The sequence below is a fragment of the Micromonospora sp. RL09-050-HVF-A genome, assembly GCF_019374995.1.
In the GTDB taxonomy this organism is placed as follows: domain Bacteria; phylum Actinomycetota; class Actinomycetes; order Mycobacteriales; family Micromonosporaceae; genus Micromonospora; species Micromonospora antibiotica.
In genome coordinates, this window is the sequence record NZ_JAGKQP010000002.1 from 574037 (window position 1) to 688494 (window position 114458).

The window sequence follows — 114458 nt, forward strand, 5'->3', positions numbered from 1 at the left end:
CGTGGCGGGGGCAGCTACGCCGGCTTCGCCCTCGCCCGGTACGCGGCCGACACGGCCCGGGTGCAACTACTGGTCAAGACCGGTGCCGGCGGCTACGTGGCGACCCTGGTCGAGCTGCGTTGGGACGCCGGGGACTGGAAGGTGGCGCCGTCGCGGGCCGGGGTGGTGCACGCCTCGCTGGGCACGGTCACCGGCAGCGCCGGCTACACACTCTGGAGGAAGTAGATGGGCGGGTGTTCGCCTCCCAATCCCCTGGACATCATCACCGGCTTCTTCTCGTTCCTCGGTGACCCGATCGGCACCCTGGTCCGGATGATCGCCAACCTGATGCTGGCCGCCGCGATCTCCATCTTCGCCGAGTTGAGCGTCTCGGTGCCGACGCTGGGCACCACGACCGAGGGCGGCCCGGACGACGTGCCGAGCCTGATCAGCGACCAGATCGAGTGGGTCGTGACCTATCTCGCGATCGGGTCGGTGCTGTTCGCCGCCGCCCGGATGGCGATGGAACGCAAGGGCACCGCCGGGCGGACCGCGTTGCAGGGCTTCCTGCGGGTCATCCTGGTCGCCGGGGCCGGCTCGTGGGTGGTGGGCCGGGCGGCCAGCCTCTCCGACGGTTTCTCCGACCACCTGCTCAGGTCCGCGGCGATGGAAGTGATCATGGGGGTGCCCTGTGTGGACAACGGCTCCTCCATCGAGTCGTTCCTGCTGCTGGTGCTGGCCTTCCTGCTGCTGATCGCCGCCATCGTGCACGTGCTGATGCTCTACCTGCGGCTGGGCGTGATGACCATCATGCTCGGCACCCTGCCGCTGGCCGCCGCCGCGTCGATGACGAACTGGGGGGCCGGCTGGTGGCGCAAGCACATCGGCTGGACGATCGCCTGGCTGCTCTACAAGCCCTCCGTCGGTCTGATCATGTTCTCCGGGGCGGAGATGCTCGCCGTCGGCAGCCGTACCCAGAACTCCTCGCACATCCGCATCGCCGGCATCGGCGTCCTGCTGCTGTCGGCGGTCGCCCTGCCGGCGCTGCTCAAGATCGTGGTGCCGGCCACGGCGGCGCTGGGCACCGGTGACCCGACCGGGACCGCCGTCTCGGCCGCGGGCGGCATGGTCGCCTCCGGCGCGAAGCGGGTCGCGGGGTCCGCCCTGTCCTCGGGCGGCGGGGGTGGCGGCGCCCCGTCCGGGGCGCGCGGACCGCAGGGCCGTCGGGGCGACACCGGCGGGCAGGGCCCGGCTGGCAGCGAGGGACGCACCGGCCGTACCGGCGGCACCGGTGGCGGCAGCGCAGCCGCCGCGGGTTCCGCGGCCCGGCTGGCCGGACCGGTCGGGGTGGCGATCGACGGGGCGCAACGGGCGGCCCGGACCGGTCGGAACATGGCGGCCGGCACGGTGTCGGGCGCGGACGGCGACGCCGGCCACAACTGACAGCGCGGACCGCCGCCGACCGGACGACCCGGTCGGGCGGCGGTCCGGTGAGACGAGGGAGAGGCAATGACGACCGAAGCCGTCATCGAACCGACGTACGGCAACTGGCGTCGGCCCCGCCGGGCCGGGCTGGGCCCACTCGGCCTGGTCGGCACCGTCGGGGTGTTCGGCGGGCTGGTGCTGGTGCTGCTGGCCTCGCTGGCGTCGCTGCAGGCGGCGTTCGTGGTCGGCGTGCCGCTCGTGGTGGCCCTGCTGCCGATGGCCGTACGCACCCAGGACGGCCGTAACCTGTACCAGCTCCTGGCGTTGCGGATCGGCTGGTCGCGTCGGGTGTCCCGCCGGGAGCACCTGTACGTCTCGGGGCCGCTCTCGGCCCGACCGGGTGGCCGCTTCCCCCCGCCCGGCCTGCTCAGCGGGGTGCTCGCCCGGGAAGGCCGGGACGCCTACGACCGACCGTTCGGGGTGCTGCACCACAAGAGCCGCAACCTCTACACGATCGTGCTGCGGTGTGAGCCCGACGGCGGTTCGCTGGTCGACCCGGAGCAGGTCGACACGTGGGTGTCGCTGTGGGGCGAGTGGCTGTCCCGGCTCGCCCACGAACCGGGGCTGCGCGGGGCGTCGGTGGTGGTGGAGACCGCCCCGGACCCGGGGACCCGGCTCGCGGCGGAGGTGCTGCCCCGGCTGGACGCCGCCGCCCCCGCCGCCGCCCGTGCGGTGCTGGAGGAGGTGGTCGAGGACTACCCGTCGGCGTCGTCGGAGATGAACTCGTACATCACCCTCACCTACGCCCCGGTGGGTGGGCCACGGCGGGACCCGGAGGACGTGGTTACCGACCTGGCCATCCGGGTGCCGAGCCTGCTGACCGGGCTGATCGGTGCCGGTGGGGGTGTCGCCGAGCCGCTGACCGCCGAGCAGATCGCCGAGGTGGTCCGGGTGGCGTACGACCCGGCCTGCGCCGCCGAGGTGCTCAGCGTCCGCGCCGAGCACGGGCGGACCGGCCTGGAGTGGGCCGACTGCGGGCCGGTCGCCGCGGTCGAGTCGGTGGACGCCTACCAGCACGACTCCGGGGTGTCCCGGACCTGGCTGCTCACCCTGGCCCCCCGGGGCACGGTGCGCTCCAGTGTGCTGCGCACCATGCTCGACGCCTCCGCCGGGACCCGCCGCAAACGGGTGGCGCTGCTCTACCGGCCGATCGACCCGGCGACCTCGGCCCGGATCGTCGAGGCGGACCGCCGCACCGCGCAGTTCATGGCCACCTCCGGGCGGGGCATGGTGCAGGCGCGGGCCGCCGCCGAGGTACGCGCCGCCGAGCAGGCCGCCGCCGAGGAGGCCACCGGGGCGGGGCTGGTGGAGTTCTCGCTGATGCTGACCGTCACGGTCGACGACCGCTCCCAGCTCGACGACGCGTCGGTGCTGGTGCGCAACATGACCGGGGCCACCCGGATCGCGATGCGGCCGGCCCACCGGATGCAGGCGGCGGCGTTCACCTGCACCCTGCCGACCGGAATCCTCCCGTGGGAGCAGACCGTGCTGCCACACGAACTTCAGGAGGCGATGTGACCGGCGCACCGGCACTGCGCGCGGGTGGGCTCGGGGCGGGTTGGCCGGTCGGGACCTCGGGGGCGCGGACCGCGCTGGCCGGGGTGGTCGGCGACCCGGACGACGAGGCCCCCGTTGCGCCGAAGAAGACCCGACCGGCCCGGCCCCGCCGTGAGCTGCCCCCCTCGGCCCGGGGCTGGGAGGGGCCCGGCGGTGGCCGGGTCGGCTACCTGGACGCGCCCACCATGTGGCGGGCCACCACCGTGCAGGCGTGCGGGCTGTGGCCGTTCTCGGCCGGCTCGGGGGCGCCGATGTCCGGGGTGCCGCTCGGTCAGCACCTGTTCACCGGCGCCACGGTCTGCGGTGATCCGATCTCCTGGTTCACCCGGGCCCGCTACATCTCCAATCCGTCGCTGTTCATGCTGGGCATGCCCGGCCTGGGCAAGTCGACCCTGATCAACCGGATGGCGGTGGGCCTGGCCGCGACCGGGGTGGTGCCGCTGGTGCTCGGCGACCTCAAGCCGGACTACGCCGACACGGTCCGCGCCCTCGGCGGTCAGGTGATCCCGATCGGGCGTGGCGTCGGCGGGATCAACGTGCTGGACCCGGGGGCGATGGGGTTGGCCGCCGAACGCATCGGCGGCCGGGCCGGCCGGGCGCTGGCCGCCGAGACGCACGGTCGGGTGCTGAACATGGTGGCGGCGCTGCTGACCATCGTGCGCGGCCGGGCGCTGGACGACCACGAGCAGTCGGTGCTCTCCGCCTGTCTGCGGCACCTGCGGGAACGCACCCCGCAGGGCCGGGCCCCGCTCCTGCCGGACCTGCTGCGGGTGTTGGAGGAGGGGCCCGACCGGGTCCGGGCGGTGACCCTGGACCGGGGGCAGGAGAGCCGCTACCGGGACGCGGTGGACCCGCTGCACCGGTCGTTGCTGGGCATCCTCGACGGTGCGTTGGGTGACACCTTCGGCTCGTCCACCTCCACCCGGATCGACCCGGACGCCCCCGCCGTGTGCATCGACATCTCCCGGATCGGGGAGTCCGACACCCAGCTCACCGCGGCGGCGATGCTGGCGGCCTGGTCCGAGGGCCTGGGCACGGTCGCCGCGTCGCACGCGATGGCCGACGCCGGGCTGGCCCCGCGCCGCTGGTTCTTCACCATCCTCGACGAGTTGTGGCGGCCGCTGCGGGCGGCGTCCGGCATCGTCGACCGGATCGACGCGCTGACCCGGCTCAACCGGTCGCTCGGCCTCGGCGATGCCAAGATCACCCACACCCTCAAGGACGCCGAGGCGTTGGGCTCCGACGCCGACCGGGCCAAGGCGCGCGGTTTCGTGGAACGGGCCGGGATCGTGGCCTGCGCCGGGCTGCCGGCGGCGGAGATGACCGACCTGGGTCGGGTGATCGGCCTGTCCAAACGGGAGATCGAGCTGGTCTCCTCCTGGTCGTCGCCGCCGGGCTGGGCGAGCACCGGCAGCAACGAGGAGCCACCGGGGCGGGGCCGGTTCCTGATCAAGGTGGGTGGCCGACCCGGCATCCCGATCCGGGTCTCCATCACCGACACCGAGCGCCGGCTGCACGACACCAACCAGCGCTGGGTGCAGAACGGGTACGCCGCCCAGCAGGCCGCCGAGCGGGCGGCGGCCCGGCAGGCGGCCTTCGAGGTCGAGGCGGAACTGGGCAACCTGGCCACCCGGCCGGAGCTGGCCCACCTCGCCGACCAGGTCGTCGCCGGTGAGCGGGGGTGGCACGCGTGAGCCGGATGTCGTCGGGCTCGCCCCGGGGCGCGGACCTGTTCTTCTGGGCGTTCTGCCTGGTGGTCCTCGCCAACGCGGCACTGTTCACGGTCGCCTGGCTGGGCGGCACCCTGGGTGCCGGGCTGACCGGACACGGCTGGCAGACGCCGCCGTTCACGCTCGGCGCGTACTTCATGGTGATCTCCGGTGCGGCCGGCGCGCTCTGGCCCGGGGCGTCACCGTACGCGCTCTACTCCGGGATGCTCGTGGTGGCGCTGCTGGTGGTGGTGCCGGCGGTGCTAGTCGGTCGCCGGCTGCTCGACCTGCGCGGGCGCGGCGTCGGGCTGGCCCGGGTGCGTGACCTGGCCCCGCTGACGCCCGCCGGGATCGCGGCCCGGGCCCGGGAGCTGCGTCCCTCGCTGGCCGGGGTACGGCAACTCGCCCCGGACGACACCGGCAACCTGCTCGGTGACCTGTCACCCAACGGCCCGGAGCTGCGCTCCTCCTTCGAGGACGTGGAGCTGGACCTGATGGCCCCCCGGGCCGGCAAGTCCACCGGCATCGCGGTGCCCCGGGTGCTGCGGGCCCGGGGCGCGGTGCTGCTCACCTCCAACAAGTCCGACGTGTACGCGGTGACCCGGGCCGAGCGGGAACGTGTCGGTACGGTGTGGACCTTCGACCCGCAGGGCATCGCGCACGTTCCCCGCCAGATGTGGTGGGACATCCTCGCCGACTGCGTCACCATCGAGGGGGCCCGCCGGTTGGCCGGTCACTTCGTGGCGTCGGTCAACGACGACACCGCCAAGAAGGATTTCTGGATCTCGGCGGCGCAGAACACCCTGACCGCGCTCTTCCTGGCCGCCGCCCGGGGCCGGGCCCCGGTCGCCGAACTGCTCGGCTGGCTGGCCGACCCGGCCGACCGTACCCCGATCGACCTGCTCCGCGACGCGGGTATGGCGGCGATGGCCGAGCAGTTGCAGGGCACCGTACGCGGGGCGGTGGAGACCCGCGACGGCATCTACGAGACGGCCCGGCAGTGCGTGGCGTGCCTGCTCGACCCGGAGATCCTCGCCTGGGTCTCCCCGGACCCGTACCTGCCGCAGTTCCGCCCGGACCGGCACGTGCTCGGCCGGGACACCCTCTTCCTGCTGTCCAAGGACGGCGGCGGTTCCGCCGCCGGGGTGATCGCCGGCCTGGCCGACGCGACCCTGCGGGCGGGGGTGGTCGCCGCCGAACGGATGGGTGGCCGGCTCGACCCGCCGATGACGGCGGTGCTGGACGAGGCGGCGAACGTGTGCCGGATCTCCGACCTGCCGGACCTCTACTCGCACCTGGGATCGCGGGGGATCAACGTGGTCACCCTGTTGCAGAGCTACCGGCAGGGGTCCCGGGTCTGGGGTGAGGCCGGGATGGACGCGCTGTGGGGCGCCGCCACCATCAAGCTGCTCGGCGCGGGCCTCGACGACGCCGACTTCGTGGAGAAGGTCTCCAAGCTGGTCGGTCAGCACGACGTCAGCACGGTGAGCGTCTCCCGCAGCCGGGACGGTTCGTCGCGGTCCACCTCGTACCGGCAGGAACACGTGCTGCCGCCGGACCGGATCCGGGCCCTGCCGAAGGGGACCGCGCTGCTGCTCGCCACCGGCATCCGGCCGGCGGTGATCACGTTGCGGCCCTGGTACAAGGAGCCGGACGCGGGGCGGATCTCGGCGCAGGCCCGGCAGGAGGTCGCGGCGATCACCGAGCGGGCCGCCGGCAAGGCCACCGCGACGCCGTGGCAGGCGAACTGGCGAGAAACCCCGACCGCCGGCTGAACCGGGACGCCGGGCCGGTCGTAATGAGCGTGTCAACCGCTGGTCGAGCATCAAGGAGCCCAGGTGTCCTCACCCCATCAGCCACCACCGGGCGGGAGCGGAAGTCCCACCGGCAGCGAGAGCTACAGCGTCCACTACCCGCCCACCCCGACCGAGTCCGAGCCGCAGGTCGTCTACTCGCCGAGCGTCTACAGCCAGGTCAGTTACACCCCGGGCGCCTACACGCCGAGCAACTACAGCCAGGGCGCCCCGAGCACCTCGTCGGTGCAGTCGGGCTACGGCCAGTACACCGCCGACGACTACCGGGCCGAGGTGGGCCAGCCGTACAGTTCGTCGACCTCCTCGGGCCGCAGCAGCCCCGGCCCGGGGGACTCGATCAGCGTCGAGTGGGGCGCGGGGGAGACCAGCGAGCACCGGCTGGGTCAGAACCGGGTGGAGACCTGGGCGCAGCGGGCCGGCCGGTGGGTCGTGGAGAACGACGAGCGGATCGTCAACTTCGTGTCGTTGGTCGCGTCGCCCGGGGTGCAGGGCAGCGCCGGCCTGCGCGGCAACGCGGTGGCCAACAGCGTGGGCCTGGCCCTGGCCGCCGGCCCCGGCATGTACGTGGTGGGCAAGGAGGTGGTCAACTCGTTGCGCAACGGCCGGCAGGGTGACATGGTGCGGGCCGCCTACGGCGCGGTGGCCGCCGCGGGCGCGCTCACCTGGGGCGTCGGTTACGCGCCGGGTCAGGACACCACGGCCGGCAACGCCGGGGCGATCGTGCACGGCGCGGGCTCCGCGTTCATGGTCACCCGGGGCCCCCGGGAACAGCCGGGGCGTCCCCGGCAGGACACGGAGGCCCGGGGGGACGTCGCCGACACCGCGAGTTCGCACCGCAGGGGCGGGGCCACCTCGCGTAACCACACCTCCCGTACCCACACCTCGCGGACCAGCGGCCGCGACAGCGGCTCGTCGCACGAGCCGGTGAGCCGGCGCAACGGGTCCGACCGCACCCGTGACCAGCACCGGCGCGGCGGCGGTGGCAACAGCGGTGGTGGCGGGGGTGTCGTCCGGTAGGTCACGCCTGCCGTGACCGTCCAGGTCGGGGTGCCGCCGCGTCCAGGGACGTGGACCGGCGGCACCCCGACGGCGTGGTGGGTGGGCGGGTACACCCCGACCCCTCCACCCACCACCCGCACCGGCCGTAACCGGTCGGCCGGTACGTTTCGCCTGCTGCCGGCCCGATCCGCCGGGGCGGGCCGGCAGCGGATCAGTCGGCCGGCAGGGTGAACCGCCAGCGTCGTGCGCGCAGCACGGGCGCGACCCGGTCGACGGCGGCGACGCTCTGGCTGCGGTCCCCACCACCGTCGTGCAGCAGCACCACCGCGCCGGGGGTGACCCCGTCGAGGAGTCGGCGGACGAGCTCGTCGGTGCCCGGCGGTTCCCAGTCACCGACGGCCAGCCGCCAGCCGAGCGGTCGCATGCCCAACGCGGCGGCGACGCCGGGACTCGCCCCCCAGGCCCCGTAGGGCGCACGGAAGTAGCGGATCCGGGCATCCGGTACGGCCCGCCGGATGGCCTCGTTGGTCTCCCGCAGATCCGCCTCGATCCGGCCGGGCGACCAGGTGGTCATGTCGTCGTGGTGCATGCTGTGGTTTCCCAGCCGGTGACCGTCGGCCACGATCCTGCGGACCACCTCGGGGTGGGCCTCGACCTGCCCACCGCAGAGGAGGAACACGGCCGTGATCCGGTGCCGCCGCAGGACGCCGAGCAGGCGCAGCGTGTCGGTGGGGTTCGGGCCGTCGTCGAAGCTGAGGCTGACCGTCCGTCCGCCGCCCCGGGCCGTGTCGAGGATGTCGGCGCCCACCGGCCGGCCTACCGGCGCGGCTTCGGCGTGGCCCGCATCCGCACGTACGGTGGGCCGGCGTAGATCAGGTCGGCCTTCATCACCTGGTACGCCCGCTTGGGCTGGTAGTTCTCGTCGTAGATGGTGGCCAGGCCCTGCGGCGGGTCGTCGAAGGTGCCGGGAACCCAGGAGTGCCGGTCGGTGAACCCCCAGACGGTGAACGACAGGCAACGCGGCTCGGCCAGGCAGGCCTGCAACAGCACGTGGAAGTTCGCGGCGGACGCCTGGAGCCGTGGGTTGATCTCCTCGGAGTCGCCGGCCTGCACCCCGTCGGTCAACCGGCTGCGCACGTCGACCTCGGTGAACGCGGTGGACAGCCCCAACCCGGCGAAGCGGTGCAGCGCGTCGGCGACCTGAAGGGTGTCGTAGTTGCCGTACTGGGTGCCCAGGTGACCCTGGCTGCCGACCCCGTCGATCGGCACGCCCCGGGCCAGCAGGCCCTTGACCATGTCGTACACGAACTGGGTCTTGTCGTTGGTCGGGTCGCCGGAGCCGAACGCCTCGATGTTGTAGTCGTTGTAGAACAGCAGGGCGGTCGGGTCGGCGGCGCGGGCCCAGCGGAACGCGTCGGCCACGTAACCCGGGCCGAGGTGCTCGGCCCAGAAACCCTTGTAGTGCAGGGTGGACGGGGTGTCCCAGGGGTCGCTGACGGCCTCGTTGACCACGTCCCACTGCCAGATCTTGCCCCGGTAGCGGCTGGCGACGGTGGTGATGTGCCGGCGCAGGATCGACCGCAACTCGGTGGTGTCGATGGAGCCGTCGGCGACCCCGTCGGTGAGCCACTTGGGCAGTTGGCTGTGCCAGACCAGCACGTGGCCCCGGACCTTCTGGCCGTTGCGTCGGGCGGTGGCGACGAGTTCGTCGGCCGCCGACCAGTCGTAGTTGCCCCGGGTCGGCTCCAGGGACTCCCACTTCATCACGTTCTCGGCGGTGACCGTGGAGAACTCGTCGCGCACGATCTCCCGGTAGCGGGGCTCGGCGGGGTCGTCGAGGGCCGCCATGTCGACTGCGGTGCCGACGTACAGGCCGTGGCGCTGGCCCAGGGCGCGCAGGCTCTGCGCGGTCGGGTCGTACGGCCGCTGTGCGGTGGCCGGTACGGCGTTCAACACGCCGGCGGTCGCGACGGCGACCAACCCGGCAGCCATCCACCGTCTGAGTATCATCTGCGGTCCTTTCCCGAGGCGCGTCGACGGGTCGACGGCGGCGAGGGCGGGGGAGGGGCGCGGCACCGCCACGGCGGGACGTGTGGCGGGCCGCACCGGAGCCAACCGATAGTTGTGCATCGATTTCCGGAAGCCGACTGGAACGTTACGAGCGCGAGCCCACCGGGTCAACCATCGAAACTTCCGGAACTCCTGGTCAGGCCGTCGACCGGTCGTCGCAACAGTTTCGAGATCCGGCCCCCCGGTATCCCGGGCACGGCCACGACCGGCCCCACCCGGAGCCGGTCGTGACGGGTGTGGGAGCGGTCAGTGCTCCCGGTAGGTGGCCCGGTCGAAGTCGGCGTGGCCGCCGTCGCCACCGAGGTCCTGGACCCAGAGACCCAGGAACGCCCCGGTGAACCCCCAGGCTGCCGGCTCGCCGTCGATGATCAGGGCGGCGTGCTCGTCGGACAGGATGGTCGCGTCCAGGTCGATCGGTAGCTGCTGCCAGCCCGCGCCCAGGTCGTAGCCGAAGCGCACCACCGGGCCGTCGAACTCCGCCCGCAGACCCACCCGGGTGGCCCCGTCGGTGTCGACGGTCAGCTCCGGATAGGCGGTACGCCGGCCGTTGTCCGAGCTGAGCAGCTCCAGCACCGTCCGACCGTCGTCGGCCCGGGTCAGGTAGAGGTGGTGCCAGTTGAGGGTGTTGTAGTAGGCGGTGATGCCGGCCAGCTGACGGTGGTCGACCGGGTCGAACTCGACCACCGTGTCGAGGGTGCACCGGGTCGCGCCGACCCGCCGGGCCACCAGACTGGGGGCCTGCCGGCCCACCGGGGACTGCCCACCGTGCACCCGCAGGTGCGACGGGCGCGACCGCAGGTCGATCCAGTCCGGGGTGGCCGGCCGGCGCAACGTCGACCACGCCGGGCCCAGCTCGGCGGCGTCGAAGTCGTCGGTGGCGGGCTCCGCCGGCCACGGGTGCGCCGGCAGGTCCGGCGCGGCGACCTCGTCCGCCGGCACGCCGCCGGGGATCCGCGGCCAACCGTCGGTGGGCCACTCGACGCGCTGGATGGCCGTCTCCCGGCCCAGCACGCAGCTGCCCAGCGGAGAGTAGGGACGGCCGACGAGGTGGGCCAGGTACCACCCGCCGTCCGGGGTGCGCACCAGGCTGCCGTGGCCGGCCTTCTGCAACCGCAGCTCGGGCCGGCCGACGGAGGTGAGCAGCGGACCGTCCGGGTCCACCTCGTACGGTCCGAACAGCTCCCGGGACCGGGCCACCGTGACCTGGTGCTCCCAGCTGGTGCCGCCCTCCGCGGTGATCAGCCAGTACCAGCCGTCGTGGCGGTAGAGGTGCGGGCCCTCGGTGACCCCGACCGGGGTGCCGGTGAACAGGATGCGGGGCCGGCCGACGAGGCGGCGTGCGGCCCGGTCGTACTGCTGGATCTCGATGCCGGCGAAGCGGTCCCGGCCGGGCCGCCAGTCGGCGCTCATGGCGAGCAGCCAGCTGGTGCCGTCGTCGTCGTGGAACAGGGCGGCGTCGAAGCCACGCCCGTGCAGCTTCACCGGGTCGGACCAGGGTCCGGTGATCTCGGGCGCGGTGACTAGGAAGTTCTGCGGGTCCCAGTAGCCGCTGGCGAAGCTGGCCACGTCGCTGTAGACGAGGTGGAACAGACCGTCGTGGTAGGTCAGGTCGGGTGCCCAGATCCCGTTGGAGTCACCGCAACCGCGCAGGTCGAGCAGGCGGCGGTCGGTGACGACCCCGCCCAGCGCCCGCCAGTGCACGAGGTCGCGGGAGTGGTGCAGCCGGACCCCGGGGTACCACTCGAAGGTCGAGGTGGCCAGGTAGTAGTCGTCGCCGACGCGCAGGATCGACGGATCCGGGTGGAACCCGGCGAGGACGGGGTTGCGGATCGACCGGGCAGCGGTCGCCACTTCAGCGGTGTCGGTCGACACGGGCACTCCTCGGGCAGCTCTCGAAACTTTCGGAATCATGGCCATGGTCGGTGAGGCCCTGCACACGCTAGCCGTTTTCGCCGCGATAGGACAGAGGTCTTGACCCGCGCGGAAACAGCTCGTAGCGTGCCCGCCATCGATCGGTAATACCGGCGACGCTCTGAAAGTTCCGGAGATACACGTTTCGAAATCGCCGGCTCGACCGGCACCCGAGCACCTCGTGAGTCCCCCGAAGGGATGGATCATGACCGCCCACCTCTCCCGCAGATCGCTGCTCGGCCTCGTCGGCGCCGGTGCCGGCGCGTACCTGCTCAGCGGCTGCAGCGACGACGCCTCCGACGACCCGGACGCCCCGCAGACGATCAACTGGTGGCACATCCAGAACACCGAGCCGATGCTGCCGGTCTGGGCGGCGGTGGCCCAGGAGTACCAGAGCGCGCACAGCAACGTGAAGATCGAGATCCAGCCGCTGGAGAACGAGGCGTTCAAGGCCAAGCTGACCACCGCCACCCAGGCCGGCTCCCCGCCCGACCTGTTCCAGTCCTGGGGCGGCGGGGTGCTCAAGCAGCAGGTCGACGCGGGTCTGGTCAAGGACCTCACCGAGACCATCGCCCCGTGGAAGGACGGCCTGCTGCCGCTGTCCCTGGAGCCGTACACCGTGGACGGCAAGATCTACGGGGTGCCGTTCGACATCGGGATGGTCGGCTTCTGGTACAACAAGGACCTCTTCGCTCAGGCGCAGATCACCGCGCCGCCGGCCACCTGGGCCGAGCTGCTCGACGTGGTCCGCAAGCTCAAGGCCGCCGGGATCACCCCGGTCGCGCTGGCCGGCAAGGACAAGTGGCCCGCCCACTTCTACTGGGCCTACCTGTCCATGCGCATCGGCGGGCTCGGTGCCCTCCAGCAGGCCGCCAAGGACAAGAACTTCGAGACCCCCGACTTCGTGGCCGCCGGTGAGCGGCTCAAGGAACTGGTCGACCTCCAGCCGTTCCAGAAGGGCTTCCTGGGCGCGGAGTACGGCTCCCCGGACGGCCAGGCCGCCACGATGGGCAACGGCCGTGCCGCGCTGGAGCTGATGGGGCAGTGGGCCCCGTCGGTGCAGGCGTCCAGCTCCACCAGCAAGAAGGGGCTCGGCGACAAGCTCGGCTTCTTCCCGTTCCCGGCCGTCGACGGCGGCAAGGGCACGGCCACCGAGGTGTTCGGCGGCGGCAACGGCTTCGCCGTCGGCAAGGACGCCCCGCCGGCCACCCTGGACTTCCTCAAGACCCTGCTCAGCGTCGACGTGCAGCGTCGCAGCACCAAGACCGGCGCGGTGCTGCCGACGGTCAAGGAAGCCACCGACGCCGTCGCCGACCCGAACAACAAGGTCGTCGCGCAGACGCTGGCCGCCGCCACCGGCTTCCAGCTCTACCTCGACCAGGCCTACCCGCCGGCCGTCGGCCAGCAGGTCAACGACAGCGTCGCCGCGCTGGTCGCCGGCAGCAAGTCGCCGGCGCAGATCCTCAAGGACATCACCCAGGTGGCGAAGACCCAGTAGTACCGTCCCACCCCATCGATCACCAGCCGCCGGCGAGAACTGAGTGGAGCAGGCATGACCACGCCATCGATCCTGTCGAATGCGGGACCCGGCGGCCGAGTGACCGAACCGTCGGGGCCGGGGCCGGGCGGCGTACGCCGTACCGGCCGCCGGCCCCGGCCGGGCCGTCGCCGGGCCCTCGCCGTCTTCCTGGCCCCGTCCCTGGTGCTGTTCCTGCTGCTGGTGCTGGCCCCCATCGTGGTGGCCGGCTACGCCAGCCTCTACAAGTGGAACGGCTTCGGTCTGCCCGAGAACTTCATCGGGCTGGACAACTACACCCGGGCCTTCGGCGACCCGGTGTTCCGGGGCGACCTGTGGCACGGGCTCGTGCTGATCGTGCTCTCCCTGGCGGTCCAGCTGCCGGTCGCGATGGGCCTGGCGATGCTGCTCAACCAGCCGCTACGGGGGCGCGCGATCTACCGGGTGATCTTCTTCGCCCCGTACGTGCTGTCCGAGGTCACCACCGCGGTCCTGTTCAACCTGGTGTTCTCACCCAACCGGGGGTTCGGTGACGCCATCTCCCGGTTCCTGGGGGCCGACGCCGGGGCCGTCTTCGCCGACCCGGACACCGTCCTGTACGCCGTCTTCCTGGTGGTCTCCTGGAAGTACTTCGGCCTCTACATGATCCTCTTCCTGGCGGCCCGGCAGAACATCCCCAAGGAGCTCAACGAGGCGGCGGTCACCGACGGGGCCAACGCGTGGCAGGCGTTCCGGCTCGTCACCCTGCCGCTGCTCGGCCCGACCATCCGGATCAGCGTGTTCCTGTCGGTCATCGGCACCATCCAGCTCTTCGACATGGTCTGGGTGCTCACCGGCGGTGGGCCGATCCACGCCTCGGAGACCATGGCCGTGACGATGTTCCAGTTCGGCTTCCGCCGCTTCGAGGTCGGCTACGCCAGCGCGATCAGCATCATCATGTTCCTGCTGAGCCTCGTCTTCGCCCTCATCTACCAGCGCGTCGTCCTGCGTCGGGACACCGAGGGCGCCCTCACCGTCCAAGGAGACCAGCGATGACCACCTCGGCGAACCCGGCCCAGCGGGGCCGCCGCCTCCTGTTGCACCTCGTCTGCATCGCCGTCGGCGCGCTCATCGTCGTGCCGGTCTGGTTCGGGGTGATCGGTGGGTTCAAGGACAACGGGCAGCTCTCCACCAACCCGCTCGGCCTGCCCGACCCGTGGGTGCCGGGCAACTACGTCGAGATCTTCACCGCCGGGGTGTTCTGGCGCAACGTGGGCAACAGCGTCCTGATCGCCGTGGCCAGCACGTTCGTCGTGGTCGCGGCGGCGGCGATGGCCGCGTACGTCTTCGCGCGGTTCGCCTTCCGGGGGCGGGAGTTCCTGGTCACCATCTTCGCGATCGGGCTGATGTTCCCCTTCGCGGTGGCGATCCTGCCGCTGTTCATCCTGCTGCGCGGGATGGGGCTGTTGGACAACCCGCTCGGGGTGATCCTGCCCCAGGCCGCCTTCGGCCTGCCGATCACCATCATCATCCTGCGGCAGTTCTTCCGGAGCATTCCCGGTGAGGTCGAGGAGGCGGCGACCCTCGACGGCTGCGGTCCCTTCGGGTTCTTCTGGCGGGTGCTGCTGCCGATGGCCCGGCCCGCCCTGGCCACGGTCTCGGTGCTGGCGCTGGTGAGCAGTTGGAACAACTTCATGCTGCCGCTGGTGGTGTTCACCGACCAGAGTTGGTGGACGCTTCCCCTCGGGGTCCAGGCGTTCCAGGGGCAGTACTCCGACGACACCGCCAAGGTGCTCGCGTACGTCGTGTTGTCGATGATCCCGGCGCTGGGCTTCTATGCCATCGCCGAACGTCAGCTCATCGGTGGGCTCTCCGGCAGCGTCAAGGGGTGACCCCGACCTGCTGCGATAGCCTTCTGCGACCGTAGTTCCCCCGACCGAAAGGGTGACCGTGGGCTCCGAGAACGGCAGGAACGTCACCATCGCGATGATCGCGCGGTTGGCGGGCGTCTCGGTGCCCACGGTCTCCCGGGTGATCAACGGCCGGTCCGACGTCGCCCCGCAGACCCGGGAACGGGTGGAGGAGTTGCTCACCCGGCACGGCTACCGCCCCCGCTCGGCGGCCCGCCGTACCCAGTCCGCCCTGATCGACCTGGTCTTCAACGACCTGGACAGCCCCTGGGCCGTGGAGATCATCCGGGGCGTGGAGGACGTCGCGCAGGCCAGCGGCGCCGGGACCGTCGTGTCGGCGATCCACCGGCGGACCTCGTCGGCCAAGCAGTGGCTGGACAACATGCGCACCCGCTCCACCGAGGGGGTCATTTTCGTGACCTCGATGGTGGAGCCGCCGTTGCAGGCGGAGCTGCGCCGGCTGCGGCTGCCGGTGGTCATCGTCGACCCGGCCGGCGTCGCCCCCCAGGAGGCCCCGACGATCGGGGCGACCAACTGGGCGGGCAGCCTGCGCGCCAACCAGTACCTGCTCGGCCTGGGTCACCGGCGGATCGGCTTCATCGCCGGCCCGCCGCAGCTGATGTGCAGCCGGGCCCGGATGGACGGCTACCGGGCCGCGCTCGACGCCGCCGGTCTCGCCGTCGACGACCGGCTGGTCCGGCCGGGTAACTTCTACCACGAGTCCGGTTACACCGCCGGCATGCACCTGCTGGGCCTGCCCGAACCGCCCACCGCGATCTTCGCCTCCAGCGACCAGATGGCCCTCGGGGTCTACGAGGCGGTCCGCAAGCGTGGCCTACGGGTGCCGGACGACGTCAGCGTGGTCGGCTTCGACGACCTGCCGGAGGTCCGCTGGTGCTCGCCGCCGCTGACCACGATCCGGCAGCCGCTGGCCGAGATGGGCATGCTGGCCGCCCGGACCGTGCTGCGGCTGGCCCGGGGCGAGACGATCGAGAGCCCCCGGGTGGAGCTCGCCACCGATCTGGTCGTGCGGGACAGCGCCGCCGCGCCGCGTATCCGCTGATCCGGGCCGGGTCGGCGGTCGGCCGATCGACGCCGGAGGGTGGTCCGTAGCGGCCGGTCGGCCGGTCCGGGCGGCCCGATCGGACAGCATTGCATCGACAGTCATCGAATGCCAGACTGTTCTGGCGTCGTCACGCTCGGGAGCCAGCGTGACCACTCGTGCGCCGATTCGTCGGACACGCGAGGTGGCCGCGCCACCCCGCGCCGGGCAGTCCGCGACGGTGACCACCGGTCGGTCCTCCGCGCCCGTCGACCGGGCCGTCCGGCATCCGCCCGGCCATGACAGCCGCTGATCGCGCAGCACCTCACCCGCCCACCGCACGGTGGGCGACAGTCCCGGATCCGGCACCGCGGGCCCGTCCCGGCCGTCGGTGCCCCCGCAACCCCTCGGAGGTACGGATGCTCCGCACGCTCGGCGTGGTGCTGGCGACCACGACCCTGACCCTGGCCGGTTGGGCCGGCACACTCACCGGCGCCCAGGCCCAGCCGGCGCTCTCGGCCACGCCCCTTCCCACCCCCACCTACGCGTGCCCCCCGGCGCTGCCGGTCTCCGGGCAGTTCATGTCGGCCAGCGCCACGAGCATCACCGTCCGGTACTCGATGCTCATGACCCCGCCGTGCGGCTACAACCCGCCGATGACCCTGGTCCTCTTCGCCAGCCGGGAGGACGCGACGGCCTGGCTGAACCCGGTGGCCTCGGCGGTGTCCGGCCCGGAACGGCAGGGGGAGATCACGGTCACCGGGCTGACCCCGGACAGCGAGTACTGGTACCGGTTCAGCGCCGGGGAGAAGCACGACCCGTACGTCATCAACGGTCCGGTCCGGACGCTGCCGGCCGGGTCCGCGTCGTGCCGGGCGACGATCACCTTCGACAACCGCTGGACCGGCGGGTACGCCGCCACGGTCACCGTGCGCAACACCGCCGAGGAGACGCTCAACGGCTGGCAGGTCACCTGGCGGTGGTTGGGCGACGAGCGCATCTCGGCCCTCTGGAACGGTGTGCTCACCATCTCCGGTCCCGACGTCACGGTGCGCAACGCCTCCTGGAACGGCACGCTGGCCCCGGGTGGCAGCACGACGTTCGGCATGCTCGTCTGGACCAACGCGCCGGGCCCGCTGACGCTGAACTGCGGCCGGTGACCGTCGACGCCGGCCGGCAGGCGACGGCCGGGCCGGCGCGCGGGCGCACCGCACGGGACTGAGGTCCGCACCGGCGGGCCGCCACCCACCGGGGTGGCGGCCCGCCGTCGGCGCGGCCCGCCGCCCGGTGACCCGTCAGCCGGTCAGCGACTGCCTGATCCGCGCGTACTCGGCGGCCATCTCCGGTGTGGCCAGGAAGTCGTCGAGCGCGGCCGAGACCCGGTGGTCGACCTCCTCGACCGAGCGCAGGGCGAGCTCGTGCAGCTCGCCGCGCCGGTGCCCCTCCAGGTACGTGGTCCAGTGTTCGAGGGCCGACAGGGCGATCAGCAGGCCGGGGTCCATGTCGCCGTCGGCGAGGATGCCCTCGTCGATGCGGTCGAGGTGGGAACGCAGCTCGCCCGCGTCGGCCGTGGCGATCCGCTCCCGCGCGGCGGCCAGCGCCGCCCACGCGTCCTCGTCGAGGTCGTCCGCGCCGGCCTCGTCGATCAGGTCGGCCGCCAACAGGCGGGTGACGGTCGCCAGCCCGAAGGCGTGCAGGGCGTCCTCGTCGGCCGCGTCGACCAGCCCCCGGATGGCCGCATCGCACTCGTCGTATCGCACCGCGCCAGGGTAGTGCCCGGTCGGCGGGCCACCGCCGGTGGCCCGCCGACCGGGACGGAAGCCTTCCACCCGGCCTACGGCCGCCAGCGGATGCTCGGGTTCACCTGACCGGTCCAGTTGAAGATGGCCATGTTGTCCCACTGGTTGCCGGTGCCGTTGATGTTCGCCGGGTCCCAGCCGTTTCCCGGCACCGCGTACCAGGTCGGCTCCCAGTAGAAGACCCCGACCGCGCCGGCGTTGCGGGCGGTGTCCTGCACCCAGGAGAACTCGGTGGCCTGGCCGCTCCAACTCGCCTGGTGACCCGCGCAGGGTTCGCCGCCGTTGATCGCGTTCGCCTCGTTGTCGGCGTTCGCGGCGGTGAACGGGTACGCCGTCTCGGTGAGCACCACCGGCTTGCCGTACCGGGTGCGGACGTCGGTGATGACGTTGTAGAGGTTGGCCAGCGTGCCGTGCCACATGCAGTAGTAGGACAGGGCGGTCAGGTCCCACTGCACGCCCTTGGCCCGGATGCCGTCGTAGAACCAGCGGGCGTGGTCCATGCTGTCCGCGTTGGCGGTGTGGATGATCACCTGGGTTCCGCCGTTGCACGCCTTGGTGGCCTGGTAGCCGGCCTTGAGCAGCAGGCTGAGGTTGGTGAAGTCGTTGTTGACGACCTTGCCGTCGTTCCAGAGCATGCCGACGTTGATCTCGTTGCCGATCTGCACGCTGTCCGGGGTGGTGCCCTGGTTGCGCAGGCTGGTGCAGACGTCGGAGGTGTAGTTGTAGACGTCGGTCTGGAGCTGGCCGATGCCGTGGTTGGCCCAGGCGGCCGGCTTGTACTGCTTGCCCGGGTCGGCCCAGGTGTCGGAGTAGTGGAAGTCGATCATCAACTTGAGGCCCTTGGCCTTGACCGTCTTCGCGTACGCCAGCACCTTCGCCTTGTTGTTCCAGCCGCTGGCCGGGTTGTTCCACACCCGCAGCCGGACGTAGTTGACGCCGAGGCCCTTGAGGATGTCGAGCGGGTCGCGGGCGGTGCCGCCGGCGTCGTAGTACCGCGCGCCGAGGTCCAGGCTGCGCTGCACGGAGGAGACGTCCGCGCCGAGCATGGTCAGGGTGTTCGCGGCCGACGCCGACGTCGGCGGGCCGAGCAGGGCGGCCGGCAGGGCGACCGCCGCGAGGAACGCGACGGCCCAGGCCCGCAGGCGGGAGCGGTACGGAGTCATCCGGACCTCCTCGGTGGTGGGGTGGTGGTGGGGGACCTGCCGGCGTCGGGGCGGCGACACCAATAGACAGGCTTGACTATAGCGGGGTGTGGGGCGGTCGACTCCGTGCCGGCGACGCGAAGCGGGCCACCCGGAAGCCCGGATGGCCCGCCCGCCGTGCCACTGTCAGAGGTTCAGGCTCCAACTGTTGACGTAACCGGTGTCGAGGCTCGCCGCGTCCTGCACCCGCAGCTTCCAGCTGCCGTTCGCCACCTCCGAGGAGAGGTTCACGGTGTACGTCTGGTCGATGTTGTCGGTGCTGCCCCCGGAGCGGCTCTGCAACGTGTAGACGCTGCCGTCCGGGGCGACCAGGCTGACCACCAGGTCACCGATGTAGGTGTGCACGATGTGCACCTCGACCTTGCTCGCGGTCGACGGGGTCGCCGCGCAACCGCTGATCACGATGGTGCTCTCCACCGTCGAGTTGTCGGCGATCGGCACGTCGGTGCCGTTGGTGCCGGAGCAGCCCGGCAGCCCGCTCACCGTCAGGTTCAGGGTGGCCGTGCGGGCGATCGAGGGCGAGGTGCCCACCACCGTGATCGCCACCGTGCCGCTGCCGGCAGTGGCGGCGGCGGTGACCGTGACGGTGGTCGACCCACCGGCGGTGACCGACGTCGGGCTGAACGAGACGGTCACCCCGGCCGGCAGCGGGCCGGTCGAGAAGGTGACCGTCTCGGCGGTGCCCCGGACGACCGTGGTGGAGACCGTGGCGGTGCCCGAGGTACCCGGGTTGAGGGTGAGCGTCGTCGGGGCGACCGAGACGGAGAAGTCGTTGGCGGCGCAGGACTCGGTGCCGGTCACGTTCACCGAGGTCCAGGCGGCCATCACCGCCTTGTACTCGGTGGAGCACAGGCCGTACAGGTCGGTGGCGGCCGACAGGGTGTGCAGCCGGGCGGTGTTGGTCGGCTGGGCGGTGTTCACGTAGCGGGTGTTCGACACGAAGTACGCGTCCAGGGCGCGGAACCAGATCTTCTCCGCCTTCTGCCGGCCGATGCCGGTGACCGGCGGGGCCGACCCGCAGAGCGGCGAGGTGCCGTACGAGGTCGCCCCGGAGCCCTCGGCCAGGTTGAAGAAGAAGTGGTTGGCCACGCCGGAGGAGTAGTGCACGTCGATGCTGTTGGTGCTGCTCGACCAGCAGCCGTGCGAGGAGCCGTCCAGCGTCGGGTTGTACATGTAGCGCAGCGGGGTGCCGTTGCCGTTGATGTTGATCTTTTCGCCGACCTGGTAGTCGCCCGGGTCGGCGGTGGTGTTGGCGTAGAACTCCACCATGTTGCCGAAGATGTCGCTGGTGGCCTCGTTGAGGCCGCCGGACTCGCCGGAGTAGGTCAGGCCGCCGGGCACCACGTTCTCGGTGACACCGTGGGACATCTCGTGGCCGGCCACGTCGAGCGAGACCAGCGGCTTGGCGTTGCCCGCGCCGTCGCCGTAGGTCATCTGCGCGCCGTCCCAGAAGGCGTTGACGTAGGCGTTGCCGTAGTGCACCCGGCTCGGCACGCCGGTGCCGTTGCCGAAGATGCCGTTGCGGCCGTGCACGTTGGTGAAGTAGTCGAAGGTCGCCGCCGCGCCGAAGTGCGCGTCGACCGCGGCGGACTGCCGGTTCGAGGGTGCCCCGGTGCCCCACACGTTGTCGGCGTCGGTGAACGTGGTGCAGGTCGACGTGCCGTTGTTCATGTCGCAGGTCCGACCGTTGCCCCGGGTCGGGTCGATCAGGCTGTACGTCGCACCGGACAGCGTGGTGTCGACCGCGACCGGGCCGGCGTAGACGCTGTTGCCGGTGCCGACGACGGACTCGATCTCGTCGTACGAGCCGATCCGGGCGCCGGTGAGCGCGTCGCTGATCACGTGCAGCTTGGAGGGGGTCTGCCCGTCCGGTGCCCAACCGGTGACCACGGTTTCCCAGGCGAGCCGGCCGGTGCCGCTGCTGGCGTCGACGAACAGCTCCGCCGCGCCGGTGCCGGTGACCTTGCCGGAGAACTCGGCGGTCGCCGCCTTGCGCGCCTTGGCGGCGGTGACCTTCGGGGTGGTGGCGAGGGTCAGCGGAGCGGCCAGGCCGACCGAACTGCCCGCGTAGTCGCCGTCGGCCTCGGTGCGGATCACGAAGTCCCCGCCGTAGACGCGCAGCCCGTCGTAGGTGCGGGTGTAGCGGACCGCGCCGCCGCCCTTGGCGTCCCGCCGGCTGCTGTGCACGGCGTAGCGGTCCTTCGTCGAGGACCTGACGGCTCCGGCGTGATCCTTGAGGGCGGTGTCGGCGGCGGCGACCAGCGCCGGCCCCGGGGTGGATGGTGGGGCTGCGGACACGCTCGTGGTGGTGACCACGAGACCGCTGCCGACCAGCATGGTGACGCCGGCCAGCGCTAGGGCTGATCTCAAACTGACCTCCCCAATCCGAGATGCTCTCGCATCTTTCGATAGCGAGATCATCGTCGGCTGTGGAGAGTCTGGGAAGACAGTTGTCGATGGCTATTCATACCGAGTTGCCCATCCGGGCGATGGTATGACCGACGAGTTGTGCCGGGGGCGTTCCATCCCTGTTACGGACGGAACACCCCGGCAACACCCGCTCGCGCCGTCAGCGCAGGCCGGCGAAGAGGTCGTCCTCCGGCAGCGCCGCCCCGGTGGTGTCGCGGACCCGGACGAAGGTCTCCTGACCCATCAGCTCGACGAACCGGTCCCGGCCCATCCGCAGGAAGAAGATGTTCTCGGTCTGGCTGGCGTGGGCGGCCAGCGCGTCGAACTTCTGCACGCCGAAACTGCTGGTGTCCACCCAGGTGGTGATCTCGTCGTCGGGCAGACCGAGCTGCGGCCCCGGCGCGTCCGCCGCGTCCGGCTCGGCCCACTCGACGCCCAGCTCCTTCATCACCCGACCGAACTCCGCGAACGCCGTGCGCGGCACGGTGGTCCAGTACACCTTCGCCGGGATGTCGGTCATCGCCACGGCGGCCATGGTGATCCGGTGGGCCTGGATGTGGTCGGGGTGGCCGTAGAAGCCGTTCTCGTCGTAGGTGACCACCACGTCCGGGCGGTAGTGCCGGATCAGCTCCGCCAGCCGGTCCGCCGCCTCCACCACCGGAGTGGTCCAGAACGCGCCCGGCGACTCGTTGGTCGGCCAGCCCATCATCCCGGAGTCGGCGTAGCCGAGCGTCTCCAGGTGGCCGACCTTCAACGCCGCGCAGCTGGCCTCCAACTCCTCCTGCCGCATCGCCACCACGGCGGCCGGGTCGTGCCCCGCATCGCCCGGCTTCACCCCGCCGGGACCGTCGCCGCACCGCCCGTCGGTGCAGGTCACCAGCACCGTGGTGATGCCCTCCGCCGCATACCGGGCCAGCACGCCGCCGGTGCTCGTCGCCTCGTCGTCGGGGTGCGCGTGCACCGCCATCAGGGTCAGACCTCGCTCAGCCATACCCTCACCCTAGGCGTCCCGACCGACGACGGCGGGTACCGGCCCACCGGGACAACGTGTGCCGGCGCCCCGGCAGATAATGGACGCCATGACCACCACCTGGAACGTCCCGGGTCTGCCGTTCACCCTGTCCCCGTCTCCCGAGGCGGCGTGGACGATCGCCGAGGCGGACGGTGTGGTGAGCGCGTCGGCCGCCCCGCGTACCGACATCTTCATCGACCCGGCGTCGGGCGACCCGCTCCACGCCGAGCCGACGATCACCGCGGCCACCCTGCTCGGTCTGCCCCCGGACGGCGACTTCCAGTTCAGCGCCCGGGTCGGCGTCGACTTCGCGGCGACCTACGACGCCGGGGTGCTGCTGCTCTGGGTCGACGAGCGGCACTGGGGCAAACTCTGCTTCGAGTTCTCTCCCGACGGCGAGCCCATGATCGTCTCGGTGGTCGGCCGGGGGGTCGCCGACGACGCCAACGCCTTCGTCGTCGACGGCCGTTCGGTGTGGCTGCGGGTGTCCCGGATCGACCACGCGTTCGCGTACCACGCCTCGGTCGACGGGCGGACCTGGCGGATGGTCCGGTACTTCACCGTCGACGGTGCGGCCACCGCCGCCACGATCGGTTTCGAGGCGCAGTCGCCGATCGGGGACGGCTGCCGGGTCACCTTCGACGACATCCACTTCACCCGCGACCGGCTGGCCGACCTGCGCGACGGCTCCTGACCCGTACCCCGGTCGTCGCCGCCGACCCTTCGAGTGGGTGCGGACGTTCGACCCGCACGGCGTCACCCCGGACGAGGTTCCGGTGCTGGCCGCCGGGCCCGCCGGTGTGACCGGCCGACAGGAGCAGGTGGACGCTCATCCCCGCCCCCGCCCCCGCCCCCGCCCCCGCTGCCGACGCTCGTCCCGGCGTGCCGGTCGGAGCTCGGACCCGAGGTCGGGTGTCTTGTAGGTGACCAGTGGGACGGTGCTCGCCACGGGGGTGGCCAGGCCGTGGCCGACCAGATCGGCGATCACCTGCTCGATACGTTTGTAGGCCGTCGGGGCCTCCTCGAAGAGCAGTTGCCGGTCGCCGCACACCACCAGCGAACCGACCGGCGTCCGCCGCAACTCGGCGACCGTGTGCTTGGCCCGGCCCCGACGCAGGGCGTCGGCGCGGGACATCTTGCGACCCGCCCCGTGCGCCACCGAGTAATTGGCCGCCGGGCCCGCGTGGCCGGCGACGAGGAACGAGCGGGTGCCCCGGGTACCGGCGACCAGCACGTCGCGGCCGTCACCCGGGGCCGCGCCCTTACGGTGCAGGTAGCTGCCGTCACGGACCTCGACCAGGTTGTGGCACTGGTCGACGATCGGCGCGGTGGGCTCGGCCCCCAGGGCATGGGCGACCCGGGTGGCCAGCAGCCGACGGTTGAGCGCACCCCAGCGGACGGCGTCGTCGTGCCGCGCCAGGTAGCCGGCCGGATCGGGGGCCGGACCCGCGCCGTGGGCCTCGGTGTGTGCCCGCAGGATCCGCTCACCCAGGCCGCGGGATCCGCTGTGGACGATGAGCACGAGATCACCGGCGGCGAGCCCGAGCCGGCCCGCGTGGTCCGCCGCGAAGACGGTCTCGATCCGGGCCAGTTCGACGAAGTGGTTGCCCCGCCCGACCGTGCCGAGGCCCTCGACGTGGCCGCCGGGCGGATCGCCGGCCGCGGCGGCCCAGGCCGGATCGTCGGCGTCCCGCCCGGGGTCCAGCGCCCGGTCCAGGTCGGGGAAACGGGCGGCGAGCCGCTCGGGTACGACGCGCCTGAGGCCGATCGGGAACACGGCGATGCCGCACCCGATGTCGGAGCCCACCAGATGCGGGTAGAGCACGGTCGAGGCCATCGCGGCGCCGATCGGGGCGCCCTTGCCCGGGTGCAGGTCGGGCATGGCGGCGACGTGGCGCATGCCGTCGAGGGCCGCCACCTGGTGGCACTGCCGGACGGCGTCGGACTCGATCCAGCTCTCGGGGGAGGCGAAGACGGTGACGGTGGCCGTGGTCGACGGCGGCGGGAAATGCTGTGGGGACACGGACGCTCGTTTCGGGTGACGGGAACGGACGGCGCGGCGGCGCGCGATGGCGCGCGGTATCACGGCGGCATGCGGCGCACGCGGTGGCGCGGCGCGGGCGGGATGCGGAGGTGTCCGTCAGTACGTCATGCCCACCAGCCTGGCCCACCGGACCGCTGCGGCCAACGGGTTTTCGGCCGGCCGCTCAGCCGACCGGGATCCCCAGCGGATCGGCGAGCAGCCGCGTGAAGCCGAGTTCCGCCGCGCCGACCAGGGTGGCGTCGTCACCGAGGGCGCAGACCCGCAACTGCGCCCGGGACCGTGAGACCGGCAGCACGTTGGCGGTGATCCGTTCCTGGACGTGCGTCGCCGTGCCCCGGTACACCTCCCGCAGCACGCCACCGAAGATCACCATGCCGGGATTGAACAGGTTGATCACGTTGGCCACCCCGATGCCCAACCAGTCGCCGACGGTCCGCAGGGCGTCGCGGGCTGCCGGTTCGCCGCGACCGGCCGCCTCGACCACCTCCCGGACCGCGTCGCGGCCGATCAGGTCGGCGGGTCGACCGGCCGCGTCGAGCAACGCCCGCTCGCCGACCTCCGCCTCCAGACAGCCGCGCGAACCACACCCGCACGGCCTCCCGTCGTACGGGTTGACGAGCATGTGACCAACCTCGGAGCCGTACCCGCCGTCGCCGCCGAGCAGGTCGCCGCCGACGATGATGCCGCCACCGACCCCGACGTCGCCGTGCAGGTAGACCAGGTTGTGCACCCCGACGCCCACCCCACGCTGGTGTTCGGCCAGCGCGCCCAGGTGGGCCTCGTTGCCGACCAGGACCGGCAGGCCGAGATCGAGTCGACGCCCCAGCTCCGCGCCGAACGCCTGGTCCACCCAGCCCAGGTCCGGGCCGAACCGCACCATCCCGTCGCCGGGCCGGATCATCCCGCAGTACGACGCGCCGATCCCCACGCAGACCGCCCCCGGTGCCGCTGTCCGGTGCAGGTCACGCCCGAGGTCGGCCAGCACCCCCGCCACGGTCTCCAGGTCGACGCCCGCCCGGGCCCGGGCGCCTCCCGGCGGTCCTGGATCTGCCCGCCCAGCCCGACCCGGGCGGCCACCAGCCGGTCCACCGCGATGTCGAAGGCGAGCACGAAGACCCGGTCGGACGCGGGCCGGACCACCAGGGACGGCCGGCCGGCCCGGCCGGTCAGCTCGGGGAAGCCCTCCCGCACCAGGCCGGCCGCCACCAGTTCGGCGGTGAGCGCCAGGACCGTGCTGCGATTCACGCCCAACCCGGCGGCCAGCCCGGCGCGCGACACCGGTCCGCCGAGGTGCACCCGGCGCAGCAGCGCGCCCAGGCTCCGGCGGCGGCTGTCCCCCGGCGACTGCCCGTCCACGGTCGGACTCTTCGGCATCACGAGGCGGACCCTGTCGATCGGCGGCTGACTACCCGTCGAGCGTAGTTGCCGCCGCCGCCGTGCGTCACCTCGCGCGCCCGGCCGGTGCCGTCCCCACCCACCGGTGCGGGCCCGCGTGTCGCGTCGCGGAGCCCGCACCGGGCGGTGGGTCAGCCGTCGATCCGGGTGATGTTGCGGATCTTGTTGGCCGCGTCCAGGGCGGCGACCTTGTACGCCTCGGACAGGGTCGGGTAGTTGAAGACCGTGTCGATCAGGTAGTCGACCGTGCCACCGCACCCCATCACGGTCTGCCCGATGTGGACGATCTCGGTCGCGCCGGTGCCGAACACGTGCACCCCGAGCAACCGGCCGTCCTGCGGGGAGACGAGCAGCTTCAACATGCCGTACGAGTCGCCGACGATCTGCCCCCGGGCCAGCTCGCGGTAGCGGGCGATGCCCACCTCGAACGGGGTGGAGCTGTTGGTCAGCTCCTCCTCGGTCTTGCCGACGAAACTGATCTCCGGAATCGTGTAGATGCCGATCGGCTGCAACTCCTGGAGTTCCCGGGCCGGCTCGCCGCAGGCGTGCTGCGCGGCCATCCGGCCCTGCTCCATCGAGGTGGATGCCAACGCCGGGAAGCCGATCACGTCGCCCACCGCGTAGATGTGCTCCACGCTGGTGCGGTAGTGCTCGTCGACCGAGATCCGGCCGCGCTTGTCGGCCTCCAGGCCCGCCGCGTCCAGGGCCAGGTCGTCGGTCTGCCCCTGCCGGCCGGCCGAGTACATGACCGTGTCGGCGACGATCTTCTTGCCGCTCTTGAGGATGCACAGCGCGGCGTTCTGGTGCTTCTCCACCGCGGCGACCTCCTCGCCGAAGCGGAACGTCACCGACAGGTCACGCAGGTGGTACTTGAGCGACTCGATGATCTCCTCGTCGCAGAATTCGAGCATCCGGTCCCGGCGCTCCACCACGGTCACCTTCGTGCCCAGCCCGGCGAACATGGAGGCGTACTCCATGCCGATCACGCCGGCACCGACGACGACCATGCTGCGCGGCACGGCCTGGAGGTTGATCACCCCGTCGGAGTCGACGATCGTCCGGTCGTCGAAGTCGACGCTGTCCGGGCGGGCCGGTCGGGTGCCGGCGGCGATGACGGCCTTGTCGAAGGTGATCCGGGTGTCGTGCCCGGAGCCGCCGTCCACCCAGATCGAGTGCGGGTCGGCGAACCGGCCGGTGCCGGTGATCAACGCGACCCGGTTGCGGCCCAGTTGGTTGCGGATCACATCGGTCTGCCGCTCGATCACGTGCTGGGTGCGGGCGGCCAGGTCGGCGACGGTGATCTCCTCCTTGACCCGGTAGCTGCTGCCGTAGAGGTCCCGCTGGCTCAGGCCGGTCAGATAGAGCACGGCCTCCCGCAGCGTCTTGGAGGGGACGGTGCCGGTGTTGATGCACACCCCACCGATCATGTCGCGGCGGTCCACGATGCCGACCCGCCTACCGAGCTTCGCGGCGGCGATCGCGGCCTTCTGACCGCTGGGCCCGGAGCCCAGCACCAACAGGTCGTAGTCATACACGGCACCTAGCCTTGCAAGCTGCCGCAACTTCCGCCACTCGTGATCGTCGGGCGGGCGCTATCTCGTCCCGGGCAGGGCCCGGGTGCGTACGGCCGAGGGGATCGAGGTGGGGGAGCAGGTGGCCGTACACCTCACCCTCGACCTCTGGCCGGCCCGGCACTGCGGCCCTGACCGGCCCGAACTCCGCGACCGCCCGGCAGAGCACCGTGGGACGGCGCTACGGTGGGCCGGTCGCCCCGGCCACCCGCCGTGGCCGCGTCCCGACGCCGGGCGTGCCGCTGGGCGACGCCGGGCGCGACGAAGGGATCAGGTGACGGCAGCGTCATGACCGACTACGGACACGAGTTGCTGTTCGGCGGCTTCCTGACCCCCGACGCCCGGCAGCCGGAGCAGGTCGTCGCCCGGGCCCGGCTCTGCGAACAGGTCGGCCTGGACCTGGTCACCTTCCAGGACCACCCCTACCAGCCGGGATTCCTCGACACCTGGACGCTGATGTCCTACCTGGCGGCGGCGACCAGCCGGATCAGGTTGGCCGGCAACGTGCTCAACCTGCCGCTGCGGCAGCCGGTGGTGCTGGCCCGTAGCGTCGCCAGCCTCGATCTGCTCAGCGGCGGCCGGGTCGAACTCGGCCTCGGTGCGGGTGCGTTCTGGGACGCCATCGAGGCCAACGGTGGCCGACGGCTCGCCCCGGGGCAGGCGGTGGACGCGTTGGACGAGGCGATCCGGATCATCCGCGAGGTCTGGGCCGCCGACCGGCGCGGCGGGGTGCGGGTCGACGGCGAGCACTACCGGGTGCTCGGCGCGAAGCGTGGTCCCGCCCCGGCGCACCCGGTGGGGATCTGGGTCGGGGCGTACAAGCCGAGGTTGTTGCGGCTGGTGGGCCGGGCGGCGGACGGCTGGTTGCCGTCGCTGTCGTACCTGCCGAAGGGGCCGGCGGAGCTGGCCGACCTCAACGCGCTCGTCGACGAGGGTGCGGCGGCGGTCGGGCGTGACCCCGCCGAGGTGCGGCGGTTGCTGAACGTCTCCGGTCGGTTCACCCGTTCCGGTGCGGGTTTCCTCGAGGGGCCGCCGCAGCAGTGGGTGCGGGAACTGGCCGACCTGGTGCTGACGTACGGCACCTCCGGCTTCATCCTCGGCACGGACGATCCCACCAGCATCCAGCTGTTCGCCCAGGAGGTCGCCCCCGCCGTCCGTGAGCTGGTCGCCGCCGAGCGGAGCGCGTCGGGCGGGCCCGGCTCGACCGGACCCGCCCCGGCCGCCCAGGCGGGCTCCGGCCCGGCCGCCCAGGCGGGCTCCGGCCCGGCCGCCCAGGCCGGGGCGGGCGAGGGCAGTCCGGCCGGGACGGGTCCGGTGGCGCAGGGCGGGCCGGGCGAGGGCGGGTCGGCGGCGGGCGCCGGCGGGTCGGGCGACGCGCGGCCACGGGAGGTCGTCCGGGCAGGGGGCGTCGCCGGGCTGGCGGTCACCCCCACCCCGGCACCGCAGGTACGGCACAGCGACCACCGGCTCTGGGACGAGTCGACCCGGCCGGTCGCCCCGCCGGCCCCGACCGGGCACGTCTACTCCCCGCAGGCCCAGGCCGTCGGCGGGCACCTGGTCGACGTCCACGACCACCTGCGCCGGGAGTTGGGCGAGATCCGCGACCTGCTCGATCAGGTCCGCCGGGGGGTGGTCTCCGCCGGGGACGCCCGGGGCGTGCTCAACCGGATGACGATGCGGCAGAACAACTGGACGCTGGGGGCGTACTGTGCCGCCTACTGCACGCTGGTCACCCAGCACCACGGGTTGGAGGACGACGCGATCTTCCCGCACCTGCGGCGGGCCGACCCGGCGCTGGTGCCGGTGATCGACCGGCTGGAGCAGGAACACGTGGTCATCCACGACGTCGTGGAGGGCGTCGACCGGGCCCTGGTCGCGCTGATCGAGGACCCGGAGCGGCTGGCCGAGCTTCAGCGGGCGGTGGACGTGCTCACCGACACCCTGCTGTCGCACCTGTCCTACGAGGAGCAGAACATCGTCGAGTCGTTGGCCCGCTACGGCTTCTTTCCCGGTCAACTCTGACCCGTCCCGGTGCGGCGGCTACGGCTGGGAAGCGGGACCGGGCGGGTGACGGCGTTCGGTTCGTGGTGCCATAATCGTGATGGTGCCCGTGGATGTCACCCGGGCCCGGGGGCGCCTCCGCACCGCGCGGACGGCGGGGACCGACCCCCCCGGAGGCCACAGTGGAATCCCCCTCTCTCACCGACCTCGTCGACCTCGTCGACGGACTGCTGCAACTGGGTGCTGCGGCGCTCAGCCTCGCCGCCGCCGTCGTGGTCGCCCGGACCGGCCGCCGGTCGGGCCGACAGCGCGACGACTGAGCCGGCCTCGGCGAGGGCCGGCCCGCATCGACAGGGCGACCGCTGCCGCCGCCGGACGGCTCAGAGGAACGCCCCGACGCGCGGGGTGGCGCCGTCCCAGCGGAAGATCGCCGCGTACAGCGCGCGGCGGGCGTTGGCGGGCAGCGAGCCGTCGGCCTGTTGCCGGCACGGGGTGGTGCCGGCGCAGACCCAACCGTGCAGGAAGAGCCGCTGCTCGTCGTCGACCAGGGCCGGGACGAGATCCGCGCCTCCCGGGCCGCAAATCCCGGTGCCGGACGTGGTGAGCAACGAATGCTCGGTCCTGCCGTGGAAGTCCCACCGGTCGGTGGAGGTGAGATAGACGGTGGCGTAGCTGCAGTTGTCGTAGCCGTGCCGGGAGGCGAACAGCACGTACGTGGAGCCCCGCTGCCGCAGCACCGGGTTCTCGATGATGCCGGCGTTGCGGACCAGCTCACCACTGGCGTTGCCGACCCAGCGGGTACCCGTGTCGTCGAGCCGCAGCATCCGGATAGACGACGGGGTCTGCTGCGTCTTGTAGAGCACGAACCGCTTGCCGTCGGCGTCCTCGAACGGGGACGGGTCGATCACGCCAGCGGCGGCGACCGGCCGTCCCGCCACCGCGTCGTCCGCTCCGTGCGCGCCACCCGGGCAGATCAGCGGCGCGATACCCACCGGCGTGTACGTCCCGTCGACGGTGTCGGAGGTCGCGGCCCCGATGCACCGCTGTCCGTTCTTGCCCTTGGCGGGCGCCGAGTAGTAGAGCACCCATCCGGTGGCGGTACGGACCGCGTCGGGGGCCCACACCGCGCCGTTCTCGGCCCAGTCCGGGACCGATCCGAGGGTCGTGCCGAGGGCGCTCCACGGCCCGGACGCGGTCTCACCCCGGTAGGCCGGGGCCCGGGTGCCGGTGGCGAACACGACGAAGGTGTCGTTGTGCCGCACCACGCCGGGGTCGGCGATCCCGCCCGAGGGGGCGTACACCGGTTGCGGGGTGGCCGCTGCGGCGGGCGCGGCGGCGGTGCCGGCGACGAGCGCGACCACGACGGCGATCAGCGACGGTCGCCAGGTCGTTCGTGGATGCATGGGGTCTCCCGGTGCGACAGGCGGGTGGAGGACGGCGTCCGGGCCGGTGTCGAGCGGGCCCCTGCGCCACTCCGTCGGCAAGATCGGCAATTCATTCCGGACAATGTGTTTCCGTGGTCCGGGTGGTGAAACTAAGCTACCGTGCCGGAAGAAAGCAAGACAGTATTCTTCATCGCCGGATCGCGTTGCGGCGGTTGCCGGGACTCAGGAGAGGACCACCATGTCACGCGGAAAACTCTGGTCGGCGCGCGGGGCGGGTGCCCTCGTCGGCGCGGCGGTGCTGCTGGTGAGCCTGGTGCCGGCGACCCCCGCCGCCGCGAACTCCACCTTCCAGGCGGCGACCCTGAACATCCTCAACGAGCTGAACCAGGCCGACTTCGTCCACGACCTGGAACTGATCACCGCGAAGGCGGACCTGGTCGGGCTCAACGAGGTCGGCAACCGCAAGGCATTCCTGCAGAACTGGGCGGCGGACAACGGCTGGTGGCTGTATGCGCCCGAGCCGACGCAGGCGGCCAACGAGGCGCTGCTGGCCAAAAGGAGCGTTTTCGACGTGCTCGACAAGGGGTCGAACTTCGTGTGCGACACCAACGGGCCCGGTGAGGTGCCACCGGCCCGCTACAACAACTGGGTGCGCTACCGGCACAAGGCGACCGGGCGCAGCGTCTACCACCTCAACGCCCACGCCAACTCCAGCATCGACAACAACGGCCGGCCCGAGGACCTGCCCCGGACCGCCTGCGCCGAGCAACAGTTCCAGGCCCTGAAGAACTTGGCGGCCGCCAAGAAGGACTCCGGTCAGGTGATCGTCAGCGGCGACCTGAACGTCGACTTCAGCGCCGACCGGGCGTACGGGTACCAGAAGTTCCCCTGGAAGGTGTTCGAGGCCAACGAACTGCCGAACCTGCGCTCCTGCTACAACCTGTACGGCGAGAAGGGGAACGGGACGCACGGCAACCGGCACATCGACTACATCTACTTCTGGAAGCGCGTCGAGGAACACCGCGAGATGTGGATGACCGACTACAACATCGTCAGCGGCACCAACTCCGACCACAATGGCGTGGTGGCGGCGTTCACCATCTCGTCGTAGCCTCCGGCCCGGCGACCCTCGCCGGGTGCCCACCGGCGCACCGCCGTCGATTCCGACCGTCGACCATTGACACATCTCGTGGTCCACTTCATCGTCGGGGGAACCGTCTCCGCGTCGAAGGGTTCACCTGATGGTCGACACCACGCACACGTACGTCATCGTCGGAGCCGGGCCCGCCGGCCTGCAGCTGAGCTACTACCTCCAGCAGCAGGGTGCCGACTACCTGACGCTCGAGCGCGGCGCCGAGCCGGGTGGCTTCTTCCGGCGGTTCCCGCGCCACCGTCGGCTGATCTCGCTCAACAAGGTGCACACCGACAGCACCGACCCCGAGATCCGGTTGCGGTGGGACTGGAACTCGTTGCTCAACGACGACCCGGAGCTGCTGTTCCCGAAGTTCAGCCAGGAGTACCTGCCGGCGGCGGACGACCTGGTGAGCTATCTCGCCGAGTTCCAACGGGTCCACCAGCTCCGGGTCCGCTACGGCACCACGGTCGAGCAGATCAGCCGCGACGACGAGGGGTTCGTCGTGCGCACCGACCGGGGGGTCGTGCGGGCGCGCTGCCTGATCGTGGCGACCGGCTGGGGGCGGCCGTTCGTGCCGGACATCAAGGGCATCGAGTACGCCACCGGCTACGAGGAGATGGACGTCGACCCCGACCGCTACGCCGGCAAGCGGGTCCTGATCATCGGTAAGGGCAACTCCGCGTTCGAGACCGCCTCGGCGATCCTGGGCAAGGCGTCGATGGTGCACCTGGCCAGCCGGCAGCCGCTGCGGCTGGCCTGGAACACCAAGCACCCCGGTGACGTCCGGGGCCAGTACGGCGCGATCCTCGACAGCTACCAGTTCAAGACGCTGCACTCGGTGCTCGACTGCACCATCGACGAGATCCGGCCGGTCGACGGAAGGTTCCAGGTCTCCATCACCTACACCCACGCCCAGGGGGAGACCGCCGAGCTGGATTACCACGAGGTGCTGCGCTGCACCGGGTTCCGGATGGACACCTCCCTGTTCGACGCCGCCTGTGCCCCGGACATGGTGCGGGACGGTCGGATGCCGGGCCTGCGTCCCGACTGGCAGTCGAGCAACGTCGACGACCTGTACTTCGCCGGCACCATCGCGCAGGCGCGGGACGTGAAGCACGCCTCGTCGCCGTTCATCGACGGGTTCCGGTACAACCTGCGGACCTTCACCCGGCTGCTGCGCGAGCGCTACGACGACGTGCCGGTGCCGGTGGCCACGACGCCGGGGGAGCCGGCGTCGCTGACCAAGGTGATGCTGGACCGGGTCAACTGGAGTTCGGCGCTGTGGACCCAGTTCGAGTACCTCTGTGACGTGTTCGTCCGCGACGACGCCACCGGCGACTTCCGGCACTACGAGGACCTGCCGGAGGACTACGCCGTGGAGCGGTTCGCCGCCGCGTCGCACCTTTACACCCTCGCCCTGCGCTGGGGTCGCGACGACTACGGCGACGTCTTCGCCATCGACCGGCACCCCACGCCGGACCGGGCCCGGGAGAGCGCCTTCATCCACCCGGTGATCCGGCGGTACCGCCACGGGGAGCTGGTGGCCGAGCAGCACCTGTTGGAGGATCTGCTGGCCGAGTGGCGGCGGCCGGACCGGCACGTCGACCCGCTCGTCGAGTTCCTGACCGGGGACCTCACTGGCGGATCATGATCTCGTCGAGCGGCTTGCGGGCCAGGTCGGGGACCCGGGCGCCCGGGGCCGGGTACCCGACCGGCAGCACCAGGTTGGGGCGTTCCTCCGGCGGGCGCTCGCACACCTCGTTGAGGAACCGCATCGGGCTGGGCGTGTGGGTCAGTGTGACCAGGCCCGCGTGGTGCAGCGCGGAGATCAGCAGGCCGACCGCGATGCCGACGGACTCCTTGACGTAGTACGGCTTGGGGCTGTGCGGCCCCTGGTGCACCTCGAACACGACGATGACGGCGGGCGCGGTCTCCAGGAACGGCTTCTCCCAGTCGGTGCCGAGCTGGGCGATCGCCCCCAGCCACTCCTGTGGCGCGCGGCGCTGGTAGAAGTCGCGTTCCTCGGCCTCGGCCGCCTCACGTAGCCGGCGCTTGCGGGCCGGGTCGGTCAGCACGACGAACCGCCACGGCTGCACGTTGGCCCCGCTGGGGGCGGTCGACGCGGCCCGGACCGCCGCCTCGATCACCCCCTCGGGTATCGGGTCGGGCGCGAAGTCGCGTACCGAACGGCGGCCGGCCATCCGGTCGGCGAACGCCTCCGCCGCGCGGAGCATGTCCGCCGCCGGCCGGCGCTCGTGTCGGATCGGGACGGTGGGTAGCAGGACCGTGTCGGCCATCTGTCGCCTCCCTGCGATAACCGACCCGCCGGGCACCACGCAGCTAGTTCCACAGTGGACGCCACGCCCGTGGGTCGGCTGCTCCCAGCATTTCCGAGGCGGGCCGGTTCGTCGTTACGCCACCGTGCTGTCTTGCCGATCGGGCACGTCCGGAGCGGTCGCGGTGACCAGGGCGGCGACCACGTCGGTGAGTCGCCCCCCGGCCGCCGCCGCCCGCTGCCGGGTCGCCCCGTCACCGTCGGCGGCCAGCCCGGCCAGCCACCGCCCGACCCGGGGTCCGTCACCGGTTTCCGCCAACGCCGGCCGGGCCAGCTCGACCAGCTGCGCGGCGAGCACCCCGGCGGGCAGCAGCCGCCCGGTGCCCACCTCGACGCCGTGGCCACCCATCCCGTCCCGGGCGGCCCGCCAGTACGCCAGCCGCATCAGGTCCGGGTCGGTGCGGGGGCCCTCGTCGCCCCGGTCGACTGCCGCTCCGGCGACCATCGCCAGGGCCCGGACCAGGGCGGCGAACCCGGCGGACTCGGCGGCGGTGATCGGCATGTCGGCCACCCGGACCTCCAGGGTGGGGTGGCGTGCCGACAGCCGCATGTCCCAGAAGATCGTCCCGGAGTCGACCAGCGCGCCCGCGTCGAGCAGCAGGTCGATGTGGGCGTCGTACTGCTGCGCGGAGGTCACATACGGCGGCGGGCCGGCCACCGGCCAGCGCTGCCAGGTCAGGCTGCGCCAGCTCGCATAGCCGGTGTCGCGCTCACGCCAGTAGGGCGAGTTGGCGGTCAACGCCAGCAACACCGGCAGGTGCGGGCGCAGGTGGTTGCCGACCAGCACCGCCCGGTCCCGGTCCGGCTGCTCCACGTGTACGTGCACCGCGCAGATCGCCAGGTCGTCGTGCAACCCCCGGTAGGTGGCGTTGCCCCGGTCCTGGCGTGGCCCCTGGGTGATCGGCGGCGGCACGGCCCGGCCGAGCACCGGGGAGCCGGTGGCGACCACCCGCAGCCCGGCCCGGCCCGCCGCCGCCTGCAACGCCGCCCGGGCCTCGACGAGTTGCGCCTCGATGTCCGCCACCGCGTGGCAGGGATCGGTGCGGGTCTCGATCTGCAGCTCGGTGATCTCGCCACCCACCCGACCGCCGAGCGCCGGGCGGGCCAGGTCGACCACCGTGGCGGCCTCCGGCCTGACCTCGCCCCGCTCGGCGTCGACGACGAGGAACTCCTCCTCGACGCCGAGCAGGGGAATGGTCGACCCCGACCACTGTGCCGTAGTCATGCGCGCGTCCGACCCCTCGCCGTCGGTCGCTCGCCGACAGGGAGCAGCCTACGGCCCGTTCGGCCACGTCGTCATCAATGCCCCTCCACCGTGGACAACCGGTCGATCAGTCCGGCCAACAGGGCCGTTCGCTCCGGCATCCGGTCGAGCTGGACGTACTCGTCCCGGGCGTGCGCCCCACCACCCACCGCACCCAGCCCGTCCAGCGTCGGCACCCCCAACGCGGCGGTGAAGTTGCCGTCCGACGCGCCCGCCGCGTGCGCCCCGCCCAGGGTCGACAGGCCCAGTCGACCGGCGACCGACTGGGCGACGGCCAGCAGCGGCCGGGCCAGCTCCGGGGGCATCGGATGGCGGCCGATGCGGCCCTCCACCGCCACCGTCGCCTCGGGCAGGAACGGCACCAACCCGTGGATGGCCCGGTCGACGCGTTCGAGTTCGGCACTGGTCCACGCCCGTACGTCGACCGCCAGGCTGGCCAGCTCCGGCACCGTGTTGGTGGTGGTACCGGCCGCCAACAGCGTCGGGGTGACCGACGTGCCGGCGCTGTGCCCCGCGCCGAGGGCGCGCAGCGTGAGAATCTGGTGGGCGACCTCGACGGTGGCGTTCACCCCCCGCTGGGGCTCCACCCCGGCATGGGCGGCCCGGCCCCGCACGGTCACCCGGTACACCGAGCCCCCCTTGCGGGCCACCTTCACCTCCCCCTGCGGGGTGGCCGCCTCGCAGACCAGCACCGCGTCCGAGCGCTGCGCCTCGCGTTCGATCAACGGCCGGGACGTGCCCGAGCCGCTCTCCTCGTCGCAGGTGAGCAGCACCCCCACCCGGGAGCTGTCGGCCAGCAGGCCCAGTGCGGTGAACATCTGCACGATGCCGGCCTTCATGTCGCACACCCCGGGACCGGTGGCGACGTCCCCGCGTACGGTGAAGGGCCGGGTCCGGACGGTGCCGGCGGGGAAGACCGTGTCGAAGTGACCGAGCAGCAGCACCCGTTGCCGGGCCGCCGGCCACAGCAGGTGCGGCAGCCCGTCCACGACGACCCGTTCGGCGGGCCGGCCGAGCACCTCCTCGCCCCAACCCGCGAGCAGGTCGGCACAGGACTCCAGGCACGGCAGGTCATCGGGGGGCGACTCGGCGGACACCAGGACGCGCAGCCGGTCCACCATCTCGGGGCGGAGTTTCGTCGCAGCGTCGAGCAGATCGCGCGGATGGTCCATCGAGCCCTCCAGCTTCGAAGACGGTGACGGGCCTGGCCAGGCGACCCATCCACCATCGCAGCGTCGCCCGCGCACGGTCATCCGTTGCCGTGCTCACCGTCCCCGGCGTCGGTCAGCCGCGCCAGCCGGCCGTACAGGTAGCGCTGGCGGGGGAGGTTCGTCGACAGCCGGGCCGCGTGCGCGTACGCCGCCCGGGCCTCGGCGAGGCTGCCGCAGCGTTCCAGCAAGTGGGCGCGGGCGGCGTGCCGGCGGGGGTCGTCGCCGATGCGGGGATCGGCGGCCAGCGCGTCGAGCAGGCGCAGCCCGTCGACGGGACCCCGGGCCATCGCCACCGCCACCGCGTGGTTGAGCGCCACCACCGGGTTGTCCGAGATCCGCATCAGCACCTCGTAGAGGGCCACGATCTGCGCCCAGTCGGTCTCGTCGGCACTCGGTGCCTCGTCGTGCACCGCCGCGATCGCCGCCTGGAGCTGGTACGGCCCGACGTCCCCACGCGGCAGCACCGCGCTGATCAGGGCCACCCCTCGGCGATCTGGTCGCCCCGCCAGCGGCGGCGGTCCTGCTCCGCCATCGGCACCAGCTCACCCTCCGGACCGACCCGGGCCGGGCCCCGGGCGTCGGTGAGCAACATCAACGCCAGCAGCCCGGTCACCTCCGGGTCGTCCGGGAGCAGCCGGTGCAGCAGCCGGGCCAGCCGGATCGCCTCGGTCGACAGGTCCACCCGGCGCAGGTGCGGGCCGGCGGTGCTCGCGTACCCCTCGTTGAAGACCAGGTAGAGCACCTGCCGGACGGCGTCGAGCCGGGCCGGGCGCTCGTCGGCGTCGGGCAGCGCGAACGGCAGCCCGCTGTCGCGGATGCGCTGCTTGGCGCGGGTGATCCGCCGGGTCATGGTGGCCTCGGGCACCAGGAACGCCCGCGCCACCTCGGCGGTGCTCAACCCACCGACCGCGCGCAGGGTCAAGGCGATCTGGGCGGCCGGCGGCAGCGCCGGATGACAGCACAGGAACAACAGGACCAGGCTGTCGTCGACCGGCTCCCGGTGGTCGGCCGCCGGGGCGATCCACCGCTGCGCCCGGCCCTCGTCGTCCTCCCGCCGACGCCGGGCCTGCCCGGCGCGCAGCAGGTCGGTCAGCCGCCGGGCGGCCACCGTGATCAGCCAACCCCGGGGGTGCTCCGGCAGCCCCTCGACCGGCCAGCGGGTCGCGGCGGCCAGCAGCGCCTCCTGGACGGCGTCCTCGGCGGTGTCGAAGTGGCCGTACCGGCGGACGACCGCGCCGAGGACCTGCGGCGCGAGCACGCGCAGCAGGTCCTCGACGGTGGACGGGCCCACGGGAACGGGTCAGCCGTCCAGGTCGTCGATGCCGTCGGCGACCGGCCGCACGTCGACGTACCCGCCCTCGGCGTCCGGGTCGACGAACCGGGCGGCGATCTCGGTCGCCCGGTCGAAGCTGACACAGTCGACGACGGTGAACCCGGCCAGCACCTCCTGCGTCTCCGGGTACGGCCCGTCGGTGACCACGGGCGTGCCCTGCCGCAGCCGCACCCGGCGGGCGTGCACCGGCGCGGTCAACCCCTGCCCGTCGACCAGCTCACCGGATTCGGCCAGCTCCTGGTGTACCGCCGCCATGTGGGCGTGCATCGCGGCGACCTGCTCCGGCGTCATCGGCGGCTGCGCGCCGGGCCGGCCGGCCATCGCGTCGTAGTCGCGCTGCGAGCCGTACAACATGATCATGTATTTCATGTTCTCTCCTCTCGGCCGGCCGTGGCCCGGCCGGACACCGGAGACGTCGGTGCCGCGGGGCCGATCCGGACACCGGCCCCGAGGTTAACCGCCGACCGGGCGGGGGACGCCCGGATGGCGACGGGTTACCTATCGTGGTCCCATGACGACGATGTGGGTCACGCTCGGGGTGGCGGCGCTGGTGACGGTCGGCACCCTCGGCTGGCTCGCCTGGCGCGACCGGGCCCGCACCGCCGGGGCCGAGGACCGGGCCGCCGGGCTGGACGCCCAGGCCAGACAGCACCGGTACGAGGCGGGACGCCACCTCGCCCAGGCCGACACGATCCACCGGGGCCAGGAGCACCACTGACCGTCCCGGTCGGGTCGATCCGGGTGCCCCATGGTCAACGGGACGTCGGCCGGGCATGATCGTTCCACGGTCGGGGTACCACCGGCCGCAGGACCGGGACGCCTGGGAGGCACACGGTGACGGCAGGCTCACGACGCCGCTCGCACGGACCACTGGTCGCCGCGTTGACGGCGCTGGTGGTGGCGGTCGGCTGTGCTGCCGGCGGGGTGCGGGAGAACGCCCCGCAGGCACCCCGGGAACCGGCCCCACGACAGTCGTCGCGCCCGGCGGCACCGGCCTCGCCCGAGGCGGAGACCACCCGCGCCGACGGCACCACCAGCGTGGCCGAGTTCAAGAGCGACATCGACGACGCCGTCACCATCGCCGAACGCTACTGGGCCGCCCAGTTCCGGACCTCCGGGCAGCAGTTCCGGCCGATCCGCCAGGTCCTGCCCTACCAGCGGGAGGGTGAGATCTCCTGCGGCGGCCAGGCGCTGCCCCGCAACAACGCGGTCTACTGCTCCCAGGGCGACTTCATCGCCTACGACGTCAACTGGTCGGTGGCGGCGTTCCGGCAGGTCGGTGACGCGTTCGTGTTCTACCTGCTGGGCCACGAGTACGCCCACGGCATCCAGATCCGGCTCGGCATCCGCGCCAACTTCACCATCCAACAGGAGTTGCAGGCCGACTGCATGGCCGGGGCGTACCTCGGCGACTCGGTACGCGACGGCACCCTCAAGCTCGACGCCGGCGACCTGGACGAGTTCCGTGAGGGGCTGCTCGCCGTCGGCGACGACCCCGACCAGCCGTGGTTCGCCGAGGGGTCGCACGGCACCGCCGAACAGCGCACCGACTGGTTCTTCCGCGGCTACGAACGGTCCCTGGACGCCTGCAACCTCGGCTGAGGACCACGTCACGTCCGGGTGGTACGGCGGCGCGCGTCCCGGGCCGGGCTGGCAGGATCGCCCGGAGACCACCCGCGACCGCCAGGAGGATTCCGCTGAGCAGCCCACACCCCGCCGCCGTGCTCTTCGACATGGACGGCACCCTGGTCGACAGCGAAAAGCTCTGGGACGTCGCCCTGCACGAGTTGGCCGCCGTCTACGGCGGCACGCTGACCGGCCCGGCCCGTCGGGCGATGATCGGCACCGCGATGGCCGCGTCGATGCGCATCCTCCACGACGACCTCGGTCAACCCGAGCGGGACCCCCAGGCCAGCGCCGAGTGGATCAACGCGCGGATCCTGGAACTGTTCCGCACCGGGCTGCGTTGGCGGCCGGGCGCGTTGACCCTGCTGCGGGCGGTCCGCGCCGCCGGCATCCCCACCGCCCTGGTCACCTCCAGCGGCCGGCCCCTGGTCGAGGTCGCCCTGGACACCCTCGGCCGGGACAGCTTCGACGCCGTGGTCTGCGGCGACGAGGTCGACTCGGCCAAGCCGCACCCCGAGCCGTACCTGACCGCTGCCCGGCTGCTCGACGTGCCGATCGGCCGGTGCGTGGCGATCGAGGACTCGCCGACCGGGGTGGCCAGCGCGCTCGCCGCCGGCGCGGCGGTGCTGGCCGTACCGGCGGAGGTGCCGGTGCCGCCGGCCGACGGCGTACACCAGGTGGAGAGCCTGACCGCCGCTGATCTGGAGCTGCTGGCGGCGCTGCTCGGCGAGCCACCCGGCTGAGCCGCCGTCACCCACGGGGGCGGCCGGCCCGCCGTGACCGGCGGGGCGGGTGGCGCCGGCCGGTCACGGCGAAGGGGTCCCGCCGACCGGCGGAACCCCTTCGCGGCGGACGGGATCAGTCGTGCGCGATCGCGCCCAGCACGTTGATCCGGGCCGCCCGCACCGCCGGCAGCACCGCCGCCACCACGCCGATAATCGCCGCCAGCAGCAGGAACAGCCCCATCTGACCCCACGGCAGGATCAGGTCGGTGATGCCGTCGTCCTTGAGCGCCCGGACCACCGCGGCACCGAGACCGACGCCGACCACGATCCCGAGCAGCGCCCCGAAGACCGAGATCACCACCGCCTCCACGGTGATCATGCGCATGGTCTGCGCCCGGCGCAGCCCGATCGCCCGCAGCAGGCCCAGCTCGCGGGTCCGCTCCAGCACCGACAGGGCCAGGGTGTTGACGATGCCGAGCACCGCGATCACGATGGCCAGCGCCAACAGGATCTGGATCATCGTGAGCAGGCTGTCCAGCGAGCCGGTCTGCTGCTCGATGAACGCGTCCCGGTCGGCCACCGACACCTCGGGGCTGTCCACGAGTAGCGCCTCCACCTGCGGCTGCACGTCCGCCACCCGGGTGCCCGGGGCCAGCTGGATGAACCCCTGGTTGGGCTTCGGGATGGCGAAGTCCTTCACCGCCTGCGGCGGCAACTGCACCGGGCTGGTCAGCTCGGAACTCTCGTAGATGCCGCTGACCGTGTAGGTGCGCGGCTCACCCCGGGAGGCCTGCACCGTCACCGTCGAACCGACCGAGATGTTGCGGGACTCCGCGGCGTCGGAGCTGAACAGCATCTGGTCCGGGCCGAGCCGGCTGATGTCACCGGCGGTCGTCTTGGCCCCGAAGATCCGCTGCAACGCCGTCACGTCGCTGGACGCGGCCAACCAGGTGACCTTCCCGTCGACCATGCCCATGTCGCCGTACTCGCCGTCGGCCAGCTGCACACCGGGCAGCGCCGCCACCTTCGTCAGCACCGCCGGGTCGAAGCTCGCCGGCCGTGGGCCGGTCGACGCCCCCGAGATCACCAGCTCGGCCTTGATGGTGTCCTGGGCCAACGCGCCGATGCTGCCCTTCGCCGAGTCCAGGATCACCGTCACCCCGGTCACCAGGGCGATGCCGACCATCAGCGCCGCCGCCGTGATCGCCGTCCGGCGCGGGTTGCGACCGGAGTTGAGTCGACCCAGCTTGCCCGGCACCGACCAGGCGAAGATCGCCCCCAGCAGGGAGACCACCGGGCGGCTGATCAACGGAGTCAGCAGCGCCACCCCGATGAAGGCGAACAGCACCCCACCCAGGATGACCGCCAGCGTGTTGTCCCCGGCGTTGCCGCTGAGCCCGAGGAACAGCAGCACCGCGCCGATCCCGGTGATCACCCCACCGGTCACGGTGATCCGGGTCAGCGGCCGGTCCGGGTTGGCCACGTCCTGCATCGCCGCGATCGGCGGGATGCGCGACGCCCGCAGCGCCGGCAGCAGCGCCGCCACCACCGTGATCACCAGACCCACCGCGAAGGAGCCGATCACCGCCGAGGCCGGCACCCCGATGCCCGCCAGCGTCAGCCCTCCGGCCAGGTTGCCGAAGACGTACGCCAGCAGCGCGCCGATGCCGATGCCGGCGCCCAACCCCAGCACCGAGGCGATCAGGCCGATCGCCACCGCCTCCAGCACCACCGAACCGATGATCTGCCGACCGCTGGCCCCGATCGCCCGCATCAACGCCAGCTCCCGGGTCCGCTGCGCCACGATGATCGAGAAGGTGTTCAGGATGAGGAACGTGCCCACCAGCAGCGCGACGGCGGCGAAGCCGAGCAGGATCTTGTTGAAGAAGGACAGCCCCTCCTTCAGGCTCGCCGAGGCGTCCGCCGACAACTGCGCGCCGGTCTTGACCTCGAAGCCGTCGCCGAGCGTCCGGGCCACGTCGTCGCGCAACGCCGAGTCGCTGACCCCGTCGGCCGCCCGGACCGTGACGTTGGTGAAGACGTCCCGCTCACCCAACAGCAACCGCTGCGCCACCGGCGTGGTGAAGGCGACCTCGTTGACCCCGCCGATCGAATCCCGGTCACCGCTGTACCCGAAGATCCCCACCAGGGTGAAGGTCTGCTTCGGCGACAGCGGGGTCAGCACCCCGACCCGGTCGCCGACCTTTACCTTGCCCGCCTGCGCCAGCGCCGCGTTGACGACGATCTCGTCGTCCGCCCGGGGCTCGTGCCCCTCGCGCAGCTTCACCAGGTCGCTCTCGCCCTGCCAGTTCGACCCGAGCTGCGGCGGCCCGAACGAGGTGACCACCTTGCCGTTGCTGCCGATCAGCTGGGCCCCGTCGGTGGCGACCACGCCGGTGGCCTCGGCGACCCCGGCGACCGCGCCGATGCGCTGCACCGTCGCCGCCGGCACCGTGGTCGGCACCTGCTCACCCTGCATCTCGCTGAGCGCCACCTTGGGCTTGCCGGCGACGTTGACGTCGATGCCCTCGTACGCGTCGGCGAAGACCGCGTCGAACGAGCGGCCCAGGGTGTCGGTGAGCACGAACGCCCCCGAGACGAACATGACGCCCAGCACCACGGCCAGGCCGGACAACAGCAGGCGCACCTTGCGCGCCAGCAGACTCTTGAGGGTGGCCCGCAACATCAGCCGGCCACCTCGACCGGGGTGTCCAGCTTCTTCATGGTGTCCAGGACCGTGTCGGCGGTCGGCTCGATCAGCTCCGAGACGATCTGCCCGTCGGCCAGGAAGACCACCCGGTCGGCGTACGCGGCGGCGGTCGGGTCGTGGGTGACCATCACGATGGTCTGCCCGTGCTCACGTACCGAGTTGCGCAGGAAGTTGAGCACCTCCGCGCCGGAGCGGGAGTCCAGGTTGCCGGTGGGCTCGTCGGCGAAGATCACCTCGGGGCGGGCGACCAGCGCCCGCGCGCAGGCGACCCGCTGCTGCTGACCCCCGGAGAGCTGCGACGGCCGGTGCCCCAGCCGGTCCCGCAGGCCGACGGTGTCGATGACCGTGTCGTACCAGGCCGGGTCGGGCTTGCGGCCGGCGATCGACATCGGCAGCAGGATGTTCTCCTGGGCGGTGAGCGTGGGCAGCAGGTTGAACTGCTGGAAGATGAAGCCCACCTTGTCCCGGCGTAGCTTCGTCAGGCCCGAGTCACCCAGCCCGGTCACCGTCGTGTCGCCGATCTGCACGGTGCCCTTGCTCACCGAGTCCAACCCGGCCAGGCAGTGCATCAACGTCGACTTGCCGGAGCCCGACGGGCCCATGATCGCGGTGAACCTGCCCCGCTCGAACTCGGCGCTGACCCCGCGGAGCGCGGCGACCTGCGCCTCGCCGGTGCCGTACACCTTCCACACGTCGTTCGCCCGGGCCGCGGCCTGCGCATGCCGGCCTACCGTCGCGGTCACGTCATCTACCTCTTCCGTCTGGCTGTGTGTGCCCCCACCGCCCCCGCTGGTCGGTGGGGTCGATCCCATCCTCGGTGCCGGTCGGTGGAGATCCGTCCGACCACGGGGTGACCCGAGGCGGATTTCCCGCTGCGGGTCGGCCCGGAGCCCGACTCAGGGTTGCCCCTGAGTCGACGACCGGTCACTGTTCGTCGCGCCGCCTGCGGCGGTGCCGACGCCGACGCTAGAACCTGACGCCGTGTCATGGTCAACCGCGCCGCGCCGTCTTTCGTCACGGTAGGTGAGCGGGGCAACGCTGCCGTCCGCCCACCGGCCTCACTGCGGGTACACCCCGAGGGGGACCCGCCATCACCCGGCTACGTCCCGGGGCGGACCCGCCACCACCCGGCTACGCCTTGGGGCGGACCAGCCCCGACTCGTACGCCAGCACCACCGCCTGCACCCGGTCGCGCAGCCGTAGCTTGGTCAGCACGTGCCCGACGTGGGTCTTGATGGTCGTCTCGCTGACCGACAGCGCGGCGGCGATCTCCGCATTGGACAGCCCCCGGGCCACCTGGACGAGCACCTCGCGTTCCCGCTCGGTCAACGTGCCCAACGCCTTCGGTGGGCTCGCCGCCGGGTCCGGCAGCACGGTGGCGAACCGGTCCAGCAGCCGCTTGAGGATGCGCGGCGCCACCACCGCCTCCCCGGCGGCCACCGTCCGGATGGCGGTGACCAGGTCGTCGGCCGGCACGTCCTTGGCCAGGAACCCGCTCGCCCCGGCCCGCAACGCCCCCACCACGTACTCGTCGAGGTCGAAGGTGGTGAGGATGAGCACCCGCACCGGCAACCGGGCGTCCACGATCGCCCGGGTCGCCGCCACCCCGTCCATCCGGGGCATCCGGATGTCCATCAGCACCACGTCGGGCAGCAGCCGGCGGGACAACTCCACCGCCTCCTGACCGTCCCCGGCCTCGGCCACGATGTCCAGGTCGTCCTCGGTGCCCAACACCATCCGGAACCCGGTACGCAGCAACGGCTGGTCGTCGGCGAGCAGGATGCGCACCGGCCGCCCCGGCGCGCGGGCGGGCCCCCGCACCTCGTCCGGCACGACGGAAGGGGAGCTGCCGTACGTCTCGCCCATCTGCTCTCCCCGTTCTGCCGCCGTCACGTCGGGACCGCCCCGACCGGTTCCACCGGGATCCGGGCGTACACCCGGAAGCCGCCACCGGGACGTGGCCCGGTGTGCAGGATCCCACCGTAGAGGCCGACCCGTTCCCGCATACCGACCAACCCGTGCCCGATCCGGTCGGGTTCCGGCCCGGGACCCCGCCCGGTGTCGGTGACCACCACCGTCAGGCAGCCGTCCGTCACCCCCAGCCGGACCGTCGCGGTGGCCCGTCCGGCGTGCTTGAGCGCATTGGTCAACGCCTCCTGCACGATCCGGTAGACGGTCAGCGAGATACCCTCCTCGACCGTCGGCACCGGGTCCGCGACCTCCAGGGTGACCGGCAGCCCCGCCTCGCGTACCTGCTCGACCAGCGCGGCGATGCCGGCCAGGCCGGGCTGCGGGGTGAGGTCGGCGGCCGGCTCGGCGTCGGTACGCAGCACGTCCAGCAGTCGCCGCATCTCCCGCAGCGTGACCCGACTGGTGTCCTCGATCGTGGCGATCGCCTCGTCGGCGGCGGCCAGGTCCCGCCGCAGCACCCGCCGGGCCCCGGTGGCCAGCACCCCCATCACACTGACGTGGTGGGCGACCACGTCGTGCAGCTCCCGGGCGATCCGTCGCCGCTCGTCGGCCACCGCCTGCTCGGCCAGCGACCGTTGGTTCTCCTCGGCCACCCGGGCCCGTTCCCGCAGCGCCCGCAGCGAGGTGCGCCGGGCCCGCACCGCCCGCCCCACCGCGTAGGCGAGCAGCGCGGTCAGCAGGTTGTTGAGCACCAGGTACGCCGGGCCGACGTCGAGCCCGGTGTCCAGTGGGGTGAGCACGTTGAGCGCCGCCACCGGCACCCACAGCAGCACCGTGGCGGCGACCGCCGGGAGCGCCGGCCGGTTGACCGTCATCGTGTAGGTCAGCACCAGGAACGTCAGGCTCTGCGTGGTCGGGGCGTGCCCGAGCACCGCCGGCACGGCCAGGGTGGCCAACGCGGCCCCCACCGCAGGCCACGGGGCGACCCGCCGCAGCGCCACCGGCGCGGCGCACAGCAGGCTCCAGGCCAGCGCGGACGGCAGTTGCCGAGGCCAGAACTCGCGGGGGGTGATCAGGATGAAGGCGACCTCCAGCACCACCAGCGCGACGGCGAAGAGAGCGTCACCGGCCAACGGCCGGCGCACCCACCAGCGCTCGCCCCCCTCGGTCATACCGTGACGCTAGCCGCCCGGCGGGCCGTCCGGTCGTCGCCGACGGTGAACCTCGTCTCCTCCTCGCGGATGAGCCGGTCTCCGACCCGCCGACCCGTTACTCGTCGGCACCCGGGGTGGCCGGTCGGGACCGGGCGTCGCGCAACGGGTCGGCCGCCCCGGCCCGCTGCGGGAACGGCGGCGGGGTGCCGCCGAAGGTCGGGCAGTGCGCCTGGTGGTTGCACCAGTCGCAGAGCCGACTCGGTCGGGGCCGGAAATCCTGCCGCACGGTGGCCTGCTCGATGGCCTGCCAGAGCGCCACCACGGTGCGCTCGAACCGCAGCAGCTCCTCGGCGTCGGGGGAGTAGTCGCAGACCTCGGCGTCCTTGAGGTAGAGCAGGCGCAGCACGCGGGGCACCACGCCCCGGGTGCGCCACAGCACCAACGCGTAGAACTTCAGCTGGAACAGCGCCCGGGCCTCGAACGCCTCCCTCGGCGCACCGCCGGTCTTGTAGTCGACGACCCGCAGCGCCCCGTCGGGGGCCACGTCGAGCCGGTCGACGTAACCACGGATGAGCAGCTCGTCGTCGACCACCGCGGAGATCAGGCTCTCCCGCTCGGCGGGCTCCAGCCGGCGCGGATCCTCCACCGCGAAGTAACCCGCCAACAGCGCCGTCGCCGAGCGGAGGAACTCGGCCGTGCCCGCCTCGTCGCCCGGGTCGAACAGGCCGGCCAGCTCGGGCTGCTCGGTGACCAGCCGGTCCCACTGCGGGACGACCAGGTCACCGGCGGCGTCGGGGGTGCGCCCGCCCGCCGGCAGGTCGAACAACCGCTCCAGCACCGCGTGCACCAGGGTGCCCCGGGCCTGCTCGACGCTGGGTCGCTCGGGCAACCGGTCGATGCTGCGGAACCGGTAGAGCAGCGGGCAGGTCTTGAAGTCGGCGGCCCGTGACGGCGACAGTGAAGCCCGGACCGTGGCGGGCAACGCCGCCGGAGGATGCTGCTGGTCGGTCACCGGTTCCGCCGTCATGCCCCGAAGGTTAGGGCACCGGTGTGACACCACCGCGCTCGCCGCACCGGGCATGATCGAGTCGGCGCGTAGCATCGGGGCGGTGGAGTCCCGTCCCCGCGCACCGCGCCGGCCCCGCCGGGGTGCCGGCCTGACCGTCGGCCGGGTGTTCGGGGTGCCGCTGCACCTCAACCTGTCGATGCTGCTGCTCACCCTGCTGGTGACCGTCACCTATGCCGAGTTCGCCCGGGACCGCCTCGGGCTGTCCCCGCTCGGCGGCTACCTGATCGGTCTCGGCTTCGTGGTGTCGCTGCTCGGTTCCGTCCTGCTGCACGAACTGGGGCACGCGCTGACCGCCCGCCGCTACGGCATCGGTGTGCGCGGGATCACCCTGGAACTGCTCGGCGGCTACACCGAGATGGACCGGGACGCCCCCAACCCCCGGGTGGAGCTGCTGGTCGCCCTGGCCGGCCCGGCCGTCTCGGCGCTGCTCGGCGGGATCGCCGTGGCCGCCACGCTGGCCGCCCCCGACCACACCCTGGCCCACCAGCTCGCGCTGCAACTGGCACTGAGCAACGTCATCGTGGCCGTGTTCAACGTGCTGCCCGGCCTGCCCCTGGACGGCGGCCGGGCGCTGCGCGCCGTGCTGTGGCGGCTCACCCGGGACCGGCACCGGGCCACCGAGATCGCCGGCTGGGTCGGGCGGGCCGTCGCGGTGGCCACCGCCGGGCTGGTCGTGCTGCTCACCATCCAGCGGATCCTGGTGCCGCTGGCGTTGCCGCTGATGCTGCTGGTCGCGATCACCCTCTGGCGGGGCGCCGGCCAGTCGATCCGGTACGCCCGGATCAGCCGCCGGGTGCCGCTGCTCGACCTGGGCCGGCTGGCCCGCCCGGTCCACGCCGTACCCACCGGCACGCCACTGGCCGAGGCGCAGCGTCGGCACGCCGAGCAGGGCCCGCCCCGGTCCGCCCTCCTGGTCGTCGACGGCGCGGGCCGGCCCGTCGCCCTGGTCGACCCGGCGGCGGCGGACGCCGTACCGGTGGACCGTCGGCCCTGGTTGGGGGTGGACGCGGTGGCCCGGCCGCTGACCGCGCTGCCGACCCTGCCGCTCGGTCTCGACGGCGAGCGGCTGATGGCGGCCGTCCAGGCCCACCCGGGCGCACGGTACGTGGTGACGGCAGGCGAAGATGTGGTCGGCGTTCTGCACACCGCGGATCTCGCCCAGGTCCTCGAACCCACACGGAAGATGAACAGGTGACCGCAGCACATCCCCCCACCCTCCCGGCCCGCAACGGCACACCGACGCCCACCGCCCCAGCGGAGCTGCCCCCGGTGCACCGGGGACCGTTCCGCCCCGGTGACCGGGTGCAGCTGACCGACCCGAAGGGGAGGATGCACACCGTCACCCTGGAGCCCGGCAAGGAGTTCCACACCCACCGGGGCATCCTGGCGCACGACGCGTTGATCGGGCAGCCCGACGGCAGCGTGGTCAGCACCGCCGGCGGCGGGACGGCGTTCCTGGCGCTGCGTCCCCTGCTCTCGGACTACGTGCTGTCCATGCCGCGCGGCGCCCAGGTGATCTACCCGAAGGACTCGGCGCAGATCGTCGCCATGGGCGACGTCTTCCCCGGTGCCAAGGTGCTGGAGGCCGGTGCCGGCTCCGGGGCGCTGAGCTGCTCGCTGCTGCGCGCCGTCGGCACCGGCGGCGAGCTGCACTCCTACGAGGTGCGCGACGACTTCGCCCAGATCGCCCGGCGCAACGTGGAGGCGTTCTTCGGTGCGCCGCACCCGGCCTGGCGGTTGCACGTCGGCGACGTCGCCGACTGCCCGGAGACCGGGTTCGACCGGATCATCCTGGACATGCTCACCCCGTGGGAGACCCTGGACATGGTCGAGCGGGCGCTGCTGCCCGGCGGCGTGTTCATCGGCTACGTGGCGACCACCCCGCAGCTGTCCGAGCTGGTCGAGGCGCTGCGCGAGCGGGGCGGCTGGACCGAGCCGCGGGCCTGGGAGTCGCTGGTGCGCGACTGGCACGCCGAAGGGCTCGCCGTCCGCCCCGACCACCGGATGATCGCGCACACCGCGTTCCTGGTCTCCGCGCGTAAACTCGCTCCGGGTGTCACCGCCCCGCCGCGTCGCCGCAAGCCCAGCAAGGGCGCGGAGGCGTACGCCGAGCGCAAGCAGGCGCTGCGCGAGGCAGCGGCGGCCCGGGAGGCGGCGGCGCAGGCCACCGCAGCCGCGTCGGCCGCCGGAGCCGACGAGGTGGACCGGCCGTGACGGCGGAGCGGAGCAGCTGGGCGTGAACGGGCAGAACCCGACGGCCGGTGCGGGCCGACGGTGCGACCGCAGGGAGTGGGCATGAGTCGGCCGGGGTTCGGCGGCGGTGAACTGCCGGCCGTGTTCCCGGACTGGTCGCCGTACCAGGACCTGGAGTCGGCGGCGCGGGCCTACCTGCGTGACCCGGACATCGCCCTGGAGGCGCTCGGCGGGGTGCTGCGCGGCGCCTCGGTGCTCGGCTTCACCCTGGAACGCTTCGTCAACGAGGTCAACGGGGTATGGCAGGAGGTCGTCGTCTGCGACGGCAGCCGGCTGGTGCTCTGGCACGGCGAGGACGTGCCGCCGGGGGAGGGTCCCCCCGGGTCGATGACCTCGTCGCTGCGGGTGGTGCCGGTCTCCACCGTCACGGAGGTCGGCTGCCGACGCCGCTTGACCCGGGCCGACAACGGTGAGGTACGGGTCGACAGCATCGACGTCTACCTGCTGCTCACCTCACTGGACGAGGCCCCACCCGGCGACGAGATGGTCGGTGCGCCCCGGCACGACGCGCTGCGTTTCGGCAAGACCCTCGACGACGGCGGTGCCGGTCAGATCGCCCGGTTGGAGGAGTTCGCCCGCCTGGTCGCCTCGGTGGTCGGCCGTCCGCTGCTGTGACACCACCGCCGGGCCGGGGCGACGGTCGCCCGCCCCGGCCGCTCCGCCGACCGGCCCGCCCCGCCGGGTGTCGGCTGGCCGGGTGGCGGTGCGTTCTGTCGGGAAGTGGTCAGTCGTCCGCGGCCTCGGGGCCGGCCACCTCGACGCCGTCGCTGCCGCGTACCACGTGGATGCAGTCACCCGGGCACTCCTTCGCGGAGTCGATCACTTCCAGCCGCAGGTGTTCCGGCACGTCGACCCGGCTGCCGGGGGCCAGCCGCAGCTCACCGTCGGTGCCCTTGACGTACGCCAGGCCGTCGACGTCGAACTCGAAGACCTCCGGCGCGTACTGCACGCAGAGCCCGTCACCCGTGCAGAGATCCTGGTCCACCCAGACCTGCAACTGGTCGGTCGCGACGTCACTCACCCGGCACCCCCCATGTTCTCCCGTCCCACCCCACGAAGGTACCCGAACGGCCGGACCTGCCCCTCAGGCGTACCTTGGCGATCAAGGTTCAGTGACGAGGGCGTTGCGTGGGACCGAATCGGCCTCATAGCGGCTAGTGTTAGGGCAGAACGTTCAAGCCCCCCGGGGAGGTGGGACGTGGCACGCAGCGACGACGCGGACTCGCGCGCCGCACGGTGGGAGAAGGAGGCCCACGATCTCTCCACGCAGGTCGCGTTCCTTCAAGAGGAACTCGCTCTGGTGCGGCGCAAGTTGACCGAAAGCCCCCGACACGTCCGGCAGCTCGAAGAGCGGCTGGCGGCCACCCAGGCACAGTTGGCGCGGCTCACCGAGAACAACGACCGGCTCGTGAGCACCCTCAAAGAGGCTCGCGCGCAGATCGTGACGCTCAAGGAGGAGATCGACCGGCTGGCGCAGCCGCCGTCCGGCTACGGTGTCTTCCTCGCGCGACACGACGACGGCACGGTGGACATCTTCACCGGCGGACGCAAGCTCCGAGTAGCCGTCTCACCCTCACTGGACGCCGAGGAATTGCGGCGTGGCCAGGAGGTCCTGCTCAACGACGCGCTCAACATCGTCGACGCGTTCGGCTACGAGCGGGTCGGCGAGGTGGTGATGCTCAAGGAGATCCTCGCGGGTCCCGAGGGCAGCCCGGGCGACCGGGCGCTGGTGGTCTCGCACTCCGACGAGGAGCGCATCGTCCACCTGGCCGACACCCTGATCGGCACCGCGATCAGGGCCGGCGACTCGCTCATGATCGAGCCCCGCTCGGCGTACGCCTACGAGCGGATCCCGAAGAGCGAGGTCGAGGAGTTGGTGCTGGAGGAGGTGCCCGACGTCGACTACACCGACATCGGCGGCCTCCAGTCGCAGATCGAGCAGATCCGCGACGCGGTGGAGCTGCCCTTCCTGCACGCCGACCTGTTCCGCGAGCACCAGCTCCGGCCGCCGAAGGGCATCCTGCTCTACGGTCCGCCGGGCTGTGGCAAGACGCTCATCGCCAAGGCGGTGGCCAACTCGTTGGCCAAAAAGATCGCCGAGCGGCTGGGCAAGGACCGGCACACCAGCTTCTTCCTCAACATCAAGGGTCCGGAGCTGCTCAACAAGTACGTCGGTGAGACCGAGCGGCACATCCGGCTGATCTTCCAGCGGGCCCGGGAAAAGGCCGGGGAGGGCACCCCGGTCATCGTGTTCTTCGACGAGATGGACTCGATCTTCCGGACCCGTGGCTCCGGTGTCTCCTCCGACGTGGAGAACACCATCGTCCCGCAGCTGCTCAGCGAGATCGACGGTGTCGAGGGCCTGGAGAACGTCATCGTGATCGGCGCCTCCAACCGGGAGGACATGATCGATCCGGCCATCCTGCGCCCCGGCCGGCTCGACGTGAAGATCAAGATCGAGCGTCCGGACGCCGAGGCGGCCAAGGACATCTTCTCCAAGTACATCCTCGTCGGCCTGCCCCTGCACGCCGACGACCTGGCCGAGCACGGCGGCGAGCCCCAGGCCACCGTGGCCGCCATGATCGACGCGGTCGTGCTGCGGATGTACTCGGAAACCGAGGAGAACCGCTTCCTCGAGGTGACCTACGCCAACGGTGACAAGGAAGTCCTCTACTTCAAGGACTTCAACTCCGGCGCGATGATCCAGAACATCGTCGACCGGGGAAAGAAGATGGCGATCAAGGAGTTCCTCACCTCGGGGCGCAAGGGGCTGCGGTTGCAGCACCTGCTCGACGCCTGCGTCGACGAGTTCCGGGAGAACGAGGACCTGCCCAACACCACCAACCCGGACGACTGGGCCCGCATCTCCGGCAAGAAGGGCGAGCGGATCGTCTACATCCGCACGCTCGTCTCCGGCGGCAAGGGCACCGAGGCCGGCCGCTCCATCGAAACCGCCAGCAACACCGGCCAGTACCTCTGACCGGCCGACCGGACGGGCCCGCGACGCGACGCGTCGCGGGCCCGCTCGTGTACGTCACCCACTGTTAACCGCACCACCCCGCGTCGGGTGGGTGGAATGCCGGCCGCGTCGCTAGACTTCCCCGACCGCGTAGTCGACTCCGAGGAACCGCGTGCCGCCCGAGCTCACCGTCGCCGATCCGCCGCTGTCCCCGGCGGTGGATCAGACACCCCCCACCGTCGCGCCGCGCCGGCCGGCCCGCCGTTGGCGGTGGATCCCGCTCCTGCTCGCCGCGCTGGTCGCCGCATGGGCCGTACCCCTCGCCGGACACGCCCTGCACCGGGACTGGCTCCTGCCCCCGGTCGTGCTGATCGCCACGGCCAGCCTGCTGCGCGGCGGCCGTACCCTGCTCGACCGGCTGATGCTCGCCCTGGGCCTGCTGCTCGGCCTGACCGCGATCGGTGGCCTGGTCTTCCCGGTCTGGCCCTGGGGGATGCGGCCGGTGCCGCTCACCGGGACCGCCCTCACCGGGCTCGTCCTCGCCGCCGCCGTGCTACGCCGCCGCCCCCGGTTGCCCCGGCCCGGCTGGGCCGACCTGTTCCCGTTGGCCGGCGCCGCCGCCATGGTGGTCTACCTGCGGCAACCCTGGCAGCGAGCCACCGACCTCGCCGACCGGCTCACCGTCCTCGGCGCGGGCGAGGACAACTGGCGGCACCTGGCGCTGTTCGACGCCATGGGCCGCCTCGACGGCTACACCTTCGTCGACCCGGCCGCCGCCCGGGAGCAGATCACCGCCCAGCTCATCTACTATCCGCAGGGCTGGCACCTGGTCACCGCCCTGCTCGACGGCTTCCTGACCCCCACCGGGCCGCGCGTCGACGCCCTCGTCGCCCACTACTTCGGCTGGACCATCGCCGGCTTCGGACTGTTCACCCTCGTGCTGATCTGGGCAGCCCAACGGCTGGCCGGCCCGATCCACCTGCTGCACCGCACGGTGCTGACCGTGGTCGTCGGCGCGCTGGTGCTCGGCACCCAGCTGCCCCGCCTGCTCAACGCCGGCTACCCCACCGAGGTGCTCGGGCTGACCCTGACCGTCCTGATCGCCACCCTGGTCGCCCGGCCCGTCCCCGGCACCCGGGAGCAGGTCGTGCTGCTGTGCGCCCTGCTCGCCGCCGTCGGGTTCACCTACTACCTCTTCCTGCCCGCCGCCGCCGTGCTGGTCCTGTGCTGGGTGCTCACCCACTGGCGGGAGGCACTGCGCCGGTGGTTCACCGTGCTGACCGTCGGCCTGGCCGGCGCCGCTCTCGCCCTGATCGCCCCGCTGCTCGGCGTGCTGCGGGCCGGGCAGACCGAGGCGCTGGTCATCGGCTCGTCCCAGGCCGTCGAGGGCTGGCGGGCGCTGATCTGGCTCGGCGGCATCGTCGGGGTGGCCCTGCTCGTCCAGGTCGCCCGCGCCGATCCGGCCTGGCGGCGCTGGCTGCTGGTCTGCGTCGTCGGCGCGGCCCTGCCGCTGACCATCGCGCAGATCAACACCGACGCCGGGGTGACCCCGGGCTACTACTTCGTCAAGGGCACCCACCTGGCCACCGCGTTGCTCATCGTCGGCACCGCCGGGGTGGTCCGGTTACTGCCGGTGCCCCGGCCCGCCCTGAGTTGGCGGGGGCCGGCAGCACCACGGCGGGGGTGCTGGCCGCCGCACTCACCATGACGGTCGCGGTGGCGCTCTGCGGGGTCACCGGCTGGCACCGCAGCCTGCTCGTGGTCGACGAGCAGACCTGGGCGCAGCGGTGGGTCCACCAGGACCTCACCCTGCCGTCCAGAGTGGCCTGGGTGTGCGCCGACGCCCAACAGCGCTATCCCGAGGTGCCGGGCACCACCACCCTGGTCATCGACCGGGGGCCGATGCGGTCCTACCTGATCTCGCTGTGCCTGTCGGCCCTGCACGGCACCACGGCGGCCACCGATCCGGGCATCTACAGCCTGCCGTTCCTCGAACCGGACCGCACCGACATCATCGTCCGCCGGGTGGCCGGCCCCGTCCGGTTCATCACCTCCGACCCCAAGGGCGAACGTCGGGTACACCGGATGCTGCGCGACGAGCCCGCCTTGCGGCACCGGCTCAGCTGGGTGCCGTTGACGGTCCCCGAGTGCGACGTGGCCCCCTCCGACGAGCCGCCCCCGCCCACCCTGGAGACCGCCACTCCCGACCCGGCCGAAGCGGCGTGCCCCCTTCCCCGGTGAGGCGGACTACGCTCGACATGACGGCGGACCGGGTGAGGCGAGCGAAGCGGGTAGGTCGATGAGCGTCAGAAGGATCATGGGCACCGAGGTCGAGTACGGGATCTCCGTGCCCGGCCAGGCCGGAGCCAACCCGATGGTCACCTCGTCCCAGGTGGTCAACGCGTACGGCGCGCGCCCGGAACTCAACCGTGGCGGCCGGGCCCGCTGGGACTACGAGGAGGAGTCGCCGCTGCGCGACGCCCGGGGGTTCACCTACTCCGGGGCCGCCTACGACCCGGCGGAGGCGCTCGCCGACGAGGACCTCGGCCTGGCCAACGTGATACTCACCAACGGCGCCCGGCTCTACGTCGACCACGCACACCCGGAATACTCCACCCCCGAGGTGACCAACCCCCTCGACGTGGTGCGGTGGGACAAGGCGGGGGAGCGGGTAATGGCCGAGGCGGCCCGGCGGGCGGCCACCATCCCCGGCACCCAGCCGATCCACCTCTACAAGAACAACACCGACAACAAGGGCGCCAGCTACGGCGCGCACGAGAACTACCTGATGCGGCGGCAGACCCCCTTCGCCGACATCGTGGCGTACCTGACGCCGTTCTTCGTCACCCGGCAGATCGTCTGCGGCGCGGGCCGGGTCGGCATCGGGCAGGACGGCGGCCAGAGCGGCTTCCAGATCTCCCAGCGGGCGGACTTCTTCGAGGTCGAGGTGGGGTTGGAGACCACCCTCAAGCGGCCGATCATCAACACCCGCGACGAGCCGCACGCCGACGCCGACAAGTACCGCCGGTTGCACGTCATCATCGGCGACGCCAACCTGTCGGAGATCTCCACCTACCTCAAGGTGGGCACCACCGCGCTGATCCTGACCATGATCGAGGAGAAGGCGCTCGGTGCCGACCTGGGCATCGCCGACCCGGTCGCCGAGCTGCGCGCGGTCAGCCACGACCCGTCGCTGACCCACCGGATGCGGTTGCGCGACGGCCGTCGGCTGACCGCCCTGGACCTGCAGTGGGCCTACTACGAGCGGGTGCGTTCCTTCGTGGAGGAGCGGTACGGCGCGGACGCCGACGCGCAGACCCTGGACGTGCTGGAGCGCTGGGAGCAGGTGCTGGACCGGCTGGGCCGCGACGTGTTCCTCTGCGCCGACGAGCTGGACTGGGTGGCCAAGCTGCGGCTGCTGGAGGGTTACCGGGAGCGGGAGAAGCTGGGCTGGGGCTCGCACAAGCTTCAGCTGGTCGACCTGCAGTATTCCGACGTCCGGCCGGAGAAGGGTCTCTACCACCGGCTGGTGACCCGGGGCTCGATGAAGACCCTGCTGGACGACGAGCAGACCCGCCGGGCGATGACCGAGCCGCCGGAGGACACCCGGGCCTACTTCCGGGGCCGCTGCCTGGCCCAGTACGCCTCCGAGGTGGTGGCGGCGAGCTGGGACTCGGTGATCTTCGACGTGGGTCGGGAGTCGCTGGTGCGGGTGCCGATGATGGAGCCGGAGCGGGGCACCCGCCAGCACGTCGGAGCGCTGTTCGACAGGTGCGACACCGCCAAGGATCTGCTGGAGACGCTGACCGGCGGCTGAGTCGACGCGGTGACGGCGGCCCGTCGTGCGTCGGATGCCGGCGCGCGACGGGCTTTTCGTCGTCTCCGCGAGGTAAGTTCATCGCAGACGATCGTGGAGGAGGCAGCGAGATGGCTTCACAAGAGGGCGGTCAGACCCAGTCGGGCAAGTCGCACCAGGCCGAGGAGATCGACGACGTCACCACCGAGGTCAATCCCGAGGTCGCCGAGCGGCACGCCGAGATCACCGAGGACGTCGACGACCTGCTCGACGAGATCGACTCGGTCCTGGAGGAGAACGCCGAGGAATTTGTGAGGGGTTATGTGCAGAAAGGGGGCGAATAGGGCATAAACGTTTAAATCGGACATGCCTGATCCGCTCGATGATCGAGAGGGATACCGTCGTTGCCGGGACTGCGATGAGTGGAAGCCGCTCGATGAGTTCTGCGCGAACAGCCGTCGGCCAGATGGCCGGGGTAGCTATTGCAAGCCTTGCTTCAACCTGCGTTCCAAGGTGAGCTATGCCAAGCGGACGAGAGAGAAGCATGGCCGGGAGGTTCGCCAACCACCTATGGTTCCGGATGGCCACCGTCGCTGCCCGACGTGTGGTGAGACGAAGGCGCTCGACGACTTTCCCCGTAACCGGTCGGGGCGTGGCGGCTACGGCCGATACTGCAAGCCCTGCCACAACGAGAAGGGTAAAGAGAGCAAGCTCCGGTTGCACGGCGGGTCTCGCGAGTACCACCTGCGCCGCCGCTACGGGATCGGCGAGCAGGAGTTCCAGGAGCTGCTCGCCGAGCAGGGCGGCGTCTGTGCCGTCTGCGGGGTGGAAGATCCTCAACATGTGGACCACGATCACCGCACCGGATGGGTGCGCGGGATACTCTGCTTCAACTGCAACGGTGGTCTTGGCCAGTTCCGTGACAGTCCCACGAGGCTGGCCAGGGCGATCACGTACCTGAGAGGAACCACGTGGCAGCGGGCTTTGATCCATCCGGGCGTCTACCAGATGTGTTCACCAACGCGGGGACGTCCTCCTTCACGACCTTCCTGAGTCGGGTGGCCCCCGAGATGCTGCCCGGCCGACGGCCGCTACCGCCGGGCATGGCCGCCGACCTGGCGCCGCACGCCACCACCATCGTGGCCATCTCGGCCGTCGGTGGTGTGGTGCTGGCCGGCGACCGACGGGCCACCATGGGCAACCTGATCGCGCAGCGCGACATCGAGAAGGTGCACCCCGCCGACGCGTACTCGCTGGTCGGCATCGCCGGCACGGCGGGCATCGGCATCGAGCTGATGCGACTGTTCCAGGTGGAGCTGGAGCACTACGAGAAGATCGAGGGCGCGATGCTCTCCCTCGACGGCAAGGCCAACCGGCTCGCCTCGATGATCCGGGGCAACCTCGGCGCGGCCATGCAGGGGCTGGCGGTCGTGCCGCTCTTCGCCGGCTTCGACCTGGCCGCCCGGGACCCGGCCCGCGCCGGGCGGATCTTCAGCTTCGACGTCACCGGCGGTCCCTACGAGGAGACCGGCTACGACGCGATCGGCTCCGGTTCGCTCTTCGCCAAGTCCGCGCTCAAGAAGCGGTACCGCACCGGCGTGTCGATCGACGACGCGACCCGGCTCGCCGTCGAGGCGCTCTACGACGCCGCCGACGACGACACGGCCACCGGCGGGCCGGACCTGACCCGGCGGATCTACCCGGTGGTGATGACGGCGACCGCCGAGGGTACCCGCCGGCTCACCGAGGCCGAGACGGCCACCATCGCCGAGGCCGTCGTCGCCGGGCGGATGGAGAACCCGGGCGGCTGACGCCGTCCCACCCCCCACCAGCCCCAGTCGTCAGCACAGTGCCAGAAGGAGAACCGCCGCCGTGGCCATGCAGTTCTACGCCTCGCCCGAGCAGATCATGCGCGACCGCTCCGAGCTGGCCCGCAAGGGCATCGCCCGGGGGCGCAGCGCGGTGGTCCTGAGTTACACCGGCGGGGTGCTCTTCGTCGCGGAGAACCTCTCCAGCGCCCTGCACAAGGTCAGTGAGATCTACGACCGGATCGGCTTCGCCGCCGTCGGCCGGTACAACGAGTTCGAGAACCTGCGCCGCGCCGGGGTGCGGATGGCCGACCTCAACGGCCTGAGCTACGACCGGCGTGACGTGACCGGCCGGGCCCTGGCCAACGCGTTCGCGCAGACCCTGGGCGCGATCTTCACCGAGCAGTCCAAGCCGTTCGAGGTGGAGATCTGCGTGGCGCAGGTCGGTGCCACGGTCGAGGAGGACGAGCTGTACCGGCTCACCTACGACGGTTCGGTCAACGACGAGCCGGGCCGGATGGCGATGGGCGGTCAGGCCGAGGCGATCACCGGCGTGCTCAAGGCCGAGCACCGCCCCGACCTGTCGCTCAGCGAGGCGGTCAGGGTGGCGATGAAGGCGCTGAGCAGCGTCGGCGGCGAGGGCGGCGCGGCCCGGACGATCGCCCCCAACCAGCTCGAGGTGGCGGTCCTGGACCGTGCCCGGGTGGGGCGTACCTTCCGACGGATCACCGGCGCGGCGCTGACCGCGCTGCTGGAGGGTGACGCGGCGGGTGACGCCGCGCCGGCCGACGGCCAGGCCAAGACCCCGACGGTGCCGACCGAGGAGGCGCACAAGCCCACCACGTCGGCGGGCTCGGCCGACCTGGAGGGCCAGCCCCAGGAGAAGCCGGAAGCGTGACGGCGACACGCGCAGGGGCCGGGGTGCACACCCCGGCCCCTGCGCGTGGGTGCCATCCGCAGTCCGGGTCGACCCACCCGCCGCCGGTGCCCTGCGGCACGGCGGCGGCGTGACGGTCAGGCCCTGCGCAGCAGCGGCCTGGCCAGGGCCCAGTAGCCGGCGGCGATGACGTTGAAGATGCTCATCCCGGGCGGCGACTCGACGTTCGACGGGTCGACCTTGGCGGTCATCAGCTCGGCGATGACGCCGTCGGGGACCATCCGCTCCTGCTGGAGTTGGCGACGCCGGGCCCGCACCCAGGCCCGGTTGGTCCACAGCCAGCCCCAGCCGCGCGCCTTCTCCCGGCTCCAGCCGCCGAGCAGCGCGGCCACCAGCATCGCCGCCTCGGTCAGCAGCAGCATCGGCGCGAGCACCACCAGCGTCCGCGTCTCGTACGCGGTGAGCAGCGAGATCAGGCGGTTGCGTTCCAGCAGGTAGTGCTTGAGCTTGTTGCGGGAGAACTCGTAGTGGTGCACCACCACGGCGTCCGGGACGTACTCCTGGCGTAGTCCGCGCTGCCACAACCGCAGGCTGATCTCGGTGTCCTCGTGGTAGGCGAAGTACTCGGCGGCGAAGCCGTCCAGCTCCCGCCAGAGCGCCCGGTTGATCACGAAGCAGCAGCCGCTGATCGACGGCACCGTGGTCCGCCGGGCGTGCGCGCTGGCGGGCTGGCCGTTGCCGCCGGCCCAGGACAGCCCGATGTAGTGCAGCGGGTTGCCGGAGGTGTTGATCAGGTCGGGGTTCTCGGCGAGCCGGATCGAGGCCATCACCGCGCCCACGCCCGGCTCACCGGCCACCGCCACCGTCCGGGCCAGCGCGTCGGGGGCGACGACGGCGTCGGAGTTGACGAAGGCCAGCCACTCACCGGTGGCCTCGGCGGCACCGACCCGGCAGCCGCCGGAGTAGCCGGTGTTCTCCTCCGGCCGGACCACCCGTACCCCGGCGAAGCCCTTGACCACGTCGATGCCGTCACCGGTGCAGCCGTTGTCGACCACGATCAGCTCGATCTCGACGTCGGTGCTGGCCAGCACGGCGCGGGCGGCGTCGACCAGGTAGGGCTCGGCACCGTAGGCGAGCATCACCGCGGACACCTGGGGGCGGGACATCTACAGACCTCCGGAGACGCCGGTGGCCACCACGTCGTCGAGCGGCCGGCCGGGGGTGGGGGTGGCCGGGCGGGCACCCCGGCGCAGCAGCAGGACGGCCATGGTGGCGGCCACCACGACGGAACCGACGGCGTAGGCCAGTTCGACGCGGAGCGCGACGGGGGCCGGGACGGCCGTGACGGCGAGCAGGGCGGTCACCCCGATCGTCCACGACACGGCCTGGGCGCGGTGCCGGTCGAGGGCGAGCAGCGCCTGCCCGAGCACCATCGCCCACAGGTAGGCGAGGGTGCCGACGGCCAGCCAGGCGAAGTCGCCGTGGCCGAGCACGCCGGGGGCGTCGAAGAGCCGGTGCACCAGCCACGGGCCGAGCGCCACCGCGCCGATCGCCCCGGCGACACCGAGGGCGGTGACCACGCCGAGCGCCCGGCGCAGCAGGCGGTGGAAAGCGGCCACGTCGCCGGTGGTGGCGGTGGTGGCCAGGCCGGGCAGCAGCGACGCCTGCATCGAGCCGAAGACGAACAGCGGGATCCGGACCAGCACCAGGGCGGAGAGCAGCGCACCGGCGGTCGCCACGTCGGCCGGGTCGAGCAGCCGGACGTTGATCACGCCGATGTTGACCACGACCTGGGAGAGCAGGCTGGAGACGGTGAGCAGGCCGAGGCCGCGCAGCAGGGTGCCCCAGGCCACCGGGAGGCCGCCGCCGACGGCCCGCAGCACCGGCGGGAGGGTCACCAGCACCGACAGCAGCGGGGCGACGACCAGCACCGCGCCGTACCAGACCGGGTCGGTGACGCCGCTGAGGCCGAGGCCGGCGACCAGCGCGATGCGCACCCCGCCGTCGACGCCGAGCTGGGTGCCGTACCAGGGGAAGAGTTGCAGGCCGGACAGCACGCCCCGGGTGGTGTACGCCACGGCCATCGCGACCAGCGCGCCGATCAGCACGGCGACCATCGTGTCGTCGCCGGCGAAGAGCCGGTCGGTGAGCGCCTGGCGGCCGACGAGGGTGGCCACGACCAGCACCGCCAGCACGGCGGCGGCGACGGTGGCTCCCCGGGCCAGCACCGGGCCGGGGGGCAGCCCCTGGCTGCGGCGGGCGGCGACGACCCGGGCCACCTCCTGCTCGACGGGGATGAACACGCCGATGCCGAGGGTGAACACGATCGACCAGAGCACCGACAGTGAGGAGTAGTCGGCGCGGTCGAGGGCGTGTCCGGCGACCGCGAGGTGCACGTAGGAGGCGAGCCCGAGCAGGGCGAGCCCGCCTCCGACGGCGACGGTGCCGGGCGGGACGAGATGGAGCAGCCGCCGCATCACCGGCGGATGAGCGCCAGCGTGAGCACCGCGAAGGCCCGACCCAGGTAGATCATCGCCTTGGCGGGGGAGTGGCTGGGGGTGCCGGCCATCCGTTTGCGCATGGCCACCGGCACCTGACGGATGCGGTAGCCGCGCCGGGCGGTGTGCACCAGGGTCTCCACCGTGTCGCCGAGGTACTCCGCCGGGTACCAGCCGGCGAACATCTCGATGACCCGCCGGTTGGCGGCCCGGAACCCGGACGTGGTGTCGGTCAGCCGGGTCTTGGCCACCCGGGAGAGCACCCCGGACAGCATGACCATCGCCCAGCGGCGGGGCCCGCGCACCGAGTAGTCGCCCTCGCCGGCGAACCGGGCACCGATGACCAGGTCGTTGTCGTCGAGCAGGTCGACCAGCTTGGGCACGTACCGGGGGTCGTGCTGGCCGTCGGCGTCGATCTGGATCGCCACGTCGTAGTCGTTGTCCCGGGCGTAGCGGTAGCCGAGCCGCATCGCCCCGCCCACCCCGAGGTTGTACGGCAGCTTCGCGACCCGGGCCCCGGCGGCGGCGGCCACGGCGGCGGTGCGGTCGGTGGAGCCGTCGTCGACCACCAGCACGTCGACGCCGGGCAGTTCGCCCCGGACCTCGCCGACCACGTCGGCGATCGACCCGGACTCGTTGAGCGCCGGGATGATGATCAGGACACGCTTGCCGTTAACCATCGTGGGACACCAGTTCGTCTCGGTTGGCTGCGGTGAGCTGCGCGTCCTGGGCGAGCCGGGCGGCGCGTTCCGCGTCGATCTGCGCGCGGAGCAGGGCGAAGTCCTCGGCCAGGGTGCGGGTCTCCTCCTCCAGCGCGCTGACCTCCCAGCTCAGGTGGACGCAGACCAGCAGCAGGAAGACGATGCCGAGGAACAGCACGAGGCTGACGCCGGAGACCACGCCGAAGAAGCCGGCCACGTTGTCGAGCAGCCGGGGGAACAGCGACAACGGGATGACGATGACCAGCACGCCGAGCCAGAGCATGCCGTACTTCTCGCGGAGCTGCCGGCGGCGCAGCAGCTCGACGATGGTGGCGAGCAGGATCAGGCCGGTCAGACCGGTGACGAGGGTGAGCTTCATGCGACCTTCCACGGGGTGGGTGCAGTCGGGGAGGCGAAGGCGTCGGACAGCGCGTCGTGCCAGTCCGGCAGCGGGGGCAGGCCGGCCTCGGCCCACCGGTCGTGCCCTAGCACACTGTACGCGGGTCGCGCGGCCGGACGCGGAAACCGGTCGCTGGTGGTGGGTCGGACCCGGTCGGGGTCGAGCCCGGCCAGCGTGAAGGCGGCGCGGGCCAGCCCGTACCAGGTGGTCTGGCCGGTGCAGGTGCCGTGGTAGGTGCCGGCGGGGGCCCGGTCGGCCAGGGCCGCGTCGGCGAGTGCGACCAGCCGGGTGGCCAGCGCGTACGACCAGGTGGGTTGGCCGTGCTGGTCGTCGACCACGTCGAGGTGTTCCCGGGTGGCGGCCAGGCCGAGCATGGTGGTGACGAAGTTGCGCCCGTGTGCCCCGTAGAGCCAGGCGGTCCGCACCAGGTAGCCGGTTTCGGGGAGGAATCGGACCACTGCCCGCTCCCCGGCGAGCTTGCTGCGGCCGTACGCGTTGATCGGGTCGGTGGGGGCGTCCTCGGCGTAGGGGGTGTCGGCGTCACCGGCGAAGACGTAGTCGGTGGAGACGTGCAGCAGCCGCGCGCCGTGCCCGGCGCAGGCGCGGGCCAGGTGGGCCACCCCGTCGCCGTTGATCGCGGTGGCCGCCGCCTCGTCCCGCTCGGCGCCGTCGACGTCGGTCCACGCGGCGGCGTTGAGCACCACGTCGTGCCCGGCGACCGCGGCCCGGACCGCCTCGGCGTCGGTGATGTCGAGGTCGGTGCGGGTGGCGGCGGTCACCTTGAGGTCGCTGCGGGTGGCCAGCACGGTGAGCAGGTCCCGGCCGAGCATGCCGCCCGCGCCGGTGACGAGTACCCGGGTCATGCGGCAGGCGCCGTCTTCAGCGGCTCCCACCAGGCCCGGTTGTCCCGGTACCAGGCGACGGTCTGGGCCAGGCCCTCGTCGAGGCCGATGCTCGGGGCGTACCCCAGCTCGGTGTTGATCTTGCTGATGTCCAGCGAGTAGCGGCGGTCGTGGCCCTTGCGGTCGGTCACCGGGACGACCCGGTCCCAGCCGGCGTCGCACGCCTCCAGCAGCCGCCCGGTCAGCTCCTTGTTGCTCAGCTCGGTGCCGCCGCCGATGTGGTAGACCTCACCGGCGCGGCCGGCGTGCGCCACCATCGCGATGCCCCGGCAGTGGTCGTGCACGTGCAGCCAGTCACGCACGTTGCCGCCGTCGCCGTAGAGCGGCACCGTGCCGCCGTCGAGCAGGTTGGTCACGAACAACGGGACGACCTTCTCCGGGAACTGGTACGGCCCGTAGTTGTTGGAGCAGCGGGTCACCACCACGTCCATCCCGTGGGTCCGGTGGTAGGCCAGCGCCAGCAGGTCGGACCCGGCCTTCGAGGCCGAGTACGGCGAGTTCGGGGCCAGCGGCCAGGTCTCCGTCCAGGAGCCGGAGTCGATCGAGCCGTACACCTCGTCGGTGGAGACGTGCACGAACCGGCCGGTGCCGTGCCGCAGCGCGGCGTCCAGCAGGGTCTGGGTGCCCAGCACGTTGGTGGTGACGAACGGGGCGGCCCCGGCGATCGACCGGTCGACGTGCGACTCGGCGGCGAAGTGCACGATCACGTCCTGGCCGGCGACGACCTCGTCGACCGTCGCCGGGTCGCAGATGTCGCCCCGGACGAACCGCAGCCGGGGGTCCTCGCGCACCGGGGCGAGGTTGTCCAGGTTGCCGGAGTAGGTCAGCTTGTCCAGCACGGTCACCGTCGCGGGTTCGACCGCGGGCACGCCGGACGCGTCACCGCCGGGCACACCCAGCAGCATCCGTACGTACTCCGACCCGATGAATCCGGCTCCGCCGGTGACGAGAATCCTCACGGGGACGGAAGTGTACGCGCATCGGCCCGCCGACCCGGGGACCGTGACCCCGGTGTCCGGTTCGCGCCGGTCCCGGTAGGCTCCCCCGGTGCGTGGAATCCTTCTCGCTGGTGGCACCGGGTCCCGGCTGTGGCCGATCACCCGCGCGGTGTCCAAGCAACTGATGCCGATCTTCGACAAGCCGATGGTCTACTACCCGCTGTCGACGCTGGTGATGTCCGGGGTACGGGAGATCCTGGTGATCACCACCCCGGAGGACCAGGACCAGTTCCAGCGGCTGCTCGGCGACGGCAGCCAGTGGGGGCTGCGGCTGGAGTACGTCGCCCAGGCCCGCCCGGACGGCATCGCGCAGGCGTTCGTGCTCGGCGCGGACTTCATCGGCGACGACTCGGTGGCGCTGGTGCTGGGCGACAACATCTTCCACGGCGTCGGCCTCGGCCGGCAGTTGGCCGACAACGGCGACCTGGTCGGCGGGCGGGTCTTCGCCTACCCGGTCGCCAACCCCGAGGCGTACGGGGTGGTCGACTTCGACGCCGACGGCCGGGTGCTGTCGATCGAGGAGAAGCCGGCCCGGCCGAAGTCCCGCTACGCGGTGCCGGGCCTGTACTTCTACGACAACCGGGTGGTCGAGATCGCCGGCAACCTCACCCCGAGCGCCCGGGGCGAGTTGGAGATCACCGCGGTCAACGAGGCGTACCGGCGGGCCGGTGAGCTGTCGGTGACCGTGCTGGACCGGGGCACCGCCTGGCTGGACACCGGCACCTTCACCTCGATGATGCAGGCCGGCGAGTTCGTCCGGGTGATCGAGGAACGGCAGGGCATGAAGATCGGCTGCGTCGAGGAGGTCTGCTGGCGAGCCGGCCTGCTCGACGACGAGCAGCTGCGCGCCCTGGCCGAGCCGCTGACCAAGAGCGGCTACGGTGACTACCTGCTGGGCCTGCTGGCCGACAAGCACGACGAGGCGGTGCTGCGCGCGGCCCAGTCGGTAACGGAGGGGGTGCGGTGAAGATTCGCCCGCTGAGCATCGAGGGCGCCTGGGAGGTCACCCCGCAGCAGCACGGTGACCCGCGCGGCCTGTTCATGGAGTGGTACCGGTTCGACCAACTCGCCGAGGCGGTGGGGCACCCGCTGCGGCTGGCCCAGGCCAACCTGTCGATCTCCGGCCGGGGTGTGGTGCGCGGCATCCACTTCGCCGACGTCCCGCCCGGCCAGGCCAAGTACGTCACCTGCGTCCGGGGCGCGGTGCTCGACGTGGTGGTGGACCTGCGCACCGGTTCGCCGACCTTCGGCCGCTGGGAGGGCGTCCGGTTGGACGACACCGACCGGCGGGCGGTCTATCTGGCCGAGGGGCTGGGGCACGGTTTCTGCGCGTTGAGCGACGACGCGACCCTGACCTACCTCTGCTCGACCACCTACAACCCGACCGGGGAACACGCCGTGCACCCGCTCGACCCGGAGTTGGGCATCGAGTGGCCGGCCGAGGTGCCGCAACTGTCCGCCCGCGACGCGGCGGCGCCGACGTTGGCGCAGGTCCGCGCGGCGGGGACGCTGCCGGACTACGCCGCCTGCCGGGCGTTCGTGGCCGGGCTGGGGCCGGACGGAATGTCGTACTCGGACGGGATCTGAGCGACCGAAGCGCACTACCTGTGCTGTGACAGTGACGAACCGACCCTCCGGGCGGCTAGTGTCACATCATGGAGCGGCGAATCTTCGGCCTCGAGACCGAGTACGGCGTCACCTGCACCTATCGCGGGCAGCGGCGGCTGTCCCCCGACGAGGTCGCCCGGTATCTGTTTCGTCGGGTGGTGTCCTGGGGGCGGTCGAGCAACGTGTTCCTGCGCAACGGGGCCCGGCTCTACCTGGACGTCGGGTCGCACCCGGAGTACGCCACTCCGGAGTGCGACTCGGTCACCGACCTGGTCGCCCACGACCGGGCCGGTGAACGGATCCTGGAGGGCCTGCTCGTCGATGCGGAGAAGCGGCTGCACGACGAGGGCATCGCGGGTGAGATCTACCTGTTCAAGAACAACACCGACTCGGCCGGCAACTCGTACGGCTGCCACGAGAACTACCTGGTGTCCCGGCACGGTGAGTTCGGCCGGCTGGCCGACGTGCTCATCCCGTTCCTGGTCACCCGGCAGCTGATCTGCGGGGCGGGCAAGGTGTTGCAGACCCCGCGCGGGGCGGTCTACTGCCTGTCCCAGCGGGCCGAGCACATCTGGGAGGGCGTCTCCTCGGCGACCACCCGCAGCCGGCCGATCATCAACACCCGCGACGAGCCGCACGCCGACGCCGAGCGCTACCGGCGGCTGCACGTCATCGTCGGCGACTCCAACATGAACGAGGTCACCACGCTGCTCAAGGTCGGCTCGGCCGACATCGTGCTGCGGATGATCGAGGCCGGCGTGGTGATGCGTGACCTGTCGCTGGAGAACCCGATCCGGGCCATCCGGGAGGTGTCACACGACATCACCGGCCGGCGCAAGGTGCGGCTCGCCTCCGGCAAGGAGGTCAGCGCGCTGGAGATCCAACAGGAATACCTGGCGCGGGCCACCGAGTTCGTCGAGCGCCGCGGTGGCGACCAGACCGCCAAGCGGGTGGTGGAGCTGTGGGGCCGGGTGCTCAACGCGGTGGAGGACGGCAACCTCGACCCGGTGGCCCGGGAGATCGACTGGGTGAGCAAGCTCCGGTTGATCGAGCGTTACCAGCGCAAGCACGACCTGCCGCTGTCGCACCCCCGGGTGGCGCAGATGGACCTGGCCTATCACGACCTGCGCCGGGGCCGGGGCCTGTACGGGCTGCTGGAGCGGCGCGGTCAGGTGGACCGGGTGGCCACCGACCCGGAGATCTTCGAGGCCAAGGAGACGCCGCCGCAGACCACCCGGGCCCGGCTGCGCGGCGAGTTCATCAGGCACGCCCAGGAGAAGCGGCGTGACTTCACCGTCGACTGGGTGCACCTGAAGCTCAACGACCAGGCGCAGCGCACCGTGCTCTGCAAGGACCCGTTCCGCGCGTACGACGAGCGGGTCGAACGCCTGATCGCCAGCATGTGACCCGGTGGGGTCGACGGCCGGCACCGACCGTCGACCCCACCGGTACGCTGGCGGGGCGATGAACACTTCCGAACCCGCCGACCGCGAGAGCGGCGACACCCAGCGGCTCAACTGGATCGATCGTCGCCGGGCGAAGATCCGCGACGAGATCGCCCGCAACCGCCGGGGCGAGTACACGGTGCCGACCTGGGTGCTGACCGTGGCGTTGGTCGTCATCGTGGTGGGTTGGCTCGCGGTGATCTTCCTGGTCGGCTGACCTCTTCCGGTCGGGCCACCGTCGGCGCCGGTCGGTCCGGTCGAGCACTCCGGAAGATGAGCGGGGGCCGCGGAGCTGGCACCCTGGTGCGACGGCAGCCCGCCCGGGGCGGCCGACGAGTCAGGAGGTGCCGGTGGCGCACATCGATCTGGGTCTCGACGAGAAGGCGTTTCCGGGGATCACCGGGCCGATGCGGTACCGGCCGGAGACCGCGAAGCCGCTGAACGAGCTGGCCGAGGTGTTGTTGCGCACCCCGCACCCGACGTTGACGCCGGGTGAGCGGGAGCTGATCGCCGCCTACGTCTCGGGGCTCAACGAGTGCCGGTTCTGCTGCGCCTCCCACTCGGCGTTCGCCGCCGCCCAGCTGCCCACCGGGATGACCCTGGTCGACCAGGTGCGGGCCGACCTGGACACCGCGCCGGTCAGCGCGAAGCTGCGCGCCCTGCTGCGGATCGCGGCGGCGGTGCAGGCCGGTGGCCGGCAGGTCACCACCGAGCTGGTCGAGGCGGCCCGCGCCGAGGGCGGCACCGACCTGGAGATCCACGACACGGTGCTGATCGCCGCCGCGTTCTGCATGTTCAACCGGTACGTCGACGGCCTGGGCACCTTCGCCCCCGAGGGGGAGGGTTACGAGGAGACCGCCGCGCGGATCGTGACGCACGGCTACACGGCGGACTGACGCTGATCCGACAGTGCCCCCGCCGACCGGTCAGTCGGCGGGGGACGGGTGGTGCGGTCCGCCGGCCGAGAGCCCCCGCCCATGCCGATCCAGCAGGTCCGGGCCGCCGTACCGCCGCCGGGTCGGTCGCCTTGCCGGCCCGCTGCGGCCGGCCCGCCGCCGGGAAACTGCCGTCGGGTCACCCGCCCGGGCTGTGTCGACAGTCCTCACTGGACCATCGGTCGATCCCCGCACTTGCATCCTCATAGAACACTGGGTCTCCCTACGCACACCGTGCGTGAGGTGCTCCGGGTGGCACGGATCCACCGGCCCCCGGTCACCGCCGCGCGGGTGCTGCTCCGGAACCGGTCGTGGAGGGTGCTGATGATCGAGATCCCCGCCGTCGGTCCGTACCTCGACTTCGACGACTTCACCGTGCAGCTGCCCCAACGGGGGACGCACGGCTACCTGCCGTGCGCGGGACTGCCCACCGCCGAGCTGCGGGACACCGCGGGAGACGGCGCGGGGGTCTGGCTCGCCCGGTCCCGGGCGGGCCACTCGTTGATCATTCCGGACGGGGTGGACGTCGTCCGCAACGGTCGACGGATCATCGGACTCGCCGTCCTGCACCACGGTGACCGGGTGGCCTTCGCCGGTCAGTTGGCGTGGTTCTCCGAGGTCCGTCAGCTGCGACTGCCCACCGGGCACGTGCTGGTCGGGCACCGTTGCCAGCAGTGCCACACCACCTTCACCGTCGATGCGGAGGTGGTGCTCTGCCCCCTGTGCGGTGAGGGCTACTGCGAGGACTGCTGGGAGTACCTGCGTGGCGCGCGGTGTTACTCGCGCGACTGCCACATGGTTCCGGTTCCGGTGCCGGTGGGTCGGGTGGTGACCACATGACCCAGGACCGCTACTCCCGGCTGGCCGACATCGAGTGGTGGGACCAGGACGAGGTACGTGGCGCGCACGCCGTGGTCGCCGGCGCGGGTGCCCTCGGCAACGAGGTGCTGAAGAACCTCCTCCTGCTCGGCTGGGGCACGATCACCGTCGTCGACCTCGACACGGTCGAGGTCGGCAACCTCTCCCGGTCGGTGCTCTACCGACCGTCCGACGTCGGCGCCGCCAAGGTGGACGCCGTCGTACGGGCCGCCGGTGAACTCAACCCGGACTGTCAGGTCGACGTGATCGCCGACGACCTGCGCACGGGTCTCGGGGCCGGTCTGCTCCACCGCGCCGACGTGGTGCTCGGCTGTCTGGACAACGTGGCCGCCCGGGTGGCGCTCGGCCAACTCGCCGGGCAGGCCGGTGTCCTGCTGATCGACGGCGGCCTCACCACCTGGGAGGGCGCGGTGCGCCTCTACCTGCCGCCGGACGGCCCGTGCTACGTCTGCGGGCTGACCGACGAGGACCTGCGGGACCTCGCCCTGCGCCACTCCTGCCTGGCCTACCGGGTCCGTGCCGAGACGGCCCGGGGGGTGCCCACCACCCCGACCGTCGCCGCCACCGTCGGGGCGGCGATGGCGCAGCAGGCGATGCGGTGGCTCAGCCGTGACCGGCACGACATGACCGTGCCGATCGGCCACGAACTGCGCTTCGACCTCGCCTACGACCGGTTCTGGCAGGTCGGCATCCCGGTGAACCCGGACTGCCTGCTGCACCCGACCCCGGCGGTGCCGACCGGGAGCCCCGGCTCGTGGGCCACCGACCGGTGGGTCGACATCCTCGAGCGGTGGCGGACGGCGCGGGCCGACGACGAGGTGGTGCTGCGCCTGCCGCTGACGGTGTTGCGCGGCTGGAGCTGCCTCGGTTGCGGCCGGCAGGACGAGGTCCACCGGGTCCACCCGGGGGACCGCCCGGTCCGGTGCCCGACCTGCGCCGCCGAGGTGGCCCTCGACCTGGTCGACCAGATCGACGGGACGCAGCCGTGGCACCTGCTGTCGCCGCACGAGACGGGTTTTCCCCGTTGGAGCTGGGTCGAGGCGCACGGCAGCGGGGGGACCGTGGTCTTCGAACTGGCCGAACCGGTGGGCTCCGACGGGGGTCGGGGCGGCGCCGGTGGTGCGCCGCCCCGGGTGCCGCCGGACGGTGGTCCGCAGGACCCGGCGCCTCGTGGTCCGCAGGCCCCGGCGGCGCGTACCGGCATAGGCAGGAGCTGACATGGCGATGACGCCCCGCGACCGGCGGCTGGACACCGAGTACACCGACATGCGGCAGTTGGTCAGGGCCAGCTCGATGGTGACCTTCACCGCGCACGGGCTTCCACCGACCCGGTACGACGTGGTGCTCACCTGCCGTGGCCTGGTGTTCAACCAGGAGGAGCTGGGCCTGTCGTCGCACCACGAGTTCACCCTCACCCTGGGCGGCAGCTTCCCGCTGCTGCCCCCGGAGATCGTGTGGAAGACACCGATCTTCCACCCGAACATCCGGCCGCCCCGGGTCTGCACCGGCGACATCTGGTACCCCGGCATGTCCGTGGCCGAACTCTGCGTCCAGTTGTGCGAGTTGGTCCAGTACAAGTCGTTCAACATCTACGACCCGCTGGACCGCGGCGCGGCCCGGTGGCTCGGGATCAACCTGGAGGCCGACGAACCGGTGGTGCCGATCGATCCGACACCCGTGCGTGACCTGGCCTTCGACCTCGACCTGCGACCGCGAGCGAGCCCGCCGCCGGCCGGCCCCGACCTGCCGTCGATGGAGCCGGGTCAGCCGTCGGCCGGCCCCGACCTGCCGTCGACCGGGCCGGGTCAGCCGTCGGTCGAACCCGGCCTGCCGGCGGTCGAGCCGGACTCGACCGGACGGGAAGGGGGCCCGGATGAGCAGGCCTGACGGCAAGGCCATCGCCGCCCTGTTCGCGCAGATCGGCTGGACCTGCGAGGTCGTCGACGAGAACACCGTCGTCACCGGCTACCGCTGCCCGGTGCCCGGCTACCACTACCCGCTGCTGATCGAGGTGAAGTCGACGCCGCACTGGGTCTACCTGCGCGCCCTGCTGCAACGGGAGGTCGGTCTCGCCGCCCGGGGACCCGTGCTGCGGCTGGTGTCGGAGTGGAACGTCCACAGCCGACAGGCGAAGTTCCTGCTGGTGCAGGGGTGCGTGCTCATCCAGGCCGAGGTGCCGGCGGTGCAGTGGCATGCGGGGACGTTCCAGGACCTGTTGCAGACGGTGTGCCGCCTCGGCACCTACACCGGCGTGGAGATCGCCCTCATCGCCACGGACCTGACCGTCGGCGCCCTGTTCGAGGCGGTCCATCGGCGGGCGGAGGAGACCTCCGCCCACACCCTGCTCGGCCAGCCGGAGCAGGATCTCGACTTCGACATCTCGGTGAACCGCATCCAGGAATGGTCCACACCGGCAGAAGGTGACGCATGACGAATCCGCCGCTCGAATCGATCCCGGTCATCCTGGCCACCACCATGTTGACCGAGAAGTGGGACGTCAGCCTCCCGCTCGACATTCCCGTGCAGGGGATCATCGCCAAGATCGTGGCGAACCCGGCCCTGCCCTTCCCCCAACAGGACCAGACGGGCAACGTGATCCCGTACCGGCTGATGTGGCAGGAACGCAACCGCTTCCTCGGGGTGTCCGAGACCCTGCGGTCGGCGCAGGTGGAGGCCGGCCACACCCTCATCATGACCCGGGAGGCGCGGGCGGGCGACCGGTCGGCGGGGGTGGCGACCTGATGGACGTCTCGCCGGACTTCCGCATCGAACCCGTCCGCCGCCCGCTCGCCCAGCACAACCCGGCACCGTCGAGTGAACTGTTGCGGTCCGGCCCCGCGGTCGCCCTGCACGTCGACGACACCGTACTCAGCGGCATCCGGCGGCAGTCCGCGCAGCAGGCCGGCACCGAGGTCGGCGGCATCCTGTTGGGCCGTCACTTCGTCAACGGCACCGGTTGGATCGTCACGGTCACCGACCACCTGGCGGTGCCCAGCGACAACGCCAGCGCGGTGCACTTCGAGTTCGACCAGTCGTCGATCCAGGCGATCGCCGCCCGGCTCGCCGACAGCGTCGACGAGTACATCGTCGGCTGGTACCACTCACACGTCGGCGGCAAGCCGTTCATGTCGGGGACCGACCACAAGATGCACCAGGCACACTTCAACGCGCCCTGGTACGTCTCCGCCGTGGTCGGTGCCGGCGAGTGGGGACTCCCGGTGGGCTTCTGGCGGCTCGCCGGCACCGAACTGGAGGCGCTCGACGACTACCTGGTCCGGATGACCGGCCCCGACAGCGCCGCCGAACGACACCAGCGGTTCCTGGAGGAGTGCGTCGACCGGGACGACGACGACCGGCCGAGCCGACCAGGGCCGGCCGAGTTGCTGCCCGCACTGGGCGTGACCACGGAGTCCCGGCTGGCCACGCTGCTGACCGCGGCGGCCAGCCCCCGCCGCCGGTGGGGCACCGACGCCGGCATCGACCAGTTCCGGCTCCTGGTCGAGGTGGCCCTCACGGCCGGTGCCGACCCCGGCTGCGTCGAGGAGTTGGAGGCGGTCCAGCAGCGGCTGCGACACACCCGTGGCCGCCAGGGACGGCTGCGGCTGGCCTCCACCCGGTTCAAGGAACGGATCGCCGTACACCGGGGCGAGTGCTACTCCTACACCCCGGGTGACCTGCTGATGGAGCGCTTCGACATATCCCGGCGGCTGGTCTGGCCGGTCCGGATCGAGTCGCCGCCCGTCTCGGTGCACTACGACCAGGAGGGCATGCTCTGGGTGCTGATGGCCAACCACCACGTCCTGCGGATGGAGACCTCGGCGGCCGAGGACTCGGAGCAGGGGACCCGGTTCCGGTTCCAGTTCGCCCGACTCGGGCTGCCCCCACTGGAGGGGGATCCGCTGGAGGCCGTCGGCGACCCGGAGGCGGTCTGGGTGCGTACCGCCCGGCAGTGGCACCGGCTGCCCCTCGTCCAGGAGGGCGAGCGCACGTCGCTCGGCTCCGGCACGCGGGGGGACCTGCCGTCCGCGCAGTGTCGGCTGCTGCCCCGCTGGAAGGAGTCCGGTGGGTCGACGCCGCTGCTCGGGGCCGTGCAGGACGGCCGGCTCCGGCTCTGGCGACCCGCCGAGGACGACGGGACACCGCTGGTCGACATCGCCCTCGACCCACCCTGGGACCGGTGGCCGGTGCGGGACCTGTCCCTCGGCGGCGACACCCTCTACGCCCTGTTCGACGACGACGGCGGCAACCAGATCGCCGCCTTCGACCTGCGCACGCAACGACTGACCCAGCACATCGTCAGCGTGGCCGGGCAGGAGTCGGTGGCCACCATCTGCACCGACCACCTCGGCCGGTTGCACGGTCGCATCGACCACGTCCTGTGCCGGTTCTGAGCGTGGGGACGACCGGAGGAGGTGCGGGGGAGTTGGCCACCGGCCGGCGTGGAAAGGTCGGGGGCAACTGGCCGCGGCTGCTCGACGCGGGTGAGCGGGTGGTCGTGGCCCGCGAGTTCAGTGCGGCGGTCATGCTGGCCGTGGACCCTGCGGTGTTCGTACCGGCCGCCGACCCCGGTGACACCGTCCCGGCCGGATACGGGAAACTGCTGGCCGAACTGCACACCGGCCGGTGCGGCTGGTGGCTGGCGGTGATCCGGGGCTGGGCGGCGCTCGGTCTGCCGGGCCTGGCCCACGCGCTGCTCACGCACACCGTTCACCTGGTCGGCACCGGCCTGCGGGCGGACTGGGCCGAGCTGTCCGAGCTGGCGGCGTTGGCCCAGGAGCCGGCCCTGCGTCCGTCGGAACCGGTCCCCGTGCCGGCACCGGTGGCACCGCTGGGGGTGGAGGGCCCGGAGTCGAAGCGGGAGCGGCTCGCCGCCCTCTTCGACGGTGAGGACGACCTGTCGTACGGCGAGTCGCCGGCCACCGATCCGGAGGGTGTCGAACGGCGGCTGCTGCGCGATCTGGCCGGTCCCTACCTCGCCCGGGGCGACGTCTGGTACGGCCTGGGCGAATACCGGATCATCGTCGAGCAGCTCCTGACCATCGTCGGGGACGAGGGGCTGTCCGGCTGGCTCGAGTCCGAGGTGCGCACGGAACTGGTCTGGTGCGGGCGGGCCCTGCTCCGGCTGGGTGACCCCACCACCGCGTACGCCTGCTTCTACCTGGCCAGCGCCCTCACCGACGAGGCGGCGGTGGGGCCGGGCCCGGACCCGATGCGACCGAACCGGGTGGATCCGGTCCTCGCGGCGGCCTGGCGCTACCGCCGGATGCTGGTCGAGGAACACTCCCGGCTCGGCTCCGACCGGGAGCTGCACCGGGCCTTCGCCCACGGTCTGCGCATCGGCGACTGGATGATGCAGCGGGGTCTGGAGGCCCGGCTACCCGAACTCGTGTCACTGCTCGACGGCCGGGTGTTGCGTCACCGGCTGCCCGTGGCGGCCCGCCAGTTGCGGACGGTCGGTCGGCGCAGCGGGTGGTTCCTGCCGGCCCTGCTCGCCGACGCCGAACTGCTGCGGGAGGTGCCACCGCCTGTCGTCCCGGCGTCGGCACCGACCCGGGTGGCCGTGCCCCCGGCCAGCGGGGACCCGTTCCGCCCACCGGCCCGGTTGACCGGCCACCCGGACGCCCCGCCCGGGGTGCCGCTGCGGGTCGGCCTGGCCGACCGGGGCGGCGTCGCCAGCCTGCGGATCGGCCCGGGCGTCCGCTGCCGGCTGATCGGCACCCCGGTGACCGAAGCTCGGATCGGCGCGTGGGGGAACACGCTGTCCCGGCAGGGCTGGCCGGTGGTGTGGATCCGGGAGACGCCGGTCGGTGCGGTCCCCCGGGGCTGGCACCGGCTGCGACCCCAGTCCGACGGCCAGGGGCAGGCGGGCTGGTGGCTGGAGGAACTGGACCGGGCCCCGGCGCTGCGCGACCTGCTGGCGCAGTGTCTGCTGGCCCGGTTGCCGCACTGTGCGGACCCGGCCGCCGAGGCGGTGGTCAGGGCCATCGTCTACGCCGTCGGCCTGCGTACCAGGCGTGCCTATGCCAGTGACGACGCCGACGCGTCCCGCACGCACGCCGTGGCGATGGTCTCCGAGCGCGCCGGGCTGACGTTCCACCACACCGGTGACCTGCGCCGCGCCGCCCTCCTGCTCGACCGGGCCCTGGGCGTCGTCAGCATCCTGCGGCGGGCCGTGGCGATGACGTTCCAGCGGCCGGACTTCTCCGTCGAGCCGCTCGGCTCGGCCGGCCGGGTCCTGGCCGACCTGCCCACGGACGCCGTCGAAGCACCCGTGGCGGCGACGTTGCTGCTGGGTTCGATCGTCGACACCGTCGGGGCGATCGGGTCGGTGCCGAAGGCCACCGGTGACCGGGACTGGTCCGACTTCGAGTTGGACGTGGTGCCCCGACCGGACGAGGCCCGGCTGGAGGAGCTGGCGGCGCTGGTCAGCTCCGCCCGCGAACCCGACCCGCCGCCGGAGCGGTCCGCCCCGGCGGCCGGCGGCACGCCCCCCGACGACGACAATCCCTGGATCCGTACCGGCGTCGTGCCAACCACCGGGGTGACCGGGCCGGTGTGCGTGCTGTTCACCGGTGGCCCGGGGCCGGTGCTGGACCAGCTCCAGCGGCTGTTCGCCACGGCGGAGTTCGCCCCGCACGTCCTGGTGGCCGCGACGGCGGACACCGACCCGCGGGCGATCGGCGACTGCACCGGCTACACCGAGTTGTTCGCCGGGGGACTGACGCCGGCGGCGTACGGGACGCTGGCGGTCGCCGCCGGTGTCACCGTCGCGGACGCACTGGTCGACGGCATCGGCGCGCACGGCGGCATCCGGGTGACCGCCGGTCGGGGACGGTCCCACGTCTCCCGCTGTGTCGTGTGGCCGGTCAACGGGACGCAGGGAGGTGGCTGATGGAGCCCGAGAAGGTCTGGACGTCGGCTTACCACGAGGGTGTCGACGCACTGGGCCGGGACGACCTCCGGTCGGCCCGGGAACACTTCGCCAAGGCGATCGAACTGGGCGCGGACCAGTGGGAGCCGTACTACGGCCGGGCCTGGACCCTGCTGCGGGACGGGGACGGGCAGCCCGACCCGGCGGACCTCGCGGTGGCCGAGGCGGACCTGGCCCGTGCCCTCGACGAGTTCGGCGCCGGCTCGGACGCCGCCGCGCTGCTGGGTCACCTGCAGCACCTGCGCGGCGAGCACGAGCGGGCAGTCGGTTCGCTGCTGCGTGCCATCGGGCGCAGCACCCACCGGGAACTGGTGGCGAACAGCCTGACCGACGCGTTGTCACGGCTGCTGGCCGGGTTCGAGCAGCAACCGACGGTCGAGGCGGTGGCGGCGTGCGACCGGCTCGCCGGACTCCTCGACGCCGCGCCGCTGCCCGGCGGGCTGGGCCGGTACCTGTCCGCCGAGGTGCTGGCCACCCGCGCGTACGTGCACCAGGAGCTGGGCCGGCCGGAGCAGTGCGCGACGGACCTGCGTCGGGTCCGGGCCCTGCAGCCGCGGCACCCCCGGCTGCCCGCGGAGGTGGACGCCGCCGAGCCGGGGTCGGGGTCCCGGCCGGTGACCGGCTCGACCGAACCGACGTTCGCGCAGGTCGGAGGGGCGGACGAGGTGGGTACGTTCACCGGGCGGCTACGCCAGCGGATCTTCGAGACCTACTTCGGGGACCTCGACAGCGAGGGCCTCGCCGACCGGCTGGCCCGCTACCACCAGTCACCCAGCAGGTCCATCCTGTTGTTCGGACCGTCGGGATGCGGCAAGACCTTCCTCATCCGGGCTTTCAGCGGCGAGTACCGACGTCGACACGGCCGGCCACTGCCGATCTTCCGGATGCGTCTCAACGACGTGTTGAACCGTTACGTCGGCGACGACGAGAAGCGGGTGTCGGAGATCTTCGACCAGGCGATCGACGCCCAACCGGCGATCCTGTTCGGAGACGAGATCGACTCGATCGGCATGTCCCGGGAGGGCGGTCAGGACTGGCGGGTGCAGCTCACCTCGCACCTGCTCCAGGAGATCGACCGGCTACGTGAGTCACAGGCCGCGGTGATCTTCTTCGGCTGCACGAACCGGCTCTGGGCGATGGACCTGGCACTGCTGCGCCGCTTCGACGAGATGATCCCCGTCGAGCTGCCCGACGAGCAGGTCCGGGCGAAGATCTTCCAGGTGCACCTCGACCAGCTCGACGCCGGGGTGCGTGCCGACGACATCGACGTCGTCGAGTTGGCCCGCAGGTCGCACGGGTTGGCGCCGGGTGACATCCAGAAGGTCGTCTCGGACACCGTCATGGGGGTCATCTCGTCCACCGGCCCGCAGGGGCCGACCGGGCAGCTGACCCGGCAGCAGCTGCTGGCCGCGCTGGAGACGTACCAGCAGCCGATGCACATCCGCGACTGGGTGCGGCAGTCGGTCTCCGCGCTGCGGGAGTTGGGCCACGACGACATGGCGCGCGACGTCGAGCGCACCTACGGCCACTACGTCCAGGGCGGCGTCGCCTCCCTGCTGCCCGGCACCGGCCCGGCCTGGCGTCCCGTCTCCGAGCAGGCGTGGTCGGAGGAACCGGTGGTGGACCTGACCCTGCTCCGACACCTACGGAGGTAGCGATGACCGCGCAGGACAGTGTGCGGGAACTGGTCCGGCATCTGCGGCAGTTCCGGGATGACCAGGCGTCGGCGGAGAAGCCCTTCTTCTGGCTCGGCGCCGGCTGCTCGGTGCACGACGGGGTGCCGCTCAACGCGGAGCTGCTCGCCGCCGTGCTGGGCGACGACGTCGACACGTGGGGCAGCCCCCAGTACCGGTTCGACCTGTTCTGTGACGGGCTCGGGCCGGGGGTGGCGCGGGCCGGCCTGTTCCGGCGGTACCTGGAGCGTCCGCTCACCCCGGACTCGCCGTACCGCCAGCTGGTCGGGCTGCTCACCCGCGGGTACGCGGACATGGTGGTGACCGTCAACATCGACGATCTACTGGAGCAGGCGCTCGCCGCCGCCGGGCTGCGGGAACACCACGACTACCGGGTGATCGACGTGCCGCAGTACCGGCCCGAGGCGGCGGTGCTCCAGATCACCGCACCGGGTAGCCCCCGGATCCGGATCATCAAGCTGCACGGCGGGCTGGACCTCGGGCTGAACCTGATGACCAGCCGCGAGATCATCCGGTACGAGGAGCGCATCGAGCAGCTCGTCCGGGACGTCACCAGTCGACCGGCGGTGGTCTGCGGGTACTCCTTCTTCCACCTCAACGTGTTGCAGGCGTTCAGCCGGGACCGTTCCCCGCTCTACTACGCCAACATCGCCTTCCCCGACGCCCCGATGGTGCTGTCGCTGATGGCCCAGCGCAACTACAGCCCGAGGTTCATCGACGGGAAGCTGGGCAGCTTCGCCGGCCTGATGCGGGCCGTCACGGAGCAGTTGACGTGAAGGTCTCCGAGCTGAGGGTGGCCGACCTGGCCCAACGGATGCGGGCGAACCGGGAGAGCAATGTCTCCGCGGCCCTGGTGATCGGTCTGGACGGTGGGGCGGCGCTGCTCAACCACGCCCGACCGACCCGGTTCGTCGACGCGCTGCGCGGGGACCGGGCGCCGACCAAGAATGACGACCAGAAGATCGGCGATTTCTGGGCTTTCCGCTCCTCGTCGCTGGCCCGGGACGACTTCCTGAAGCGGTACACCACACCGACCGACGCGGCGGACGGCGACCTGACGGCGATCGCCAACCTGGCCGAGCTGATGAACCAGGGCTACTTCAACGCGGTCGTGGTGACCGACCCGGCCGAATACCTCTATCGACGCATCATCGACGCCGGCTCCATCGTGCCGCGCCACATCGAGGCGGTGGGGCACAAGCCGATCATGTTCGACCTCCGCCGGCAGGGCAGCGAACGGGCCCGCCCGGTGCTGGTCGACGCGGCGGAGATGCTGATCGCCGGGCTGGAACCGACCCGGCACGACGAGCACGGCACCCAACTCCGGGACATGCGTACCGCGCTGGTGGATTTCCTCGACGACTTCGACGTCGTCTACGGGTGGGGCTGGTGCCGGCTCAACGTCCCGCTCAGCACCCTCTACCGGAAGCCCACGCCGCTGTACCTGTTGGGCCGGTACAGCCTCACCCAGCAGTCCTGGGTGGAGGCCGGCTACCACCTGGTGGTCGGTGACGAGAGCGAGGACGACGAGGACGCGACGACCGACATCCTGAACCAGTTGGCGGAGAGCCTCGGCCTGTCCGGGGCCGCCTCGTCCGCCGCTGTGCCGCCGCCCGCGTCGCCGTCGGCCGGCTGGACGGTGCTGCGGCCCGAGGCGACCCCTCCGTTGCTCACCGTCGACCAACTGGCCGGGCTGCGGGAGTCGGCGTTCGCCGGGCCCGTCACCCTGATCGGCATCGCCGGTGAACGTACCCGCCGACGGGCGGCGGAGTGGCTGCTCGCGGGGCTCGACGAGGGTCTGTCCTCAGCCGGCCTGCGCGGCGGGGCGGACCTGACCGCGATCGGCCGGTGGCTCGGCCTGCGGGCCCGGGGCGCGGACACCGTCGTCGTCGGTGAACTGTGTGACCTGTCCTCCCCGGACCCCGGGTTCTGGGTCCGACTGACGGCGGTCATCGAGTGGTGGCGAGAATCGGTCGATCCGAACGGCTCGCACATCGTCCTGTTCTGTCCGCTGGCGGTGACCGACTGGGCGCGGGCGAACTACGGCCGTGGCGACACGGTCCGGGTGGAGGCCCTGCCGGAGCAGATGTTCGTCACGGTCGACGCGGTCGTCGAATGGATCATGCGGGAGCTGGGTCCGCTGCTGGCCTGGCTCGACGAGGACTGCGTGGCCCGACTGGGCGGGGCGATCATGCAGGTCGACGCCCTGCCGGAGTCCGACCCGGACTGGTTGCACGACGCGCTCGACATCTGGCGGCAGGAGGTGGGCCTGAGCATCTCCCGGGTGGCCGCCGACGCCGGCAGGGCCCCGGCGGACGGTGCACCGGACGCCGACGTGCCGGCGGACGGGTCGACGGGCGGCCTGTCCGTGGAGGAACTCGGCCGCCTCTGGTCGGAGGTGGTACGCCGGCTGGCGGACGCGACGGAGGCGATCCAACCGGTGTTCACCGTGGACCCCGTACCCCGGCACGACGCGGCGACGACGCCCGACCCGCAGGACGGCACACCGGACTTCCAGATCGACCCACGGCCGCACCCGCCGGACGGAGCGGACCGGTGACGGGACCCCCCGGGGACCAACTGCCCCTGCTCCGGGCGCATCCCCTGCAGGTTCCACCGGCACGGGCGCTGGACGCGCTCAGGATGACGGTCAACCTGAAGGACGTCGACGTGTCCCTGAACCTGCCCGACGGGCCGCTCACCTCAGCGATGATCAAGGTGGAGGTGCCGGATCTCGACCCGGTCGAGATCTCCTACTCGGTGCAGGCCGGTTTCACCGAGGAACTGGCCCGGATCAGCAAGCAGTACGCGGGTCCCACCTCGCTGGTCGATCCCACCTCGCTGGTCGGTCCGGACGAGTCGGCGGCGAGCGATCCGACGGCGGACACCGGGTCCGCCCCGTTCGACACCGAGTCGGACGACAAGCGCCTGCAGGACATCATCACCGGGCTGTTGCGCTGGCAGCAGGCGTTGGAGGTGGCCGGCGCCCTCAGCGAGTCGGCGGACCTGCAGAGCCTCGGCAAGGCGCACCACGCCCTGGTGGAGAGCCTGCGCGTCAAGTACGTCGACCGGATGGGCAAGCTCCGGACCGAACTGCTCAACCAGCGCGACGCCGTGCCGATCCTGCGCAAGTGGTTGCAGTCGGGCAACGACGCCCTGATCAACCTGGCGATCCGGGTGGCCGGGGAGCCGGCGCTGCGTACGGCGGTGCAGGACGACCTCGCCCGGATCGCCGGGGACGAGGGGATGTCGCCGCAGACCCGTCGACGGGCCCGGGCGTATCTGCGCCGGTGGCGTCGACGGGAGATCGCCGGGACACGCCCCGAGGGAGCCGCCGAGTCGCCGGACTGACCCGGCGGGGGAGCAGCCCAGCCACCCGGCGGAGGCGACCGGCCCCGACGCGGTGCCATCGACGACCGAGACGACAGGAGGGGCGGATGGCCGGGACGGTGCGCAGGATCGGACACGACGTGCGGCGGGGACGCAATCTGGAGGCGTACGCGGTGACCCTGGTCGCCGCGGCGCTCGCCGTCGTCTCCGCCTTCGGTGACCTGGTGCCGGTGGAGGTGCTGTGGAGCGTCCTGCTCGCCGGCATCGCGCTGCTGGTGTACCGGATCACCGTCCCCGACGAGCGGGCGGGCACGTTGGACGCCTTCCTCGACGACCGGGTGGCGTTCGACGCCCGGCCGTTCCCGGACCGGCTGCGTACCGCCCAGGAGGTGTGGGTCTATGCGCCGTCGGCGGTCAACATCCTGTCGCCGGCCCACTGCGACGCACTGCGCACGTCGGTGCTCGCCCGGCCCGGTGGGGTCGTCCGGGTGGTGCTGCTGGATCCGGCGTCACCGGCGGTGGAGCAGGCCGTACGGCAGCTCGACGACGCGGTCGACTTCGCGTTGCAGCGGCTCCGGCCGTCCATCACCACCACCCGTGGCCGGTTGGCCGCGATGGCCGGTTGGCCGGTCCCCGGCGTCGTCGAGCATCGGGTGCTCGACTTCAACCCCGGGTTCAGCCTGGTGGCGATCGACCCGCAGAGCCGGCACGGCCGGGTGATCGTGGAGCTGCACGGTTTCCACAACGAGTCCACCTCGGGCCGGATGCACCTGGAGTTCCACCGGCGCGACAGCGAACGTTGGTACGCCTACTGGATCGACCAGTTCCGCCACATCTGGGCGGCGGCCCGACCGGTCGACGCCGACGGCCGGCCCGAGGACCAGCCGGGCGACTGAACGGGGCGGGCCACGACGCCCACCGCCTGTCCGGCACCGGACCCGCGCCGCCCGCCCCCCGGATCCGCCGCCGACTCCAGCCGACCGGTGCCGCCGCGTCGGATCGGTGCCGCCGCGTCGACCGGGGTGCCGCCGCGCCGGGCGGGCGGGTCAGCACGCCGGACGGGTCAGCTGGCCGGCGTGTCGGCCAGCGCGGCGGCGTGCCGGCCGGCGGCGGCCGCCGCCAGGAAGTAGGCGTGGTCGGCGTCCAGCCCACGCCCCATCGTGGACAGCCGCACCGGCAGGGCGCGCAGCGCGGCGTCCAGACCGTCGGTGTCGACCCGGACCACCCGGTGCCGGTCGGCCAGCGGGGCCAACGCGGCATCCACCCGGGTCGCCAGCTCCACCGGCAGGCCGTCCGGCACCACCAGCTCCGCCGGGGCCAGCGCCACCCGGCCGTACGCGGTGAGGCTGTGGTGCGACACCCCCTGGTGCCGGGGGCGGGCGTCGGCGTCGGAGATCCGCAGCGAACCGACCGGCCGACCGCCCAGCACGGCCACCGCGTTGACCGCCTCGCCGACGGCGACGCCGGAGAACCCCCACCGGGTGCCGGTGCCCAGGTTGCCGGGCCCCTGCGCGACGATCGCCACGTCGGCGCGGAGCACGTGCCGGGCGGCCAGCAGGCCGGTGTGCAGGGTGGCCGCCTCCAGGTCCCCGCCGAACGCCTGCCCGACGCTGACCGTGCCGACCAGTGCGTCGCGCAGCCCGTCGAGGGTGCGGGAGAACCAGGCCGGCAGGGCGCCACCGTCGGTGAGCAGGTAGGCCACCCGGGCCTGCGGGGCGTCGGCGTGGATGCCGGCGAGGATGGCCGGCAGGGCGGAGTGCAGGTCGGCCGTGACCGCCGGCATCCCGTCCAGGCTGTCGACGGTGGCGAGCAGCGAGTGGTGCGGCGACGCTTCCTCGTCGACCCCCAGCATGATCGGCTGCAACGGGGTGTACCGGGCCTTGACCAGGTGACCGGCGTCGCGGGTGTCCCCGGCCTGCGGCGGGTCGGCGGGCAGCCGGTCGGGCAGGGCGACCACCAGGGCGTACCCGCCGGTGCCGAGGCCCATCAGCAGCGCACCGGCGTTGAGCAGCACCCGGTCGCCGGGGACCGGGTCGCCGACCAGCTCCGGGTAGGCCAGCGCACGCAGGGTGGCCCCGTCGGGCAGGACGACGTCGAGTTCCACCGCACCGGCCCACCGCCGTCGTACCGCCGTGACCGTCCCGGACCGCCATCGCACCATGCCCGGCACGCTATCGCCGGCCGGCCGGGTGACCGCGTGCGGGTCCGCCGCCGCCCGGCCCGGCCCGCCGCGGTGCCGGTCGGACCGGACCCACCTCGGCCGCCGGCCCACCGGTAGGCCCGGTCACCCCGGTCACCCCGGTCGGCCCGGTCACCCCGGTCGGCCCGGTCACCCCGGTCGGCCCGGTCACGCCGGTCGGCCCGGTCGGGTCGGTCACGCCGGTCACGGCGGTTACGTCGGTCGGGCCGGTTACGTCGGTCGGTCGGGCCGCCCGGGGGCGTCGCGGGCGTCGGTTGCCGGGTCGGGTCCGCCCCGGGTGACCCGGGCGTCGGTCACCGGGCCCTGCTCGTCCTGGGTACGCCGGGCGCGGCGGCCGGCGACACCGGGCAGCGACCGGGTGGGGTCGAGGAAGACGTACCCGATCTCCGGATAGCGGGCGGTGAGCCGTCGCTCGGCCTCGTCGGCGTCGGCCTCGATGTCGCCCCCGGTCGCGTCGTCCCGGAAGTCGACCTTGGCGGCCACCAGGATGTCCGCCGGGCCGAGCTGCATGGTCAGCAGGGTGTCGATCCGGTCCACCGTCGGCAGGCCGGCCAGCTCCCGTTCGATCTCCCGGTGCAGCCGTTCGGGCACCGCCCGGCCGACCAGCAGCGAGAGGTTGCTGCGGGCGAGGACGGTGGCGACGACGAGTAGCAGCAGGCCGATCAGGATCGAGGCGAGACCGTCCCACAGCTCGTCACCGGTCCACTCGGACAGGCCCACCCCGACGCCCGCGATGAGCAACCCGACCAGGGCGGCGCTGTCCTCCAGGAACACCGCCTTGACGGTGGTGTCGGCAGTCAGCCGCAGGAACCGGCGCGGGGTGGTCCGCCACCGGCGGGACTCGCTGCGCACCTGGCGTACCGCGCGGGTCAGCGACACCGACTCGATGACGAAGGAGACCGCCAGCACCACGTACGAGATCAGGTAGTCGCCGCTGTGTTCGTGGACCAGGATGGTCGTCACGCCGTGGGTGATGGCGAAGCCGGCCCCCGCGACGAAGGTGAACAACGCGGCGAGGAACGCCCAGACGTAGCTCTCCTTGCCGTACCCGAAGGGGTGCCGGACGTCGGCGGGCCGGGCGCCCCGGCGCAACGCCAGGTAGAGCAGCACCTCGGTGGTGGTGTCGGCGAGCGAGTGGGCGGCCTCGGAGAGCATCGCCGCCGAGCCGGAGACGACCCCGGCGACCAGTTTCGCCACCGCGATGGCGAGGTTGGCCACCCCCGCCACCACGACCGTGCCGACGCTCTCGGTCTTGACTTCACCTTCCGACATGCGGTCACCGTAAGTCTGTTGTCCCGGCTCCGCCCGGAGAGCCGGCCGGGTTCTGCCCCCGGTGATCAAGAGCGTTACGTCAAATTGATCTCTACGGATGACGCAAACCTCTTGATCACCGCAGAAGGGTGGGGTCGTGGCGGGGGATGGGGGGTTGGGTGGGGGTGGGGGTCCGGCGTGGGTGCACGGGTTTCGCGGGTGGGCTGCTAGCGTTCACCCCGTGTCGCGGAGTCGTACCGAACGCCTGGTCAACCTGGTGATCTGTCTGCTGTCCACCAGGCGGTTCCTGACCGCCGCGCAGATCGCCGCGACCGTTCCCGGCTACGAACACGATCCGGACGACGCCCGGGAGCACGAGGCGTTCCAGCGCAAGTTCGAACGGGACAAGGCGGAACTGCGCGAGCTGGGGGTGCCGCTGGAGACCGGGACGGCCAGCGTGTTCGACGCCGAGCCCGGTTACCGGATCGCCCACCGCGAGTACGCCCTGCCCGACATCCCGCTCGAACCGGACGAGGCCGCCGCGGTGGGCATCGCCGCCCGGTTGTGGCAGCACGCCGGACTGGCCGCCGCCGCCTCGTCCGGGCTGGCCAAGCTGCGCGCGGCCGGCGTCGACGTCGACCCGCAGGCCACCCTGGGCCTGGAGCCGATGGTCACCGTCGACCCGTCGTTCGCCCCGCTCACCGCCGCCGCCCGGGACCGCCGCGAGGTCACCTTCGACTACCGGGTGCCGGACCGGGACGCGCCGACCCGACGCCGGTTGCAGCCGTGGGGCGTGGTCTGCTGGCGGGGCCGCTGGTACGTCGTCGGCCACGACCGGGACCGGGCGGCGACCCGCTGCTTCCGGCTGTCCCGGGTGGTGGGCGCGGTCCGGGCCACCGGTGCGCCGGGCGGCTACGAACCACCCGCCGGCCTCGACCTGATCTCGCACGTCGCCACCTGGTCCGGGCCGGTCGAGCGGACCGGCCGGGCCACCGTGCTGGCCGCGCCCGGGCGGGCCGCCGGGCTGCGCCGGTGGGCGGTGCAGAGCGTGCCCGGCCCCGACGGCGACCACCTGGTGCTGCCCTACGCCGATCCGGAGTCGCTGGCCGGGCAGCTCGTCGGCTACGGCCCGGACGTCCGGGTCGTGGACCCTCCCGAGGTACGCGACGCGGTGATCCAACGACTCAAGGAGATCGCCGCCCGGCACGACGAGCTGGCCGTGGCCGGGGGTGCCCGATGAACCGCCCCGCCGCGCGCACCTCCGCCGACCGGCTGGCCCGGCTGCTGAACCTGGTGCCCTACCTGCTGGCCCGACCGGGCATCGAGATCGCTGAGGCCGCCGGTGACCTGGGCGTCAGCGAACGGCAGCTCCGCGAGGACCTGGAGCTGCTCTGGGTGTGCGGGCTGCCCGGTTACGGCCCGGGTGACCTGATCGACATGGCCTTCGACGGCGACCGGGTGACCATCACCTACGACGCCGGCATCGACCGGCCGCTGCGGCTCACCCCGGACGAGGCGCTGGCCCTGGTGGTGGCGCTGCGGATGCTCGCCGAGACGCCCGGGGTGGCCAACCGGGAGGCCGTCGAGCGGGCCCTCGCCAAGATCGAAAATGCGGCCGGTGACCTGGTCGGAGCCCCGGTGGCCGTCCGGCTGCCCGGCGAGAGCCAGCGGGTGCAGGAGCTGCGGGCCGCGGTGGAGCGGCACCGGGCGCTGCGGATCACCTACTACACCGCAGCCCGGGACGAGAGCACCGAGCGCGTCATCGACCCGCTGCGGATGCTGATGGTCGACGGTCGGGCCTACGTCGAGGCGTGGTGCCGCCGCGCCGAGGCGGTCCGGTTGTTCCGGGCCGACCGGATCGACGCGGTCGTCGAGCTGGACGAGCCCGCCGTGGTGCCGCCGCAGGCCCGCCCGCACGACCTGCGCCAGGGGGTGTTCCAGCCGTCCCCGGACCTGCCCCTGATCACCCTGCGCATCGGCCGGGGCGAGCGGTGGATCACCGAGTACTACCCGTGTGAGCGGGTCGAGGTCGACGGTGACCGGTGGGTGGTGTCGCTGCGGGTGACCGATCTCGGCTGGGCACGCCGCTTCGTGCTCGGGTTGGGTCCCGACGTCACCGTCCTCGCCCCGGTCGAGCTGGCTGCCCAGGTCCGTGCCCAGGCCACCGCCGCCCTGGAGGCGTACGCCACCCCGGTGCTCCCGGCCGGCCCGGCGGGTCCGCCGACCGACCGGTAGGCTTCCCGCCGTGGTGAAGTGGATCGTTCTCGCGGTGCTGCTGTTCGCGCTGGTCGTGTTGGCCATGGCGGTCCGCCCGGTGCTGGTGCGGCTGCCCCGGTTGCGCCGCGCGGCGGTGGCGTTGCAGCGTCGCCAGGCCGACGCGGAGGCGCTGCGGCACAGCGCCGAGGCGCTCCAGGAACGGGTCGAGGCGCTCCAGCGGCAGGGCGAGACGACCCAGCAGCGGCTGGAACTGATCAAGGCCAAGCGCGGCAACTGATCGACATCCGGCGCGGGAACTGATCGACACTGGTCGGTGAACCGCGCGTCCGCCGCCCACCCGGCGTCCGATTCACGCAGCTCTGCACCCGTACAGGTGGTTGACGGGACACTCAGCGGTGGTCAAGACTTCACCGGCCGGGCCGCATCAGCGGTGGCCCGGCGGGTGGCAGCAGCCCGTCTCGCACGTACGATGGGCAGCGACCCCACCCTTCGACACAGAGCGACTGGAGCTTCCCATGGGTGCCCTCAAGCCGTGGCACATCGCCGTACTCGTGGTCGTGCTGATCCTGCTCTTCGGCGCGAAGCGGCTTCCCGACGCGGCCCGCTCGCTCGGCCGTTCGTTGCGGATCATCAAGGCGGAGACCAAGAGCCTGGCCGACGACGACCGCGACCTGGCCGAGAAGGCCGACGCGCAGGCCGGCTACCAGCCGCTGCCGCCCCAGCAGCAGCCCGTGCAGCAGCAGCCGTACGCGCCGCAGCCCCAGCAGCAGTACGCCCAGCCGCAGTACGCCCCGCAGCAGGCTCCGCAGCAGCCGGTCGCCCCGCCGGTCGACCCGGTGCAGCGCGTCCGCGACAACTGACCGAAGGGCCCCACCACCGTGGCCTTCGCGCTCCGTAAACGCGGCCCCAGCACCTTCGAACGGGCCTCCGACGGTTCCATGACCCTGATGGAGCATGTCCGCGAGCTGCGGAACCGGCTGTTCCGCGCCTCGCTGGCGATCGTGGTGGGGTTCGGGCTGGGTATCTGGCTGGCCGGCCCGGTGCTGCACCTGCTGCAGCAGCCCTACTGCGACCTGCCCAAGGCCCGGCTGGCCAACGGCACCTGCAACTTCGTCCAGTTGGGGCCGGCCGACCTGTTCCTGCTCCAACTGAAGGTGGGGCTCTGGGTCGGTCTGATCGTCGCCGCCCCGGTCTGGCTCTACCAGGTCTGGGCGTTCATCGCCCCCGGCCTGCACCGGCACGAGCGGCGCTACGCGTACATCTTCACCGCGCTCGCGGCACCGTTGTTCGCCGCCGGTGCGGTGCTTGCCTACTTCGTCACCTCCAAGGGGCTGGAGTTCCTGCTCAACGTCTCCGGCGGCGGGGACATCACCACCACCCTGGACATCACCCGCTACATCTCGTTCATCACCAACCTGATCCTGCTGTTCGGGGTGGCGTTCGAGTTCCCGCTGCTGGTGCTGATGCTCAACTTCGTCGGGCTGGCCAGTGCCCGCAAGCTGCTGAGCTGGTGGCGGGTGGCGATCTTCGTGTTCTTCGCCTTCTCCGCCGTGGTGACGCCCACCCCCGACCCGTTCGGCATGACCGCGCTGGCGCTCTGCCTCTCCGCGCTCTACTTCGCCGCGGTCGGAGTGGCCTTCATCAACGACCGGCGCAAGGGCCGGGGCAAGGCGTCCTACGCGGGACTGAGCGACGACGAGGTGTCGCCGTTGGAGTTGGACGATGACCCGGTGGTGGCCACGCCGGAGCTGGAGTTGTCCGAGCCGGTGCACGCCTCCGAGCCGGTGGCCCCGCCCAAACCGATCGACCGCCGCTACGACGACATGACCTGACCGTCAGGTCATCCGCACCACCCGACGCCGCTCCCGCCCTGCCGGGAGCGGCGTCGCTCGTCCGGCCCCGGCGGGCTCAGAGCACCTGGGACAGGAAGCGGCGCAGCCGGGGGTGCTGCGGTGTCTCGAAGACCGCCTCCGGTGCGCCGGCCTCCAGCACCACCCCGTGGTCCATGAACGCGACGGTGTCGGCGACCGAGCGGGCGAAGCCCATCTCGTGGGTGACCACCACCATCGTCATGCCCCCGGCGGACAGCTCGGCCATCACCCCGAGCACCCCCTTGACCAGCTCCGGGTCGAGCGCCGAGGTGGCCTCGTCGAAGAGCATCACCTCAGGTTGCAGGGCCAGCGCCCGGGCGATGGCGACCCGCTGCTGCTGACCGCCGGAGAGGTGGGCGGGCCGGGAGTCGGCCTTGCCGGCGAGGCCGACCAGCGCCAACTGGGTCCGGGCCAGCGCGACCGCCTCGTCCTCGGGCAGCTTCTTGAGCCGGCGCAACGCCAGGGTGATGTTGCGCAGCACGGTCATGTGCGGAAACAGGTTGAACTGCTGGAAGACCATGCCGATCCGCTGCCGCAGGGCGTCCGGGTCGTCGCGCAGCACGCTGCACCCGTCGAGCAGGACGTCACCGGCGTCCGGCTCGATCAGCCGGTTGACGGTGCGCAGCAGGGTGGACTTGCCGGAACCGGACGGCCCGATGACGCAGGCCGTCGCGCCCCGGGCGACGTCCAGGTCGACGCCGCGCAGCACCCGGTTGGCCCCGAAGGCCAGGTGTACGTCGCGGACGGCGAGGCTGACCGAGGTGGTGGTCGCGGTGCCGGCGGTCATCGGGGGTCCTCCCGGGGGGTACGCGGTTGCGGTAGGGCGGTCTCGCCGGCCAGGGCCAGCCCGCCGTCGTCGTCGGGGTCGACGGTGACCGTTCGGCCCCGGCGCAACCGGCGGTCGATGGCGTTGACGGCGTGCGTCAGCGGCACGGTCAGCAGCAGGTAGCACAGGCCGGCCAGCAGCAGCGCCGACTGGTTGCCGGTGTTGGCGGCATAGTCCTGCCCGATCCGGAACAACTCCCGCTGGCTGGCCAGCAGGCCGAGGAAGTAGACCAGGCTGGAGTCCTTGATCAGCGCGATCAGCTGGTTGACCCAGGCCGGCAGCACCCGGCGTACCCCCTGCGGGACGATGACCAGGCGCATCGCCTCACCCCAGGAGAAGCCCAGCGCGCGGGCCCCCTCCAGCTGCGCCGCCTCCACGCTCTGGATGCCGGAGCGGAAGATCTCCCCGATGTACGCGGCGGCGATCAGCGACAGCGCCAGGATGCCCAGCGGGTAGGGGTTGGGACCCCACACCTGCATGCCGAGCGGGGCCAGGCCGACACCGATCAGCAGGATGGTGGCGGCGGCCGGCAGCCCCCGGAACACGTCGGTGTAGACCCGGGCCGGCCAGCGCAACCATCGGGTCCGGGAGATGCCCGCCACGGCCAGCGCCATGCCCAGCACCGAGCCGAGCAGGGCGGCGGAGACCGCCAGGATCAGCGTGTTGGGCAGCCCGACGGTCAACATCTCGGGCAGCGCCTCGCGCATGGAGTCCCAGTCGAAGAAGGTCTCCCACAGGGTGCTCAACGGATCCATCGTGTTTCTCCTACCGCCCCGCTCGCTGGTCTGGTCGTACCGTCAGGAGTTGGCCGACGCCGACGCCGACGCCGACGGCGTCGCCGCGCCGGGGGCGGCGACGCCGCCGCTGCCGGGGGTGAAGCCGGCGGGGATCGGCCGGCCCGGGTAGTACTGCTGCTGGAGCCGGGTCCAGGTGCCGTCGGCGATGACCTCGTCGAGGCCCCTGTCCAGCGCCTTGCGCAGCGCGTCGTTGCCCTTGGCGAAGGCGTACGCGGTGGGGGTCGGGCTCAACTCCGTGGCCGCCACCGTGATCTTGCCGTTGCTGTCGGCGGCCGACTTCTCGCCGATCTCGGCGGGGGCGATCCAGGCGTCGGCGGTGCCGGCCTTGAGCTGGTTGATCGCCCCGTTGTAGTCGGGCACCCGCACCGGGTCGAGCTTGCGCGAGGTGGCGTAGTCGTCCTGCACGGTGCCCTGCACGACCACCACCCGCTTGCCGGCGAGCTGGTCGAAGCCGGTCAGCGGGGAGCCGGCGGGCACGTCGAGGCCGAAGTAGCCGAAGTCGTAGCCGTTGCCGAAGTCGACGGTCTTCTTCCGGGCCTCGGTGATGGTGATCGAGGAGCTGCCGATGTCGAACTTGCGGTTGTTGACCTGGGAGAGCAGTGCCGAGAAGTCGGTGCCGACGAACTCGACCTTCAGCCCCACCTTGCCGGCGGCCGCGACGAGCAGGTCGTTGTCGAAGCCGGTGAAGGTGCCGTCCTTGAGGTAGACGTTCGGTGGGGCGTCGGTGAGCGTGCCGGCGCGCAGCACCCCCGGCTGGAGCAGGCCGTACGGGTTGTCGGCGGGGTCGGCGGACTCGCCGCCGCAGGCGGTCAGCGCGGTGGCGGCGAGCAGGGCGGCGACGCCGAGCGCGGCGGCCCTGGTGAGGGCGGGCCGGGGCCGCCGGGTCGTGGGCAGGGCAGGAAGGAATCGCACGGGTGTCTCCAGAGTTGATCGGGCGACGGCGGGCGCGCGTCGCCGACGGGGTGCCCGCCGGGCACGCCGCTGAGGTGGTACGGGAAGAGGGGGTCGACTACCGGGGGCGACAGGAGTCGCTGTGGACCCGCATCAGGTCGACGTGTCGCCGTCTGACCAGCCGGACGCCGCTGGTCCGGACGCCGGCCCGGGACACGGGGGCGACGCCGTCGGTGGGCGGGGCGGGTGCGGGGGCGGACACGGGTTCTCCCGGGGTCGGAGTTGACCTGGGGAAACCAGGCCACGCTTGCACCGGCGGTCTACCGGTGCCTGGTCCTCACCCGGAGCACCCCACCGTGGCGGAGGGTTGCCGGCCAGCGAGCCGGGGCTTGACGCTGGCGCTCATGACCTGCCCGAAGGCTAGCAGCCGGGACCGGGCGATCGTCCACCCGTTATGACGGCCCTCACGTCCGCTCCTTACCGCCGGGCGGGACGGGTGAGACGGGTGGGTCGCGCGGTGCCGGTGGGCGCGCGGTGGGGCAGGTCGGCGTCGTAGCGGACCCGGGCCGCCTGCACCTCGGCGAGGTGGGTGGTGGCCCAGGTCTCCAGTCCGGAGACCAGGTCGAGCAGGCTGCGGCCCAGGTCGGTGAGGGCGTAGTCGACCCGGGGCGGGACGCTGGCGTGCACCGTCCGGGTGGCCAGGCCGTCGCGCTCCAGCCCGCGCAGGGTCTGGGTGAGCATCTTCTGGCTGATCCCGTCGATGTGCTCGGCCAGCTCGCCGTAGCGCCGGTCGCCGTCGGCGAGGGTCAGCACGACCAGCACGCTCCACCGGTCGCCGATCCGGTCGATGACCTGACGGCTGCCGCAGTCGCGCTGGAACGGGTCGGGTCGCATCCCTTTACTCTCCATCAGTGCGTCACAAACTTCAAGGTGCCTACTCTCCGATGGGAAGTATCGCCAAGCAGCTGGGTGTTTGCCAGTACGACTGAAGTAGCCACCCGAAGGAGAACGCCATGTCCGTCGTCGTCACCGGAGCCACCGGCCACCTGGGTCGCCTGATCGTCGAATCCCTGCTGCGCCGGGGCGTACCCGCCGGGAAGATCGTGGCGCTGGGGCGGGACACCGGCCGGCTCACCGGCCTCGCCGACCGGGGGGTCGAGGTCCGGTCGGCCGACTACACCGACCCCGACTCGCTCCGCGCCGCCTTCGCCGACGCCGAGAAGCTGATGTTCGTCTCCGGCAGCGAGGTCGGCCAGCGGGTGCCGCAGCACCACAACGTCATCGACGCCGCCCGCGAGGCCGGTGTCGGCCTGGTCGTCTACACCAGCATCGCCCACGCCGACACCTCCGACCTGCTGCTGGCCGCCGAGCACCGGGCCACCGAGGAGGAACTGCGCGCCTCCGGCCTGCCGTACGTGCTGCTGCGCAACAGCTGGTACCTGGAGAACTACACCGGCCAACTCGACGGCTACCTGGCCCACGGGGTCGCCGGTTCCGCAGGTGACGGCCGGGTCAGCGCCGCCACCCGCGCCGACTACGCCGAGGCCGCCGCCGAGGTGCTCACCACCGAGGGACACGCAGGTCAGGTCTACGAGCTGGGCGGTGAGGCGTTCACCATGACCGAACTGGCCGCCGAGGTGTCCCGGCAGAGTGGACACGACGTCCGCTACAACGACCTGCCGGTGCCGGCGTACACCGACCTGCTCGTCTCCGCCGGGCTGCCCGAGCCGTACGCCGCCACCCTGGCCGACGCCGACCGGGGCATCGCCCAGGGTGCGCTGTACGTGCCCGTGGACGACCTGGAGAAGCTGCTCGGCCGCCGGCCCACCAGCCTCGCCGAGGCGCTCCGCGCCGCCCGCTGACCCGCGCCGCCCGCTGACCCGACCCGCCCGCCCCGGCGACACCCCGGGGCGGGCGGCGCGGGGATAACCGGTGGAACGTCGCCCCCGCCCCACCCGACAATGCTCGCCATGGATCACCAGACGCTGGTGCGGGTCAGCAAGCGGATATCGCTCGCCCTGCGCCACCAGCCCGCCCGGTTCGGCCTCACCCCCGACCCGGGCGGCTGGGTGTCCGTCGTCGACCTGCTGGCCGCCCTGCGGATCGACCGGGCCGACCTCGACACGGTGGTCGGCGGCAACGACAAGCAGCGCTTCGCGGTGACCCGGGACGCCGACGGGATCGAACGGATCCGGGCCAGCCAGGGCCACTCGTACCCGGTGGACCTGGGGCTGACCGCCGAACCGCCGCCGCCGCGGCTCTTCCACGGCACCGGGGCCGCCGCACTCGGCTCGATCCGGGCCACCGGACTGCACCGGGGCGGCCGGCACCACGTACACCTGTCGTCGGACGTGGCGACGGCCCGGCGGGTCGGGGCCCGCCGGGGTGGCGCGGTGGTGGTGCTGACCGTCGACGCGGCGGCGATGGCCCGCGACGGGCACACCTTCTACCGCAGCGCCAACGGCGTGTGGCTCACCGACGCGGTGCCACCGGCCTATCTGACCTGATCACCTCGGTCGCGGCTGCCACGACGCCAGCGGGTACCCCGGGCGGTTCACTCCGGCGGCGGGTAAGGTGCGGATGTCGTGCCTCGGGCGGCCCGGCGAGCCGAACCCAGAACGCCGTGGCCGAGGGCCGACACCGCTGCCGCCACCACGCGTCCCCCGCCGCAGCGCGAGGGACGCCCGCCGGGAAGGGACCGCGCGATGGCACCGCTCCCGCTGAGCCCGCAGGACGCCCTGGTCGAACTCAGCCGGATCCGACTCGACGAGGTCGGCCTGGACGAGGTGCTGCAGCTGATCGCCGACCTGGCCCGGCGCAGCCTGCGCGGGGTGGCCGAGGTGTCGGTGACCCTGCTGCGTGGTGGCAGCCCGCAGAGCGTCGCCGTCACCGGCGACATCGCGCTCCTGCTCGACGAGTGGCAGTACCGGCAGGGCCACGGGCCGTGTCTGGACGCCGCCATCACCGGCGACACCCTGCTCGTGTCCGACACCGCCACCGAGGAACGCTGGCCGGTCTGGGCGGCCCGGGCGGTCGACGGGGGCATCGGCAGTACGCTCGCCATCGGTCTGCCGATCCAGGAGGCGGTGGTCGGCGCCCTCAACCTCTACGGGCCCGCCCCGCGCGCCTTCGACGCCGACACGGTCGAACTGGCCCGGACCTTCGCCGCGTACGCCGCAGTGGCCCTGGCCAACGCCCATCTCTACGCCAGCACCGCCTCGCTGGCCGAGCAGATGCGGGCGGCGATGGAGAGCCGGGCCGTGATCGAGCAGGCCAAGGGCATCATCATGGGCCAACGCCGGTGCACGGCCGACGAGGCCTTCGGCATTCTCGCCCGGCTCTCCCAGGACACCCACCGCAGGCTGCGGGACGTCGCCGCCGCCCTCGTCGGCCGGGCCAGCAGCCCGACGCACTCAGGTTCCGCGAGTCACTGATCCGGCCGGGTGGGCTGACCGGACGCCGGTTCGACGACCTGGTGGACCAGGGCCTCCGCCACGTCCCGCAGCTTACGGTTGGAGTTCTGCGACACCCGGGCCAGCAGGGCGAACGCCTCGTCGGCCGTGCACCGTCGCTGGCCCATGATGATGCCCTTGGCCTGCTCGATCACGGCGCGGTTGCGCATGGCCTCCTGCATCTGCTCGGCCAGTGAGGCGGTGCTGTCGTAGAGATGGGCGTTGGCCAGGGCCACCGCGGCGTGGCCGGCGAACGTCCGGGCGGGCTCGGCCACCTGGCTGAAGGCGTCCGGCCGGGTGCCGTAGACGTTGAGCGCGCCGACCATCGCCTCCTGGATCGGCAGGCCGAGGGACATCGAGGAGCGCACCCCGGTCGTGCGGGCCCGCGCCGCCCACTCCGGCCAGCGACGCTCGTCGGTCATGTCCGCGACGATCAGCACGGTGCCCGTGGTGGCCGCGTCCAGGCACGGGCCGCGACCCTGCTCGTACTGCCACTGGTCGAGGCGGAGCGCGAGGTCACCGGTGTGGGCCGCGGTGTGCGCCTCGGTGCCGTGCACCAGTGTCACCGAGACCTCGGCGGCTCCCGGGATGCTGTCCCTGGCCACCTCGGCGATCCGGGACAGGACGGCGTCGAGGTCCATCTCGGCGTGGCGGATGGAGCCCAGCCGGAGGACAGCCTCGGTGATGTCCAGTGGTGACTGCGTCATGTCGTCTGACGTCCTTGCGAACCGGCGCAAACCTACCGGAGGAACCGGCAGCGCGTGACGAGCGGTCGTTGCCAGGGACCGCAGGTGCGGCTGCCCGGGGCGGACCGGGGACCGCGCCGCTGCTTGACGCTCGCTCGCGACACCCCATGGGACGTCGAATGCGGAGCATCACCTTACCGGTCCGCCGGGGGTGACTGGCGAGGACACCACCGAGCGCCCAATTCCGGGTGGTGTCCTGGCCGGACACCGGGGATGATGGCGGGCGACGACGACAGGGGAGCGGGCGGATGACGGTGGAGTTGCCCCGCGCGGGGCGGGTGTTGTTCATCGGCGACAGCATCACCGATGCCGGGCGCGACCGTGCCGACGAGGCCGACCTGGGGGTGGGCTGGGCGATGATGGCCGCCGCCTGGTTCACCGCCCGGCATCCGGGTCACCGGGTGACCTTCCGCAACCGGGGCGTCGGCGGTGACCGGGTACGCGACCTGCGGGCCCGTTGGACGGACGACTGCCTGGCGCTGGCCCCACAGGTGGTGTCGGTGCTGATCGGGATCAACGACACCTGGCGGCGGTACAGCAGCGACGAGGTGACCACGGTCGAGGAGTTCACCACCGACTACCGGCACCTGCTCGCCACCACCCGGGAGGCGCTACCGGACGTCCGGTTGGTGCTGATGGAACCGTTCCTCATCCCGGTCGACGACGCCCAGCGGCGCTGGCGCGACGACCTGGACCCGAAGGTCGACGCGGTGCGCAAGCTGGCCGCCGAGTTCGACGCGACGCTGGTCGCGGTGGAGGCGGTGTTCCGCGCCGCCGACGTCGACGACCGGGTGTGGACCGACGACGGGGTGCACCTGACCCCGTCCGGTCACGCGGTGCTGGCCCAGCAGTGGCTGGCGGCGGTCACCCCGGCCACCTGAGCCCGCCCGGCCGGGCCCCGGGCGTTGCCAGGGCCCGGGGTGATCCTCTACGGTCGGTCCAGCGGTTGGCGGTGCGGTCCTTCCCAACCACCACCGCCGAGCGGCCCTGTGGCGGGCCGGGGCCGGTGGGGCCCCGGGATGACCTGCCCGGTGCCGGCGGCGGTCCCGTGTGTCGTCCTGCCCCCTCGCCGGTCTGCGCCCTTTGTCGCGTTCGGAGTCGGTACGGTGGGAAACACGCCGAGCCGCCCGGGAGATCCCGTGTTCCTCACGCCCCACGAGCAGGACCGCCTGCTCGTCCACGTCGCTGCGGACGTCGCCCGACGACGACGCGAGCGCGGACTGCGCCTCAACTATCCCGAGGCCGTCGCCATGATCACCGCGTTCCTCCTCGAGGGCGCCCGGGACGGCCGGACGGTCACCGACCTCATGGCTGCCGGCCGGACCGTGCTCACCCGCGACGACGTGCTCGACGGAATCCCCGAGATGCTGGGGGAGGTGCAGGTGGAGGCGACGTTCCCGGACGGCACCAAGTTGGTGACGGTGCACCACCCGATCCCGTGATCCCCGGGGAGATCCTGCCCGGCGACGGGCCGGTCGAGATCAACGCGGGTCGCCCGGTGACCACCCTGCTGGTGGTCAACACCGCCGACCGGCCGATCCAGGTCGGCTCGCACTACCACTTCGCCGAGACCAACCCGGGGCTGCGCTTCGACCGCGCCGCCGCGTACGGGCAGCGGCTCGCCGTGCCGGCGGGGACGTCGGTGCGGTTCGAGCCGGGTGTCAGCCGCACCGTCGACCTGGTGCCGCTGGGCGGGGCCAGGGTCGTGCCGGGGCTGCGCGGCGAGGTCGCCGGCCCTCTCGACCGGGGGCCGAATGCCGACGGGGCCGGCCCGCGCGACGCGGAGGCGGGACGATGAGCGCGGTGGACCGGCGACGCTACGCCGACCTGTACGGCCCGACCACCGGCGACCGCATCCGGCTGGCCGACACCGACCTGCTGATCGAGGTGGAGGTCGACCACTGCGTCGGCGGTGACGAGGCGGTGTTCGGCGGGGGCAAGGTGATCCGCGAGTCGATGGGCCAGTCCCGGGCCACCCGGGCCGAGGGTGCGCTGGACACGGTGATCACCGGCGCGGTGGTGCTGGACCACTGGGGGGTGGTGAAGGCCGACGTCGGGCTGCGCGACGGCCGGATCGTGGCGCTGGGGCGGGCCGGCAACCCGGACACCATGCCCGGGGTGCACCCGGACCTGGTGATCGGCCCGTCGACCGAGGTGATCGCCGGCAACGGGCGCATCCTCACCGCCGGGGCGGTGGACACCCACGTGCACTTCATCTGCCCGCAGATCGTCACCGAGGCGCTCACCTCGGGCATCACCACCCTGGTCGGCGGGGGCACCGGCCCGGCCGAGGGCACCCGGGCCACCACGGTCACCCCGAACGCCTGGCACCTGGCCCGGATGCACGAGGCGCTGGACACCTTCCCGGTGAACGTGCTGCTGCTGGGCAAGGGCAACACGGTCTCCACCGAGGCGCTGTGGGAGCAGTTGCGGGCCGGGGCGGGTGGCTTCAAGCTGCACGAGGACTGGGGGACCACCCCGGCGGCGATCGACGCCTGCCTGCGGGTGGCCGACGCGTCCGGGGTGCAGGTGTCCATCCACACCGACACCCTCAACGAGGCCGGGTTCGTGGCGGACACGCTGCGCGCCATCGCCGGCCGGGCGATCCACTCTTACCACACCGAGGGGGCGGGGGGTGGGCACGCGCCGGACATCATCACGGTGGCCGGGGAGCCGAACGTGCTGCCGTCGTCGACGAACCCGACCCGGCCGTACACCCGCAACACCCTCGCCGAGCACCTCGACATGCTGATGGTCTGCCACCACCTCAACCCGTCGGTGCCGGAGGACCTGGCGTTCGCCGAGAGCCGGATCCGGCCGTCCACGATGGCCGCCGAGGATCTGCTGCACGACCTCGGGGCGATCTCCATCATCGGCTCCGACTCGCAGGCGATGGGCCGGGTCGGCGAGGTGATCACCCGGACCTGGCAGAGCGCGCACGTGATGAAGCGGCGGGTGGGCGCGCTGCCCGGTGACGGCCCGGCCGACAACCACCGGGCCCGCCGCTACGTGGCGAAATACACCATCTGCGCGGCGATGGCCAACGGGCTGGAACGGGAGATCGGCTCGGTGGAACCGGGCAAGCTCGCCGACCTGGTGCTCTGGGACCCGGCGTTCTTCGGAGTCCGGCCCCACCTGGTGATCAAGGGCGGGATGATCGCGTACGCGCAGATGGGCGACGCGAACGCGTCCATCCCCACCCCGCAACCGATGCTGCCGAGGCCGATGTTCGGCGCGTACGGCGTGGTGCCGGCCGCGACCAGCGTGGCGTTCGTCGCGCCGGCCGCGCTGGAGGCGGGCCTGCGGCTGGACGTGCGCCGCCCGCTGGTCCCGGTGGCCGACGTGCGCTCGCGGGGCAAGGCCGACCTGCCGTGCAACGGCGCGTTGCCGCGCATCGAGGTCGACCCGGACACCTTCACCGTCCGCATCGACGGGGTGGTGGTCGACCCGGAACCGGTCACCGAACTGCCCATGGCCCAGCGGTACCACCTGTTCTGATGACCCCGTCGAGCATGGTGCTGCTGCTGGCCGACGGCAGGTTCCCCGCCGGGGCGCACGCCCACTCCGGCGGGCTGGAGGCGGCGGTGGCGGCCGGGCTGGTCACCGACCCGGCCACCCTGGCCGGGTTCCTGCGCGGCCGGTTGGCCACCGGCGGGCTGGTCGCCGCCGCGTTCGCGGTGGCGGCGCACCGGGCCGCCGCAGCCACCGACCGGCGGGCGACGCTGGCCCGGCTGGACGCCGAACTGGACGCCCGTACCGCCGCCCCGGCGCTGCGGGCCGTTTCCCGCCGGCAGGGTCGGGCGCTGCTGCGGGCCGGTCGGGAGATCTGGCCCGACGGCGGGTTCGACGCCCTGCCCGCCGGTGTGCCGGGGCCGCACCAGCCGCTGGTGCTCGGTCTGGTCGCCGCCGCCGCCGGCCTGGACCCGGTGGCGGCGGCGACCGTCGCCGCGTACGGGTCGGTGACCGGCCCGGCCAGCGCGGGGGTACGGCTGCTCGGCCTCGACCCGTACCGGGTGCACGCGGTGCTGGCGGCGCTGGCCGTCGACTGCGACGCCACGGCCGCCCGCGCGGTCGCCACCGCCGCCGATCCGCCCGAGCTGCTGCCGGCCCCGGCCGCTCCGCTCACCGACATCCACGCCGAAGTCCACACCACCTGGGAGGTGCGTCTCTTTGCGTCCTGAAACCGTTTCGCCGACCCCGCACGCGTCGATCCCGCACGACGAGACCGTGCCGCACACCCACCCCGAGCCCGGGGTCGACCCGCACGCCCCGCTGCCGTCCACCGTCCGCCCGCTGCGGGTGGGCATCGGCGGGCCGGTGGGTTCGGGTAAGACCGCGTTGGTCGCGGCGCTGTGCCGGGCCTTCGCCGACGAGCTGCGCCTGGGCGTGGTCACCAACGACATCTACACCACCGAGGACGCGGACTTCCTGCGCCGGGCCGGGGTGCTCGACCCGGAGCGGATCCGGGCGGTGGAGACCGGTTGCTGCCCGCACACCGCGATCCGCGACGACATCGGCGCGAACCTCGACGCGATCGACGAGCTGGTCGACGGGGTCGGACCGCTGGACCTGGTGCTGGTGGAGAGCGGTGGGGACAACCTCACCGCCACGTTCAGCCGGGGGCTGGTCGACCGGCAGATCTTCGTGGTCGACGTCGCCGGGGGCGACAAGGTGCCCCGCAAGGGTGGGCCCGGGGTGACCGCCGCCGACCTGCTGGTCATCAACAAGACCGACCTGGCCCCGTTGGTCCGGGCCGACCTGTCGGTGATGGACCGCGACGCCCGCGCCCGGCGGGGGGACCTGCCGACGGTGTTCCTGTCCATCGTGGGCGATCCGCTGGCCACCGGGGTGGCCGACTGGGTCCGTCACGAGCTGGCCCACCACCGTGGCCGGCTGGCCGTCGCCTGATGCGCGCGGTCGCCCGGGTGGTGGCGGTGGCCGACCGTCGGGGCCGCACCGTGCTGCGCGAGCTGCGGGGCGAGTCACCGCTGCTGCTGCGCCAGGCCGCCACCGAGGAGGGCGTCCCCACGGTGTACGTCGTCGGCGGCGCGGCCGGTCCGCTGGCCGGTGACGACCTGCGGTTGAGCGTCGAGGTGGGGCCGGAGGCGGCGGTGCGGGTGCGTACCGTCGCCGCCTCGGTGGCCCTGCCCGGCCGGCCGGGGCGGTCTCCCGGATGCGGGTCGACGCGGTGGTGCACGACGGCGGCACCCTGCACTGGCTGCCGGAGCAGCTGGTCGCGGCGGCCGGCTGCGACCATGTCGCCGAGTCCCGGGTGACCCTCGCCGAGGGGGCCCGGCTGCTGTGGCGCGAGGAACTCGTCTGCGGCCGGCACGGCGAACCCGCCGGCGACGTCGTGGTGGCGACCTCGGTCGACCACGCCGGTCGGCCGCTGCTGCGGCAGTCCCTGGCGGTCGGCCCGGCCGCACCCGGTTGGGCCGGGCCGGCGGTGCTGGGCGGGGCGACAGCGACCGGTTCGTTGCTGGTGGTCGGTCCCGCCGCCGCGTCGGGACCGGCCACCGTGGACGCCGCCGGCGGCCAGCCCCGGGGCCGGGTGCTGCCCACCGGCCCCGGGGCGTCCGCCGCCTGGCTGCCGCTGGCCGGTGGCCCGGCGGCCCTGCTCACCGCCACCGCCCCCGACGCCCACACCCTGCGTACCCTGCTCACCCCGGCCGGTGACCCGGCTGGCGTGGCGGCGATCGGCCCGCCCACCCCGGCGACGGCCACCGGTCCGACTCCGGCCGCCCCGGCCGTCAGCGCGGCTGCTGCCGGGGCCGGTGGCGGAGTTCCGGGCGCGGCGGGGGAGACCGGGTGGGTGACGGCTGCCGGTCTCCGCTGACGGCCGGCCGAGTGCCGGTGACGGCAGGCCGGAGGGACGGCCGGCCCGTGGGGCTGCCGGGCAGTCGGCCTGCATCGGCAGCCGGTCGGTCGGTCCGCTGCGGTTGCCGGTCAGCTGGCGCGGACCGGCTGCCGGCGGGGGTCGAGCCGGGCGACGAGTTCGACGAGCTGGCCGGTCAGCGTCGCGTCGTCGATGATCCCGGCCAGCTCGGCCCGGACGAGGGCATCGATGCGCTCGTGTTCGCGCCGGCCCCGGGGCGTCAGGTAGGCCCGGATGCGTCGCCGGTCGAACGGGTCGATCCGGCGGTGTACCAGGTTCTGGTCGACGAGCTGATCGACGATCTTCGTCAGGGTGCCCGGCGGCAACGACTCCTCGGTGGAGACTTCGCTCATCGGGTGACCCTGCCCGTCGGCGAGTCGGCAGAGCACCCGCCACGCCTCGACGGTGAGCCCCTCGGCGGTGAGCACCACACCGACCCGACGGGCGAGCAGCCGTTCGGCGCGGGTGAGCGCGCGCATCAGGTCGACGGGCGTGGTGGGATCGTCGGCCATGTCTCTCCCCGTTCGGTGGCTTGCCATGTTACCGAAGCGTCCCGGTTTCCGGTCGGGTCTGGTGGCCCGCCAGGGTTGCCGGCAATCATGTCAGCATGTCCGTGCCGGTGCCCGGCTCCCCCGGCCTGCCGGAGCCGCTGTCCCGCCCGGGCGGCACGGCCGGTGCGGCCCCTTGGCTGACCGTCGACCGGTCGGTGGTCAGCGTCGCGTTGGTCTTCCCGATGCGCGGCCCGGCCGGCATGTTCGGCCCCACCTGTGAGCTGTGCGCCCAGTTGGCGGTGGAGGAGGTCAACCGGGCCGGCGGGGTGCTCGGTCGGGAGCTGCGGCTGGTGCCGGTCGACGGCGGTGCGCCACCGGCCGAGGTCGCGGCCGAGGTGGAGGCGCTGGTGTCGACCGGTGCGGTGCAGGGGGTGACCGGTTGGCACATCTCGTCGGTCCGGCAGGCGGTGGCGCCGAGGATCGCGCACCGGGTGCCGTACGTCTACACCGCCCTGTATGAGGGCGGGGAGCGTACCGAGGGGGTGTTCCTGACCAGCGAGACACCCGACGCCCAGCTCCGGCCGGCGATGCGGCTGCTCGCCCGGGAGCAGGGCGTACGCCGCTGGTATGTGGTGGGCAACGACTACGTCTGGCCACGCCGGACCGCGCAGGCCGCCCAGCGCTACGCCCGCGACGACGGGGCGCGGGTGTGCGGGCGGGCCTTCCTGCCGTTGGGCACCGAGGACTTCGGGCCGGTGCTGCGGGCGGTCGAGCGGACCGAGGCCGATGCGGTGCTGATGCTGCTCGTCGGTGCCGACGCCGTCCGGTTCAACCGGGCCTTCGGCCGGTCCGCACTGGACCAGCGGTGCCTGCGGTTGAGCACCCTGATGGACGAGAACATGCTGATGGCCAGCGGCGTCGGCGGCACCCGCCGGCTGTTCAGCACCGCCGGGTTCTTCGCCGGCCTGGTCACCCGGGAGAACCTCGACTTCCACGGCGCGTTCGCCCGCCGGTTCGGGGTGGACGCGCCGCCGCTGGGCAGCCTGGGGGAGTCCTGCTACGAGGGCGTGATGCTGCTCGCCGCCCTGATCACCCGGGCCCGCACTCTGGACGTACGGGCGATCGGCGCGGCTGCGGACGCCGTCACTTACCACGGCCCCCGGGGTGAGCTGCACCTGCGCCACCGCCACGTCCGCCAACGCATCTACCTCGCCGAGGCCGACGGCCTCGACTTCACCGTCCTCTCCCAACTCTGACCCCCACCCCCACCCCACCCCCACCCCACCCGGCCTCACCCACCCCCAGGCCCCGGTGATCAAGAGGTTTGCGTCATCCGTCGGCCGTTTGGTGACGCAAACCTCTTGATCACCGGGGAGATGCGGGGCGGGGCGGCGTGGGGGAGGGGGAGGGCGTGGGGTGGGGCGTGGGGGTGGTGGTTGACAGGGGGGTGGGTGGGGGCTCTAGGATGCTTCCTGCGTGAAGTAATCGCCATTCCTGCCATTGTGGGGCGTGCGGCCGGGTCTTTGGTCGGGTGCCTGTGCCGGTGGTGGCGGATGCTATTTCGCGGATTCTATTGAGGTCATCGTCGGTTTGCGGCGGTGGCCTTTTCTTATGCGCCGAGATCGATTGGTGAAACAGCCAATTAAGGGCTGGGAAACGTGGCGGCAATCAATTGGGCAGAGGCTCTTGCTGCCCGAAGTCCACTGCGGACCGCCACGGTGACGTCCCACCCGTCACCCGGCGGCACCGCCGACGACCACCGCTACCGCACCGATTGCCGAGTTGGACCAATGTCTGCCGACCAGTGCTGGTCGGCACGGAAAATCGTCCGGCGAAATTCGCTCCGCGCAGGGAGAATGAATGTCACAGTTCCGGGGCCGCCGCATCCTGGCGGGCGCCATGACCCTGATCGCCGCCGCCGCACTCACCGGTTGTGGCAGCAAGACCTCCGACGAGAAGTCGACCGCCGGTGTCAGTGCCGACGTCTCCGGCGACTCCGTCAAGGTCGGGCTGCTCAACTCGCTCTCCGGCACGATGGCCATCAGCGAGGTCACCGTGCGGGACTCCATCATGCTGGCCGTCGAGGAGATCAACGCCGCCGGTGGCGTGCTGGGCAAGAAGATCGTCCCGGTCGGTGAGGACGGTGCCTCCGACTGGCCCACCTTCGCCGAGAAGGCCGAGAAGCTGATCTCCCAGGACCGGGTCGCCGCCGTGTTCGGCTGCTGGACGTCGGCCAGTCGCAAGGCGGTCAAGCCGGTCTTCGAGAAGAACAAGGCGCTGCTGTTCTACCCGGTGCAGTACGAGGGGCTGGAGCAGTCGCCGTACATCTTCTACACCGGGGCCACCACCAACCAGCAGATCGTGCCCGGCCTGGACTACCTCAAGGCGCAGGGCAAGAAGTCGGTCTACCTGGTCGGCAGCGACTACGTCTTCCCGCGTACCGCCAACAAGATCATCAAGGCGTACGCGGCGGCGAACGGGATGACCGTGCTCGGCGAGGACTACGCCCCGCTCGGTTCCACCGAGTTCGGCACCATCGTCAACAAGGTCCGCTCCGCCAAGGCCGACGCGGTGTTCAACACCCTCAACGGTGACAGCAACGTCGCGTTCTTCAAGGAGTACACCTCCGCCGGGCTGACCGCCGCGAGCATGCCCGTGGTGTCGGTGTCGATCGCCGAGGAGGAAGTCAAGGGGATCGGCACCCAGTACCTCAAGGACCAGCTGACCGCCTGGAACTACTACCAGACCACCCCCGGCGCGGCCAACCAGAAGTTCGTCGCCGCGTACAAGGCCAAGTACGGCGCGGACAAGCCGACCAGCGACCCGATGGAAGCCGCCTACGTCGCGGTGTACCTGTGGAAGGCGATGGTCGACAAGGCCGGCACGTTCGAGGTGGAGAAGGTCCGGGCCGCCTCCGGTGGCATCACCTACGACGCCCCGGAGGGCCTGGTCACCGTGGACGGCCCCACCCAGCACATCGCCAAGACCGCCCGGATCGGCAAGGTCGGCGCCGACGGGCTGATCGCCGAGGTGTGGAACTCGGGCAAGCCGATCACGCCCGACCCGTACCTGAAGAGCTACCCCTGGGCGAGCGGCCTGAGCTGACCGATCCCGGCCCGGGCGGGAGGCACCCCCGCCCGGGCCGACCCACCACTTCGGAGCGCGAACGTGACAGTCCTCTTCGGTCAGCTCTTCACCGGCATCAGCATCGGCGCGGTGCTGCTGCTCATCGCCCTCGGCCTGGCGCTGACCTTCGGCCAGATGAACGTGATCAACATGGCGCACGGTGAGTTCATCATGGCCGGCGCCTACACCACCTACGTCCTGCAGCAGACCGTGACCGCCGCCGGCTGGTCGCTGCTGGTGGCGCTGCCGGTCGCCTTCGCGGTGGCCGGCACCATGGGCGTGCTGCTGGAGGTGCTGCTGATCCGCCGCCTCTACGCCCGCCCGCTGGACACCCTGCTGGTCACCTGGGGCGTCTCGCTGATGCTCCAGCAACTCGCCCGCGACGTCTTCGGCAGCCCCAACGTGCAGACCCGCGCCCCGGCGCTGCTCACCGGAAACGTGTCCCTGCCCGGCGGCCTCACCGTCGCCAACAACCGGCTGTTCATCCTGGCCCTCGCGCTGGCCGCCGTTGTGGCGCTGACCCTGGCACTGCGGCTCACCCCGCTCGGGCGGCGCATCCGCGCCGTGGTGCAGAACCGGGACCTCGCCGCCGTCTCCGGCATCCCCACCGCCCGGGTCGACCGGACGACCTTCTTCATCGGCTCCGGGCTGGCCGGCGTCGCCGGGGTCGCGCTGACCCTGCTCGGGCCGATCGGCCCCACGATGGGCACCAACCTGATCATCGATGCCTTCCTGGTCGTCGTGGTCGGCGGCATCGGCCAGCTCAAGGGCAGCGTGATCGTCGCCTTCGCGCTGGGCGTGCTCCAGGCCACCGGCGAGTACCTCACCACACTCAGCGTCGCCAAGGTGATCGTCTTCGTGGCGATCGTGGCGTTCCTCCAGTGGCGGCCCCAGGGGCTGTTCACCCTGCGTACCAGGAGCCTCGCATGACCGCCGCGCCGCTGGTCGGCACCGATCCCGCCAGCGCGGCCGGCACCCCGGCCGGCGGCCGGCGGGGCCGCCGGTTCGACGGCCCGGCCCGCACCGCCGCCGGGTTCGCCCTCGGTGCGGCGCTGCTGTTCGCCGTCGCCCCGCTGACCCTGTCGGACTTCCGGCTGTCGCTGCTGGCCAAGTACCTGTGCGTGGCGATGGTCGCGGTCGGCATCGGCATCGCCTGGGGCCGGGGCGGCATGCTCACCCTCGGCCAGGGGGTGTTCTTCGGCCTCGGCGGCTACGCGATGGCGATGCACCTCAAGCTCGCCGACGCCGGCCCCGGCGAACTGCCCGACTTCATGCAGCTCTACGGCCAACTCGACGAGTTGCCGTTGTGGTGGCGGCCGTTCGCCAGCCCGTGGATCGCCCTGCCGGCCACCGTGCTGCTGCCGATGGCTGTCGCGTTCGGCCTCGGCTCGCTGGTGTTCCGCCGCCGGGTCCGCGGCGCCTACTTCGCCATCCTCAGCCAGGCCCTCGCCGCCGCGATGGTGATCCTGCTGGTCGGCCAGCAGGGCACCACCGGCGGCACCAACGGCCTCACCGACATCCAGGGCTTCTTCGGGTACGACCTGGACGACCCGGTCAACCAGCGGATGGTCTACTTCATCATCGCCGCCAGCCTGCTCGCGCTGCTGGCCCTGGCCCGCCAGCTCATCCGCAGCCGCTACGGCGAGTTGCTGGTGGCCGTCCGCGACGGTGAGGAACGGGTCCGTTTCCTCGGCTACGACCCGGCCGGCGTCAAGCTCGTCGGCTACGTGATCGCCGCCGGGATGGCCGGGCTGGCCGGGGCGCTGTTCGTCCCGGCGGTCGGGATCATCTCACCCGCCCTGATCGGGATCGTCCCGTCCATCGAGTTCGTCATCGGTGTCGCGGTCGGCGGCCGGGCCACCCTGCTCGGTCCGGTGCTCGGCGCGGTGGCGGTGGCCTGGGCACGTACCGCCCTGTCGGAACGGTTCCCGGGCACCTGGACGTACCTGCAGGGCCTGCTGTTCGTGCTGGTGGTGGCGTTCCTGCCGGGCGGCCTGGCGTCGCTGTGGGTGCTGGCCCGGCAGCGCCGGTCGGACCCGGCCGGCGCGCGGTGGTGGCGGCGGACCCGGCCGGTGGACCGGGCCGAGAACCGGACGGAGGTGTCGGCGGCATGACCGGCCCGCAACTCGACGGCCTGTGCGTACGCGGCCTGCGGGTCACCTTCGACGGCTTCACCGCCGTCGACGGGGTCGACCTCGACGTGCCGCCCGGCGACATCCGCTTCCTGATCGGCCCGAACGGTGCAGGCAAGACCACAGTGGTCGACGCCGTGACCGGGCTGGTCCGGGCCACCGGCTCGGCCCGCTTCGGCGACCGGGAACTGCTCGGCCGCGACGTGCACCGCATCGCCCGGCTCGGCATCGGCCGCACCTTCCAGACCGCCTCGGTCTTCGAGGAACTGACCGTGGTGCAGAACCTCGACATCGCCGCCGGTGCCACCCGGAACTGGTGGACGTTGGCCCGACGACGCAACCGGATCCCCGACGAGGTGGCCGCCGCGCTGGAGACGATCGGGCTGACCGATCGGGGTGACCAGCTGGCCGGCGCGTTGGCGCACGGGCAGAAGCAGTGGTTGGAGATCGGCATGCTGTTGGTCTCCGACGCCCGGCTGCTGCTGCTCGACGAACCCGTCGCCGGGATGAGCCACGAGGAACGCGACGCCACCGGCGCCCTGCTGGAGACGGTCAGCCGGGACCGCACCGTGGTGGTCATCGAACACGACATGGACTTCCTGCGGCGCTTCGCCCGCAGCGTGACCGTGCTGCACGCCGGGAAGGTGCTCAGCGAGGGCACCGTCGCCCAGGTCCAGGCGGACCCCCGGGTGCAGGAGGTCTACCTCGGCGTCGACACCGCAGCGGAGGCGTGATGTTGGATTTGCGTGGCGTACACGCCGGCTACGGCCGCAGTGAGGTGCTGCACGGGGTGGACGTGGCCGTCCCCGCCGACGGGGTGGCCGCCGTGCTCGGCCACAACGGCGCGGGCAAGAGCACCCTGCTGCGGGTCGCCGTCGGGCTGCTGCGCCCCCGCGCCGGCACGGTCACCCTCGACGGGGAGGACGTCACCCGGCTCGCCCCGCACCAGCGGGTCGCCCGGGGCCTGGCGTACGTCCCGCAGGGCCAGCAGTGCTTTCCGCACCTGACGGCGGCGGAGAACCTGCGGCTGGTGGCCGACGGCCGGCGCGACGGGGCCGCCGCCACCGCCGAGGCACTGGACCTGTTCCCGGCGCTGCGTCCCCTGCTGCGGCGGCGGGCCGGCCTGCTCTCCGGCGGCCAGCGGCAGCAGTTGGCCATCGCCCGTGCGCTGGTCACCCGGCCCCGGCTGCTGCTGCTCGACGAACCCACCGAGGGCATCCAACCCTCGGTGGTCGCCGAGATCCAGGACCGGATCGTCGAGCTGGCCACCGGGGCCGGCATCCGGGTGCTGCTGGTGGAGCAGCACCTCGGCTTCGCGCTACGGGTGGCGACCCGGCACTACGTGCTGGAGTCCGGCCGGGTCACCGCCACCGGCGACGGCGGCCGGGACGCCGAACGGTCGGTCCGCCAGGCGCTCGCTGTCTGACCGTGTTGGATCGATGACCGAAAGTGATCGAACCTGTAACATTGGCGTGCGTAGATGGCATGGAGGTGCTTCAACCGCCCGTGACGCAGGGGAGTGACTGTGCGGAATCTGCCGGCCCGGGTCCTGGGCGTCGTGACCGCGATCTCGCTCGGTGTGGTCGGCGGCCCGTCGCCGGCCCCGGACCGGCCGGCCGGCGCGTCGGCCACCGCCGCCCCGGCGGCGGACCCGGCCGACGAACTGACCGGCGACATCGTCTTCTCCGCGCCGAGCGGCACTTTCCGGGACGCACTCGCGGTCTCGTTGCGGACGACGGTGACCGACGCCGAGATCCGCTACACGACGGACGGGGCGCTGCCCCGCGCGGACTCCCCACGGTACGACGGCACCCCGGTGGCCATCTCCGCCACCACCCAGCTACGGGCCGGTGCGTTCGTCGACGGGGTGGCGACCGGTGACCCGGGCACCGCCCTCTACGTCGAGCGGGCCGTGGACGTCAGCCTCGACCTGCCGATCCTGCTGATCGACGGGTACGGCCAGGGTGCGCCGGGACGGGAGTTCGTCGATGCGGCAGCGCTGCTCTTCGCGCCGACCGGGGGACACGCGTCGCTCTCGACGCCACCCACCCTCGCCACCCGGATCGGTTACCACCTGCGCGGCACGTCGAGTTACCTGTTCGACAAGGCGCCCTACCGGGTCGAGTTCCGGGACAACGAGGACGACGACGTCGACCAACCGGTGCTCGGCATGCCGGCCGAATCCGACTGGGTGCTGCGGGGGCCCTACACCGACAAGGCGTTGATCCGGGAGGCGTTCACCTTCGACCTGGCCCGCGAGATCGGATTCCAGGCACCCCGGTACGCCTTCGTGGAGTTCTACCACAACGTGGCGGACCGGCCGGTGAACGCCGAGGACTACCAGGGCGTCTACCTGATCGTCGAGACCATCAAGAACTCGAAGAACCGGCTCGATCTGAAGGACCTCGACCCCGACGACGTCACCCTGCCGGCCATCTCCGGCGGGTACATCTTCAAGTTCGAGTGGCTGACGGCCGAGGAGCCGACCCTGGAGTGCCAGGGACGGCCCGCGACCTGCTGGCACTACCTGGAGGTGGTCGACCCCTCGCCCCTGCAACCGGAACAGCAGGCCTGGCTCACCGGGCACCTCCAACAGTTCAACGACCTGATGCAGTCCCGCGACTTCGCCGATCCGACCACGGGCTACCCCGCCTGGATCGACGTGGGATCGTTCGTCGACTCGTTCATCGTCAACGAGCTGACCCGCAACTTCGACGCGTACGCCCGCAGCTCGTACTTCCACAAGGACCGCGGCGGCAAGATCACCGCCGGGCCGCTGTGGGACCTCGACCTCACCTACGGCATCGGCGGCGGGGACAACCTGGAGACCACCGGTTGGCAGTACGCGCAGCCCCGCTGGCCGAAGCCCAACAACTGGATCAACCGGCTGGTCACGGACCCCGGTTTCATGGCGCTGGTCCGGGCCCGCTGGGCCGCTCTCCGCCAGGGTCCGCTCTCCGCCGCCGGGCTCGACGCGCGCCTCGCCGCTCTCACCGCGCCGCTGGCCAACGCCGCCGACCGCAACTTCCAGCGGTGGCCGAACCTGACCACCGAGAAGATCGGCCCCATCGTCACCCCGACCGCCGACACGTGGCAGGGGCAGCTCGACTACCTGCGGGACTGGCTGGACCGGCGGATGGCGTGGCTGGACTCCGCCGTCTAGGCCAGCCGGATGTCGTCACCGTCGACGGTCACCGCCCGAGGCGGCAGCGGGCTACCGGCCGGGCCGCTGCGCACCGCGCCGTCGGCGATGCCGAAGACGCTGTTGTGGCAGCCGCAGACGATGGTGCCGTCCTTGACGGAGGTGACCGTGCAGCCCTGGTGGGTGCAGGTCGCCGAGAACGCCTTGATGGTGCCGGCGGCGGGTTGGGTCACCACCACCCCCTCGGCCTTGAAGATCTTGCCGCCGCCGACCGGGATGTCCGCCACCGCGGCCAGCGCCGCCGGGGCGGGCGGCTGCTCGCCACCTCCGGCGGGGGAACCGCTCGCCCCGGCGGACGGCCCGGCCGCGCCCGGTGAGGCGCCGGCCGGGTTGCCACCCGCAGGAGCCCCGGCGGAACCGCTGGCCGCCGGAGCGGCGGCCGGTGCCGTCGACTCACCGTACGTCTGGCAGCCGGTGAGCAGGGCGGTCACACCCACCCCACCGGCACCGGCCAGCACGGCCCGCCGGGACGCACAGCCCGCCCCACGTTCGTCGCACATCTGCCCGTCGTTCCTCTCGTGTGTCACACGCCCACCCTGTCCACGGGCCGCCGCCGCGGCACGTGCCCGCCCCGCGTATCGGCTACCGGCCCGCGTCAGCCACCCGGCCCGCGTATCGGCTACCGGCCCCGCGTCACGTGCCCACCCCGAAGGTGGTGAAGTACCACAGCGACGAGGTCACCCAGATTCCCATCAGGACGGTGAAGAGCAGCCCACCGACGACCGGCAGCACCCAACCGGCCAACCCCCGTTTGGGCAGGGCCAGCATCTTCATGGTGAAGATGCCGAAGAAGAGGCAGCCGAGCAGCGAGTGCAGCAGGGTCCGCAGGTCGTAGTCGGCGAAGCCCAACGCGTAGAGGCAGTGCACCGCCACCGGCACGGTCAGCAGGAACGCCACCCGGCCGCTCCACCGGTGCAGCCCACCCGCCCAGGAGGGCGAGAAGCTACCGAGCCGGCCCCACATCGACAGCGCGGTGACCAGCTGCACCACGGCGAAGAAGGCCGCCCCGGTGCCCAACCAGACCTTGACCGCCTGGGGGCTGGAGAAGCCGGCCACGTTCACCGCGATCCCGGTGGGCTGGTGCACCTTGGCGTACGCCCCGATGGCCACCGTGACCGCCGCCCCGACCAGCAGCGGTACGACCACCGAGGCGGGTGGTCCGCCGGAGGCGGTGGACGGCGTACCGGTCGGGTCGGGCGGGATCCCGACGGACGGGGGGTCGGACAGGACCCGGACGGACAGCCCGTCGTCGACGTCGCGTCCCACGTCGGTCTCGAACCTGCGGCGGGCGGTCATCACTCACCGCCGCCCGGGTCGGCCGCCACCGGGGCCGCGGTGACGGTCCGGCCGTCCAGGATGGTGGTGCCGAACGCGGGGTCCAGCGGCGGGGCCGACACCGCGGTGCCGTCGCGGGTCACCACCCCGATCTGGCTGCCGTCGGGCAGCATGATCCAGCCGCCGTCGACACCGGAACGGCGCTGCTGCGAGGTGGCCCGGTAGAGCACCGGGTCGGGCTTGCTGGTCTGCTTGGCGGTGAACTTCCACCGGCGCTGGCCCACCACCATCTCGCCGGAGGCGACGCCGTCGCCGAAGGAGCCGGTGAGCACCTCGCCCTTCTTGCCGGTCAACCTCATCCGGCCGTCGGCGGCGGTGCCCTTGAGCCACACCTCCAGTTTCTTGCCGTCGCAGACGTACGCCACCGCCTTACCGTCGGTGACGGTGATCGCGATGGTGGCGCCGCCGTCGATCCGCCCGGTCCAGTTGGAGTCGGCCTTGGCCGCCGGTGGTGTGCTCGGCGGTGGCGTCTGCGGCGGGGCGGGCTGGCCCCGCTGCTCCGACGGCTCCGCCGGGGTGGCGTCCGGTGCCGGCTCCGCTGGTGCGGCGGGCGACTCGACGGCGGCCTCGGGCGAGGCCGCCGCGTTCGCGGCCGGCCCGGCGTCGACCGTACGCGGTGCCGCCTGGGCGCTCATCGCGAACAGGACGGCGGCCATGCCCGTCCCGGTCAGCAGGGTGAGCAACGGGGTCATGCGCTTCATGAGCAGCTCCCTTCACCGGGATGTACGAAGTCCGGGCCCCGGTCGTTCAATGTCGCGGCGAGAAGCTGTGCCCGAAAGTGGGTCGGTGACCGGTCGGTGACTTTCGGTGACCGTCGGGGATGGCCGTTAGGGTGTCGGCATGGCTGCCGCGTTTCCGCCCCGCTGCGGGACCGGGTGACCGGTGCCGCCCGTGGCCACACCCCTGTCGCCGGTTCCCACCCCACGGGGTGCCCCCGATCCCGGTCCGGCCCACCTGTCCGGCCTGCCCAGGTGGTGTGCCCGCATCGCCCGGTCTCGTCCGTTCGAGGCGGCGATCGTGGTGCTCATCATGGCCAACGCGGCGGTCCTCGGGGTGGAGACCTATCCGGATCTCGGTGCGGCCCGACCCGCGCTGCACTGGCTGGAGCTGAGCTTCCGGGTCGCCTTCGTCGCCGAGATCGCCATCCGGGTGCTGGCGTACGGGCGTCGGCCGCAGGACTTCCTGCGGCACGGGTGGAACGTCTTCGACCTGGTGGTGATCGCGGCGATCTTCCTGCCCGGGCTGCACGGCGACTCGGCGCTGCTGCGGGTCGTGCGGGTGGCCCGGGTGCTGCGCCTGGTGCGTTTCTCGCCGGGGCTGCGCACCATCGTGGCCGCGCTGTGGCGCAGCCTGCCCGGTGTCGGCGGGTTCCTCGCGCTGGCCATGGTGACCCTCTACGTCTACGGCATGGCCGGCTGGCTGATCTTCGGCCGGGCCTACCCGGAGCAGTACGGCGACATCGGCCGGTCGCTGCTGACCCTGTTCGTGCTGCTGTCCCTGGAGACCCTGCCGGATCTGGTGGAGCAGGGGATGGCGCTGTCCCCGTGGACCCTCGTCTACTACGTCAGCTATGTGCTCATCACGGTCAACCTGTTGCTGAACATCCTGATCGCGGTCATCGTGAACTCGATGGAGGAGGCCCGCCGGCTGGAGATGACCGAGCGGCTGGCGCCCGGCTACGACGCCGACGGCGACGGGGTGCCCGACGAGGTGGACCGGATCGCCCTGACCCAGCGCCTGGACGACCTGCGGGCGGTGATCGCCGAGCTGGAACGTGAGCTGCGTATCGACCGGGACGACCCGGCGAGCCGGCACCGGTCGGCCGAACGCTCCGACGCACGTTGACGACGGGCGTCGGTATCCGCCGCCGACTTGTCACCCGGACCGTCGGCATTCGCCGCCGACATGTCGCACGGCCCGTCGGCCGCTGACTGGCCGGTGCCGGTCGGTGGACCCGTGACCGTCGCCCCGAGCGGTGCCGAGGGTCCGTCGGCACCCCTCCGACGTCCAGGTTTCCCGAATGGCGGGACGGTGGAGGTGGGCGGTCGCGTCCCGATCATGATAGGGATGAAGGGGCGCGCGGCCGTTACCGGCCGGACGCCCCTTCGATGTTGGGCGAAGGAGGTCGGTGTGCGGTTCGAACGTACGGTCATTCACGGGGTCGGACTCTGCCAGCGCTTCGCCACCGCACACGGCCAGTGGGCCAGCGTCATCTCCCACCCCGGCGGGCGGCGCGACATCGTGATCTACCACCCCGACGACACCGACACCGCGGTCGGCACGCTGGTGCTCGACCAGTCCGAGGCGCAGGCCGTCGCCGGTGTGCTCAACCAGGCGGTCACCGTCGACCACCTCGCCGAGCTGGAACGCCAGCTCCCCGGCGTCACCGTCGTGCGAATACCCGTCGCCGTGGGCGGTGCCGGCGACGGAAAGCGTTGGCGGGACACCGCGTCGTCCGACCTGCCGCTGTCGCTGCTCGCGGTGGTCCGCGCCGGCCGGGTCGTCCCGACCCCCGGCGACGACTACGTCCTGCTCGCCGGCGACGAGGTCGTCGTCGCGGGCGCGGAGGCGGCCACCACGGCCGCCGTGGACGTGTTCGCCGGTCACTGACCGGGTACCACCACCGACCGACCAACCACTGGTGACGCCACCACCGCGGTGGCCGTGCGACCCGGGGACGCCCGTCCCCGCGCCGCCGGTTCCGCACCGCCCCGATCGGGTCGGTGGCCGCCGACACTGATCTTTGAGGAGGGTATGTGCTGGTCCTGGT

110 protein-coding genes, 2 pseudogenes and 1 riboswitch (2 of these 113 running past the window's edge) are annotated in these 114458 nt (G+C 72.4%); of the genes and pseudogenes, 73 read left to right on the forward strand and 39 right to left on the reverse strand.

What is annotated here, in order from left to right:
• From J7462_RS02830 to J7462_RS02855, 6 genes are all read left to right on the forward strand, one after another.
• Window positions 1-225, forward strand: the final stretch of a protein-coding gene (locus tag J7462_RS02830; protein ID WP_219461374.1) for a hypothetical protein. Its footprint begins 486 nt before the window's first position; only the last 225 of its 711 coding nucleotides appear in the window; the start codon falls outside the window, past its left edge; it ends in the stop codon at window positions 223-225.
• Window positions 226-1422: a hypothetical protein gene (locus J7462_RS02835; RefSeq protein WP_219461378.1), complete on the forward strand. Its 1197-nt coding sequence runs from the start codon at window positions 226-228 to the stop codon at window positions 1420-1422.
• A 66-nt stretch (window positions 1423-1488) separates the two neighbouring features.
• Window positions 1489-2982 (forward strand): SCO6880 family protein, encoded by a 1494-nt coding sequence (locus tag J7462_RS02840; RefSeq protein ID WP_219461381.1) that lies wholly within the window; start codon window positions 1489-1491, stop codon window positions 2980-2982.
• Window positions 2979-4715, forward strand: coding sequence for an ATP/GTP-binding protein (locus tag J7462_RS02845; RefSeq protein WP_308290712.1), 1737 nt, complete (start codon window positions 2979-2981; stop codon window positions 4713-4715). The genes J7462_RS02840 and J7462_RS02845 overlap by 4 nt, the downstream gene beginning before the upstream one ends.
• A 5-nt stretch (window positions 4716-4720) precedes the next feature.
• Window positions 4721-6505: a type IV secretory system conjugative DNA transfer family protein gene (locus J7462_RS02850; RefSeq protein WP_219469940.1), complete on the forward strand. Its 1785-nt coding sequence runs from the start codon at window positions 4721-4723 to the stop codon at window positions 6503-6505.
• 63 nt (window positions 6506-6568) lie between these two features.
• On the forward strand, window positions 6569-7561 hold the full coding sequence (locus tag J7462_RS02855; RefSeq protein WP_219461384.1) for a hypothetical protein: 993 nt from the start codon (window positions 6569-6571) through the stop codon (window positions 7559-7561).
• Window positions 7562-7754: 193 nt separating this feature from the next.
• On the opposite strand, the gene J7462_RS02860 is transcribed toward J7462_RS02855, so the two are convergent.
• The 3 genes from J7462_RS02860 to J7462_RS02870 form a co-directional block, all read right to left on the reverse strand.
• Window positions 7755-8351 carry a polysaccharide deacetylase family protein gene (locus J7462_RS02860; RefSeq protein ID WP_219461387.1) on the reverse strand — a complete coding sequence of 199 codons (597 nt, stop codon included), beginning with the start codon at window positions 8349-8351 and terminating at the stop codon, window positions 7755-7757.
• Window positions 8352-8359: 8 nt separating this feature from the next.
• Window positions 8360-9553: an endo-1,4-beta-xylanase gene (locus J7462_RS02865; protein ID WP_219461390.1), complete on the reverse strand. Its 1194-nt coding sequence runs from the start codon at window positions 9551-9553 to the stop codon at window positions 8360-8362.
• Window positions 9554-9859: 306 nt separating this feature from the next.
• Window positions 9860-11485 (reverse strand): glycoside hydrolase family 43 protein, encoded by a 1626-nt coding sequence (locus tag J7462_RS02870; protein WP_219461395.1) that lies wholly within the window; start codon window positions 11483-11485, stop codon window positions 9860-9862.
• A 244-nt stretch (window positions 11486-11729) separates the two neighbouring features.
• Between J7462_RS02870 and J7462_RS02875 the strand changes: the two genes are divergently transcribed.
• The 5 genes from J7462_RS02875 (at window position 11730) to J7462_RS02895 (ending at window position 17131) form a co-directional block, all read left to right on the forward strand.
• Complete coding sequence (locus J7462_RS02875; RefSeq protein ID WP_208566191.1) at window positions 11730-13022, forward strand: extracellular solute-binding protein; 1293 nt, start codon at window positions 11730-11732, stop codon at window positions 13020-13022.
• Between the two features lie 54 nt (window positions 13023-13076).
• Entirely contained in the window at window positions 13077-14075 is a 999-nt protein-coding gene (locus J7462_RS02880; protein ID WP_219461401.1) for a carbohydrate ABC transporter permease, read from the forward strand.
• Window positions 14072-14911, forward strand: a complete 840-nt coding sequence (locus J7462_RS02885; RefSeq protein WP_208566189.1) for a carbohydrate ABC transporter permease — start codon at window positions 14072-14074, stop codon at window positions 14909-14911. Before J7462_RS02880 ends, J7462_RS02885 begins: the two co-directional genes overlap by 4 nt.
• A 94-nt stretch (window positions 14912-15005) precedes the next feature.
• The gene (locus J7462_RS02890) at window positions 15006-15992 is read left to right on the forward strand and encodes a LacI family DNA-binding transcriptional regulator (RefSeq protein ID WP_244251979.1); all 987 of its coding nucleotides are present in this window, start codon (window positions 15006-15008) and stop codon (window positions 15990-15992) included.
• A gap of 398 nt (window positions 15993-16390) precedes the next feature.
• Window positions 16391-17131, forward strand: coding sequence for a cellulose binding domain-containing protein (locus tag J7462_RS02895; protein ID WP_219461403.1), 741 nt, complete (start codon window positions 16391-16393; stop codon window positions 17129-17131).
• 135 nt (window positions 17132-17266) lie between these two features.
• On the opposite strand, the gene J7462_RS02900 is transcribed toward J7462_RS02895, so the two are convergent.
• From J7462_RS02900 to J7462_RS02915, 4 genes are all read right to left on the reverse strand, one after another.
• Window positions 17267-17731, reverse strand: a complete 465-nt coding sequence (locus J7462_RS02900) for a hypothetical protein (RefSeq protein WP_219461405.1) — start codon at window positions 17729-17731, stop codon at window positions 17267-17269.
• Between the two features lie 74 nt (window positions 17732-17805).
• Window positions 17806-18933 (reverse strand): glycosyl hydrolase 53 family protein, encoded by a 1128-nt coding sequence (locus tag J7462_RS02905; RefSeq protein ID WP_219461408.1) that lies wholly within the window; start codon window positions 18931-18933, stop codon window positions 17806-17808.
• 165 nt (window positions 18934-19098) lie between these two features.
• On the reverse strand, window positions 19099-21342 hold the full coding sequence (locus J7462_RS02910; RefSeq protein WP_219461410.1) for a M4 family metallopeptidase: 2244 nt from the start codon (window positions 21340-21342) through the stop codon (window positions 19099-19101).
• A 199-nt stretch (window positions 21343-21541) separates the two neighbouring features.
• The gene (locus tag J7462_RS02915; RefSeq protein ID WP_219461413.1) at window positions 21542-22372 is read right to left on the reverse strand and encodes a PIG-L family deacetylase; all 831 of its coding nucleotides are present in this window, start codon (window positions 22370-22372) and stop codon (window positions 21542-21544) included.
• A gap of 88 nt (window positions 22373-22460) precedes the next feature.
• Between J7462_RS02915 and J7462_RS02920 the strand changes: the two genes are divergently transcribed.
• A complete protein-coding gene (locus J7462_RS02920; protein ID WP_219461416.1) occupies window positions 22461-23087 on the forward strand; it encodes a DUF1349 domain-containing protein in 627 nt (208 codons plus the stop codon).
• 135 nt (window positions 23088-23222) lie between these two features.
• On the opposite strand, the gene J7462_RS02925 is transcribed toward J7462_RS02920, so the two are convergent.
• From J7462_RS02925 to sthA, 3 genes and pseudogenes are all read right to left on the reverse strand, one after another.
• A complete protein-coding gene (locus J7462_RS02925; RefSeq protein WP_219461421.1) occupies window positions 23223-24416 on the reverse strand; it encodes an RNA ligase RtcB family protein in 1194 nt (397 codons plus the stop codon).
• A 184-nt stretch (window positions 24417-24600) separates the two neighbouring features.
• Window positions 24601-25811 (reverse strand): annotated as a pseudogene (locus J7462_RS02930) (ROK family protein).
• Between the two features lie 152 nt (window positions 25812-25963).
• Window positions 25964-27367, reverse strand: a complete 1404-nt coding sequence (gene sthA / locus J7462_RS02935) for a Si-specific NAD(P)(+) transhydrogenase (RefSeq protein ID WP_208566178.1) — start codon at window positions 27365-27367, stop codon at window positions 25964-25966.
• 324 nt (window positions 27368-27691) lie between these two features.
• On the opposite strand from sthA, the gene J7462_RS02940 reads away from it, so the two are divergent.
• Both J7462_RS02940 and J7462_RS02945 read left to right on the forward strand, forming a co-directional pair.
• Window positions 27692-29425: an LLM class flavin-dependent oxidoreductase gene (locus J7462_RS02940; protein ID WP_219461427.1), complete on the forward strand. Its 1734-nt coding sequence runs from the start codon at window positions 27692-27694 to the stop codon at window positions 29423-29425.
• Between the two features lie 161 nt (window positions 29426-29586).
• Window positions 29587-29724: a hypothetical protein gene (locus J7462_RS02945; protein WP_219461432.1), complete on the forward strand. Its 138-nt coding sequence runs from the start codon at window positions 29587-29589 to the stop codon at window positions 29722-29724.
• A 60-nt stretch (window positions 29725-29784) separates the two neighbouring features.
• Here J7462_RS02945 and J7462_RS02950 read toward each other — a convergent pair whose 3' ends face one another.
• A complete protein-coding gene (locus J7462_RS02950) occupies window positions 29785-30807 on the reverse strand; it encodes a glycoside hydrolase family 43 protein (protein WP_219461434.1) in 1023 nt (340 codons plus the stop codon).
• 220 nt (window positions 30808-31027) lie between these two features.
• Here J7462_RS02950 and J7462_RS02955 point away from each other — a divergent pair, with 220 nt between their 5' ends.
• Window positions 31028-31900, forward strand: coding sequence for an endonuclease/exonuclease/phosphatase family protein (locus J7462_RS02955; protein WP_219461439.1), 873 nt, complete (start codon window positions 31028-31030; stop codon window positions 31898-31900).
• Between the two features lie 130 nt (window positions 31901-32030).
• A complete protein-coding gene (locus J7462_RS02960; RefSeq protein WP_219461441.1) occupies window positions 32031-33575 on the forward strand; it encodes an NAD(P)-binding domain-containing protein in 1545 nt (514 codons plus the stop codon).
• Here J7462_RS02960 and J7462_RS02965 read toward each other — a convergent pair.
• From J7462_RS02965 to J7462_RS02985, 5 genes and pseudogenes are all read right to left on the reverse strand, one after another.
• Complete coding sequence (locus tag J7462_RS02965; protein WP_255598079.1) at window positions 33559-34158, reverse strand: nitroreductase family protein; 600 nt, start codon at window positions 34156-34158, stop codon at window positions 33559-33561. The two genes, J7462_RS02960 and J7462_RS02965, sit on opposite strands and share 17 nt — an antisense overlap.
• A gap of 177 nt (window positions 34159-34335) precedes the next feature.
• A complete protein-coding gene (locus J7462_RS02970) occupies window positions 34336-35484 on the reverse strand; it encodes a glutamate--cysteine ligase (protein ID WP_219461448.1) in 1149 nt (382 codons plus the stop codon).
• Window positions 35485-35558: 74 nt separating this feature from the next.
• Complete coding sequence (locus J7462_RS02975; RefSeq protein WP_219461451.1) at window positions 35559-36695, reverse strand: M20 family metallopeptidase; 1137 nt, start codon at window positions 36693-36695, stop codon at window positions 35559-35561.
• Between the two features lie 77 nt (window positions 36696-36772).
• Window positions 36773-38025, reverse strand: a pseudogene (locus tag J7462_RS02980) (RNA polymerase sigma factor).
• A 9-nt stretch (window positions 38026-38034) separates the two neighbouring features.
• Entirely contained in the window at window positions 38035-38436 is a 402-nt protein-coding gene (locus J7462_RS02985; RefSeq protein WP_208566168.1) for a YciI family protein, read from the reverse strand.
• Between the two features lie 142 nt (window positions 38437-38578).
• On the opposite strand from J7462_RS02985, the gene J7462_RS02990 reads away from it, so the two are divergent.
• The 3 genes from J7462_RS02990 (at window position 38579) to J7462_RS03000 (ending at window position 40436) form a co-directional block, all read left to right on the forward strand.
• Window positions 38579-38785: a hypothetical protein gene (locus J7462_RS02990; protein WP_219461456.1), complete on the forward strand. Its 207-nt coding sequence runs from the start codon at window positions 38579-38581 to the stop codon at window positions 38783-38785.
• 116 nt (window positions 38786-38901) lie between these two features.
• Window positions 38902-39669, forward strand: a complete 768-nt coding sequence (locus J7462_RS02995) for a neutral zinc metallopeptidase (RefSeq protein ID WP_219461458.1) — start codon at window positions 38902-38904, stop codon at window positions 39667-39669.
• Between the two features lie 119 nt (window positions 39670-39788).
• On the forward strand, window positions 39789-40436 hold the full coding sequence (locus tag J7462_RS03000; RefSeq protein WP_219461460.1) for an HAD family phosphatase: 648 nt from the start codon (window positions 39789-39791) through the stop codon (window positions 40434-40436).
• Window positions 40437-40551: 115 nt separating this feature from the next.
• On the opposite strand, the gene J7462_RS03005 is transcribed toward J7462_RS03000, so the two are convergent.
• The 5 genes from J7462_RS03005 to J7462_RS03025 form a co-directional block, all read right to left on the reverse strand.
• On the reverse strand, window positions 40552-43104 hold the full coding sequence (locus tag J7462_RS03005) for an ABC transporter permease (RefSeq protein ID WP_219461464.1): 2553 nt from the start codon (window positions 43102-43104) through the stop codon (window positions 40552-40554).
• A complete protein-coding gene (locus J7462_RS03010; protein WP_219461466.1) occupies window positions 43104-43871 on the reverse strand; it encodes an ABC transporter ATP-binding protein in 768 nt (255 codons plus the stop codon). Before J7462_RS03010 ends, J7462_RS03005 begins: the two co-directional genes overlap by 1 nt.
• Window positions 43872-44259: 388 nt before the next feature.
• Window positions 44260-44994 carry a response regulator transcription factor gene (locus J7462_RS03015; protein ID WP_255597561.1) on the reverse strand — a complete coding sequence of 245 codons (735 nt, stop codon included), beginning with the start codon at window positions 44992-44994 and terminating at the stop codon, window positions 44260-44262.
• A gap of 23 nt (window positions 44995-45017) precedes the next feature.
• Complete coding sequence (locus J7462_RS03020; protein WP_219461471.1) at window positions 45018-46211, reverse strand: sensor histidine kinase; 1194 nt, start codon at window positions 46209-46211, stop codon at window positions 45018-45020.
• 97 nt (window positions 46212-46308) lie between these two features.
• Window positions 46309-47220 carry a PD-(D/E)XK nuclease family protein gene (locus J7462_RS03025; RefSeq protein ID WP_219461474.1) on the reverse strand — a complete coding sequence of 304 codons (912 nt, stop codon included), beginning with the start codon at window positions 47218-47220 and terminating at the stop codon, window positions 46309-46311.
• Between the two features lie 82 nt (window positions 47221-47302).
• On the opposite strand from J7462_RS03025, the gene J7462_RS03030 reads away from it, so the two are divergent.
• From J7462_RS03030 to J7462_RS03040, 3 genes are all read left to right on the forward strand, one after another.
• Entirely contained in the window at window positions 47303-48457 is a 1155-nt protein-coding gene (locus J7462_RS03030) for a site-2 protease family protein (protein WP_308290713.1), read from the forward strand.
• A 65-nt stretch (window positions 48458-48522) separates the two neighbouring features.
• On the forward strand, window positions 48523-49476 hold the full coding sequence (locus J7462_RS03035; RefSeq protein ID WP_219469942.1) for a tRNA (adenine-N1)-methyltransferase: 954 nt from the start codon (window positions 48523-48525) through the stop codon (window positions 49474-49476).
• 81 nt (window positions 49477-49557) lie between these two features.
• The gene (locus J7462_RS03040) at window positions 49558-50130 is read left to right on the forward strand and encodes a hypothetical protein (protein WP_091239677.1); all 573 of its coding nucleotides are present in this window, start codon (window positions 49558-49560) and stop codon (window positions 50128-50130) included.
• 109 nt (window positions 50131-50239) lie between these two features.
• Here J7462_RS03040 and J7462_RS03045 read toward each other — a convergent pair whose 3' ends face one another.
• Complete coding sequence (locus tag J7462_RS03045; protein WP_208566160.1) at window positions 50240-50536, reverse strand: ferredoxin; 297 nt, start codon at window positions 50534-50536, stop codon at window positions 50240-50242.
• A gap of 177 nt (window positions 50537-50713) precedes the next feature.
• Between J7462_RS03045 and arc the strand changes: the two genes are divergently transcribed.
• From arc to prcA, 8 genes are all read left to right on the forward strand, one after another.
• Window positions 50714-52495: a proteasome ATPase gene (gene arc, locus J7462_RS03050; protein ID WP_208566159.1), complete on the forward strand. Its 1782-nt coding sequence runs from the start codon at window positions 50714-50716 to the stop codon at window positions 52493-52495.
• Window positions 52496-52646: 151 nt separating this feature from the next.
• Entirely contained in the window at window positions 52647-54182 is a 1536-nt protein-coding gene (locus tag J7462_RS03055) for a hypothetical protein (protein WP_219461483.1), read from the forward strand.
• On the forward strand, window positions 54158-54715 hold the full coding sequence (locus J7462_RS03060) for a hypothetical protein (RefSeq protein ID WP_219461485.1): 558 nt from the start codon (window positions 54158-54160) through the stop codon (window positions 54713-54715). The genes J7462_RS03055 and J7462_RS03060 overlap by 25 nt, the downstream gene beginning before the upstream one ends.
• Window positions 54716-54773: 58 nt before the next feature.
• Window positions 54774-56291, forward strand: a complete 1518-nt coding sequence (gene dop / locus J7462_RS03065) for a depupylase/deamidase Dop (protein ID WP_357017429.1) — start codon at window positions 54774-54776, stop codon at window positions 56289-56291.
• A gap of 110 nt (window positions 56292-56401) precedes the next feature.
• Window positions 56402-56614 carry a ubiquitin-like protein Pup gene (locus J7462_RS03070; RefSeq protein WP_204924405.1) on the forward strand — a complete coding sequence of 71 codons (213 nt, stop codon included), beginning with the start codon at window positions 56402-56404 and terminating at the stop codon, window positions 56612-56614.
• Window positions 56615-56636: 22 nt separating this feature from the next.
• Window positions 56637-57323 carry an endonuclease VII domain-containing protein gene (locus tag J7462_RS03075; RefSeq protein WP_219461489.1) on the forward strand — a complete coding sequence of 229 codons (687 nt, stop codon included), beginning with the start codon at window positions 56637-56639 and terminating at the stop codon, window positions 57321-57323.
• Window positions 57242-58081: a proteasome subunit beta gene (prcB, locus tag J7462_RS03080; RefSeq protein WP_219461492.1), complete on the forward strand. Its 840-nt coding sequence runs from the start codon at window positions 57242-57244 to the stop codon at window positions 58079-58081. Before J7462_RS03075 ends, prcB begins: the two co-directional genes overlap by 82 nt.
• A gap of 61 nt (window positions 58082-58142) precedes the next feature.
• A complete protein-coding gene (gene prcA, locus J7462_RS03085) occupies window positions 58143-58976 on the forward strand; it encodes a proteasome subunit alpha (protein WP_208566155.1) in 834 nt (277 codons plus the stop codon).
• Window positions 58977-59092: 116 nt separating this feature from the next.
• On the opposite strand, the gene J7462_RS03090 is transcribed toward prcA, so the two are convergent.
• From J7462_RS03090 to rfbB, 6 genes are read right to left on the reverse strand one after another with little or no spacing between them, the layout of a single operon-like run.
• Window positions 59093-60121: a glycosyltransferase family 2 protein gene (locus tag J7462_RS03090; RefSeq protein WP_208566154.1), complete on the reverse strand. Its 1029-nt coding sequence runs from the start codon at window positions 60119-60121 to the stop codon at window positions 59093-59095.
• Window positions 60122-61432: a lipopolysaccharide biosynthesis protein gene (locus J7462_RS03095; RefSeq protein WP_255597562.1), complete on the reverse strand. Its 1311-nt coding sequence runs from the start codon at window positions 61430-61432 to the stop codon at window positions 60122-60124.
• On the reverse strand, window positions 61432-62133 hold the full coding sequence (locus tag J7462_RS03100) for a glycosyltransferase family 2 protein (RefSeq protein WP_145920205.1): 702 nt from the start codon (window positions 62131-62133) through the stop codon (window positions 61432-61434). Before J7462_RS03100 ends, J7462_RS03095 begins: the two co-directional genes overlap by 1 nt.
• Entirely contained in the window at window positions 62126-62533 is a 408-nt protein-coding gene (locus tag J7462_RS03105) for a DUF2304 domain-containing protein (protein ID WP_244251851.1), read from the reverse strand. The genes J7462_RS03100 and J7462_RS03105 overlap by 8 nt, the downstream gene beginning before the upstream one ends.
• Entirely contained in the window at window positions 62530-63417 is an 888-nt protein-coding gene (gene rfbD, locus J7462_RS03110; protein WP_219461500.1) for a dTDP-4-dehydrorhamnose reductase, read from the reverse strand. Before rfbD ends, J7462_RS03105 begins: the two co-directional genes overlap by 4 nt.
• Entirely contained in the window at window positions 63414-64415 is a 1002-nt protein-coding gene (gene rfbB, locus J7462_RS03115; RefSeq protein ID WP_208566151.1) for a dTDP-glucose 4,6-dehydratase, read from the reverse strand. Before rfbB ends, rfbD begins: the two co-directional genes overlap by 4 nt.
• An 88-nt stretch (window positions 64416-64503) precedes the next feature.
• On the opposite strand from rfbB, the gene rfbA reads away from it, so the two are divergent.
• From rfbA to J7462_RS03200, 17 genes are all read left to right on the forward strand, one after another.
• Window positions 64504-65421 carry a glucose-1-phosphate thymidylyltransferase RfbA gene (gene rfbA, locus J7462_RS03120; protein WP_208566150.1) on the forward strand — a complete coding sequence of 306 codons (918 nt, stop codon included), beginning with the start codon at window positions 64504-64506 and terminating at the stop codon, window positions 65419-65421.
• The gene (rfbC, locus tag J7462_RS03125; RefSeq protein ID WP_208566149.1) at window positions 65418-66041 is read left to right on the forward strand and encodes a dTDP-4-dehydrorhamnose 3,5-epimerase; all 624 of its coding nucleotides are present in this window, start codon (window positions 65418-65420) and stop codon (window positions 66039-66041) included. Before rfbA ends, rfbC begins: the two co-directional genes overlap by 4 nt.
• A 68-nt stretch (window positions 66042-66109) precedes the next feature.
• Entirely contained in the window at window positions 66110-67468 is a 1359-nt protein-coding gene (gene pafA / locus J7462_RS03130) for a Pup--protein ligase (RefSeq protein WP_208566148.1), read from the forward strand.
• A 58-nt stretch (window positions 67469-67526) separates the two neighbouring features.
• Window positions 67527-67724 (forward strand): hypothetical protein, encoded by a 198-nt coding sequence (locus J7462_RS03135; RefSeq protein ID WP_208566147.1) that lies wholly within the window; start codon window positions 67527-67529, stop codon window positions 67722-67724.
• Between the two features lie 133 nt (window positions 67725-67857).
• Entirely contained in the window at window positions 67858-68403 is a 546-nt protein-coding gene (locus J7462_RS03140) for a carboxymuconolactone decarboxylase family protein (protein ID WP_219461514.1), read from the forward strand.
• 291 nt (window positions 68404-68694) lie between these two features.
• Complete coding sequence (locus J7462_RS03145; protein WP_219461518.1) at window positions 68695-69282, forward strand: hypothetical protein; 588 nt, start codon at window positions 68695-68697, stop codon at window positions 69280-69282.
• Window positions 69279-70538: a ThiF family adenylyltransferase gene (locus tag J7462_RS03150; protein WP_219461523.1), complete on the forward strand. Its 1260-nt coding sequence runs from the start codon at window positions 69279-69281 to the stop codon at window positions 70536-70538. The genes J7462_RS03145 and J7462_RS03150 overlap by 4 nt, the downstream gene beginning before the upstream one ends.
• Window position 70539: 1 nt before the next feature.
• Complete coding sequence (locus J7462_RS03155) at window positions 70540-71208, forward strand: ubiquitin-conjugating enzyme E2 (RefSeq protein WP_219461526.1); 669 nt, start codon at window positions 70540-70542, stop codon at window positions 71206-71208.
• Entirely contained in the window at window positions 71195-71752 is a 558-nt protein-coding gene (locus J7462_RS03160) for a hypothetical protein (protein ID WP_219461529.1), read from the forward strand. The genes J7462_RS03155 and J7462_RS03160 overlap by 14 nt, the downstream gene beginning before the upstream one ends.
• Window positions 71749-72063 (forward strand): hypothetical protein, encoded by a 315-nt coding sequence (locus J7462_RS03165; protein ID WP_219461533.1) that lies wholly within the window; start codon window positions 71749-71751, stop codon window positions 72061-72063. The genes J7462_RS03160 and J7462_RS03165 overlap by 4 nt, the downstream gene beginning before the upstream one ends.
• On the forward strand, window positions 72063-73712 hold the full coding sequence (locus J7462_RS03170; protein ID WP_219461546.1) for a Mov34/MPN/PAD-1 family protein: 1650 nt from the start codon (window positions 72063-72065) through the stop codon (window positions 73710-73712). Before J7462_RS03165 ends, J7462_RS03170 begins: the two co-directional genes overlap by 1 nt.
• 2 nt (window positions 73713-73714) lie before the next feature.
• Window positions 73715-76213 carry a hypothetical protein gene (locus J7462_RS03175; protein ID WP_219461549.1) on the forward strand — a complete coding sequence of 833 codons (2499 nt, stop codon included), beginning with the start codon at window positions 73715-73717 and terminating at the stop codon, window positions 76211-76213.
• Window positions 76213-77907, forward strand: a complete 1695-nt coding sequence (locus J7462_RS03180) for an AAA family ATPase (RefSeq protein ID WP_219461551.1) — start codon at window positions 76213-76215, stop codon at window positions 77905-77907. Before J7462_RS03175 ends, J7462_RS03180 begins: the two co-directional genes overlap by 1 nt.
• Window positions 77908-77909: 2 nt before the next feature.
• On the forward strand, window positions 77910-78722 hold the full coding sequence (locus tag J7462_RS03185; protein ID WP_208566137.1) for an SIR2 family protein: 813 nt from the start codon (window positions 77910-77912) through the stop codon (window positions 78720-78722).
• Entirely contained in the window at window positions 78719-80506 is a 1788-nt protein-coding gene (locus J7462_RS03190) for a hypothetical protein (RefSeq protein ID WP_219461554.1), read from the forward strand. The genes J7462_RS03185 and J7462_RS03190 overlap by 4 nt, the downstream gene beginning before the upstream one ends.
• Window positions 80503-81297, forward strand: a complete 795-nt coding sequence (locus tag J7462_RS03195) for a hypothetical protein (RefSeq protein WP_219461557.1) — start codon at window positions 80503-80505, stop codon at window positions 81295-81297. Before J7462_RS03190 ends, J7462_RS03195 begins: the two co-directional genes overlap by 4 nt.
• 86 nt (window positions 81298-81383) lie before the next feature.
• The gene (locus J7462_RS03200; RefSeq protein ID WP_219461560.1) at window positions 81384-82172 is read left to right on the forward strand and encodes a hypothetical protein; all 789 of its coding nucleotides are present in this window, start codon (window positions 81384-81386) and stop codon (window positions 82170-82172) included.
• Window positions 82173-82339: 167 nt separating this feature from the next.
• On the opposite strand, the gene J7462_RS03205 is transcribed toward J7462_RS03200, so the two are convergent.
• Window positions 82340-83437 (reverse strand): DUF3866 family protein, encoded by a 1098-nt coding sequence (locus tag J7462_RS03205; RefSeq protein ID WP_219461565.1) that lies wholly within the window; start codon window positions 83435-83437, stop codon window positions 82340-82342.
• Between the two features lie 249 nt (window positions 83438-83686).
• Window positions 83687-84748: a cation diffusion facilitator family transporter gene (locus J7462_RS03210; protein ID WP_219461569.1), complete on the reverse strand. Its 1062-nt coding sequence runs from the start codon at window positions 84746-84748 to the stop codon at window positions 83687-83689.
• A gap of 220 nt (window positions 84749-84968) precedes the next feature.
• Between J7462_RS03210 and J7462_RS03215 the strand changes: the two genes are divergently transcribed.
• From J7462_RS03215 to tatC, 5 genes are all read left to right on the forward strand, one after another.
• Window positions 84969-85967 (forward strand): YafY family protein, encoded by a 999-nt coding sequence (locus J7462_RS03215; RefSeq protein WP_219461573.1) that lies wholly within the window; start codon window positions 84969-84971, stop codon window positions 85965-85967.
• A complete protein-coding gene (locus J7462_RS03220; RefSeq protein ID WP_219461576.1) occupies window positions 85964-86962 on the forward strand; it encodes a YafY family protein in 999 nt (332 codons plus the stop codon). Before J7462_RS03215 ends, J7462_RS03220 begins: the two co-directional genes overlap by 4 nt.
• A 10-nt stretch (window positions 86963-86972) precedes the next feature.
• Window positions 86973-87221 (forward strand): hypothetical protein, encoded by a 249-nt coding sequence (locus J7462_RS03225; protein ID WP_219461579.1) that lies wholly within the window; start codon window positions 86973-86975, stop codon window positions 87219-87221.
• Between the two features lie 238 nt (window positions 87222-87459).
• Window positions 87460-87804 carry a Sec-independent protein translocase subunit TatA gene (gene tatA, locus J7462_RS03230; protein ID WP_208566128.1) on the forward strand — a complete coding sequence of 115 codons (345 nt, stop codon included), beginning with the start codon at window positions 87460-87462 and terminating at the stop codon, window positions 87802-87804.
• An 18-nt stretch (window positions 87805-87822) separates the two neighbouring features.
• Window positions 87823-88776 carry a twin-arginine translocase subunit TatC gene (gene tatC, locus J7462_RS03235; protein WP_219461582.1) on the forward strand — a complete coding sequence of 318 codons (954 nt, stop codon included), beginning with the start codon at window positions 87823-87825 and terminating at the stop codon, window positions 88774-88776.
• 76 nt (window positions 88777-88852) lie between these two features.
• Here the strand turns inward: tatC and J7462_RS03240 are convergent, their stop codons facing one another.
• The 4 genes from J7462_RS03240 to J7462_RS03255 all read right to left on the reverse strand — a co-directional run bounded on the left by J7462_RS03240 (window position 88853) and on the right by J7462_RS03255 (window position 92223).
• The gene (locus tag J7462_RS03240; protein ID WP_219461586.1) at window positions 88853-89602 is read right to left on the reverse strand and encodes an amino acid ABC transporter ATP-binding protein; all 750 of its coding nucleotides are present in this window, start codon (window positions 89600-89602) and stop codon (window positions 88853-88855) included.
• Entirely contained in the window at window positions 89599-90396 is a 798-nt protein-coding gene (locus J7462_RS03245) for an amino acid ABC transporter permease (RefSeq protein WP_219461589.1), read from the reverse strand. Before J7462_RS03245 ends, J7462_RS03240 begins: the two co-directional genes overlap by 4 nt.
• A 42-nt stretch (window positions 90397-90438) precedes the next feature.
• A complete protein-coding gene (locus J7462_RS03250) occupies window positions 90439-91350 on the reverse strand; it encodes an ABC transporter substrate-binding protein (protein WP_308290715.1) in 912 nt (303 codons plus the stop codon).
• 277 nt (window positions 91351-91627) lie between these two features.
• Window positions 91628-91739, reverse strand: a riboswitch (SAM riboswitch).
• A 67-nt stretch (window positions 91740-91806) separates the two neighbouring features.
• Window positions 91807-92223 (reverse strand): helix-turn-helix domain-containing protein, encoded by a 417-nt coding sequence (locus J7462_RS03255; RefSeq protein WP_255597564.1) that lies wholly within the window; start codon window positions 92221-92223, stop codon window positions 91807-91809.
• Between the two features lie 119 nt (window positions 92224-92342).
• On the opposite strand from J7462_RS03255, the gene J7462_RS03260 reads away from it, so the two are divergent.
• From J7462_RS03260 to J7462_RS03270, 3 genes are all read left to right on the forward strand, one after another.
• Window positions 92343-93191, forward strand: coding sequence for an SDR family oxidoreductase (locus tag J7462_RS03260; protein WP_219461597.1), 849 nt, complete (start codon window positions 92343-92345; stop codon window positions 93189-93191).
• Between the two features lie 108 nt (window positions 93192-93299).
• Window positions 93300-93836: an RNA 2'-phosphotransferase gene (locus J7462_RS03265; protein WP_219461600.1), complete on the forward strand. Its 537-nt coding sequence runs from the start codon at window positions 93300-93302 to the stop codon at window positions 93834-93836.
• A 198-nt stretch (window positions 93837-94034) separates the two neighbouring features.
• Window positions 94035-94763 (forward strand): GAF and ANTAR domain-containing protein, encoded by a 729-nt coding sequence (locus J7462_RS03270; protein ID WP_219461604.1) that lies wholly within the window; start codon window positions 94035-94037, stop codon window positions 94761-94763.
• Here J7462_RS03270 and J7462_RS03275 read toward each other — a convergent pair.
• Window positions 94757-95488 carry a GAF and ANTAR domain-containing protein gene (locus J7462_RS03275; RefSeq protein ID WP_219461607.1) on the reverse strand — a complete coding sequence of 244 codons (732 nt, stop codon included), beginning with the start codon at window positions 95486-95488 and terminating at the stop codon, window positions 94757-94759. The two genes, J7462_RS03270 and J7462_RS03275, sit on opposite strands and share 7 nt — an antisense overlap.
• A gap of 287 nt (window positions 95489-95775) precedes the next feature.
• Between J7462_RS03275 and J7462_RS03280 the strand changes: the two genes are divergently transcribed.
• The 8 genes from J7462_RS03280 (at window position 95776) to J7462_RS03310 (ending at window position 101363) form a co-directional block, all read left to right on the forward strand.
• The gene (locus J7462_RS03280) at window positions 95776-96408 is read left to right on the forward strand and encodes an SGNH/GDSL hydrolase family protein (RefSeq protein WP_219461609.1); all 633 of its coding nucleotides are present in this window, start codon (window positions 95776-95778) and stop codon (window positions 96406-96408) included.
• Window positions 96409-96666: 258 nt separating this feature from the next.
• Entirely contained in the window at window positions 96667-96969 is a 303-nt protein-coding gene (locus tag J7462_RS03285) for an urease subunit gamma (RefSeq protein WP_208566118.1), read from the forward strand.
• Complete coding sequence (locus J7462_RS03290; RefSeq protein WP_219461627.1) at window positions 96966-97325, forward strand: urease subunit beta; 360 nt, start codon at window positions 96966-96968, stop codon at window positions 97323-97325. The genes J7462_RS03285 and J7462_RS03290 overlap by 4 nt, the downstream gene beginning before the upstream one ends.
• Window positions 97322-99025, forward strand: a complete 1704-nt coding sequence (locus J7462_RS03295) for an urease subunit alpha (RefSeq protein ID WP_219461631.1) — start codon at window positions 97322-97324, stop codon at window positions 99023-99025. The genes J7462_RS03290 and J7462_RS03295 overlap by 4 nt, the downstream gene beginning before the upstream one ends.
• On the forward strand, window positions 99025-99708 hold the full coding sequence (locus J7462_RS03300; RefSeq protein ID WP_219461634.1) for an urease accessory protein UreF: 684 nt from the start codon (window positions 99025-99027) through the stop codon (window positions 99706-99708). The genes J7462_RS03295 and J7462_RS03300 overlap by 1 nt, the downstream gene beginning before the upstream one ends.
• On the forward strand, window positions 99698-100435 hold the full coding sequence (gene ureG / locus J7462_RS03305; RefSeq protein ID WP_219461638.1) for an urease accessory protein UreG: 738 nt from the start codon (window positions 99698-99700) through the stop codon (window positions 100433-100435). Before J7462_RS03300 ends, ureG begins: the two co-directional genes overlap by 11 nt.
• Entirely contained in the window at window positions 100435-100803 is a 369-nt protein-coding gene (locus tag J7462_RS31755) for an urease accessory protein UreD (RefSeq protein WP_255597565.1), read from the forward strand. The genes ureG and J7462_RS31755 overlap by 1 nt, the downstream gene beginning before the upstream one ends.
• Entirely contained in the window at window positions 100701-101363 is a 663-nt protein-coding gene (locus J7462_RS03310) for an urease accessory protein UreD (RefSeq protein WP_255597566.1), read from the forward strand. The genes J7462_RS31755 and J7462_RS03310 overlap by 103 nt, the downstream gene beginning before the upstream one ends.
• A gap of 110 nt (window positions 101364-101473) precedes the next feature.
• Here J7462_RS03310 and J7462_RS03315 read toward each other — a convergent pair whose 3' ends face one another.
• A complete protein-coding gene (locus J7462_RS03315; RefSeq protein ID WP_219461640.1) occupies window positions 101474-101914 on the reverse strand; it encodes a MarR family winged helix-turn-helix transcriptional regulator in 441 nt (146 codons plus the stop codon).
• A 95-nt stretch (window positions 101915-102009) separates the two neighbouring features.
• Between J7462_RS03315 and J7462_RS03320 the strand changes: the two genes are divergently transcribed.
• From J7462_RS03320 to J7462_RS03350, 7 genes are all read left to right on the forward strand, one after another.
• On the forward strand, window positions 102010-103149 hold the full coding sequence (locus J7462_RS03320; RefSeq protein ID WP_219461643.1) for a substrate-binding domain-containing protein: 1140 nt from the start codon (window positions 102010-102012) through the stop codon (window positions 103147-103149).
• Between the two features lie 604 nt (window positions 103150-103753).
• Window positions 103754-104998 carry an urea ABC transporter substrate-binding protein gene (gene urtA, locus J7462_RS03325; RefSeq protein WP_208566110.1) on the forward strand — a complete coding sequence of 415 codons (1245 nt, stop codon included), beginning with the start codon at window positions 103754-103756 and terminating at the stop codon, window positions 104996-104998.
• Window positions 104999-105061: 63 nt separating this feature from the next.
• Window positions 105062-105949, forward strand: coding sequence for an urea ABC transporter permease subunit UrtB (gene urtB, locus J7462_RS03330; RefSeq protein WP_219461644.1), 888 nt, complete (start codon window positions 105062-105064; stop codon window positions 105947-105949).
• Complete coding sequence (gene urtC / locus J7462_RS03335) at window positions 105946-107133, forward strand: urea ABC transporter permease subunit UrtC (RefSeq protein WP_219461649.1); 1188 nt, start codon at window positions 105946-105948, stop codon at window positions 107131-107133. The genes urtB and urtC overlap by 4 nt, the downstream gene beginning before the upstream one ends.
• Window positions 107130-107885 (forward strand): urea ABC transporter ATP-binding protein UrtD, encoded by a 756-nt coding sequence (gene urtD / locus J7462_RS03340; protein WP_219461653.1) that lies wholly within the window; start codon window positions 107130-107132, stop codon window positions 107883-107885. The genes urtC and urtD overlap by 4 nt, the downstream gene beginning before the upstream one ends.
• Window positions 107885-108577, forward strand: a complete 693-nt coding sequence (gene urtE, locus J7462_RS03345) for an urea ABC transporter ATP-binding subunit UrtE (protein ID WP_208566106.1) — start codon at window positions 107885-107887, stop codon at window positions 108575-108577. Before urtD ends, urtE begins: the two co-directional genes overlap by 1 nt.
• A 99-nt stretch (window positions 108578-108676) precedes the next feature.
• Complete coding sequence (locus J7462_RS03350) at window positions 108677-110314, forward strand: CotH kinase family protein (protein ID WP_308290717.1); 1638 nt, start codon at window positions 108677-108679, stop codon at window positions 110312-110314.
• Here J7462_RS03350 and J7462_RS03355 read toward each other — a convergent pair.
• The 3 genes from J7462_RS03355 to J7462_RS03365 all read right to left on the reverse strand — a co-directional run bounded on the left by J7462_RS03355 (window position 110311) and on the right by J7462_RS03365 (window position 112389).
• Window positions 110311-110880, reverse strand: a complete 570-nt coding sequence (locus J7462_RS03355; RefSeq protein WP_308290718.1) for a Rieske (2Fe-2S) protein — start codon at window positions 110878-110880, stop codon at window positions 110311-110313. The genes J7462_RS03350 and J7462_RS03355 overlap by 4 nt on opposite strands.
• A 106-nt stretch (window positions 110881-110986) precedes the next feature.
• Window positions 110987-111649 carry a DUF6529 family protein gene (locus J7462_RS03360; protein WP_219461659.1) on the reverse strand — a complete coding sequence of 221 codons (663 nt, stop codon included), beginning with the start codon at window positions 111647-111649 and terminating at the stop codon, window positions 110987-110989.
• Window positions 111649-112389: a hypothetical protein gene (locus tag J7462_RS03365; RefSeq protein WP_219461662.1), complete on the reverse strand. Its 741-nt coding sequence runs from the start codon at window positions 112387-112389 to the stop codon at window positions 111649-111651. Before J7462_RS03365 ends, J7462_RS03360 begins: the two co-directional genes overlap by 1 nt.
• A gap of 190 nt (window positions 112390-112579) precedes the next feature.
• Here J7462_RS03365 and J7462_RS03370 point away from each other — a divergent pair, with 190 nt between their 5' ends.
• The 3 genes from J7462_RS03370 to J7462_RS03380 form a co-directional block, all read left to right on the forward strand.
• A complete protein-coding gene (locus J7462_RS03370) occupies window positions 112580-113533 on the forward strand; it encodes an ion transporter (RefSeq protein WP_308290719.1) in 954 nt (317 codons plus the stop codon).
• Between the two features lie 285 nt (window positions 113534-113818).
• Window positions 113819-114298: a potassium transporter TrkA gene (locus J7462_RS03375; protein WP_219461666.1), complete on the forward strand. Its 480-nt coding sequence runs from the start codon at window positions 113819-113821 to the stop codon at window positions 114296-114298.
• Between the two features lie 146 nt (window positions 114299-114444).
• Window positions 114445-114458 carry the 5' end (the start) of a Na+/H+ antiporter subunit A gene (locus J7462_RS03380; protein WP_219461670.1) on the forward strand. It continues 2809 nt past the right edge of the window, so the window shows 14 of its 2823 coding nt (coding positions 1-14); the start codon lies at window positions 114445-114447; its stop codon lies beyond the right edge, outside the window.

Coding starts and splice junctions, on each gene's coding strand:
- J7462_RS03245 (WP_219461589.1), bottom strand. CDS start 90,396: ATGGATCCGTTGAGCACCCTGTGGGAGACCTTCTTCGACTGGGACTCC.
- J7462_RS03075 (WP_219461489.1), top strand. CDS start 56,637: ATGCCTGATCCGCTCGATGATCGAGAGGGATACCGTCGTTGCCGGGAC.
- J7462_RS03320 (WP_219461643.1), top strand. CDS start 102,010: ATGTCCGTGCCGGTGCCCGGCTCCCCCGGCCTGCCGGAGCCGCTGTCC.
- J7462_RS03295 (WP_219461631.1), top strand. CDS start 97,322: ATGAGCGCGGTGGACCGGCGACGCTACGCCGACCTGTACGGCCCGACC.
- urtC (WP_219461649.1), top strand. CDS start 105,946: ATGACCGCCGCGCCGCTGGTCGGCACCGATCCCGCCAGCGCGGCCGGC.
- J7462_RS03210 (WP_219461569.1), bottom strand. CDS start 84,748: ATGTCGGAAGGTGAAGTCAAGACCGAGAGCGTCGGCACGGTCGTGGTG.
- dop (WP_357017429.1), top strand. CDS start 54,774: ATGAGCGTCAGAAGGATCATGGGCACCGAGGTCGAGTACGGGATCTCC.
- J7462_RS03160 (WP_219461529.1), top strand. CDS start 71,195: ATGAGCAGGCCTGACGGCAAGGCCATCGCCGCCCTGTTCGCGCAGATC.
- J7462_RS02990 (WP_219461456.1), top strand. CDS start 38,579: ATGACGACGATGTGGGTCACGCTCGGGGTGGCGGCGCTGGTGACGGTC.
- J7462_RS03150 (WP_219461523.1), top strand. CDS start 69,279: ATGACCCAGGACCGCTACTCCCGGCTGGCCGACATCGAGTGGTGGGAC.
- J7462_RS03365 (WP_219461662.1), bottom strand. CDS start 112,389: ATGAAGCGCATGACCCCGTTGCTCACCCTGCTGACCGGGACGGGCATG.
- J7462_RS03300 (WP_219461634.1), top strand. CDS start 99,025: ATGACCCCGTCGAGCATGGTGCTGCTGCTGGCCGACGGCAGGTTCCCC.
- urtA (WP_208566110.1), top strand. CDS start 103,754: ATGTCACAGTTCCGGGGCCGCCGCATCCTGGCGGGCGCCATGACCCTG.
- J7462_RS03180 (WP_219461551.1), top strand. CDS start 76,213: ATGGAGCCCGAGAAGGTCTGGACGTCGGCTTACCACGAGGGTGTCGAC.
- J7462_RS03205 (WP_219461565.1), bottom strand. CDS start 83,437: ATGGTGCGATGGCGGTCCGGGACGGTCACGGCGGTACGACGGCGGTGG.
- J7462_RS02895 (WP_219461403.1), top strand. CDS start 16,391: ATGCTCCGCACGCTCGGCGTGGTGCTGGCGACCACGACCCTGACCCTG.
- J7462_RS31755 (WP_255597565.1), top strand. CDS start 100,435: ATGCGCGCGGTCGCCCGGGTGGTGGCGGTGGCCGACCGTCGGGGCCGC.
- J7462_RS03255 (WP_255597564.1), bottom strand. CDS start 92,223: ATGCGACCCGACCCGTTCCAGCGCGACTGCGGCAGCCGTCAGGTCATC.
- tatA (WP_208566128.1), top strand. CDS start 87,460: ATGGGTGCCCTCAAGCCGTGGCACATCGCCGTACTCGTGGTCGTGCTG.
- J7462_RS02840 (WP_219461381.1), top strand. CDS start 1,489: ATGACGACCGAAGCCGTCATCGAACCGACGTACGGCAACTGGCGTCGG.
- J7462_RS03005 (WP_219461464.1), bottom strand. CDS start 43,104: ATGTTGCGGGCCACCCTCAAGAGTCTGCTGGCGCGCAAGGTGCGCCTG.
- J7462_RS03185 (WP_208566137.1), top strand. CDS start 77,910: ATGACCGCGCAGGACAGTGTGCGGGAACTGGTCCGGCATCTGCGGCAG.
- J7462_RS03090 (WP_208566154.1), bottom strand. CDS start 60,121: ATGTCCCGCCCCCAGGTGTCCGCGGTGATGCTCGCCTACGGTGCCGAG.
- J7462_RS02905 (WP_219461408.1), bottom strand. CDS start 18,933: ATGACTCCGTACCGCTCCCGCCTGCGGGCCTGGGCCGTCGCGTTCCTC.
- J7462_RS02940 (WP_219461427.1), top strand. CDS start 27,692: ATGACCGACTACGGACACGAGTTGCTGTTCGGCGGCTTCCTGACCCCC.
- urtD (WP_219461653.1), top strand. CDS start 107,130: ATGACCGGCCCGCAACTCGACGGCCTGTGCGTACGCGGCCTGCGGGTC.
- J7462_RS02965 (WP_255598079.1), bottom strand. CDS start 34,158: ATGCTCCGCGCGGCGGAGGCGTTCGCCGACCGGATGGCCGGCCGCCGT.
- J7462_RS03200 (WP_219461560.1), top strand. CDS start 81,384: ATGGCCGGGACGGTGCGCAGGATCGGACACGACGTGCGGCGGGGACGC.
- J7462_RS02850 (WP_219469940.1), top strand. CDS start 4,721: ATGTCGTCGGGCTCGCCCCGGGGCGCGGACCTGTTCTTCTGGGCGTTC.
- J7462_RS02865 (WP_219461390.1), bottom strand. CDS start 9,553: ATGATACTCAGACGGTGGATGGCTGCCGGGTTGGTCGCCGTCGCGACC.
- J7462_RS03135 (WP_208566147.1), top strand. CDS start 67,527: ATGAACACTTCCGAACCCGCCGACCGCGAGAGCGGCGACACCCAGCGG.
- J7462_RS02875 (WP_208566191.1), top strand. CDS start 11,730: ATGACCGCCCACCTCTCCCGCAGATCGCTGCTCGGCCTCGTCGGCGCC.
- J7462_RS03280 (WP_219461609.1), top strand. CDS start 95,776: ATGACGGTGGAGTTGCCCCGCGCGGGGCGGGTGTTGTTCATCGGCGAC.
- J7462_RS02960 (WP_219461441.1), top strand. CDS start 32,031: ATGGTCGACACCACGCACACGTACGTCATCGTCGGAGCCGGGCCCGCC.
- J7462_RS02835 (WP_219461378.1), top strand. CDS start 226: ATGGGCGGGTGTTCGCCTCCCAATCCCCTGGACATCATCACCGGCTTC.
- J7462_RS03265 (WP_219461600.1), top strand. CDS start 93,300: ATGGATCACCAGACGCTGGTGCGGGTCAGCAAGCGGATATCGCTCGCC.
- J7462_RS03315 (WP_219461640.1), bottom strand. CDS start 101,914: ATGGCCGACGATCCCACCACGCCCGTCGACCTGATGCGCGCGCTCACC.
- J7462_RS03095 (WP_255597562.1), bottom strand. CDS start 61,432: ATGCGGCGGCTGCTCCATCTCGTCCCGCCCGGCACCGTCGCCGTCGGA.
- pafA (WP_208566148.1), top strand. CDS start 66,110: ATGGAGCGGCGAATCTTCGGCCTCGAGACCGAGTACGGCGTCACCTGC.
- rfbD (WP_219461500.1), bottom strand. CDS start 63,417: ATGACCCGGGTACTCGTCACCGGCGCGGGCGGCATGCTCGGCCGGGAC.
- J7462_RS03275 (WP_219461607.1), bottom strand. CDS start 95,488: ATGACGCAGTCACCACTGGACATCACCGAGGCTGTCCTCCGGCTGGGC.
- J7462_RS03020 (WP_219461471.1), bottom strand. CDS start 46,211: ATGACCGAGGGGGGCGAGCGCTGGTGGGTGCGCCGGCCGTTGGCCGGT.
- J7462_RS02890 (WP_244251979.1), top strand. CDS start 15,006: ATGATCGCGCGGTTGGCGGGCGTCTCGGTGCCCACGGTCTCCCGGGTG.
- J7462_RS03270 (WP_219461604.1), top strand. CDS start 94,035: ATGGCACCGCTCCCGCTGAGCCCGCAGGACGCCCTGGTCGAACTCAGC.
- J7462_RS02955 (WP_219461439.1), top strand. CDS start 31,028: ATGTCACGCGGAAAACTCTGGTCGGCGCGCGGGGCGGGTGCCCTCGTC.
- J7462_RS02880 (WP_219461401.1), top strand. CDS start 13,077: ATGACCACGCCATCGATCCTGTCGAATGCGGGACCCGGCGGCCGAGTG.
- J7462_RS03165 (WP_219461533.1), top strand. CDS start 71,749: ATGACGAATCCGCCGCTCGAATCGATCCCGGTCATCCTGGCCACCACC.
- J7462_RS03100 (WP_145920205.1), bottom strand. CDS start 62,133: ATGGTTAACGGCAAGCGTGTCCTGATCATCATCCCGGCGCTCAACGAG.
- J7462_RS03105 (WP_244251851.1), bottom strand. CDS start 62,533: ATGAAGCTCACCCTCGTCACCGGTCTGACCGGCCTGATCCTGCTCGCC.
- J7462_RS03260 (WP_219461597.1), top strand. CDS start 92,343: ATGTCCGTCGTCGTCACCGGAGCCACCGGCCACCTGGGTCGCCTGATC.
- J7462_RS03070 (WP_204924405.1), top strand. CDS start 56,402: ATGGCTTCACAAGAGGGCGGTCAGACCCAGTCGGGCAAGTCGCACCAG.
- J7462_RS03240 (WP_219461586.1), bottom strand. CDS start 89,602: ATGACCGCCGGCACCGCGACCACCACCTCGGTCAGCCTCGCCGTCCGC.
- J7462_RS03170 (WP_219461546.1), top strand. CDS start 72,063: ATGGACGTCTCGCCGGACTTCCGCATCGAACCCGTCCGCCGCCCGCTC.
- J7462_RS03025 (WP_219461474.1), bottom strand. CDS start 47,220: ATGACGGCGGAACCGGTGACCGACCAGCAGCATCCTCCGGCGGCGTTG.
- J7462_RS02950 (WP_219461434.1), bottom strand. CDS start 30,807: ATGCATCCACGAACGACCTGGCGACCGTCGCTGATCGCCGTCGTGGTC.
- J7462_RS02985 (WP_208566168.1), bottom strand. CDS start 38,436: ATGAAATACATGATCATGTTGTACGGCTCGCAGCGCGACTACGACGCG.
- J7462_RS03310 (WP_255597566.1), top strand. CDS start 100,701: ATGCGGGTCGACGCGGTGGTGCACGACGGCGGCACCCTGCACTGGCTG.
- J7462_RS02975 (WP_219461451.1), bottom strand. CDS start 36,695: ATGGACCATCCGCGCGATCTGCTCGACGCTGCGACGAAACTCCGCCCC.
- J7462_RS02970 (WP_219461448.1), bottom strand. CDS start 35,484: ATGACTACGGCACAGTGGTCGGGGTCGACCATTCCCCTGCTCGGCGTC.
- J7462_RS03015 (WP_255597561.1), bottom strand. CDS start 44,994: ATGGGCGAGACGTACGGCAGCTCCCCTTCCGTCGTGCCGGACGAGGTG.
- J7462_RS02915 (WP_219461413.1), bottom strand. CDS start 22,372: ATGGCTGAGCGAGGTCTGACCCTGATGGCGGTGCACGCGCACCCCGAC.
- J7462_RS03360 (WP_219461659.1), bottom strand. CDS start 111,649: ATGACCGCCCGCCGCAGGTTCGAGACCGACGTGGGACGCGACGTCGAC.
- J7462_RS02885 (WP_208566189.1), top strand. CDS start 14,072: ATGACCACCTCGGCGAACCCGGCCCAGCGGGGCCGCCGCCTCCTGTTG.
- J7462_RS03040 (WP_091239677.1), top strand. CDS start 49,558: ATGAGTCGGCCGGGGTTCGGCGGCGGTGAACTGCCGGCCGTGTTCCCG.
- urtE (WP_208566106.1), top strand. CDS start 107,885: ATGTTGGATTTGCGTGGCGTACACGCCGGCTACGGCCGCAGTGAGGTG.
- J7462_RS02920 (WP_219461416.1), top strand. CDS start 22,461: ATGACCACCACCTGGAACGTCCCGGGTCTGCCGTTCACCCTGTCCCCG.
- J7462_RS03155 (WP_219461526.1), top strand. CDS start 70,540: ATGGCGATGACGCCCCGCGACCGGCGGCTGGACACCGAGTACACCGAC.
- J7462_RS03220 (WP_219461576.1), top strand. CDS start 85,964: ATGAACCGCCCCGCCGCGCGCACCTCCGCCGACCGGCTGGCCCGGCTG.